We start from the raw sequence: 115,343 nt of genomic DNA on the forward strand, positions 1-115,343 counted from the left end.
AATGTCTGAAAATCTAAACTCACACCACACCGCTAAAGAACGCGAGAAAATGTCTTTTCCAACCCGTATTTTATTGGAAAGAAAATTATTTCATGGTAAAATTTTAGATTTTGGATGTGGATTTGGCAAAGATGTTGAAGAACTAAACGCAAAAGGAATTGATATCATCGGTTTTGATCCATATTATCAACCAGATTATCCAAAGAAAAAATTTAACACCATTATTTGTCATTATGTGCTGAATGTTCTTAAAAAGCAAGAACAAGCAAAGGTTTTATTTGAAGTATCCCGATTATTAAAATTTGGAGGTAAAGCCTATTTTAGCGTTAGACGAGATATTAAAAAACAAGGCTTTAGAACCCATTTTATACATAAAGTTAAGACCTACCAAACCAATGTGGTTTTGCCCTTTAAAAGCGTTTATAAAAACGAGAATGTAGAAATTTATGAATACCAACATTATTGCTTTTTAAACCAAAACAAAGCCGATGTTAGTCCTTTTTTTGAGAGATTAGAACCTAAAGAGCAAGTCGGCGAATTAGCAAGTTGTTTTGCTTTTAAAGATAAATATCCAGTATCTAAAGGTCATAGTTTGGTAATTCCAAAACGTGTCGTTTCAAGCTATTTTGATTTGACTTTTAAAGAACAGTCCGCTTGTTGGTTTTTAGTCAATTTAGTTAAGGCAGAACTTCAAAAAACCCATCAGGCTGATGGTTTTAATATTGGTATCAATTCTGGCATTGCTGCTGGACAAACTGTGATGCATTGCCATATCCATATCATTCCTCGCTATCAAGGCGACATAAAAAACCCTCGCGGTGGCATTAGAGGTATTATTCCAAAAAAGAAAGATTATTAAACCTACAAAACTTTTAAAACCCTTACCCGTTTGCTTGAAGTCTTTCCTATGATTTTCTGCCCCTGAGATTGCTTATTACTTTTAACCCATCAACTTTACAACTATCAATAACCAACAACCAATGTTAACTTTAATGTTAATTTTTTTCTTTCATAATATGATATATATCAGCATTTTATAGGTTTTATGTAAAATTAATGTTAGGTAAAAGTAAATAATACGTAAATATATCTTATATTTGTTACCTAAACATTAAATAACAAGACCATGAGAACAATGATGATTATAGCAGCGTGTCTTTTTAGTGGAATGCTATTTGCCCAAGAAAGCAATGTAGATTATTTCAAAAAAGGCGATTTAGTGAAAGGTATTTTTTACTATGATAATGGTGTGATTCAACAAGAAGGCACCTATAAAGATGGTAAACTTCACGGGCAATGGATTGCCTACGATAGAGATGGCAAAAAAAATGCTGTGGCTTACTATCACGAAGGACAAAAAACTGGTAAGTGGTTCTTTTGGCAAGAAAATAAATTGGTAGAAGTCGATTACGACTACAATAAAATTGCACAAGTCACAACTTATAAAAATGAAAGCATTTATGCCATTGAAGAATAGCACAAAACACATTGAGTTTTATTAAAAAACCCGTATTGACAGATACGGGTTTTTTTATGGCTTTACCTCATAGCGATAAGTATAACAAGGTCTTCAGTTAAATTATGACAGTATCGTATTTCCACCGTATAAAGATTTTAGATTCAAAAGACTGCCACGCCTTCCTAAAATTAGGCTCGCAGTGATGTGTATTCTACCTTGTGATTTTCAAAAACGTTTAACTATTATGTTTATATAATCAGTATTTTTGATGACTAATATCATATATTTATCGTATTGCTGTAAGTAATTTTGTGGCTATCCGTACAAACAAAATAATATCAAAACATTTTTAATATGAATACCGTCATAGATTTAAACACCATATTGCAAAACGCTATAAATGCAAGCATGTTTTACCAAGAATTTAAAACCTTAGTCAACGACTTAATTGATAAAGGACAGTCGACAGGACATACTCAAAACGAAGATATGTTGCATTATTCTAAAATGTCTGTCAGACGTATAAAACGTTGGGACAAAACCTTTAAATTTTCAGAAAGCGACAAAACCTTTTTTGAAAATCTATCTCAACCCATAACCTTTTTAGTCATAGCCGAAGGCTGGTGCGGTGATGCAGCTCATGCCCTGCCAATTCTCAACAAAATTGCTGAAACTTCTCCAAACCTCGAACTCAAAGTCGTGTTGAGAGACGATAACGACGAGTTAATGCAAGAGTTTCTGACCAACGGTGGCAAAGCTATTCCCAAACTGATTGCGCTTGATAATAATAACAATGTCCTGTTTACCTGGGGTCCAAGACCTAAAGAAGCCACTGAAATGGTTAAAGCCTACAAAGAAAAGTACGGACAACTCACCCCTGAGTTTAAAGAAGACCTCCAAAAATGGTATAATAAAGATAAGGGTCAAAGCACGGTTAAAGACATCAGAACCCAGTTAGAAGCTGTTGCATTATAGCAGCTTTGTGTTTTCAGCGTCATTGCGAGCAGGCACGACGAAGCCTGCCTCGCCCTCCTAAAGTCGGACTCGCAGTGACGGGTTACTCAATCCAACGCTTCGATAAACTGCTCCAAATTCAAAGCTTGGTCTAATGTAAATTCACCAACAGCTGTTCGTTGCAAAGCAGACAAATATGCCCCACTGTCTAAAGCTTGTCCAAAATCATGTGCTAAGCTACGAATATAAGTGCCTTTGCTGCACTGCACTTTAAATTGGACTTTGGGCAAGTCAACAGCTGTGATATCAAACCTCGTAATTTCAACTTCACGCTTGGGAATATCAACCGCTTCGCCTTGTCTAGCATACTCGTAGAGGCGTTTGCCATCTTTTTTTAAAGCGGAGAAAATAGGTGGTTGTTGTTGTATTTTACCCGTAAAATCTTGACTTTTAGCCTTTATCCTGTCCTCGTTCAAGTGATTAATAGGAAATTCAGCATCAATTTCGGTTTCCATATCAAAGGAAGGTCTCGTGGCGCCAAAGGTGATTTCACCCGTGTAAGTTTTGGGTTGTCCCATCAATTCGGGTATAGTTTTGGTGGCTTTTCCCGTACAAATAATGACTAAGCCTGTGGCCAAAGGATCGAGCGTGCCGGCATGACCCACTTTTATTTTTTTGAGGTGATATTGTTGCTTGATCAACCAACGCACTTTGTTGACCAATTGGAACGACGTCCAACGTAAAGGTTTGTCAAAACATAATACGGCACCATTGAGGAAATTGTCTTTTGAAAATTCAGAGGGATTCAAGCTCAAATCTTAAGATTTCTTCTTTTTGGGATTGAGTAGAATGGCGTAGACCTCTATTGCAAACCCAATAATAACGATGCTCGGCGCCAGACGAATACGTCGTGGGCTAAAAATATCAGGGTTAAACACTTCCGGGTCATCACTACCGCCACCACTCATAAGTATAAACCCGATGGCAATCACTACCAAGCCAATGATCATAAACACATAGTTTTTGCGCTTAAAAATAAAGGCGTTTTTTTTCTGTGTTTTCAACTCTTCTTTGCGTTTGCTTTCTCCACCCATAATTTTAATAGTATAATTCGTCAGTTTTCAAATTTAAAAAACGCTGTGTTGCCAAAAACGTGCTAAACCAGGTGATGAGCACACCCAGCAAAAATACAGCAATAAATAATCCACCAAGCAACAGTTCATTGACCAACAAGTCAAGCTCCGGATAGCTTTGGTCTAAAAAGTATAGTACCGCAGCCATGCTTAATAGGGCCAAGACCGCACCAAGCATGCCCAGTTTTACGCTTTTCCAAATGAAAGGCCTGCGAATAAAGCTTTTGGTGGCACCGACCATTTGCATGGTTTTAATCACAAAGCGTTTTGAGTAAACCGAAAGCCGGATAGAACTGTTGATCAGCAGTACAGCGATGAATGTAAAAATACCACAAATCACTAACACCCAAAAACTGATTTTCTTGATGTTATTATTCAACAAAGCAATTAAAGGTTTATCATAAACAATCTCAGCGACAAAGTCTTTTTCAGACAAATCGCGCGCAATCTCTGCCAGTTGGACTTCATTGACATAATCTGCATTAAAGTACACGTCAATCGACTGCGGCAAAGGATTGGCGTCGCCCAAAAAATTCATAAAATCTTCACCAATGTCCTGTTTGTAAATTTCAGCCGCTTCCTCTTTTGAAGTATACACAGTGTTTTTTGTGTAGTCTGCTAATGCCAGTTGCTTCTGCAATTGGTCAATCTCGATTTCCTTAGCCTGGTCTTTAAGGTAAATGCTCATGGCGATTTGCTCCTTAAAATGGTTGGCCACTTTCTGGGTATTAATTACTAAAATACCCAGCAAACCCACCAAAAATAGAACCAGACCGATACTGATCACTACTGAAATGTAGGATGAAATGAGTCGGCGTTTTTGATATTTTTCAAATGATCTGGCCACACGTTAAATTTTGGTAAAAATATAAAACTCTTAGTTGAAACGCTCTAATGTTGTATTTATTTTTTGGTGCTTCATCTCGCTTTTCATTTCAACGCCGCATACCCCTGACTATAAATCTAATTTCACTAGGACTTTCATAAAATCAAGCCCTATCTCAAAGATTTATATGTCATGGGTCTTTACGGGGTTTTCATTGCAATCGAGAGCGCAGGATGCTGACTTTAAATACCTTAGGCTCGTTTTCAATTAAAAACAACTATTGTATATTGTAACGATCTCCTTGTAATCTTTTCGCTTTAACTCGCCTTGACCGATTTTACTTGTCAAAACAGGGCAATTACTAAAATAATCTAAGGCTTCTTTCTCAAATGATTTAAGCGCATTAGCGTTAAATAAATAATTTAGTTTTTTTTCGTCCTGCTTTTTGGCATAAATAAGTGTTCCACTTCGGTAGACCGAAGTATCCTGAGACCAGTAATCATAATCATCTGTATATAAGTGTACTTTACCCTCAGCTTCGATTTTTACCAGGATTAAACCCTGAATTTTAACTTTTATATAGGTGTATTTGAATTTTTTTGATTCGCATTGTTGGTTATTTCAAAATAATCCACTTGCTTTTTCTTAAATTTTTTCTTTTTAGCTTCTTCATTTTCTTTAAATTTAAGCTTATTGCTCAGGGAAATTCCACTCAGCAAATCATCAGAAGCATCATCAAACTTCACTAGCCCAACCAGCGTATCCTTATTCTTTAGCACAAGTTTGCCCTCATGCCATTTATTGGCAAAAGTGCCTTCAGATCCTAATTTAATCTGTGCCATCATAGATAATGATAAGAATAAAACAAAGGCTGAAAGGATTAAGCGTTTCATAGGATATTTTTGGGTTCAAAAATACAGGTATTGTCTACAATAGCGTATTTTTACGAACATTATTTTTTAAAAAAGGTACCGTAGGTCAATGGCAAATACACTAATTTTCAGAAGCGTTAAACGGGGCTTACCATTCATATTACGAGAGCATCATTTCTCAAATCCTCGACAAACATTTTGCAGTGATCGTTAACTTTTTTGAAGCAGACCATCTGGAAAATTTACACTGTCAAATTCAATCCCTTTATGACAATGATGCGTTAAAAAAAGCCGCGATTGGTAAACATTTTGACGAACACATCAAAACTGAAATTAGGGGCGATTACATTCAATGGATCAATGAAAGTTCCGATATCACTGTGGTACAACAATTTTTTCAAGTCATCAATCACTTTGTAGATTATCTCAACAGAACCTGTTTTATGGGAATCCTGCACAAGGAATTTCATTATGCCGTGTATCCCAAAGGGCGTTTTTACAAAAGACATCTTGACACTTTTGACAACGACCAAAGGCGAAAGCTCTCTATGGTACTTTACCTCAATAAGATATGGACTCCTAAAAATGGTGGAGATTTGGTGGTTTACACTCAGGATTACCCTCAGGAAAGGGCAATAAGCGTTGTCCCGAAGTTTGGGCGATTGGTGATTTTTGAAAGTTCTGTATTAGAGCACGAAGTCAAACCAGTAGTTGAAGGTGTACGATTGAGTATCACCGGTTGGTTGAAAGTCAGGTAAAATTGAAATTATTCCTTTTTTAATGTCTGATTGATTATTATCATATTATTTTTAAGATCTTTTTAAGATATTTGTATTTCACGATTATCTTTTCTCATGGCTTTAAACTTTCTTTTCTATCGTAAGTCCCTAATCGCTTTGACGGGTTTGTTTCTGTGTGTATTTTTAGTGGTTCACCTTTCAGCGAATGCCATTTTGTTATTGCCCAATGATATCGCTTCAGAACTCTATAATAGCTATTCGCATACGTTAAGAGAAAATCCACTAATCACCGTGGTGGCTTATGTTTTGTATATTTCAATTGTCCTACATGCGGTTGTGGCGCTATTGATAACCTTGCACAATCGAAAAGCCAAACCCCAAAAGTATATCATGGATAAAAGCCAACAAAACAGCTCCTGGTATTCTAAAAATATGGGTATTTTAGGAACGCTAATCTTGATTTTTATCATCATCCATTTAGCTAATTTTTGGGCCAGAATAAAGTTAGGCATTGGTGAAGAAGTCCTGCTTGACAAGAATGGTTACAAAGATGTGTTTAGCGTCACGTATGAATTATTTCAAAACATTTGGTTTGTTCTTTTTTATAGTATCCTAGCAATTCCTTTGGCATTTCACCTCTATCACGGATTAAAAAGTGGTTTTAAAACGTTAGGCTTTTACCATAAAAAAGGACTGAGAATACTAGCGAAAGTTTCGCTTATTTACGCTATCATCATGGGCGTTGGTTTTGGTATCATCCCCATCGTAGTTTATTTTAAATAGTTAAATCATGCTCAATTCTAAAATTCCTGAAGGCAAACTCGAAGACAAATGGCGTAATTACCAATTGCAGTCAAAGTTGATCAATCCGGCCAATCGAAAAAAACTCAGCGTTATCGTTGTAGGCTCAGGACTTTCTGGTGCTGGTGCCGCCAGTACGCTTGCCGAACTTGGATACGATGTGCAATGCTTTTGTTATCAGGATTCTGCACGCAGAGCCCACTCCGTTGCCGCACAAGGCGGCATCAATGCGGCAAAAAACTACCAACACGATGGCGATAGTGTATATCGTATGTTTTACGATACCTTAAAAGGTGGAGATTTCCGTTCCAGAGAAGCCAACACGTATCGGTTGGCAGAATTATCTGCACCGCTTATCGACCACTATGTTCAGCAAGGTGTTCCATTTGCGCGGGAATACGGTGGAACTTTAGTCAATCGAAGTTTTGGTGGTGTTCAAGTTCAGCGAACGTTCTACGCGCGGGGTCAAACCGGCCAACAATTGCTCATGGCGGCTTATTCTCAGCTGTATAAGATGGTGAAAGCCAAAAAAGTGACCATGCACGCCAGGAGTGAAATGATGGATTTAGTACTTATAAATGGTAAAGCCAAAGGCATCATTGTAAGGAATTTAGTGACAGGACAACTTGAACGCTACGCTGCAGATGCTGTGGTTTTAGCTACAGGCGGATATTCTCGTGTGTTCAGATTATCAACCTTAGCCATAGGCTGTAATGGCAGTGCAATCTGGAAAGCCCATAAGAAAGGCGCTTACTTTGCCGGACCCAGTTTTACCCAAATTCATCCTACTGCTTTACCTCAATCAAGTGAAGCTCAATCTAAGTTGACGCTGATGTCAGAATCCTTAAGAAATGATGGGCGAATCTGGGTGCCTAAAGCAAAAAGCGATGAGCGACCGGCAAACGAGATTCCCGAAGATGAACGGGACTATTATCTCGAGCGCAGGTATCCGAGTTTTGGGAACTTAGCGCCAAGAGACATTGCCTCTCGAGCGGCAAAAGAACGTATTGACGCCGGTCATGGTGTTGGGCGATTAAAAAATGCCGTGTATTTAGATTTCAAACATGCTATAGAACGCCTTGGTTTGGATACCATCAAAGATCGTTACGGCAACCTGTTCAAAATGTATAAAAAAATTACCGGTATAGATGCTTATAAACAACCCATGATGATTTCCCCGGCTGCACACTTTTCAATGGGTGGTTTGTGGGTAGATTATGAATTGATGACTTCTATTTCAGGTCTGTATGCGGTCGGTGAGTGCAATTATTCTGATCATGGCGCCAATCGCCTTGGTGCAAATTCGCTCTTGCAAGCCAGTGTCGATGGGTATTTTATTTTACCCAATACCATCAACAATTACCTGGCTGATGAAATGAAAGTTAATCAACCAGACTTAAATCATGAAGCATTTGATAAGGCTGAAAGAGAGGTCAAGTCAAACATAGACAAGCTGTTGAATATCAATGGTAGCAAAACTGTAGACCATTTTCATCGGGAATTAGGCAAGATCATGTGGAATGAATGTGCCATGAGCCGAAATGAGAAAGGGCTTAAAGAGGCTATCACACAAATACAAAACATCAAAGAAGAGTTTTGGAATGATGTTAATGTCACCGGTCAAGGTGATGAGATGAACACCGAGCTGGAAAAAGCCTATCGTCTGGCAGATTTCATTGAACTCGGAATTTTGATGTGTAAAGACGCATTACAAAGAGAAGAATCCTGCGGCGCACACTTCAGAGAAGAATATCAAACTAAAGATGGAGAAGCTGTTCGAGTAGATGATGAATATTCTTATGTTTCCGCCTGGGAATATGGTGAAGATAAATTTAAGTTACATAAAGAGCACTTAAACTTTGAATTCGTAAACCCAACAGTTCGAAGTTATAAATAAATAGAACAAAATGAAGATAACGTTTAAAATTTGGAGACAGAAAAATAGCGATTCAAAAGGGACACTAAAAACCTATGACGTCGATGGATTAACAGAAGACATGTCATTTTTAGAAGCCTTAGACCACCTCAATGAACAGCTGGTTTTAAAAAATGAAGAAGTCATAGCCTATGAATACGATTGCAGAGAAGGCATTTGCGGGCAATGCGGCGTGTTCATCAACGGGCGAGCTCACGGTCCACACGACCATATGACCACCTGCCAGTTGCACATGCGTAGCTTTAAAGACGGCGATACCATTGTGGTGGAACCTTGGAGAGCAAAGTCTTTTCCTATTATTAAAGACTTGATTGTCGACCGCTCGGCATTTGACAGAATCATAGAAGAAGGCGCATACATCAGTTCCAAAACGGGAACCGCGCCTGAATCAAACGCCATACCTATTCCAAAAGCTAAAGCAGATAAAGCCATGGATGCTGCCGCTTGTATTGGCTGTGGCGCTTGTGTAGCGACCTGCAAAAATTCTTCAGCTGCGTTGTTTACTTCAGCCAAGATTAATCATTTAAATTCACTACCACAAGGAAAAGCCGAAGAGCACGAACGTGTGGAAGCCATGACCTGGCAGATGAAAGAAGAAGGTTTCGGCAGTTGCACCTTTACCGGAGCTTGTGAAGTAGAATGCCCGGAAGCCATTTCGATCACCAACATTGCCGAAATGAATGCGAGGAAGCTAAAGGCTAAATTGTTAGGATAACTATATACGCTTAAATTTAATTTCAAAAGTCGTCCCTTTATCGACTTCACTAAACAAGACTTTTATTTTTCCGTTATGATAACCTTCAATGATGCGTTTTGCTAAGGATAAGCCTAAACCCCAACCTCTTGTTTTTGTTGAGTACCCCGGTTTGAAAACGGTTTTAAAATTGGACAGCGCAATCCCTTTCCCATCATCTTTTACCAAAATTCTCACCCATTTACCACTTCTCACCAATTCTATTTGAAGGTGACCTTTCCCTTTCATGGCATCGATAGCATTTTTTACAAGGTTTTCTATAGTCCAACTATATAGTGGTTTATTAAGCATCACAAAAGTGGGTTCATCGGGTAAGTCAATTTTAAAGTCAACCAGATTCGAACTTCGTTTTTTAAGGTAATCGAAAGTTTGCCGCGTCACTTCAACAATATCAGTTTTTTCTAGTTTGATTTGAGATCCCACTTTAGAAAATCTTTCTGTAATCGTGTGTAATCGGTCTATATCTTTTTCTATCTCAACAATATAGTCCTCGCTGACGCCTTCGTCTTTGAGAATTTCTAACCAACCGACCAATGACGATAAGGGCGTCCCAATTTGATGAGCGGTTTCTTTAGCCATTCCAGCCCATAGTTTGTTTTTTTCACTTTCTTGAGAGGTCGTATAGAAAAAATAAAGTAAGCCTATAAAGAGTAGGATAATTAAGAGTAAAATGATCGGGTAGTATTTTATTTTTGTGAGCACTTCAGAGTTACCATAATATAAAGTTTGGTTGTCTTCGCCCTGAAGATTAATCGATAAGGGAGCATTGTCAGCTTTAATGCTGTTGAGGTAGTTGTAAAGTTTTACGGAGTCTTTTTTAACTTCTTTGGGCAAATTTACACTAGTGACAATTTCTCCTTCTTTATTGACTATAATTCCTGGAATATTGGTGTTGCTATTTTGAATTTTTCTGACCAACTCTCTATAGTTGGACTCATCATCAACATTTATGGCTTTTATGGCATCGGATAGGATTTCCATCTTTTCGCGCTCATCGGCTTTGATACGCTCATAAAACAGGGTGATACTCCAGGCGGTTAAACCCACAATGATTATTGAAGCTACAGCAATAAATATTCGTAAAGCTTTGGTGTTTTTAAACATTTAGTCTAATCTGTTTTTGGAACCCATTTGACTTCTTTGGCTTTGGCTTTTTTACCCCAATACCGGGATAATACAAACAAAAAATCAGATAGACGATTAATGTATTTTAACACATTAACGTTGACTTCTTCTTGCTCGTGAAGTGCGGTTACGCGACGTTCGGCTCTTCTACAAACACATCGTCCAACGTGACAAAATGATACCACTGGATGACCACCTGGCAACAAAAAGTGGGTCATTTCAGGTAACTCTTCATTCATCTCGTCCATAGCTTGTTCTAATGCTTCAATATCGTGATCTTTAATTTTTGGAAGTTTAAAGCGGTCTTCCCCTTGTTTGTCTTTCAGTTTTTCTGGCTCTGTCGCCAAAATAGAGCCGATACTAAATAACCGGTCTTGAATGTGGTGAAGCAAACCCAAATCTTCTCCCTCTGGGCTATGATCTTTAATGACACCTATATAAGAATTGAGTTCGTCAATAGTGCCATAGCTTTCTATACGCAAATCGTGTTTGGGTACTCGACTTCCACTGAATAAAGACGTTTGGCCTTTATCACCGGTCTTGGTGTATATTTTCATGTCTCTTGATCTTTTTGTTTTTTCTTTTTCTTAAAATAGTTTTTAGTGAAATGACGCTTATCACGGTCATATCTTAATTTTTTGTTGCGTTTGTTATTGAGTAAAACTAACACAAACAAAACGGCAATCACCACAACTAATAGGATAAGCTGGGTTTCTTCAGAAAGGTTTTTTAAAAAATCCATTGAATTCAATTTAAAATAAGCAGCGAATCTTAAAATCTTGCTTGCTCAATTCAGGCTTAAAAAATACTATTCCCCAAAAATACAAATCTATACTCACTTTAACTTTGTCATCTCGACAGATTGTTTGCCAAGCCTCCTGCATGCCTTTAGACCAATAGATGTCATCTAAAATGATGAGGCTATTGTCGTGAATATGATTCTTTAACGTTGAGAAATATTGTAATGTTGCATTCTTTTGATGATGCCCATCAAGATAAACTAAATCATAGGTTTTATCTTTTGGTAGTTGGCTTAAAAAGGACTGGAATTCGGTGGTGTGAACTTGGATATGCTTCAAATTATGGTTTTCAAAATAGTGTTTAGCAAAATTTGAGGTATTGGGACAGGCATCTACAGTTTCTACTTTGTTGTTTGGCTGATTAGCAGCCAAAGCTAAGCTTCCTAAGCCCACTGAAGTCCCAAGTTCTAGACTAAGGTTAATATTAAAATAATCTACAATTTTTTGCATTAATTTAGATTGGTGCCAACCCATACCGGCATTTTTTGCAATTTTACTTACTGGTCTGCGACTTGTTTTAAAATGCTGTGAGCCTTCTCCTCTGTCCAGCATTTGAAGACTTTGCTGAGATTGTAGCGCAGGTTTTCTTAAACTGCGCAGCAATTTTAAAGCATCCTGAGAAGTTCGACTGTATAAACAACGGGTGACAAAAGCATAGACAAAAGGTGAATGAACGCCGTGCTCATTGGTAGATTTGAGCAAAAATTGAAAGAAGGTTTTTATCCTAAACCACAGCATATTGATGAGTTTAAAGCGAAATTACTATAAAAAATGATATTGGCTTAAAACTGACGCTTGTCATTTTAAAGTTTTACGCTACATCATAAATTTGATATTCTTTATAAAACCAAACCTTATGCAATATCTTATCCCTTTTGTAGATTGGACCAATGGCGCCATTATGATGACCTTAATTTTTGGGCTTGTCATCGCAGGCCTTGTAGGTTTTGTGATCTACTTTATCAACTCCGCAGGTAAAAAAGATGCTAAAAACAAAAATAAGGAAGCTTAAATGTATGACATTTCAATCATTCGCTAAAATTGATCTCCTTTACGACTATAATCGATGAAGAAAAATCAGGGTGTGAGCTATTAAAAAGTTTGTAAAAGTTTTTTGATCGATTGAATTGATAAATTACCCCTTTAACTTCAACTGATTAGTCAATTTCAATTTTTGAAATTAAGTCGTCATAGTTTGTAAAATCTATTTTGGATAAAGCAGCAAAATGCATTGCATAATTTTGATCTCTTAAAGTCTACCCAATACTGGAATCTGATTTGTTGATAGTTTCTATTTTTGCTGTTAAGAAATCATCCATTTCCTTCTCTTTGGGTTGATGGCACGAAAAAATAACTCCAAATAATAAGATGACAAAAATTAAGTTATGTAATCTTTTCATCAAAATAAATTTTAGGTTCAAGGCTAAAATTACAAAAAAATTGGATATCAATTTTGCATAGGAATACCGGTATCCCAACGGAATCCAATACCTCCTCTAATCCATACACCACTGCCAAACTTATGGGGTCGATCTAAACCAAAGGACTGTGGTAAATCAAAATGTGGTGCAAAATTTTTCATTCCTTTTACTGTACTGCGGTGTAAAATACGCAAGCCTTGTTTATCTCTTGGCATATGGGCCGCTTTGGAAGCCCGATGGGCAACAGCCATATTATCGATAAACACGCAATCATTATCCTGGTATTCAAACGTCATGGCATATCCATTATCCATGCCTTGGTTAAGAATATCGTTATAGGTATGGCACAATTTTTTTAACTCTTCGTTGTCCAGCAGTCTAAAGCTGTCTTGGTCTGGTAGCTTTTCAATAACCGCACCGGTCATCCCCAAATGCAACCAAATGGATTTTCGCCCGGATATAAGGTGTTTATGCACTAAAGGATGTACCACTCCGGAATTAGAGTTTACCGAGGAAAGTCTGTTCCAATAGGATTGTATATCATAAGGAAGGGCATCATAAGCAGCACCCTGATGGGCAAATTCAGTTCCTCCTCCATTCTCTGCTGGGCGAATGATATGATACCCGGAATGAGAAAACGTCTTTGAGACAAAACTTCCATCATTATGCCATTGTGGCCCTACACCAGTAATACCGTGCGCAGGATCGTTTGATAAACGAAAGATATGTCGGTTTGCATTAGGTGTTTCAGGATGTACACCATGTGTGCTTAGCAATTCTTTTCCGCCCCACCAACAGCTTGCCCGTAAAAAATCATCTTCGCTGATTTGCTTTTCATTCTTAAAAACGAGAAAACCGCGATTGGCCATTTCCATTTCAAGTGCACTGATAACTTCATCAGATGGCGGTTGCTTGGCCGATAAATCAATTCCTTCTACTCTGGCGCCTAGCGGAGTAAGGGCTGTGATTTTACCACCGCTTTTTTCGATTAAGGCTTTATTCTTCAGGTTGATTTTTGGTATAAGTGACATTTCTGAGTTGATTTTAATATAAAATAATTAAAAATTTGGTTACAGATAAATTTTTAGTAAAGAATTTATAAATCTTAAAATAAAATATTTAAATCTCCGCAACTCTGTTAATTCGTTTGATATTTACAATTATAAGTTTTACTTTTAAGTTAATGTTTTTAGGAGTACGAGATAAAAAATAATGTTATATAACATATAGTTGGTTAATAAATTCATCAATTTGATATGAAAAAAAATATTACATGTAAATTACAAATGTTGATTTGTATTGCCATTGCCGTAGGACTTTTTTATAGCTGTAAAGCCCATAAAATTGATAAAAGCAAAACCAAAATTAAGAATAAGGCAATTTTAGATTCTTTGTATGCATTGAAATCGTACTACGTTGATGTAAACACAGCTTATCCATTTAATACCTCATCATACTCACAGGTTGCGAACACTCTTTTGAGAAATAATGCAGGAAACACTGCTAATAGAATAGACCTGTCTGGCGATGGTAACTATTTAGAAATTCAAAATGATTCGGTTAAAGCTTATTTACCTTTTTTTGGTGAACAGCGGTTAAGTGCTGGTGATTATGGCGGTAGAGACCTTAGCATAAAGATTGATGAGCCAGTTGACGAATTGTTAAAGCAAATAGACTCAAAAAAAGATAAACTAACATTAAAATTTAGCACTAAACAAGATGGTTCTGATAATGATAAATATAAAATTATAATTGATATTTTTCCAAACGAGAACGTATCTGTCAAAATTATGCCAGTGTATCGCACGTTTATGAGATATGATGGACATTTAAACACAGAAAACGATAAGAAATAAAGCAAGACATAGCGAATTTTTATTGAAGCATTGATAAATAATTAAAATCCTATTTCGTAACTCTAAATTCAGCAAGTTTTTAATTTAAGAAATTATGGGCATACGGCAGACATCGAATATGTCTAGGTTAATACTTTTAAAAAAAGTGTTAGTCAACTATTGGAGTATCGTTATAGGTTAAATAAAGTTTTAGACATTCATTTCAGAACTGGAAATAATCGCTTCAATAATTTGTCTTTACCCTTAAACTATTCTTCTATATCTGATGATAAATCATTACAGAATTTGGATGATTTAACCTATAATCCTTAATAAATCTTAGAAAAAAGAGCTCAAATTTGTAAGTGTAAATATAGAAAAACATTACTTTAGCTTTTTTCAAATTAAACAATCAAATGAAGTCTCTAAGTAGAAAATTGATAGCCATAATAGGCGTATTAGTATTTGTTTTGCAAGGCTGTTCCGGCACCAAAGTGCTTAGCGCATGGAAAGCTGAAGACAATATCGTTAATAAATTTAAGGAAAGCAACGTTTTGGTTATAGCCCGAACTTCAAACAACCAAGCCAGAATAGAGTTTGAAAGCGCAATTACACAAGAATTAAAGTCACGTGGCATAAAAGCAACCCCAAGTTTTTCTAAAGCGCCTAAAATCTACCCTAAAAAGGAAATTACAGAAGAACGCGTCGCCTTTATAAAAGAGCTGTTAGGTTACGAAGGTTTTGATGCTATTGTACTTACCGTAATCAAAGACAAATCACAATCTATACAAACGTCTTCTAGCGGGATATTTGTAGGCGCTTCATACAATAACTTCTATCCCGGCTATTACGGTACATTTTTCGACTACTATGCATATCCCTATGCTTACGGTCCTTACTATAATTCCTTTGGAGGTTATATCCCAACTTCTAGCTCTACTTACGTCGTCACAGATTATGTTTTAGAAACTGTAGCCTACAACTTAGATGAAGAAAAAAATGATCAACTGGTTGCAGTCGTTACCACAGAATTGAACGATCCTAAAAACGCTCATAAAGCCGCAGGAAAATATGTAGAGAAAATTATGATGAGTTTAGAAAAGAATAAATAATGTATAGTAATATTAAACCGATGAGCTGAATTTGGTGTAGGGTAAAAAATGATAATATAAAGTAACTTTTTAGACTAATAATAAAATATCAATTGGATTTAAAAAATAAGAGATCTGACACCCCAATTCTGCATTTATGAAAAAGTACGCCTTAATTATACTGATAGGATTTTTTTACAGCGTCCATTCACAAACCAGTATTGAATTCACACCTATTTTTGGATTCACGATAAATGGAAATGTAGACACCTTCAACAGCGATTTCAATATCAGTGATGATATTTCATATGGAGGTTTGGTGACAGTGATGTTAAGTGACTATATGGGTTTTGAGCTAAGCTACAAACGTTCAAATAATGAAGTAAGAGAGTTTTTCTTTCCCACAGCAACACAATTCCGATACGACGCTGGTATAGAGCATTACCAAATTGGCTTTCAGAGAGTATTCAGCACTGAAGAATTTCAGCCTTTTGCTCTAGGCTCATTGGGTGCATCACGATACTTTAGACGAGATAATAAAAATGATATTTTAGCTTTCTCCATGACCTTTGGAGGAGGATTTAAGTATTTTTTTAATGACAATTTTGGGTTAAGACTTCAATCCAATCTTATTTTACCCCTAGAATTTGGTGGAGCTGGGTTTTTCTGTGGTATTGGCTCTGCGGGTGGAAGCTGTGGCACTACGGCATCATTTTATGTCCCGACAGTGCACTGGGAAAGCTCCATTGGTCTTATTTATAAAATGAATTAATAAATAAACATATGAGTGACTTAAAATCTATTATTAATGCTTTGGTATTGCTTTTGGCTCTTGTAGTTTCTGCTCAGGAAGAAGAAAAAAGTATATGGCCAAAAGATATTGATACTAAAGCCGGAACAATTACAATTTACCAGCCTGAAAATTCAAGCTATGTCAACAACCATTTAAAGTCTAATCTGGCGTTTGCCTACAAAAAAGAAAATGAAGATCCTGTGTTTGGAATGCTATGGGTAGATACCTTATTAGATGTAGACAGAACAACTAGAGAAGCTTCTCTAGTTTCTGTAGAAGTAGAAGAGGTGCGGTTTGCTGATGAGGTTACAGATGAGCAGAAAAATAAACTCGAAGCCCTCATCAATGCTGAAGTCCCCCAATGGGATATACAATTCCCGCTAGATGATTTGATTGCCAGCTTAGAGGAGGTCAGTGTAACGGAAGATAAATATAAAAATACACCTCCACATATCTATTTTGAAAAAGAACCCACTGTACTCATTTCTATTGACGGTGAACCTAAGTTAAAAGATATTGAAGAGGGTTATGCTTTAGTTCAAAACTCTGGGTCATTTATACTTGAAGATTCCAAATCAAATACATATTATTTACGTGGAGGCGAATTCTGGTATAACTCAAAAAATGTAACCGGGCCCTACGAATCGGCCGAAAAAATACCTGAAAAGGTGAAAAAAATAGCCAAAAAAGCGCAACCGGAAGATGAAACAGTAGAAGACACAAAAAGCGAAGAAGATGAATATGAGGGTAAACAACCCAAAATAAAAATAGTCACTGAGCCATCAGAATTAATCGTATTTGATGGTGATCCAAAATATACTCCTATTCAAAATACAAACCTGTTGTATGTAGCCAATACAGAAAGTGACATTTTTATGAATATTAAGGGGCAGAGTTATTTTCTCCTGATTTCTGGTCGTTGGTACACGACCAAAGATTTAAAAGGCGACTGGACTTTTATCAAATCACAAGATCTGCCTGAAGATTTTCGAAATATAGATAGTGAGAGTAAAAAAGCAGACGTCTTGGCCAATGTTTTTGGTACTGAAGAAGCTAAGAATGCCGTCTATGATGCTCAATTGCCCCAAACAGCATCTGTAGATAGAGATACAAAGGCAAATAAAGTTGTATATAATGGTACGCCTGAGTTCAAAAGCATAGAAAATCTAAAGTTGAAATATGCGGTTAATACTGAAAGTGCTGTATTTCTTGACAACAAGATTTATTATCTTTGCGATAATGCAATTTGGTTTAAATCCAACACACCTAATGGCCCCTGGATTGTTTCTGATGAACGACCTGATGATATAGAAGATATTCCGGCATCCAACCCAAAATATAACACAAAATATGTTTATATATATGAAGCGTCTCCCACGGTAGTTTATGTTGGGTATACCCCAGGTTACCATGGCAGCTATTACAATGGGTTTAATGTTGTTTATGGCACTGGATATTACTATAATCCGTGGTACAATAGCTATTATTATCACCATCACTACACTTGGGGTTTTTCTGTAAGGTATAATCCCTGGTATGGCTGGAGTGTTGGTTTTAGGTTCGGCTCTCCTTACGGCTGGTATGGATATAGTTATTGGGGTGCTGGCTATAACCACTGGGGACCACCGTACTACCGGCCCGCATATTACAACCGCAGGTATCATCAAAGAAGAGCTTATCCCATGTACAGAGGAAGAAATGGTGTAAGTCATTATAATAGATCATCTACATTACCTTCAAGGTATAGAGACAATAGATCTGGTGGACGTTCTAATATCAGACCAAATACGCGTCCAAATACTAAGCCAACCACTCGACCCACCAATCGCCCTTCTTACAACAGGCCTACTACGCGACCTTATACAAATCGACATACCCCAAATTACCGATCAAGTTCTAGACCAACTAACAGACCAATAGCCAGCCCATCCGCGAGATCGTTTAACCAAGGAGGAAGAATGATGCCTAGAAGAAGATAGACTTTAAAAAGTACATCGTGGAAATATGCTATTATATAATAGCCATTTGTCTTACATACTTTCTTGTAAAAAAGAACATTATGAGCCCGTAACACCTGGAAAAAAATAATAATTTAAAGCGACTTTGTCTTGCAATTCTGTTAATGGAACTCAGGATTATTATCGTAGAGTCCGCTTAGAGAGTCATCAAAGGCCTACAAATAGAAATAGACTATCAACCAGATGAATAGCCAAGGAGCACAAACCCAAGCAATGTCATACACGCAAAAATAAAACATTAGAAGTAGTTCTAAACTTTGATGCAAGAGGCTCACCAATATTGTGAATAGAAGAACATAAAGAATAAATACAACAAAAAGTTACAATAAAGGTAAAAATCATAATAGAAAAAATATGCCATATAAATCTCTTATCGTTGAAAGCGCTTATCGGTAATTTTACACAAAAAGCTATCTAAATATTAAAAAATTAATTATTTTTGAACATAGCAAATCATTTAAAAATAGTAGTATTATGAAACATTTTAATACGTCTAATACTCCTATAAGACTAATAGGCATAATCTCGATGGCCTTTCTTATAACTTTAATGGGTTGTTATCCTGACGAACCAGAATATGTTGAGGAATACGATATTGCTTATTCCAATTATTCACCCGATTTTAGTTTTAGTGATAGTTATACCTATTCTTTACCAGCAGGTGTTCTCGCGATTGACGATAACCGTGATCCCGAAGATCCACCTGAGTTTATAGATGATGTATTTGGTAATACCATTTTGGAGCGTATCAGAGAAAACCTCAATGCGGAGGGATGGACAGAAGTCAGTGAAGATGCCAATCCTGATTTGATTATACTGCCGTCTGCATTTGAAACAGAGTTCCTGTATTTCTATAATCCTGATTATTGGTGTTGGTATTATTCATGTTGGGGGTGGTGGTATCCTGGTTATTTTCCTGGTTATGTTTCCGGATTTAAAACAGGTACCGTGTTTATTCAAATGGCTGACCCTAATGGTGTAGAAAATGATGATGTGCCTGTTGTATGGGTGGGTGCTTTAAATGGTTTACTTCAAGGCAGTAACAATAATACTATAGGTAGAATAGAGAGAAACCTAGACCAAGTTTTTTCTCAACCCCCTTTTGATTAATTTTATAAAATATTCTTATGAGAAAGACCGTAATAACAGTTTCCTTGCTATTGTGTTTTGCAGTATCTGTTTCTGCTCAAAATAAATTTTCTGTAACTTACAACTTGGCATTTCCTTCAGGCAACACTTCAGATTTATTTGAATCGACCAGTTGGCGGGGAGTGAATTTCGATTATCACCATTTTCTAAGTGATGAGTTTGCGATTGGTTTTAGCACAGGTTGGCAAATATTTAGTGATGAATTGGGGTTTGTTACTGAAACTTCAGGAACAGAAACTTTATCTGGATTTCGCTATAATTACTTAAATAGCTACCCAATATTGCTCACAGGGAGTTATTTTTTTAATCCTGACAATCAATTTAGTCCCTATGCTTCAATTGGCTTAGGCTTTGTTTACAATGAACTAAACGAAGATATCGGAATACTAACTTTTGAAAAAACTGGATGGCCTTTCAGTGTGCGTCCTGAAATAGGAATAGATTATGAGTTGGTTTACAATTTAGGTCTTCGAGCTTCATTTAAATATAATTATGTAGCCTCTGGAGATGAATTGCCTAGTTTGCCCTATTTCGCTTTTAATATAGGATTGGTTTGGACTAATTAGAAAACTGTTTCTGATTTTAATTTGCGGTTTTTAACTTCTTAATTAGTCCTTTTTTTCTTGGGAGAAAAGATTGAATATACGAATAAAATTCTAAGACAATACTAACCTAAAGCAAATGAGACAAATCATAATTACATAATTAATATTAATAGTATAAAGTATTAAATTAAAGAAAACCCAAAAAAAACTGTGAAAACCAAAAAATCAAATTTTTCCTTATTTTAGTAAAATGTTAGAATTACAACTCCTTATTTTTTTAGCATGTATTGTTCTAGGATCTAGGATTGGTGGTATTGGTATGGGAGCAATCTCTGGTTTAGGTTTACTGATTTTTGTTTTTATTTTGGGGCTTCCCGAAGGTAGTCCCCCGATTATTGTTTTAGGCATGATCTTGGCTGTAATCACGGCCCTATCCGCAATGGAAGCCTCGAATGGCATAGATTTTCTGGTGGGTATTGCTGAAAAAATAATGAAACGTAAGCCACAATCTATTACATTTATTGCTCCTGTTGTTACTTATGTGCTCATTTTTGCATCTGGTACCCAGCATGTAATCTATGCTCTATTACCAGTCATAGCCGAAATATCCAGAAATTCTGATATCCGACCAGAGCGTCCAATTGCCATGAGTGTTATTGCAGCTCAACACGGACTTATAGCTTCACCTATATCGGCCGCAACAGTTGCCATGGTAGGGCTTTTTTCATTTTCAGGGGCGACACTAATTGATATATTAGTCATTATTGTTCCTTCTACTTTTATCGCAATTATCATTGGCTGTATCTCAGTTTTAAAAAAAGGAAAAGAGCTCGATAAAGATCCCATCTATGCCGAAAAAATTAGCAAGAGAATCATTGCAGTATCTCAACAATCTAACTCTTTTGAGCTAGAAAATAAAAAAAATGCGGTGGGATCAACTTTAGTCTTCTTTGTTGCTATTGCAATTGTGGTTCTGTTGGGCTTAGTTCCGAGTTTAAGACCAACGTATTCCTGGGTCCTAAATGGGGAGACCGTACAAGGTCAAATATCAATGGGAAAGGCTATTATGGTAATTATGCTTGCTGCTGCAGCCTTTATCATGCTTTTTTTCGAAGCAAACCCAAAGAAATGCGTATCTGGCAACATCATGTCTAGCGGTATTATTGCTCTCATTTCCATCTTAGGTATCTCTTGGCTAGGGTCATCGTTCTTTGAAGGCAACAGAACTGCTATAGTAGAAGGCATTTCCACTCTAATAGCAGGATACGAATGGGTTTTTGGAATTGGCTTGTTTATGTTATCTATTTTACTTTTCAGTCAAGCTGCTACTGTTATAACCTTGGTACCTGTAGGAATTGCTTTAGAAATACCCACACCACTTTTAATTGCTTTGTACCCAGCTGTTAATGGATATTTTTTCCTTCCCACATATGGAACCCTTATTGCTGGAGTTAATTTTGACCAAACTGGTACTACCAAAATTGGTAAATATTTAGTGAACCATAGTTTTATGCTGCCAGGTTTAGTCACTACTATTTCAGCAGTTTTAATAGCACTAATTTTAACCACATTAATATAAACGATAATTATGAAAATTCATATAATAGAATCCTCAATCACAACTGTAATCCTGATAGCTTTTCTAATTTTTTGCAATACCACTAGGTCACAAACATACCGAACGGAAACCGATCTTTTAGGGGATATGAGAATTTCAAACGAAGCCTATTACGGCATTCAAACGGCAAGGGCGCTTGAAAATTTTAATATATCAGGACAGAAAATCAATAATTATCCTCAGTTCATAAAAGCCTGGGGTATGGTCAAACTGGCTGCTGCTAAAGCCAACCATCAAGCTGGTAAAATGCCAAGGGAAACCTTGGACATGATCATACCTGCCTGTCAAGAATTGATAAATGGTAATTTTCTAAATCAATTCCCCGTTGATATCTACCAGGGTGGTGCCGGAACTTCAAGCAATATGAATGCCAATGAAGTGATTATGAATATTGCCTTGGAGAAAGCTGGGTTTGAAAAGGGAGATTATGAAAAGTTATCTTCAACTGATGATGTTAATATGTCCCAGTCTACCAATGACACTTATCCTACAGCAATTAAACTAGCTGTTCTTCTACATAACGATCAATTGATTCTACAATTAGACTCCATAGCCCAGTCTTTCAGGACACTAGGTAATAAGTATTTAGAAGTAGTTAAAATGGGACGAACCGAAATGCAGGATGCTGTACCCATGACAGTTGGTCAAGAATTTCATTCCTATGCAACCATGATTGATATGGAACGAAAAAACTTGATCAGAGCCTCTGATGCAGTTAAAGAACTTAATATGGGCGCTACAGCCATTGGAACAGGTATTAATACACCTGAGGGTTACCACGACTATGTCATTAAACATTTAAAAACTATAACTGGGTTCAATCTTAAAAATAGTGATGATCTTTTTGCCGCTACTTCAAGTATGCACGGCTTTGTGGTCTATTCTTCAGCTCTTAAATCACTGGCCACCACAATGTCCAAAATTTCCAACGATATCATTCTGTTATCCTCTGGACCAAGAACAGGATTATTTGAAATTAACCTACCTCCGAGACAACCTGGATCCTCGATTATGCCTGGAAAAGTAAATCCAGTAATGCCCGAGTTGATGGCCCTTGTCAGTTACAAAGTAATTGGAAATGATGTTACTGTTTCGATAGGAGCCTCTGATGGAGATTTACAACTCAACGCTTATGAGCCAGTTATAGCCTTATCAATCTTCGAATCTCAAAGTATACTTATCAACACGATTACTTCCTTCAGACGTTTTTGTATCGAAGGTATTACAGTTAATGACAATGTCCATAAAAAAAACTTAGAGTCAACGGTTGGTATAGTAACTGCACTTAATCCAGTATTAGGCCATAAAGTTGGAGATGAACTCGCTAAAGAAGCTCTGGCAACTGGAAAGGGTATTCTAGAGCTAGTTAGAGAAAAAGAACTGCTTACCGATGAGCAGATTAAAGAGCTTTTAGCTCCTGTTAACATGACTGGTCTAGACAAAACAAAATACATCAAAAATTAAATCAATAATACTAAATCTATGAAAACTTTAAAAAGCTTTATTTATCTGCTTACTCTCATTGTGTCGCTACATATGGTAGCTCAGAAAAATGATCTTTCCAATGTTGTAATCTTAGCAACTGGTGGAACCATTGCAGGTGTTGGAGAAACTGGAGCTCAGGCAGGTTACACCAGTGGGCAGGTTGGTATTGAAACAATGATCAATTCTGTCCCTGGAATTGAAAAACTAGCCAATTTAACAGGTAAGCAAATATCCAATGTTGGTTCCCAAGATATGAGTATAAAAATTTGGTTAAAAATAGCCAATCGTATCAATGAGCTTTTAGCTTCAGAGGACGTAGATGGTATTGTTATTACACATGGTACGGACACTCTCGAGGAAACAGCCTTCTTTTTAAACTTAATAGTAAAAAGTGATAAACCCGTTGTAACAACAGGGTCTATGAGACCTTCTACCGCTGTTAGTGCCGAAGGTCCCCTTAATCTATATAATGCGGTCGCAGTTGCAGCCCATCCAGACTCCAAAGGAAGAGGTACAATGGTAGTCTTGAACGACCAAATCCATGCTGCAAGGGCTGTCACTAAAACAAACACAAACGCTGTTCAGGCTTTTGTATCACCATTTAGAGGATTATTAGGGTCCGTTATATATGGTCAAATAGAATTTTATCGCAAACCATTTGGTGTTCACAGCACAGAAAGTATTTTTTCAGTAGATGATATTAGTTCACTTCCTAGAGTGGATATAATATATGCCGCTGCAGATAGCTCAGCAGACCTAATTGATCTTTCCATAAAGGCAGGAGTTAAAGGTATTGTAATAGCAGGCGTTGGTAATGGCAATATGAACACTGCCATGCTAGAAGCTTGTAAAAAAGCTGTTAATCAAGGGATTGTTGTAGTGCGAAGTACACGTCTACCATCAGGGTATGTTATTAGAAATGCAGAAGTTAATGATGATGAGATTGGCACTATCGCTTCTGACGACCTTAACACAGCCAAGTCTAGAGTACTTTTAATGCTCTGCTTGCATGAAACGAAGAATGCTAAAGATATTCAGGAAATATTCTATAATTATTAAAAGTCGTCTGTCATGAAAATTAATAAATTATTGCTTTTTTTAGGCTTGTTTGTATTTTTCACATCTCACGGACAGCTCAAGCAGGCAGACACAGTCTATTACAAGAGCATCATCCCTGTTGGCAAGCAGAGCAGATTATCAGATATTGATCTGATTGCCAATACCAACTATAACCTAAGGAATGATTTTGCGGATGGAGAATATATCGATTCCCGTTTCCGATTCGAACAGTTCCGAGCAGAGTTGAGGGGTTACTTAACCCCAAAAATATATTTCAGATTCAGACACAGATATACTAGTTCCTTTGAACCTCAGTCGAAAGATAAAATCATAAAAGGAGTGGATATGGCTTACATCTCCTTTAAAATTGATAAAGAAGAAAAATGGGAAGCAATCGTTGGTAAATTTAGTGTAGACTGGGGAGGTATTGAATTTGACCTTAATCCAATTGATGTTTACGAATATTCAGATATTATAGAGCAAGCGGACAACTTTCTATCAGGTGCTGGTATCAAATATTTTTTAAATAAAAACAGCTATTTTGGTTTTCAGGTTTATAATGCCAGAACCCAAAATTATGACCAGCTTTATGGTAATAATTTGATTGTTGGAAGTACGGGGATTGAAGCCTCTAAAGCGCCATTAGGTGGTGTGGTCACCTGGCGCGGTTCTTTATTTAACGGGAAGCTTAATACTCTGTGGAGCTATTCTCTTACTAACGAAGCTTCTGGAATCTTTAAAAATTATTTTGTACTTGGTCAACAATTCAGCCTAAATAATTTTAAAATTGCTTATGATTTTAAATTCAGTAGGGAAGATTTGGATCGTACTGGAATCATCAGTTCACTTATTCCTAGGGATGAATTTGGGTTTGTCCTTAGAGATACACAGTACATGAGTCACTGGATGCAGGTAGACTGGGAATTTTCACCAAAATGGCATTTGGCTTTTACAGGCTTCTTTGATAATGCTCAATGGCTTGGTGATGAGGATCCAAACAAAAGAACCAACCAGATAAGAGATAGTTACGGTTATATCCCCAGCATTGAATATTATCCATGGGAAGATATGAATCTTAAGTTTTTTATCGGCTACGTTGGAAGATCGTTCCGCTATAGTAGTTATGCCCAAAATGCTATTAATTTAGAAAACAAAGACACTGGGAGAATCATCTTAGGCTTTATATCACCATTAAAAATATTATAAGTTTCAAAAGTATTTTGACATCCCTCCGGTAAACGTTATATATACTATTTGATAATTTATTAATTTAGAGCAAAAAATCCACAACATTTTGTTTAAAAATATAGCTAAAGGTTTTTTCTTTATTGAAAGTGGGGTAACATTAAGCGAAAACATAAATCTTTCATTCACATTATAAGTAATTTACCTCAAGTTCCTAAATAATTCAAAAACCGCTTGTTTATTAGCCTTGTGGCTACTACACTTATAACATTTTAATACAATGTAGTACATTCAAATGTAAAAGTAAAATCAGTTGTAATCGGAACTTAACAGAAAGTTATCGCGACCCCATTTCAAAAAACCTAGAGTACGTACCGTCCAAAAAATAGAAAGCCTTCCTATAGCACAGCGAGCAAAAATAATATAAGAAATCAACGGTCAAAAGCATCTTATCAAATTTTGAAACTTTTCAGTTTTTTAACTGAGAGACCACCAAATCACTTACCTGTGTTAGCTGTTGTTCTGTCAGGTTTAATTTCTTATTTAGTTTCTTGACCTGGTTTCAGGCAAACTTTTCTATAAATGAAGTTTTACCAACTTCTATAATACCTCTACAAATTCGGACCATTGTTTAAGTTGAAAAAATTATTAACTTTAAACAATGGAAACAATGCGAAAATCACGAAGAAATCCCGCCTGTCCCGGCGGGCAGGTTCACCTCAGAATTTAAAACAAAAGTCGCCTTAGAGGCTTTAAAAGAGCGTTATAGTTTATCGTAACTAGCAGAGCGTTTTGAATTGCACCCGAACCAAATTAGTCAATGGAAGCAAGAGTTTTTAGAAAAATCAAAGGATGTTTTTGGCAAAAAATCACCTAAACCCAAAGAAGAGCAAGTTGATTTAGACAAACTTTATGCTAAAATCGGTAAGCTTGAAGTAGAGCGGGATTATTTAAAAAAAACTTGAAAAGATTGGATCTACTGGGATGAAAAAAGAACCGATTTTAAGTAACTACGATAAGTCATTAAGCGTTAGACAACAATGTGAACTTATGAATATCTCCAGAAGTAGTCTCTACTACAAACCTATTGGAGAGAAGCTGGAGAACCTTGTGATTATGCAGATCATGGACAAGCATATCCTTGAAGAACCAACAGCTGGTGTTCTGACTATGCAAAGTATGCTATCTGATAATGGTATAAAAGCAAGTTATGAACGTGTAAGACGATTAATGCGTAAAGCAAACATACGCCCTATTTATCCTCGCAGTAATCTAACTGTTTTAGGAAAAAAAATACCTACATCCCTATGGAAAAAGGATTCATGTATCTCACAGCAATTATAGACGTTTACAGTCGTGCTATAATGGCTTGGGGCCTTTCTAACACATTAGATGCTCAGGCAAGTTTTAGAAGTTGTCAAACAGGCTATCAAGACAAACGGAAAGCCTGAAATACTTAACTCAGATCAGGGTAGCCAATTTACTTGTTTGCAGTATGTAGATTTGCTTAAAAAAGAGAACATAAAGATCAGTAAGGATGGCAAAGGAAGAGCTTTAGACAATATCTACATAGAAAGATTCTGTAGAACAATCAAATATCAACACATATACCTATAAACCCAGCAGAAGACGGTATAACCCTGTTCAGAGGAATAAAAAAATGGATGGAAAGATATCATAATATATACCTTCAGGGTATAAACAAAAAGCGTATAGTAAAATATAAAAATGTAGCTCAAAATTAAAATTCAACTAAGAAACAACTAAAAGTGATCTAAAGAAAGGAGGGTATTATAATTCGTTATAGCGGGTCGCTAGTTTCTATTAATGATGAAAGGTAAATTAGGCTTATATTCTTAGGTAATGAGAAAACTTGTAACCTACTCTAGTTAAGATGACAAATCAAACCAACGTTTGGTTTTGGCATCAATTTTTTCTTCTATTTCCTGAAGCTTAATGCTATTTTCCTTAATTTCTTCTGCAGATAAATCTTTGAGAAAGGCTTGTTGTAGTGTTTCTTTGTCCCGTTCTAAATTTTTGATTTGGGTTTCTAATTGTTTGAGCTCTTTTTGCTCTAAATAACTCAGTTTTTTTTCTTCAGGGGCAGTAGTTTGTCTAACCGCTTTTGTCTCTGACTTAGGGTCTTTTTTTTCTGAGGGTTTGTTATCTGCATAAGTTCTATAATCTGAATAATTACCTGGGAAATCCTTGATGTTGCCACCTTCAAACACAAACAGATGGTCAACAATTTTGTCCATAAAATAACGGTCGTGAGAAACGACAATCAGACATCCTGGAAAATCCATCAAAAAATTTTCAAGCACATTGATGGTAACGACATCCAGATCATTAGTCGGTTCGTCGAGAATTAAAAAATTAGGGTTTTGAATTAAGACCGTGCACAAATACAAGCGCTTCAATTCACCACCACTCAATTTTTCAACATAGTCGTATTGTTTTTTACGGTCAAATAAAAAGCGTTCCAGCAATTGTGAAGCTGATATTTTTCGGCCTTTAGCCAACGGGATGTATTCGCCAAAATCTTTAATCACTTCTATGAGTTTTTTACCCGGTTTAACCGCCAAGCCTCCTTGACGGTAGTAGCCAAATTTTAAGGTTTCTCCTAAGACGACTTTACCTGTATCGGGCTTTAGGTTTTCGGTCAAAATGTTGAGAAATGTAGATTTTCCACTGCCGTTTTTACCAATAATTCCTACGCGTTCACCACGCTTAAAGTTATAATCAAAATTTTCAAATAAAGTCTTGTTATCAAAAGATTTAGAGACATTGTGAAACTCAACTATTTTGGTGCCAAGGCGTTCCATATTGATTTCCAGTTCAATATCATGGTCTTTACGGCGTTGTTGTGCCCGTTTTTTAATGTCTTCAAAATCGTAAATTCGCGATTTTGATTTGGTGGTTCGGGCTTTGGGTTGACGGCGCATCCAGCCCAATTCTTTTTTAAACAACTGTTTGGCTTTTTCTGTTGCAGTTTCTTGTTGCTGAAGACGTTCTTCTCGTTTTTCTAAATAGTAACTATAATTGCCTTTGTATGTAAAAAGTTCGCCTTGGTCGAGCTCCATAATTTGGTTACAGACCCGTTCTAAAAAATACCGATCGTGCGTCACCATGAAAAAACTCATGTTTGCTTGAGTAAAGTAGCCTTCAAGCCACTCAATCATATCGAGATCTAAATGGTTTGTGGGTTCGTCTAAAATGAGTAAGTCAGGCGAATCTAATAACAAAATCGCTAAAGCCAGTCGTTTTTTTTGTCCACCGGAAAGACTTTTTACAGGTTTTTGTAAGTTTTGTAATTTGAGTTTAGATAAGACTTGTTGGTATTGGCTTTCAAAATCCCAAGCTTGGAGCGCATCCATATCTTCGAAAGCTTTTTGATAGGCTTCTTGATCGTCTGGGTTTTCAAGTGCTTTTTCGTATTGATTAATGACTTTAAGCATTTCATTGTCTGAAGCTAAAATGCTTTCCTCAACATTTAAGTTGGGGTTGAGATCAGGGTCTTGGGATAAAAAACCAATTTTTATATCATTTCTAAAATTGATTTCGCCTTGGTCGGGCATATCTTTTTGGGCTAAAATTTTTAAAAGACTCGTTTTTCCACTGCCATTCTGCGCTACCAGTCCAATTTTTTGACCGTGATTGATACCAAAGGATAAATCTTCAAACAGGTGTAGCGTGCCATAAGATTTGGCGATTTGTTCAACAGAGACCAGGTTCATAATTAAGAGGTCTTATCTTTCTTAGGAAATGCTTTTTTATGGAACACTAACAAAATACCAAAACCAGTGCTAATAGCGGTATCAGCAATGTTGAAAACAGGTTCAAAAAACACAAAGCGTTCGCCGCCCCAAATCGGAATCCACTCGGGTAGAATATCATTGTATATAGGAAAATACAACATATCAACTACCTTACCTTTGAGCAAAGGCGCATAACCTCCAGCATCAGGAAAAGCAGTTGCCACTTGGCCTAAACTATCATTAAAAATAACACCGTAAATGACAGAGTCGATGATATTACCCATAGCGCCGGCAAATATTAAGCTGATGGCTATTAATAAAATTTTAGGTGCTTTTTTGCGTGTCGAGTCCCATAGCCACCAGCCGATACCTACAATGGCAAAGAGTCGAAATACGGTGAGAATAATTTTACCATAATCACCTGGGATTTTTGCACCCCAAGCCATACCTTCATTTTCTATAAAAAGTATTTGAAACCATGAAAACACTTCAACACTTTCATGAAGCTTAAAATTTGTTTTGATATAAATTTTTGAAATCTGGTCAATAATTAAGATGACTACAATGATCCAGGTTGATTTTTTTAAGTTCATCTATAAAAAGATTTGAGGGCAAAAATAGGGTTTTTATTCCATTTGCCTAACGATGATATCGCCGTTTACACTCTTTAAGTTCATTTGGTATGATTTGGTATAAAATCTATCGATTTGTGATTTGCCATTTCGAGAAAAAGCATTCACGCTGGCATATCTTGTATAAATTGTGATATTGCCGCTGTAAGTGTTGACATCTGCATTGCCTAAAAACTGATTAAGCCTGCAGTTACCAGATTTTGTGTTGAGTTGAAAGTTTTCAAATTGACCCTTAGCAATTACAGAAATGATATCAGAATCTATGATCAACTTCGACTGATGAGGAAGAACAAAGTTTACACTAACCGAAAACTCTTGCATCGAGGTCATTTTGTTATCGCCAAACTCTAAAGCCTCGGGAAAAATACTTTTAATGATCAAACTATCATTTTTGATGTGATAGTCAAAATACAAGTCATTTTTATAAGTGCTTTCAGAAGAAGAGGAAAATATAAATTGAGACGCGTTATGCGTTTTAACCTGAATTGTAGAAACTTGGTCGGCCTGAAACCATACCGTCTTGATGTCCTCATTTTGGATTTCAAAAGCGGTTTTGAATTGTGCATGAGCCCGCTGATAGGAAACAATTAAGAGTAAAAACAAAAAGGTATGTCTGTGCTTCGTTAAAGACATCTAGAGCGCAATTAAATATTTGTAACCTAAACCAATACCAATGGCTATGAGAAAACTCAATAATGTTCCAATTAATATATATTCTGTGAGTTTTCTGTCTTTAGCTCTAGATAAATCTCCAAACCTAAATACAGATTTTGCGGTGATTAAAAAACCAATAGCACTCCAGTGTCCTAATACGATAAACAAAAAGATAAATAATCGTTCTAAAATACCAATATAAGCCCCTGCATGTTTTAAAGCACTTTCAGGCTGAGTTTCATTAAATTTCCATTTACTCATTAATGTTTTCATCACAATTGAAGAGACTGATGTCAACATCAAAACAGCTATAAACGTCAATAAAAATTTCTCAGAAAGTAGTTTATCAAAACCTATAGAAAGCGGAAAATTGAGATATATCACAAGACCTATCACTGATAGGTGTAATGCTTGATCAATAAAAAATAGATATCTTGAATTTTTAGAGTTCTGAAATTGAACCTTTGCTAAATCAATAATAAAATGGCTCAATATAATCATCAAGATATGAGGCCAAAACTTAAACTCTAGTTCCAAAAGCAGCAATAGTGCTATGATATGCACTAAAATATGAATGTATAAATATTTAGACTTATATTTTTTGCGTTTCTTTTCTTTAACCCACGACTTTGGTTGTAAGACAAAATCACCGATAATGTGAGCGATCAATAATTTTAAAGTAAAGACTAACATAGTTCAGCAACCCGATTTTTATAATAATTATTCATCATCATCATTTCATCAAATCCACCTCGTTTTAAAGCTTCGCTGATACTGCTTTGAGATTTATTGAGCTTGTCAGCGCGGTCCTTTTGTTTGAGATTTGGGTTTTCAATAGAAAGTTTAATGATTTTGGCCACTGTTGGGCTCCAACGGTCTGCTGTAAGTAAAGATAGACATAGCATTAGATTTATGGTGTCGTCAAACGTTTTGTTGTCCGATTTTAAAATCATTTGTTGTTTTTTTAAAGTATCAAAACTTTCTCCAGATCTTACAAATGCTGGACCATTAGATTCGGTAATTTGATTTGATTTATAATTTTGTTTTCCTAAACCTATTCCGATTCGCACATCTAAATCTTCAAATTGTTTAATCGCAGATTTAATATGTATTGAGGCTAATATTGCCTTTTCTTTTGAAACCACTAATTGAAAACTATCACCTCTAAAAACTTCCCAATCTCTCGGTGTTTTTCCGTATAATTCTAATGTAGATTTAAGAGTTTGAAGCCATACTTCTGCATTTTCGATTTTAGAATTTACAACATCTCCTGTTAATACAGCTATCATCTTTATTTAAAGTTTTTACAAATATATCGGTTTTACAAACGATATACAAATATATCTGCTTTTAAGCCGATAATTCAAATTATCGGTTTTAAAGACGATATTATATTTTTTTAATCTAAAACATCTCTTTTGATTTTATCTACAATGGTCTGTGCTAGTTTTGCCTTACTTTCGATAGTCCACCCAGCAATATGTGGCGATAAAAGCACATTGTCGAGTTGGATTAAAGTCTTAAAAGCATCGGGCATTTGAGATGGGTTCGTAAATAAATATTCAAAAGAGGTTTTTTCGTATTCTAAAACATCTAAACCGGCGCCTTTCACTTTTTTTCTCTGTAAAGCTTTGACCAGATCCTCAGTGTTAACAACCTGACCACGAGCGGTATTGATTAACCAAATCGGTTGCTTAAAATTAGAGAGGAAATTAGCATTGATCATTTGATGGGTTTTTTCTGTCAAAGGAAGGTGCACACTGAGAATTTGGGTTTTTTTGAAAAACGTTTCTAAATCGACTTGCTTGGCGTATTTGTCTCCCAAGTTGGCTTTAATGTCATAACAAATCACCTTACAACCAAAACCCTGTAGGCGTTTTGCAAAAGCTTTTCCCATATAGCCATAGCCTAAAATGCCAATAGTTTTATCCATAATTTCTTCGCCGCGATTCTCTTCACGTTTCCAGACCCCATTGCTCACCTCTTGATGAGCGATGAACAAGCGATTGGTCAATGCTAATAAAAGTCCTAAAGCGTGTTCGGCAACGGCATCGCGATTGCCTTCTGGGGCATTAAATAATTTAATGCCATGTTGTTTTGCAAATTCGACATCAATGTTTTCTAATCCAGCCCCAACTCGACCGATAAATTTTAAGTTTTTGGCCTTTTGTAAAAACGATTTATCCACAGGAAATCGACTGCGTATAACAATACCCTCGTAATTTTCAATACACTGTTCAATTTCTAATTTTGAAGAAGAATAATCTTCTACATTGGTCATCCCTAGAGCTTCAAGTTGCTCTATAAGTAAAGGGTGGTTTTGGTCGAGATGAAGAATTTTCATAAGCTTTCAAAAAAGGGGTTTAAAATGTCTGAAGTTAATCGTGTCGGCTTTTGGGTTTTTAAATTCACAAAACACCATCTTGCCTGCGATTCAAAAATTACCTTTTGGGTATTGACCTCTGAAATGGTGGTTTTCCTGGTTGAAGTGGCTGTAGAAAAATCGTGTATCCAAGTTTTAATATTTAATTCATCATTGAGTATAGCTTGCCTTATGTAATTTAAGTTGTGTTTCATAATCATCCAACCAAATTGATTTCTGATCTTTTCTGAACTAAAGCTAATCCAGTGGTCTTTTGAAATCCCTAAAACCCATTGAACATAAGCTATATTATTGACATGATTAAAATGGTCTATCACGTCATTTTCGACTTTAAACTTTTTTTCAAATGGAATGGCTTTTCGCATGGTAGTTCATTTCAGAAACCCAGCATATACTTGGCGATAGTAAAGAAGATAAGTAAACCAAATATATCGTTGCTTGTCGTAATAAAAGGTCCTGTTGCCAATGCTGGATCAATTTTGTAACGATTGAGCATGATGGGCACAAAAGTGCCAATGAGTGAGGCTATGATAATCACAGAAATCAATGCTGTTGAAACTGTAAATGCTACAATGTAATCGCGTCCTAAAATAAAATGTGCGCCAAGAAATAGAATAATAGATAAGATGATACCGTTTAAAACATTAAGCCCTACTTCTTTGAGTAGGCGTTTCCAAACTGAACCTGTCAAGGTGCCTTTGGCAATACTTTGGACGATGATGGCAGAAGATTGCACGCCGACATTTCCGGCCATAGCAGCAATAAGTGGCATAAAGAAAAACAGAAAACCATAATTAACCATGGCACTTTCAAATTGACCTGCAACGGTAACGGCTATAAACCCACCGAAAAGCGCCAAAACTAACCAAGGTAAGCGTGCACGTGTCAATTCCCAAATGCTATCATCAGCATCGACATCTTCTGAAATCCCTGCGGCCATTTGGTAATCTTTGTCGGCTTCATCTCTTATAAAGTCGATGATATCATCAACAGTAATTCGCCCAACCAATCGACCAATTTCATCAACAACGGGAATGGCTTCGAGGTCGTATTTTTGCATTACACGAGCAACTTCTTCTGCAGATGTATGCACATCGACATAGTCGACATTTTCAATATAAACGTCGGCAATATTGGCATTACTTGGTGCCGTAATTAAATCTTTGAGCGATAAACGGCCTTTTAATTTGCCTTTGTTGTCAACAACATATATGGCGTGAACGCGTGTCACATTTTCAGCTTGAGCTCGCATTTCTTCCATACAACCGGTCACGCTCCAGTTTTCATTAACCTTGATGAGCTCTTTAGCCATTAAACCACCAGCTGAGTCTTCATCATAACGCATTAACTCTACAATATGCTGAGCGTGCTCGCGGTCTTTGAGATTCTTAAAAACCTCATCCTTCAGCTCTACCGAAAGGTTTGAAATGATGTCGGTAGCATCATCAGTATCCATTTCCTCAATCTCATCTGCAATTTCTTTTGGCGTTAGGTTTTCAAGGACACGTTCACGGTCATCTTGATCGATCTCCATCAAAATTTCAGCAGTTTTTTCGCTGTCTAAAAGCTTGATGACATAAGTCGCTTCGTCAAGTGTAAGTTGGTCTAATATTTCTGCAATATCAGCGTGGTGCATATCACCAAGATGAGAAAGCAACTCCTGATTGTTTTGCTCTTCAATCAGATGTTCTATTTTTTCAATAAATGCTTTTGAGATTTCAAACTGCATCTTGGGCTATTTTTTGAGTCAATTCTACAAAATCCTGATAACTTAGTCGCTCAGGTCTTTGAGCAAAGATAAGGTCTGATTTTAAATTATCGCTCAAATTAAATGTTTTTAAACTGTTACGAAGTGTTTTTCGACGCTGTTGAAATGCGGTTTTAACCACTTTAAAAAATAAATTTTCGTCGCAATCTAGTTTATAGTTTTCTCTACGGGTCAATTTTATCACGCCACTATCTACTTTTGGCGGTGGGTTAAAAACTTGGGGTTTTACAGTAAATAAATATTCTGTTTTATAGAATGCTTGTGTAAGCACAGATAAAATACCGTAAGTTTTATTACCACTTTCTGCACAAATTCGTCTGGCTACTTCTTTTTGAAACATTCCTGCAAATTCAGGGACAACTTCTCTTAACTCGATAGTTTTGAATAAAATTTGGCTTGAAATATTATAGGGAAAATTACCTATAATTCCAAAGTTATAGTCATTTAAAACTTCTTGTAAGTCGGCTTTTAAAAAATCTTGGGCTACAATCTTAAAACGGGTTTGATTATCTAACGGGTTTAAAAAATGTTCTTTGAGATATGCGATAGAGTCTCTGTCGATTTCAAAAGCATAGAGTTCAATGGGTTTTTTTAATAAATATTTGGTGAGCATTCCTGTGCCGGGTCCTATTTCTATAAGTTTAGAAAACTTTGTGTAGTCTAGAGCATCAGCAATATTTTGAGCAATGGATTCATCTTTTAAAAAATGCTGGCCAATAAATTTTTTTGGGCGAACAGGTTGAGACGACTTGTCATAATAAGCTTTAGAGTTCGCCATAGTAAATGGGTTTAATTCCTAAAAGTCAATGTTGTAATCAGGCTCTGCTGTTGGGTTTTCATCATCCTTTGTTTCATCCTCACATTCCACTCGTATACTTAAATTTTCAGGTTTTTCAAATTCTTCGGCAGAAACTTCAAAGTTGTCATCTTCATAAAGGCTTTTCATAAACATTCCCCAAATGGGCAAAGCCATGGTTGCGCCTTGACCATAAGTGAGGCTTGTAAATCTTACGGATCGGTCTTCTCCGCCAACCCAAACGCCAGTCGCCAAATCTGGCACCATCCCGATAAACCAACCATCACTTTGATTTTGGGTGGTTCCGGTTTTTCCAGCTATTGGGTTTTCAAAATCGTAGGGATAGCCTGTTACAGCTTTTTTATAATGCGGTAAATTTTTAGCCCATGTTCCTCTAAGGCGTTGCCCTGAACCATATTGTGTCACACCTTCTAAAAGTTTGATAGTCACATAAGCAGTTTCACGGCTTAAAACATCTCGGCTTTTTGGCGTGTGCTGATATAACACTGTCCCGTTTTTGTCTTCAATTCGACTGACGTAATAAGGCTCTGTATAAACTCCTTTATTGGCAAATGTGCTAAATGCCGAAACCATTTCATAAACACTCAAATCAGGTGTACCTAATGCAATTGATGGATAAGGTTCTATATTGTTTGTATCTATCCCTAATTTTTGAGCTAATTGCAATACAGGCTGAGGTCCGGTTTTATCTATGACTCTTGCCGTAATGGTGTTGATAGAATTTGCCAAGGCTTTCTTCAAGGTATAGATTTCACCATAATCGTCACTTGAATTTTCTGGAGTCCAGTCTTTAATTAAACCAAATTTCCCTTTAGGAATGGTAAATTTTGTGTTGGGCAATTCATAACAGGGTGAAAGATGAAGTTGGTCTATAGCTGTGGCATAAACAAAAGGTTTGAAGGTAGAGCCGACTTGTCTTTTGGCTTGTTGTACATGTTCATATTTAAAGTTTTCAAAATCTATGCCTCCTACCCAAGCTTTGATTCCTCCGGTTTGCGGCCGCATAGACATCATGCCCACATTGAGATAAGATTTATGGTAATAAATAGAGTCTCTTGGCGTCATAATCGTGTCTTTTTTGCCTTCCCAGCTAAAGACTTTCATTTTAACTGGTTTGTCAAATGATAACAATATTGAATCTTCCGGGATACCCACGCGCTTCATTTGTTTATATCGTAAAGAGTTTTTGATCGCTCTATTGATAATTCTATCTATTTCTTGTGAAGTAAGACTTCGGAACGGAGCCGTCTTATTGTTTTTGTTTTGTTCAAAAAATACCTTTTGAAGGTTTTTCATGTGGGCTTCAACCGCATTTTCGGCATAGGTCTGAGCTTTTGAATCTATGGTGGTATAAATTTTTAAGCCATCACTGTAAAGGTTGTAGAGTTTGCCATCATCTTTTGGATTGTCTTTAATCCAATTGTTCATGAATTTCTTCAGCTCTGCTCTAAAGTAGGTCGCACGACCATCATTTTGATATTCTGGGGTATAATTGAGCTCTAATGGTAAGGCTTGTAAAGAATCTTTTTCTTCTTCTGTAATAAATTCATTTCTGGCCATCTGGACAAAAACTTGGTTACGCCTTCTAAGGGCGTTATCTTTAAAAATATCACGATAGGGATTGTATAGTACAGGGTTTTTAAACATTGCTACTAAGGTTGCCGACTCTTCAATATTTAAGTCTTGTGGTTCTTTTCCAAAATAGATTCGCGCTGCAGAACGGATACCAACAGCACCACGAGTAAAATCAAAAATGTTGAAGTACATCGCTATGATTTCATCTTTGGTATATTGTTTTTCAAGTCGAATAGCGATAATCCATTCTTTTATTTTTTGCAAAACCGCTTCCAACTTATTGCTAGAGCGCACACCTGTAAACAATTGCTTTGCTAGTTGCTGTGTGATTGTGCTCGCTCCACCTTTACTACCCAAATAAGCAATAGCTCTTAAAGTCCCTTTAGCGTCTATTCCTGAATGCGAATAATAGCGTTCATCTTCTGTGGCAACTAAAGCGTTTACAAGATGTTTAGGTAGCTGATCGTAATCTACAGGGGTTCTATTTTGCTTGAAGTATTTTCCTAAAGTTATGCTGTCTTGAGATATGATTTCTGTCGCCAAGTTGGTCTGAGGATTTTCCAATTGTTCAAAACTTGGCATTTTGCCAAAAGCGCCTACACTTGCAAGCAAAAATATTGATATGACAAAAACAAAGAGGAGCACATAAACAACCCAAAATCGCTTGAGTTGTTTAGAATAATTTGGGTTTTTTGTCTTTGAGGTCATGATTTTTTGGGGTTAACTATTTCATAACTGAAACCTATATCCTCAACACCTTTTAACTTTGTCAAGATGCTGGTTTCATTGGCTTTGCGCATAGCATGTTTGATTTGTAAACTATATTTGCCGGTTTCCGTAAATTTAATTTTTTCTTTATACCAAAGTTTATTGTGTTTTAAACTTCCTAGTCCTTCTCCCATAAGTCTTCCATCTTTAAACGCCATTTTGTACTCTAAAGTATCTACAATAATCTTTCCATGAGGAAACTGCATAGAAGTGATTATAAATAAGTTGCTGTATGCATATTTTGAAGTGTTTTTGATGTGTATAAAAAAATTATAGTGGTTTGTAGTGTCTGGTGCTTTAAATTCAAATTTGGCGATACTGTCTTTATGCCAAAACCCCGGAGTGGATTTTGACTCATAGTAAAAGGACCTTTCTTGGCAGCCTAAAAAACAGAAAAGCACAAGAGGCATCAGTATAAAAAATTGTTTACGCATTTTTATTTGAATTCTTATGTCGTCTGTTGTGTTGTCTTGGTTTTCTTTTGTTGCGTCTTTTTTTTCGTTTTGGTTTATCAAAACGTGTTAAACTGTCTTGACCTACAACATTAGTGTAATCGTTAGAGTTTGTAGGAGTATCATCTACAAAATCTTCTAAAGCTTCTACAGGTTTATTTTGCTTTTCTGCTTTTATAATGTGGTTCACATCATCGACATCTAGTTCATGCCATGGATTGGGTTCGTCGTAATACGCATACCACAATTTTCGCTTAAAAATGTCCATTTTTTGTAAGCTGGCTTTCCCTTTTTTTGTGACGAGCTTATAATCCGTTTTTGGAAAATCTTTAAGTGCTTCAACATACATGTCTAGCTCGTAATTCAAACAACATTTTAATTTTCCACACTGGCCGGCTAACTTTAGTGGATTTAAAGACAGTTGTTGGTATCGGGCTGCAGAGGTTTTGACAGATCTAAAATCGGTGAGCCAAGTTGAGCAACAAAGCTCTCTACCACATGACCCAATACCACCTAAACGAGCAGCTTCTTGACGTAAACCAATTTGTTTCATTTCTATTCTTACCTTAAATACATAGGCATATTCTTTAATCAACTGTCTAAAATCAACACGTTGTTCTGCCGTGTAATAAAAAATGGCCTTAGAACCATCACCTTGAAATTCGACATCACTAATTTTCATTTTCAGGTTAAGTCTGATGGCAATTTGTCTTGCTTTCACTTTAACTTCCTCTTCTCTTTGGCGACATTTTTGCCAGATATCGATGTCTTTTTGAGTCGCTTTTCGATAAATTTTAGGAAAGTCGTCTCCTTCAGGCTTGGCTTTTTTCTTTTTCATTTGCACTTTGACCAATTCTCCTGTAAGACTTACGGTTCCAACATCGTGCCCTGGCTGAGATTCTGTTGCAACAATATCTCCCATGTAAATTGGTATATTGTCGGGGTTTCTAAAAAATGCTTTTCGACCGTTTTTAAAACGTACTTCTACCATGTCAAAAGTATCTTGACCTTCTGGTAATTGCATATTGGACAACCAATCAAAAACACTTAATTTATTACAGCCGTCTGTACCACATGTTCCATTATTTTTACAGCCTTTTGGCGAGCCGTTGTTTTGGCTCGAGCAACTTCCGCATCCCATATTGATATTTATTGAAACTAAATACTTATTTAGTTGATGAAAAATTTAAAACGTAAAGATATTAAAAATTGTAGGTTAAGCGTGAAAAATCGCAGGTTTGACCTTTGAGTTAAAAAATTTAGACAATTGACTCTCTTTGCCTCAAAGCTTCAAAAATTAAGATTGCCGAAGAAACCGAAAGATTCATAGAGTCAATTTGACCTTTCATGGGAATATTAATGGCTTGTATGTTTGGCTTTTGTCTCCAAAATGTTGTCAGCCCGTATGCCTCAGAACCCATTATAAAGGCAGTTTTGGTTTTGTAATTTTCACTTAAGTACGAGTTGGAGTTTTGTAAAGTTGCAGAATACATATTAAATGAATTATCATTTAAAAATTCATAAATTTCATCAGAAGACCCTAATACAATAGAATTTGAAAACACGGCGCCCAAACTCGCCCTTATGGTATTAGGATTATACAAATCGGTTTTGGGGTCTGCAATCATAACAGCATCGAGCTTGGCAGCATCTACAGTACGAAGAATGGCTCCAATATTTCCAGGTTTTTCGGGAGACTCTAAAACCAGCACTAAAGGATTTTCGGCATGAGTTTTAAAATGACTTAAGTTATGTTTTGGACTTTTACAAAGTGCAACTATACCTTCTGTACTAGAGCGGTAAGCTAAATGTTGGTATACGTTTGAAGAAATCCTTATGACTTGTGTATGCTCTTCAAATTTTAAATCTGCTTGGTAAAAATCTTCAGCTATAAAAACTTTGACAATGTGATAATGATGTGTCAAAGCCATTTCAATTTCACGAACACCTTCAATGACAAAAGAATTTTCATCAACTCGCAATTTAGATTTTGATTGTAATTGCTTGAGGTGTTTAATTTGAGGGTTTTTTGTACTAGTGATGTGCATTGATTACCTCTATTTCGTTAAATGTATATTAATATTAAACATTTTAAATTATCTAATTGTTTGTTTTTCAATTATATATAAATTTAAGGGTTTCAAAATAAAAATTGTGGCATCGAAATTGTTTAAATTTTAATAAGCAACTTATCAAAATATTAACGAATCCTCATATTTCAAAACTAAGTTTAATTTGTTATTTTACATTAAAAAGTTATGAAAACATTATTATCACTAATTTTAGTTTGTAGTCTTTACGGCTGTCAGTCTTCCGCCCAAAGTGAAAAGTCAAATAAAGACTTTGAAATCACAAAAACTGATGATGAATGGAAAGCAGAACTGAGCGATATGGAGTATCGGGTTCTCAGAAAAGCTGCAACCGAAAGACCGTTTACAAGTGAACTTTTAAATATTAAAGAACCCGGTGTTTTTGTGTGTGCTGCTTGTGAAAACCCTTTATATGAAACTAAGCATAAATTTGATAGCGGCACCGGCTGGCCAAGCTTTGATCGTGCAATCGAAGGAAGCTTAGCCTACTCTTCAGATAGAAAATTAGGCTACAAAAGAGATGAATTGCTTTGTGGTAAATGTGGCAGCCACTTGGGTCACGTTTTCGATGATGGACCAAGAGAAACTACTGGAAAAAGACATTGTATCAATGGCGTAGCTTTAGATTTTAAACCCAAAAATAACTAAAATGGCGAACCTCGAAAATACGGATTGGAAATCGAAACTGTCTCCAGAAGCTTATGAAGTTTTAAGAGAAAAAGGCACTGAACCGCCACATTCTGGAAAATATAATATGCATTTTGAAAATGGCACTTATGTTTGTAAAGGTTGTGGTGCCGAATTATTTGATAGCAACACAAAGTTTGATAGTGGTTGCGGCTGGCCAAGTTTTGATGAGGCGAAAGAAGGAGCTGTTCGTTACGAGCCCGACCATTCGCTAGGCATGAAACGAGTAGAAATATTATGTAACAACTGCGGTGGTCACTTGGGTCATGTGTTTGAAGATGGACCTACGGAAACAGGACAACGCTATTGCGTAAATTCTCTAAGTTTAAATTTCAACCCAAAAAAACCATAATGATGAAAAAATTAATTGTATTATTATTTAGTGTAGCTTTAATAAGTTGCGAAGGACCACAAGGCCCACCGGGACCTCCAGGTTTTGACGGTGTAAATATACTTGGAAACGTATTTGAAGTTAATGTTGATTTTACACCTAATAATGGCTTTTCAAATTTGATAGCGTTTCCAAATAATATAGAAGTTTTCGAAAGTGATGTCGTAATGGTCTATCTTTTAGAGGAACAAGTCAGCGACCCAAGTGGACCAATTGATGTTTGGACGCCTTTACCTCAATCTTTTTTTGTAGATGGTGGTGCTCAAGTGGTTTACAACTTTAACCATACTTTTCTTGATGTCAATTTATTTTTGGATGGCAATGTCAACCTCAACAATTTGGGACCTGGTTTTACCAATAATCAAGTTTTTAGAATCGCCATTTTGCCGGCAGATTTTGCTGAGGAGTTTGATGTGAATTTACAGGATTACAACGCAGTGATGCAGATACTTAAATCTCAAAATGCAGATATTGAAGTTCAATCATTGTGAAAATATATAACATAAAACAGTAAAAAACCTCGATAATATTCGGGGTTTTTTTATTAAGGTATAATCGATGTTATAATTCTGTTTATCAGTTTTTTAGAGATGTTTATCATATTATTTTAAATGAGGCTGCAGACACTTTGTCATTGTTTATTACCGTTATTAAGCCATAATGTCAGTATAAATCAGTTGGTATAAGAATTGAACTTATGTGGTTGAAGAAAAAAATTGAAGTTTAACCAAAAAATTATAGTATTATGGAATTAATGACAAGAACAAAGAACGGATGGTTACCTAATTTATTAGAAGACATTTTTGATGATAGGTTAACCGAAAATGGTTTTAACACCATGAAGTCTTTACCCGCAGTAAATATTGAAGAGAAAGAAGACAAATACACTCTTGAACTTGCTGCGCCTGGTAAAACTAAAAAAGATTTCAATATTGAATTGGATAACGATTTGTTAACCATTTCATCTGAAATCAAAGAAGAACATAAATCTGAGGATAAAGACAGAAACTTTACCCGAAGAGAATTTAGCTATGAAAGCTTTAAGCGAAGCTTTACATTACCAGACACCGTTGATACTAATAAAGTGAAAGCTAATTATAAAAATGGTGTGTTAACGGTAGATTTACCTAAGCGTGACGAAGCTAAAAAACAACCTAAGCGCTTAATTGATATCAGTTAAATTTTATCAATAGTTGAAAAACCTTAAAGTTAGGTTTTGTTATTCTAAACTTGTTTCAGAATCTCTACTAACTTTAAGGTTTTTTATTTTAAAGATTTTGAGCCTTCTATGACTTTTGCTTTGAGCTCTTCTTTAAATTCTTCAACCTTTTTATGGATATCCTCTTGAGTTGCACCGAGGATTTGAGCTGCCAGAATTCCTGCATTTTTAGCCCCATCAAGCGCTACGGTAGCGACAGGCACACCACCTGGCATTTGTAGGATAGACAATACAGAATCCCAACCATCAATAGACTTTCGAGATTTTACAGGCACGCCAATCACTGGTAAAGCAGTAACCGAAGCAATCATGCCTGGTAAATGGGCCGCACCACCGGCACCAGCGATAATCACACCAATATTTCTATTGGCTGCAGATTTGCCGTATTCCATGAGTTTGTCTGGCGTGCGATGCGCAGAGACAATATCGACTTCAACGGGAATTTCAAAATGTTTTAGAATATCTATGGCGTCTTGCATCACTGGCAAATCGCTTGTGCTTCCCATAATTACTGCAACCGTTTTCATAAATAATTATTTTTAAATACATAAGGACGCTGAGCGAAGCCGAGGCGTCATCTCTTCAATCCCTCACGTTTATACTTTATTAACGCAAAAATACCAATAAAGATGATAAAAAAGTAAGCAATTCGTGCAATATAATCACCATGTTTGACATAAAACGTCGTTTTTGTCATCAATGGTATATCTTCTTTTAAGCTAATTCTCGTATTGTAAACTGTTTTAGACATCACTTCACCAAGCGGATTGATAAATCCAGAAATACCCGTATTAGCACTTCTCGCAACACTACGTCGGGTTTCTACTGCTCTTAGTTTGGCATATGAAAAGTGCTGTTTGTGGCCTTGTGTTTCGCCCCACCAAGCGTCGTTTGTGATAATCCCTAGAATTGTTGCGCCGTTGTTGACATATCCTGTAACAAATTCTCCATAAACCGACTCGTAACAGATAATTGGGGCAACTTTGACCTCTTGATCGATTTCAAAAACTGAGCGGTTGTCTTGTGTGGTTTTCACCGCTACCGTGCCGCCTAAATCTAACATAATATCACCCAAAAGTGGTTTAAGAAACTCCTGATAAGGAAAGTTTTCCACTCCGACGACCAATTTAGATTTGTGATAAAACTCTATAGATTGATTGGCTTTTGCCAAAAACGCCGAGTTGTAATCATTAAACCAAATCCCTTTTTTTAGATAATTGGTTTGGGTTTTAACTTGAGATGAATCACGAATTATTTCATACATCGAAATCCCACTTATCAAAGACAACTGCGGAAATTGACTGGTGACTTGTTGAGTAAATTGATAGGCTGGACTCACATTAAATTGTTTTAATCTTGTACCGTCTGCAAAAACCGTTTCAGGAGCCAAAATCGTGCTTTCTCCTATTGGTTTTTGTTGAGCAATGAGTTCGATTAAATTTTTAGCAACTTGTGGGTCTTTGGTGTTATATTTTTCGGAATACGGGTCAATATTGGGTTGTAGGACAATCACTTCAGCGGTTTTACCGAGGTTTGTGTATTGTGATTTGATAAGATAGGACAAAGCAATTGGTAATCCCAAAAGTAAAATGAGTGAAACCAAGAGTTTAATTTTCTGTAATCGGTTTTGTCCCCATTTGAGGTAAGCATTGAAAAGCAAAATATTGATCAACCAAATCCATAGCGTGCCACCAAAAGTGCCTGTGTATTCATACCATTGCACCCAATTGATATTTTCTGAAAACACATTACCGAGATTGAGCCATGGCCACGAGAATTCCCAATGTAAATGCAATTTTTCAAACCCAATCCACAATGCAATTAGAAAAACCAAAGCATTGCGGTTTGACGTGCGTTTGGCGATAAATTGATAGAACATAAAGACCAAAGCCATCAACCCCGAATTGACCAGAACCGCAAACCACATCCCGAAAGCTGTAGAATAATACAGCCAAAAGGTCGTGATGATATTAAAGACAAAAAAAGTAATGTAGGCTGAAACAAAACTTTTTAATAAAAGCCGCTTAGGTTTTTGAAGACGCAATTGATAAAACACAATCAACAAGGGCACAAAACCCAAAAACACCAATGGCGAAAACCCATGAGTAGGCCAGGCCAAACTTAATAATAGGCCCGAAAGTAGGAGAAGACCAATTTGTTTACTGTTCATGCGTTGGCTTAGAATAAATCACAAATATAAGCGTCTCATTTTTTTGAATGGTCTTGTTTTGAATTTATTACATACAATACCTCAAGTTGATGATGTTTAGAAATAAATTAATGCATTACACCTACCACATCCTTGACAATCTTTCGAATGCCTGACTTGCCGGCGAGGCAGGCGCTCAGGATGACAATTAAAAAAATTATTACAACAGTTTTACAACATCCTTAGCAAAATAAGAAGCGATCAAACTGGCACCAGCACGTTTTATAGCTGTCAATTGTTCAAGCATTACGGCATCATGGTCTAGCCAACCTTGTTGAGACGCGGCCTTGATCATGGCATATTCGCCACTGACTTGATAAACGGCTATCGGCTGCTCAACAGTATTGGCTAAATCTCTAACAATATCCAAATAGCACAAGCCGGGTTTTACCATCACAATGTCTGCACCTTCTTCAATATCTAAAAGTGTTTCGGTGATAGCCACTTTTCGGTTTGCCGGGTTCATTTGGTAAGTGCTTTTATCTTTAGGCACATCAGCTTCATCGACTGGGGCTGAGTCTAAAGCATCTCGAAATGGCCCATAAAAAGCTGAGGCATATTTCGCAGAATAGCTCATAATACCGGTATCATCAAAGCCGTTTTTCTCTAAAATTTCGCGTATCGCTCCAATTCTTCCGTCCATCATATCGCTTGGAGCAAGCATATCGGCACCAGCTTGCGCATGACCCAATGCCATTTTAGCCAGCATCTGCACGCTTTTATCATTGATGATTTTTCCATGTTTTACAATCCCATCGTGGCCTAAAGATGAAAACGGGTCTAAAGCCACATCGGTCATCACATATAGTTCCGGCACAGCATTTTTAATGGTTTTAATGGCTTGTTGCATCAATCCGTTGTCGTCTATGGCAGCTAAACCTGTGTTGTCTTTCAATGTATCATCCACTTTTACAAAGAGCAAAACCGACTTTAAGCCCATGTTCCATAAGTCTTTTACTTCTTGCTTAATCAAATCCAGACTCATGCGGTAATAATTAGGCATGGATGGGATTTCTTCTTTGATGTTTTTGCCTTCTACAATAAAAAGTGGCACAATAAAATCATCGGGATGCAAGCGTGTTTCTTTGACCAAATCTCTTATCGCTTGGCTTTTTCTAAGTCGGCGTGGGCGTTGATACGGATACATATATTTATGAATTTATCCAGTCTTTAGGATGTTGTAATACGTTTACTAGTTTTTTTTCAGGCGAATTTTTCTCAGGTTCATGGTTGTATCGCCATTGCACATGTGGCGGTAAACTCATCAAAATACTTTCTATACGACCATTGGTTTTGAGTCCAAACAGCGTGCCTTTGTCATGCACTAGATTAAACTCGACATAGCGGCCACGCCGTATTTCTTGCCAATCGCGATGATGTTTTTCATACGGCATATCTTTTCTTTTTTCCACAATGGGAAGATAGGCATCTAGAAAACTATCGCCAACTTCTGTAACAAAATCATGCCACTGATCAATGCTTCTTTCAGCATTGGGTTTTAAATAGTCAAAAAATAAACCGCCTATACCTCGAGCCTCGTCACGATGGTGATTCCAAAAATATTCATCGCATCGCTTTTTATATTGAGGGTAAAAATCAGTGTGGTGTTGATCACATGCTGCTTTACAAACTTGGTGAAAGTGTTTAGCATCATCTTCAAATAAATAATACGGCGTCAAATCTAATCCGCCCCCAAACCATTGGTCTATACGATTTCCGGATTTATCAATCATTTCAAAATACCGCCAATTGGCGTGAACCGTTGGCACAAATGGATTTTTAGGATGAAGCACCAAACTTAAACCACAAGCATAAAAATCACAATCTTCAACTTTAAAATAAGATTGCATCGATTGTGGTAATGGGCCATGAACAGCAGACACATTTACGCCGCCTTTTTCAAAAATATTTCCGTTTTGAATCACCCGAGTTTTGCCGCCACCACCTTCTTTGCGTTCCCATTGGTCTTCGTGAAATTTGGCTTTACCATCGATGTCTTCAAGTGCTGAAGTGATTCGATTTTGAAGATTGAGGATATAATCGTAAAAAAGGTTTTTCATAAAATTTTATGTATTACAAATATAATTGAATTCTAAACGAGAAATAGCTAAATACATTTTGAGTTTGTTAAACATTAAATAAACCTAAACTTTAGGCTTGCAAATGTGCTTGGCTCTGCTAAATTTGTTTTAAAACCTTTTCAGATGAAGTTCAATTCCAAAGCCATTCACGGTGGTCAAGACAATATAGACCCGGGCTATAATGCAGTGATGCCACCAATTTATCAAACCTCAACTTATGCGCAAAAATCTCCCGGAAAACATAAAGGCTATGAATATTCCCGAAGTGCAAATCCTACACGAACAGCTTTAGAGCGCTCAATTGCGGCCTTAGAAAACGGTAAATACGGTTTGGCTTTTGGCTCTGGACTAGCAGCGATAGATGCCATTCTTAAATTGCTAAAACCCGGTGACGAGGTCATTTCAACCCATGACTTATACGGTGGGAGCTATCGTTTGTTTACTAGGATATTTGAAAATGTTGGTGTTAAATTTCATTTTATAAATCTCAACCTAATTGAAAATATTGAAGCTCATATCACACCAAAAACAAAAATGATTTGGGCAGAAACCCCAACCAATCCTATGATGAATGTGATAGACATAAAAGCTTTGGCTAAAATCTGTAAAGCTCATCATCTTAAACTTTGTGTAGACAATACTTTTGCCACACCTTACCTTCAGCAACCCTTAGAGTTAGGTGCGGATATTGTGATGCACAGTGCGACTAAATATTTGGGCGGTCATTCAGATTTGATTTTAGGCACCGTGGTTGTCAATGATGATAATTTAGCAGAGCAACTTGCTTTTATCCAAAATGCTAGCGGTGCTGTTCCCGGGCCGATGGATTGTTTTCTGACCTTAAGAGGCATCAAAACTTTACATCTCAGGATGCAAAGACACTGCGAGAATGGCAGAGCTGTTGCTGAATTTCTGCAGCAACACCCACAAGTTGAAAAGGTCTATTGGCCAGGTTTAAAAACAAATCCTAACTACAATATTGCTAAATCTCAAATGCGAGATTTTGGAGGTATGGTGTCGTTTACAACTCAAGGCAATTCCTACAAAAATGCCGTAAAATTTGTAGAAGGGTTGAAGGTTTTTACTTTAGCTGAGTCACTTGGTGGCGTAGAATCTCTAGCAGGCCATCCTGCAAGTATGACGCATGCCAGCATTCCCAAAGCTGAACGTGAAAAAGCTGGTGTTGTAGATTCTTTAATCCGATTAAGTGTTGGGATTGAAGATAAAGAAGATTTAATTGAGGATTTAAATCAGGCTATAAAATCTTAAAATTTTAAGTCATAGTCCTGCAAAACTCCCGCTTCATTTCGCATTTCCAGTAGAACCGAATTGCTTTCAAAATTGTATTTCAACATTCCAAAAGATTCTGTAGCCACCACTTTGCCAACACGATCTTCGTTAGGTTCTGAGGTGAACTTGGAATACGCGTGCGTTAAACCACTTGAGGTAAAATCAAATATAGGATAATCATAGGCTTTAAGCGTTTGACTCGAAAATTCGGAAATGTGCCTATCGCCTGATAACATCACCAAATTTTGGGGTTGATAGGTGTTGAGAAGTTGTTTTAATTTATCGACTTCATGAGGAAAATTACCCCAAGTTTCAAAGCCGTGTTCATTTGACCAAATTTGGATACTGCTCATGATAATGTGATAATCGGCGTTTGATAGTTTAAGCTCGTTTTCTAACCATTTCCATTGTGTTTCACCTAATAGTGTTCCTTCGCCATTTCGCCATGGTTGGTAGCGCTTATCACTTTCCTTGTTGTCTTGTAGAGGACTTCTAAAATAACGTGTATCCAAAAGAATTAACTTGATTATATTGTCTTTAACTTGTAGCTCTTCTGAATAATAAATGCCTTTTTGGTTTCGTCTGACATCTGTAGAATCTACACCCAAAAAATCTAAAAACAACTGCTGACTTTCAGTTTTGTATGTCCATTCTTTGCCTGCATCGTTTTTACCATAATCATGGTCGTCCCACACCCCATAAATTTGATGATCTATTGTGTTTAAAAATGCTTTGTAATTAGGGTTTTCCAATTGGGTTTGATAGTCTTGAGCCATTTTAGTCATATCTTCGGTATCAGCGTAAATGTTGTCACCGCCCCAAATAAAAATATCAGGGTTTTGCTTTACCATAGCATTCCAAAGGGGTTGTTTATGGTTTTGTTTATTACAGCTTCCAAAGGCTACGACAAAATCAAATGTGTTAATTTTGGTTTTTACCTCATTAGGTTGTGTGCTTGGCGTATTTTGTTTTGAATCTTGTGGTTTATTATTCTTACAAGACACTATAGATATAATCAAAAAATAAAAACTTAAAACGCGCAAATTAAGCATAATAAATAAAATTGTTTAAGCATTAAAAGTAATCGAATTGACCTTAATTTAATTTAATACTAAGTGAACAAAACATCAAGTGGGTGTAAAGTCTAAACGACTTTTTTTAACTTATAAAAAGTTCTATAGGTTTAACAGTTTATTCAATACTAAGTCTACATCGATTAACAAAATACTGAATACACCTAATACAATAATAAGTTTAAGTAAGTTGTGAAGAAGGCTGAATTGTATTTTGTACTTAGATTTCCATATCAAAAAAAAGAAAAACATAAAACCAATCAAGCTGACATAAAAATAATAGTCCATATAGCCTAGGTCAAAGTTCTGGATAAGTAATATATTGGTAATGAGTGCTAGCGAAATTAAAATGCTCAACACCACTTTGGTGTACTGCTCGCTATATCTCACGGGTAGAGTTTGGTAGTCTTGTGCAAAATCCCCTGTTAGATTTTCTAAGTCCTTTATTATTTCTCTTATTAAGATGAGCAGAAATAAGAAAACAGCATGGAAAAAAATTACTTTTTCAAAGTTTTTGTAGTAGACAAATACAGCAAAGAAAGGTACTATAGCTAAAAGAGCAGCTACAATATTTCCCAAAAATGTGATTTTCTTCAGTTTGTGAGAATAGAACCAAATCCCAAAAATATAGGCTGAGAAAAAAATAACCGTTCTAAACGAAACGTAACTCGCCAAAATCACACTCAAAAAATTAAGTATAAAATAGACAGATAGCTTAGTATTTTGACTGACTTTATTATCTAAATAAGTTTTGAAAGGCTTATTAATTAAATCTTTCTCAGAATCATAAAAGCTATTGATAATATAGCCTGATGCAATAACTAAAGCACTGCAACATACTATAATAAATAAATTAACATCGAAAACAACATCTCTTAAAGAGAGGTAATCTGGTGATATAATGAAGATTGAAGCTAAATATTGCGCTAGGATTATAATTAAAATATTATAGCCCCTTACACTTACAAACAAGCCAGCAATTTTGTAAAAAAAGGACTTGTTTGAGAAACTCATACCATAATGTTGTGTGATTAAAAGTTGTAGACAACCTCTAGTTTGTGGCCTTTCAAGGCTTGTTTAGCTTTCTCGATGTCTTCTGTAAAACCAAGAATATAACCACCACCGCCTGAGCCGCAGAGCTTAAGGTAATAAGCATTACTTTCTATTCCTTTTTTCCATAGGTCATGGAAGTTTTGTGGAATCATAGGCTTAAAGTTTTCTAAGACCACTTTTGAAAGTGATTTGACATTAGAAAATAGTGATTTGACATCACCTTTTAAAAAACTGTCAACACAATCATCTGTATGCCTAATAAATCTGTCTTTCAACATTTTCCTAAAGCCTTCTTGTTTCATATTTTCCATAAAAATATTAACCATAGGCTCGGTCTCTCCAACTATGCCGCTGTCTAGTAAAAAAACAGCTCCTTTACCACTTTTAGTTTGTGAAGGAATGCCAGCTGGCTCAATGCTATCTTTGGATTTAATAAGGATTGGTAGACTTAAATAACTATTTAAAGGGTCTAAACCAGAAGATTTCCCGTGAAAAAATGACTCCATCTCAGCAAAAATAAGTTTGAGTTTCTTAAGTTTTGGCTGATTTAAGTTTTCTAGAATTGTGATTTTATCTGTAGCATATTTATCATAAATAGCTGCTACCAAAGCACCACTACTACCAACACCATAACCTTGTGGTATGCTGCTGTCAAAATACATTCCTCTTTCTATATCTTGATTTAAACTTTTTAAATCAAACCTGACAGGAGTTTCATTTTTTTGGTGAATAGACTCTAAATATTTGCCATATGACAACAATTGTTGGTTTGATTTTTTCTTTTCTTCTGTGGATAAATCATCTATTTTGAGGGCACCTTTATAAAAATTGTAAGGTATAGACAAACCCCTAGAATCTTTAATGATTCCATATTCACCAAACAATAGAATTTTTGAATAAAATAACGGTCCTTTCATAATAGACACTTTACGATAATGGGCTTATACCATCACCAACTTGGTCACAAATATACTGTTCATTTTGACAATAGCCAATTAAGTTTTTATTAATAAATTCTAAAACTTTGATTTTGTGAGATTTAGGAAATAGTAAATGTACATTTGCTCCGGCATCTAAAGTAAAACTGACTGGAATTGATGTGTTTTGGCGAAATTCCCAAATATGCTCTATTATGCTGAGAGTTTGAGGCTTCATTAATATAAAATATGGTTGGCTACACATCATCATGGCGTGAAGTGTCAGCGCTTCACTTTCTGTAATTTTAATAAACTTTTCAAGATTTCCGCTTTTTAAAACCTCTAGTAAACTAGACAAATTGGATTGTGCTTGCTCAAAACGCGGTTGTGCAAATGGATGATTTTTCATCAAATTGTGACCAATACTACTGCTGACCTTTTTTTGACCCTTATCTACAAGTAGAATAACGTCTTGATAAGTTTTAAAGACATCGTCAATATTTTCATGGCAAATAGCGATCTCATCGCTACTATGGCTTAGGCCTAAATGCTTTCCCCAAATCATCATGGGACCAGAAATACTTCGAGATGCGCTCCCAGAGCCTAGTCTCGCAATAAAAGAGGCTTTTGCTGTATTGAAGCTAGCCTTTTGTTGAGCCAGATCTTGCTCTATCTTAACCAAGCAAGACGCTAAGGCTGCAAAGCCACTTGCTGATGAAGCAATACCACTGCTGTGTGGAAAAGTATTATGGGTTTTTATCTTGAAATGATAGTGTTTTAAAAATAAAAAGTAGGGCTCTATTCTTGCTAGAAACTGAAGGATTTTTGGTTTGAAATCAAGATTCAATTGACCATCGACATAAACTTCAACATCAAAATTCTTTGAAACTTTTGACAGTTTTTGAGCTTCTATATAGGTTTCTGTTTTACAATTTTTTAGCGTAAAACTCACTGATGGATTGGCTGGAATTTGTTTGTGATATTTTCCCCAATATTTTACCAGTGCAATATTGCTAGGTGCAGCATAGCCTAGGCTCAAGTTCTTAATAATGGTTTGTGGCTGAAGCGCTTTAAATTCCATTAATTGTGTGTGTTTTTACAAAAATATGTATTTAGTTGACAATGCTTAAAAATTTGTGAAAATTAAAATATTTGTTTACTTTAGTCATCATTATGAAAACTAACACTCTACTTAAAATAATCATCAGCATCGTCATTTGCTTGGCTGTGGGCTTCTTGGCAAGCATTGCAACACAAACTGGTGTTGGTGGCTGGTACGAAACAATTCAAAAACCTTCTTTTACACCACCCAATGCGGTTTTTGCTCCAGTTTGGACAGTTCTTTATGTGTTGATGGGAATTGCAGCTGGTATTGTTTGGAGCAGAGGCTTACATCATATTTGGGTAAAAACTGCACTTTACCATTTTGTGTTTCAATTGTTGTTTAATGCTCTTTGGTCTTTAGTGTTTTTTAATTTGGAGCAACCTTTATGGGCACTACTTGTAATCATTACTTTACTCATTTTAATTTTATTAACCATTAAGTGGTTTAAAGTTGTAAATAATCTTGCCGCTTATTTGTTGATCCCTTATGCACTATGGGTTGCCTATGCTCTAGTCATTAATTTTGAAATTTGGCGTTTGAATAGCTAATCTTTCTATAAGGTCAAAAAGACGACCTATCATCAATTGTTATTGGTATAAAAACACCAATTTATTTGTTGAGAATAGATCTAGAGATAACTATTTTTTGAATTTCAGAAGTTCCTTCGTATATCTGAGTAATTTTCGCATCTCTCATCATACGTTCTACATGGTATTCTTTTACATAACCGTTTCCACCATGTACTTGGACAGCTTCTGTAGAAACATCCATAGCAACTTTTGAAGCATAAAGCTTGGCCATTGCTCCTGACAGGTCATAGTTTTCGCCTTGGTCTTTATCCCATGCGGCTTTCATTACCAAATGTCTTGCAGCTTCTATTTGTGTATGCATATCAGCAAGCTTAAATGCGATAGCTTGATGGTTCATGATTTCTGTACCGAAAGCTTTACGTGTTTTAGAGTATTCTTTTGAAAGCTCATAAGCACCTGCAGCAATACCAAGAGCTTGAGCGGCTATTCCTATTCGGCCTCCAGATAAAGTTTTCATAGCAAACTTAAAACCAAACCCGTCTTCTCCTATACGGTTTTCTTTAGGAACCTTCACGTCGTTGAAGTTTAACGAATGCGTATCACTACCTCTAATACCCATTTTGTCTTCTTTTGGTCCAACTTCAAAACCATCCCAGCCTTTTTCTACTATAAAAGCATTAATTCCTCTATGCTTTTTCTCTCTATCTGTTTGTGCAATTACGATGTAATAATCTGCACTTCCGCCATTTGTTATCCAGTTTTTGGTTCCGTTGAGGATATAATGGTCGCCTTTATCGATGGCAGTTGTTTTTTGTGAAGTAGCGTCACTTCCAGCTTCTGGCTCACTCAGACAAAATGCACCTAAGGCTTCACCAGTAGTCAGTTTTGAAAGGTATTTTTCTTTTTGAGATGTTGTACCATGAGTGTCTATGCCCCAGCACACCAAAGAGTTATTAACTGATACGACAACCGAAGCAGAAGCATCAACTTTAGATAACTCTTCCATAGCAATTACGTAGGAAATAGTATCCATACCGCCGCCTCCGTATTCTGGAGAAGCCATCATTCCCATAAACCCAAGTTCGCCTAATTTTTTAATTTGCTCATTTGGAAACTCTTGTTTGTTGTCACGCTCAATAACACCAGGTAGAAGTTCATTTTTGGCAAAATCTCTTGCCGCTTGGCTTATCATTTCATGTTCTTCGGTAAGCTTAAAGTTCATAATCTTGTTTTAAAAAATCATCAAAAATTATATGCAAATATATGCTATCTTTAAATGTTTGGCAATTTATTTAAGCTTTTTTGAGACTTGTGTAATTAAAATGGAGATGCTTTTTGAATAATACATTTGGTCACCTGTATACCTAAATAAACCAAGAAAAAATTACCAGACTATATTTTAAAAATGGTCAACTATGTTTAAAATTGCTTTTACTCATCAAAGATATTAGAGTATTTCCCATCTGTGGTTTCAAAAAACTTGCCGTTAACATAGCGGTAGTGCTTATCAAGTGATTTGATTTGCTGCATATCTTCATCAGTTAAATTAACTTTTGCACTATTTATATTTTCTTGAATTCTTTTAGGGTTTGTAGATTTTGGGATAACTGCTGTATGCCGATGTAAGTGAAATGCTATCAAAATTTGAGCTGGAGTGACATCATGTTGCTTTGCAATAGCTTTTACAACAGCATTTTCTAATAGAGAAGGTTCATCTTCAGCTTTCATTTCTGTTGAACGGTCACCACTTCCGAGTGGCGAATAAGCCGTCAAATGAATATTGTTAGAGTGGCAGAATTCTAATAAGTTTTCTTGGTGTAAAAAAGGATGCAATTCCACTTGATTCATCTCCGGTGGGTTATCTGTTTTGCCCATTAAATCTTTAAGCTTGGTCACGCTAAAGTTTGAGACGCCAAGATGCTTCACAAGGCCCTGCTTTTTGGCTTCTTGCATCGCTTGCCATGTTTCAATTACAGGAACTTCCTGTAAAGAAAGAAAGTCATCGTCACTTTCTGGAAAACCATGTAAATCTGGTCTGAACGCCACTGGCCAATGGATAAGATATAAGTCTAAATAATCTAATTGCAAATCGTCTAAAGTTTGTTTAAGTGCGGGTATAACATCTTCTGCTTTGTGGGCAGTATTCCACAGTTTTGAAGTTACCCATAGGTTTTCTCTTGAAATCACCTTTTGATTAATCGCCTTTTGGAACGCCTTTCCTATTTCAGCTTCATTGCCATATACGGCAGCACAATCTATGTGTTTATAACCGCTTTTTAAAGCAGATAATACCGCGTCCTCAACTTTAACGGGTTGAGATTTCCAAGTGCCTAATCCTATGGCGTCTAGTTGATCTCCATTATTAAATTTAAGTACTTTCATATATTTTTGAAATTTAGCATTTTAAGGAATGAATTAATATGTAATTAAAACCAATTTTTGGTATGAGTCGTAAATTATTCTTTAATGAACTTTTGAGTCAAGAGCTTTTGATTTTGATCTCTCAATTTTAGGATGTAAATTCCTTTAGGAATTTGACTTAAATCAATTGTTGATTGGTTCAATTTGTTTTTGATTAATAGCTTTCCTGATATATTGTAAATGGTATATTGTATTATATGATTTTTGCTTTCTACATGTAAAACACTATCAGCTGGATTTGGATATATCTTCACAGGCTTTGCTACCTCAGTATCGTCTGTATTTAAACTTTCTTCCTGATAAATTCTTATAAAATCAACCTCTAAACTACTTTCTGTAAAACTTGGTTCGATATTTGGCAAAATGGCGACATTAAATAAGATGTATTGCGGCAAATCAAACGGCCAAGTATTATCATCTTTCACGGCTGGATTATAAGTATAATGGGGCGCCCCATCTACGGAAAATCTTACAAAATCTTCTGTCCACTTCATAGTGTAAAGGTGAAACTGATTGGAGGCGCCACTTACATTTTGACCACCTGTGTTGACAGTGGCCCCAAAACTTGATGGTGAGTGAATAGCACTGGAAATATAATCTTGATTATCACCCCAATGTTCCATAATATCAAGTTCTCCACAGGCAGGCCATGATGTCGTACCAAATCCTTGATTATTCCAATAACCACCATCTTCATCTATGTTTTGTCCAAGTGTCCAAAGCGCAGGCCAAGTCCCAACACCTGTTGGTAATTTTGCACGTATTTCTACTTTTCCATACGTAAATGCAAATTTTGAATTTAGGCGGGCAGAGGTATAATTTTTGGTTACACCTTGGTCTGTAAAGGTTTCAGCTTTTGCAATAATTTTTAGAGTCCCATTACTGACTTCTGCATTGTCAATTCTATCGGTGTAGTGCTGAATTTCTCCATTAAACCAAGAGTTTCCTTGAGGGAGTTGGGTTTGGTGAAACCATTTAGAGTCATCTACAGGTCCGGAATAATTGAATTCATCTTGCCAAACTAGCTCATCAAAGATGGGCTCGTCACCATTGCCTGAACCAGCATCTGAGGTAAATGAAAAGTCATCTATATATGCTGTTACAGGGTCATTATTATCTTCACCATTGACCTGTAGTAAAAGTCGATTCAAATTTATTCTCTGGCTTGGTGGTGGTGAGTTAGGATCTAAGTTGATAAAGTTATCAGTATTAAAATCGAATGTAATTGTTTGCCATTGGTCTAATACTATGGGTTTTATAATTTCAGTTTGGGTAGACCAAGGTGCTGCCAAATTTCCATTTTGAAGTTTTAAAGAGATTTGGTTTGGTGAATTGCCTGTTATGCTAGAAGAAGGCACATAAATTAATAGACTAAATTCATGGGTGCCAGAAAGGTCAAATGTTGGGCTGTAGTCAAATCCTATATTAGCAAATAAACCACCGATGTCTTGATAAATCAGCACAAAGTTGGAATTATTGTTAGAGTTTTGTAGTGGATTGGCTTGGTGTGTATCTATAAAACTATCATCAGCAAACCAAGCTAAATTAGGTGTTGGGCTTTCAAAATCTTCTGAAATATCAGTTTGGGCATTAATAAGCATATAAGATGCGAGGCTAAAGGCAAGGAGTACAATTTTTCTCATATTTAAACTTAAGCAAAATCGAAGATTTAAAATAAATCTATTGTATTGTTTTATAATTATTTAACTATAAATTATTTAAAGTAGGTTTAGTAATCAATTAGTTTTTTAGCTATGAGTTCAAGCTCCTCGTCAATTTCTTTTTGATGGATATAGTTTAAAGCATCTTCGTTTAATTTCTTTAAATTTTTAAGTGAAGCATTGTCCATTTGAGAATCAGCAGATTTTATTTCTGGTTCTAATCTATGATAACAATTTTTGTCGTATTGGCTTCAGGGTATCAAATATCTGAGCTAAATGATAATGTGTCGCTTCTGAATTGCCTGACATCATGATTTCAATAACCGGTTTCACCCATTGTATTTGGCCCCAATCTTTAACTTTGTTGTCAAAAGTCATAGCTCTTGCCTCAGAATAAGCAACCATACTCGGGTTGTTTGCAAAAGTACCACCGTCAACTAGTGTAAATGATGTTCCTATTTCATTTTCTATTTGTGCTGCTTCAAAATACGTTGGGGCCGCTGAGGTTGCTCTTGCAACATCTTTAATTTTATAATTATAAATTTTGTTTTCAGACTTATGCTGCTTAAAAAAGTGAGGCTTGCCATTCCATACATCATAAGAAGATATGATACAGGGTTTTATAAGGTCTTTTAAAGTAAGGTCTTTAAACGTAGCTTCAAGTGAAGCCTCTAGACTTTTTTCATCGTATTTTTCATCTAGAATACCGCCACCACTTTTTATTTTTTGCCACAGACTTACATCAAATATTTCGCCACCTTTTTTTAAATAGAGGTCTACAGCTTCTTGCGCACTCAAAAGCGGTCTTTGATTTTCATCAGCTATAAGGTAAGACAAAGTTAATATTCCACCAGTACTGGTTCCAGCAAATAAATCAAAAAAGTCAGCCAGTTTTACATCTTTATCCTTGCTAAGAATTTGAAGTTTTTCTTCAAGACGTGTCAAAACGACCCCAGCAAGAATACCTCTTATTCCGCCACCATCAATACTGAGAATTTTTACTTTAGGCATAAATAAATTTTCCCTAAGTTAAGAAATTTTTAATTTACCAACTTAGAAATGGCTTAGAGGTAAAATGCTCTTATTTGCCTTTGATAGCACTGACTATGACCAATAACAGCCATGCCCCACCAACTGAAATCAGAATTTCACCAAGCAAGCCGTTCCAACTTATTCCTACGAGGCCGGCTACCCAGCCACCGAGGAAACCACCGATAATTCCTACAATAATATTGCCGAGAAGACCAAAACCGGCGCCTTTCCAAATTTTTCCAGCTATCCAGCCAGATACCGCTCCAATTAAAATAAAATACAAAAAAGACATCGTTAAATATTTTAAGATTTGTTTAGTAATATAATTAAATTATTTCTATTTCGCCATGGGGTGATAATTATCAATGACATTTTTTAAGTGAGTTTTGTCCAGGTGAGTGTAAATTTCTGTTGTAATGATACTTTCGTGCCCGAGCATCTGTTGAATGGCTCTTAAATCTGCACCGTTTTCAAGTAAATGTGTCGCAAAAGAATGTCTAAACGTGTGCGGGCTTACAGTTTTTTGAAGGTTTATGCTTTTTGCCAACTGTTTAATGATGGTAAATATCATAGCTCTGGTTAAACGTTTACCGCGCCGATTAAGAAATAAAATATCTGTTTCGCCAGGTTTTGGTTCTTGATGAAGACGTACCTCGTCTTTGTATAAATTGATGTATTTAATAGCTCTAGAATTAATCGGCACAAAACGGTCTTTTTGTCCTTTGCCGTGAACTTTGATAAACCCTTCGTCAAAAAATAAGTCAGATAGTTTTAGGTTAGTTAGCTCACTGACGCGCAAACCACAAGCATAAAGGGTTTCTATAATTGCGCGATTGCGTTCGCCTTGCGGATGGGTTAAGTCTATACTGCTGATGAGTTTATCAATTTCTGCGGTGCTGAGCACTTCGGGCAATTTTTGACCAATTTTAGGTGATTCTATCAGCGCCATAGGGTTATCTGAGCGCAAGTTTTCAAATATTAAATAGTCAAAAAAACGCTTCAATCCAGAAATCAAACGGGCTTGACTTCTAGCGTTGATAACTTTAGACATGGTGTAGATAAAATCTTTGAGTTCATCTTCTGTAATACTTTCTGGTGGAGATTCAATATCAAATTCCTTGAGGTACCGCATCAGTTTTTTGATATCAAACTCATAGTTGAGCACAGAATTTTCGGTCAAGCCACATTCTATGGTCAAATACATTTTAAAATCGTCTAAAGCGTGTTGCCAGGTCATTATTCCTCAGGTAAAAGTTCTGCCACCGTAAATATGCTTCCTCCTACAAATATAACATCTTTAGGTTGTGCTTGAGATTTTGCCACTTCAAAGGCTTCTTTTAATGACCAGAAAAATTGTTTTTTAATAGACAAGTGTTCAAGTTCTAGTTTTAAATCCTCAACCGATTTGGCCCTTGGAATGTTTGGGGCAGAAAAATAGTATTTAGCCTCTTGTGGTAATAGTTTTAAGAGGCTTTTGACATCTTTATCATTTACAAAACCCATAACCATGTGAAGGTTTTTATAACTTAACGTTTGAAGCTGCTTGACGACGTATTTTATGCCTTCCAGATTATGTGCCGTGTCTGCTATGCAAAGTGGATGTTGACTTAAAATTTGCCAACGCCCCTGAAATCCAGTGTTTTTTACCACTTGAGATAAACCTGTAGTAATGGCTTTATTAGAAATTTTCCAATTTTTAGTTTTTAAAATTTCAACAGCTTGTAAAACGGTTTGTTGGTTTTTGCGTTGATATAAACCATTTAAGTCCGTTTCAAAAAATTCAAAATTTTCATCTTCGGCAAAGTATATTTTAGAAGAGTTGTCTTGTGCCACTTGTCTAAAAACAGGTTCAGTTTCAGGATGCTTTTCGCCTATGACAACAGGTGTTTTTGGTTTAATGATCCCAGCTTTTTCTCGCGCAATTTTTGAAAGCGTATCGCCTAAAAATTTAGTATGGTCTAAACCAATATTGGTAATGACAGACAGTTCTGGATTGATAATATTTGTTGCATCCAATCGGCCACCCATACCGACTTCAACAATGGCAATATCAACGTTTTGTTCTGCAAAATATTGAAACGCTAAACCTACAGTCATTTCAAAAAAGGACAAATTGTTTTGTTCAAAAAAAACTTGATGTTGGTTGATGAAGTCCACAACGCTTTCTTTTGAAATCATTTGCCCATTAATACGAATCCGCTCTCTAAAGTCTTTTAAATGTGGTGAGGTGTAAAGCCCAACTTTGTAGCCAGACTCTTGTAAAATAGATGCCAGCATATGGCTACAAGAGCCTTTGCCGTTGGTGCCACCAATGTGAATGCTTTTAAAGTGTTGTTCAGGGTGGTTTAAATGATTTGAAAGTAATTTTATATTGTGTAAGTCTTTGCGATAAGCTGCTTGACCTTCACGTTGATACATGGGTAGTTGAGCAAACAGCCAGTTTAGGGTTTCTGTGTAAGTCATTTTACTTTACAAGTATTTTATTCTGAAATCATTTCTAAGACCACCGGTAAAATCTTTTCGACCCATAATCCATATTGAAAACCACTAGGATGTAAATTGTCTGGTGCTAAAGCGCCTTCAGAATCACCAAGTGATCTTGAAATATCGGTTATATTAATGAATGCTATGCCAACTTCAGAACACTTTTGGCTTATGTGATTATTATACATATCAATTTCTGAAGCAATTTGTTCTGGGTTTCCCCATGAATTGCCAAAAGGTGTGACCCCATAATCTGGTATTGAGACTACAAACACACGGTTATTTTGTCCTGATATTTGAGTCGATTTTTGAATTAATAAATCAAATTCTTCGACAAAAGTTTCAAAATCTTGGTTACTAAACTGGTTATTGACACCTATTTGTAGAGATATCAGATTAAAGTCTTTTGGGTTGTTAGTTTCAATAGCATTAATAAGGTCACTGGTTCGCCAGCCTGTTTTGGCAATGATATCCAACTTATCGACAGACAAATCGTTTGACTCAAATTCTTCGACAAGTTGATTTGGCCAGCGCTTTGAGTCTTGAACACCTTCACCAATAGTGTATGAATCGCCTAGTGCCAAATACTTTATGGATTTTGTCAATATTTCAGACTTATCCTCAGATTCAGAATGGGTTATGGATTGCTCATCGGAAGAACAAGCACCTAAAGCACAAATAAAAACTAAAAATATTAATACTTTGTTATTCATTGACAACTATTGTATCCCTTTAAAAGATTTAATCGGAAAGCTTAAAGACATAAGTAATGTATCCAATTTGTTTTGAAGGCGCGTTACTGTCTTTGTTAAACTTAGTATCTAATGCCGCACGTTGAGCTGGCCGTAATAAGCAGGGATCGCTATTATCTGTGCCTTTTACACCTGGTGTGGCTTTGATGACATTGCCATTTTGATCAACTTCAATTTTTACGACGACGGTGCCAGACTCATTACACTCCTGCGTATATTTGGTTTTAGTTACAGCTTCTCGTCCACCAAGCCTATAATTACCATCGCCATCTACACCTTTTCCTGTGCCGTAGTAAGATTTGGCATTGGGGTCGCCATCGGGACCGCCTTTATCACCAGCGGTTTGATCATTGCCTTCGCTATTTTCAGCTTGTCCATCATTTTCAGGGCCGTTTAAGAGATTATCCATGGCGTCTGTTACTTCTTTATCAGGTTTGGGATCAGGTTTTTTTTCGGGGATTTCCTCAGTTTCTTTTTCGATTGGTTTTGTTTCTTTCTCAGGTTTTTCTTCTTGCGGCTTCTCCTTTTCAGGTTCGTCTTTTTCGGGCTCTATTTCTTTTTTATCTTCTTCTTCTTTAATCACAGGTGCGTCCTCTGTTTCTTGTGTGGCGACTTCTTCTTTAACCTCAGAGCTTATGGGTTGTGTTTGAGGTTGAGGTGTTGGTTCAGGAATGTTTTGTTCCGGAGCGGTTTTAAGAGGTTGGGTTGGTTGAGTGTTGCCCTGACCCATTTCGGTGGTGCCAAAATTGACTAAAATACCTTTTTCTTTTGGTGGGTCAAAGTATTTTAAACCTAATAAGAGCAACAACAAAATCAGCAACACGTACAATATTGATGTAACAATTAAAGATTTTTTTTCGTATTTGGTTTCTAAAATTGGCATTTATTTGCTTACAATTTTTAGTTAATTAACTCACTACTTTTGGTTAAAGAGCACGGTATTAGGCTTAGACTTCGCTCAGCCTACTATGACATCGCTCAATTTAGTTAGGTTTAACTGCCAAGACTACTTTAAATCGGTTTCTGTTCGCAATATCCATTACTTTGACGGCTTTTTCAACAGGTACGCCTTCTTCAGCTCTCAATATAATCGTTGGGTTTTCTACATCTTTTAAACGATTAATCAAATTTTGTTCCAAACCACTTTCGCTAACTTTATCTTTATTGATAAAGATCTCTAATTCTTTATTTATGCTTACCGAAATGTTATGTTTATTGGTGGTTTTACCTTTAGCTTTTGGTAAAATTAGGTCTAAAGCTTCTGGTGTAATCACAGGTGACGTCAGCATGAAAAAGATGAGCAATAAAAAGACAATGTCGGTCATTGACGACATGCTAAAGCTAGCGCTAACTTTGTTTCGTCCTCTTAAGTTCATATCAAGTCGGTTCGTTTAGTAAATCTAAGAAATCAACTGCGGTTGCTTCCATTTGGTGAACCACTTTATCGGTTTTTACTACTAAATGATTATAGCCTATATACGCAATAATACCGACGACAAGACCGGCAACTGTCGTTGTCATAGCTGTATAAATACCTTCAGCGAGCAAGCCCATTTCAGCTTGTCCGCTACTGGTCGCTAATTCGTGAAATGCCAAAACCATACCGATAACTGTTCCGAGAAACCCAATCATGGGAGCAGCTCCAGCAACAGTAGCAAGAATACTCACATTTTTCTCAAGTTTGTAAACTTCGAGTCGACCAGCATTTTCTATGGCCGTATTAATATCTTCAAGCGGATTGCCAATTCTGGAAATGCCCTTAGCTGTTAATCGCGCCACTGGCGAATTTTCTTGAGCACAACGCACTTTGGCGGCTTCTATGTTTCCGCTACTCACATTATCTTTAATTTGAGACATAAAGTTTTTATCGGTTTTTGAAGCGGCTTTTATGGCAAATAGACGTTCAAAATATATATATATTCCAGCAAACAAAAGGACAGCGAGTATAATAATAATGATGGTTCCTCCTAAACCGCCACTAAACAACAATTCGAGTAGGGATATGGATTTTTCTTCAGAAACTTCAGCAACCGGATCAGCCTGATCAGTAACCTCTTGTAACAGGTTTATAAACATCATTGGATATAGTTTTATGTCTTAACGAAAAATTTTGGACTAAATTACATTTTTACGATTAACATGCATATAGATTAATAAAAATTATTTAGCTCTTGTTATTATCTTAAACTTTTATGAATAGTTTTTTTTGTTTAACCTTTATCTTTAATTTTAAAACAAAAAATGAAATCTAAGGGAATATTATTACTTATCATTACAACTATTATGCTCGTAATGCTCAGCATAATGGCAGCATTAAATTTTCAATATGCCTGGATATTTAGTCTTACAACGCTAGGTCAAATTCTTTTAGTCTTTGCGGTCTACCATGTTTTAAAAGACAACTACAAGACTGAGAAAGAATTTAAAGATTGGTACGAAGATCACCCTATTGACCGAAGCTAAATGATTTAATTTCAATTCATTTATCACTATTTAAACTAAAATTTAGCATTAAATGATAGCTCTTAGACCATAGGTATTTAGCGTTTAATGACTCGTTTAACGATGGATGAATTTTCACTTATTAATTTTATAAAATATACTCCTGAACCTAAAGACCCTAAGTCCATTTTGGTATCCAACTCTTGATTGAGTGACTTTTTAGAAACAATTTTACCCTTAATATCATAAATGATGAGCTGGCTTAAAGCCGTTTTTGAAGAAATGTTTAATAGATTATCGACTGGATTTGGATAAACAGAAACTTCATTTTTAGAAAATTCATTTGTTGATAATGACACACAAGATACCGTGATATCCCATCCTGTTGTGTTGATAGTAAAGTCTGAAGTGAACTCAACAGTGATTGCACCTGCAGAATTTGTGGCTTGAAAAAATGTTGTTGTTGGATTAGATCCTGTTAATTCAAGGCCACCGGCAAAAGCTAAGTCATTGGTAGACTCACCATCATAAATCGTCATAAAATCAAACCCTGACTCAAGATTTAAAGCGTTAATATCTAGTGCAATAGCATGACCAGGAAGGTTTGGGTAAAAGGTTTTAATAATCAATTCATTATTGCCGTAGTCTTCATTTAAGCCACCTGTGTCTGTAAAGGTTTGACTAGAACACCAGTCGTCGTCTGAGAGGTAATTTAATACGAAAGAGCTTCCAATGTTACCATTTGAACAATTATTTCCAACCTGAATAACATAATAGGTGTTGGGTTGCACATTGTTAAAGACAATGGAGTTTGTATTTGTAGTTGTAAAACCGCCTGGAAATGATGCGTCTTGTTCAAAAATTCTATAATCCCATGAGTTTGAAATTACATCGTCAATATTAACAGTAAAAGAGTTGAGATCTGTTTGTGTAACACTTACACCAGCTATAGTCTGCATACACGAATTTATACAATCTGTACCCAAACAAGACTTGGTATCTATATTTGTACTCATATAAGAGCCTACTTGTGGGTGAAAACCTAAAGCAAGGTTTACTCCGGTAGAATCTAAATGACAATAGCTCATAACTGTTCCTCCATTGCTTGGGATAGGACCATTGTCACACCCTTCTGAATAACCATTATCAGGACCACAAGCATCGATGGCAGTATTGTTATTGTTCCAAAAACAAGCATGCGTATGTGGTGAGCCAAGAGAGTGCCCCATTTCATGTGCAATGACATTAACTGACCAAGAATAGGTTGGCAATTGTTGAAAAGAGACGGACGCTCCTGAAAAAGCATAGCGAGAACTTTGACATAAGCTATTGAGATAAGCTACACCTCCTGTAGCTGGAAAATCAATAAGGTGAGCTAAGTCGCCATTAAAAGCAATACGATTGTCTCTAAAAAATGATAGTTTATTACCATTATTTCCAGAGTAAGGGTCGTTTTGTTGCCAAATTAGCACATCACTTAAGGCCGTTGTTATGTTAGAGTCGCTATACAGGGTTGCTACGATGTTATGTACTGAAGTAATCCAGTTGGTGGTATCACTAACTGAAGATGAATTGGCAGAATAGACATCATTTGTTAATTCGTAAAACACGCGAACGCAATTTGTGGAAACATTTGAAAAGCTTGAAATATTACCTTGTTGTGGAAGGCTAGTCTCTTGCGCTAATTCATCTACTTCACAAATGAAATTTTGTTTTACAGTCATTTCACTGTCTGTATAAATCACGTAATTTTGTGATTCTTGGAGTTGACCTATGATTCTATTACCTGAATTAGGTTGAGAAATCACACCATTTACACTCTCAGAAAACAAATTAAATACAACCAAGCTACTTCTGTCCTCATTAACTATTCCTCTATAATAAAGCCCGGGATTATAATCTAAAATCTCGTCATTTTCATTTCTCACGATAAAGTCTTCTGTGAGAATCTCTTGACGTTGCATCTTAACGGTGAAAGTCTCCGATCCGTGCTGAAGCTGAAATTGAATAAATTGGGGCTTGTCTTGCTGGATTTGTGCTAAAACAGCATTATCTACTTCCAAAAAGCTAGCATCTGTTGCTATGTCTCTTAAAGTTTCTGGTACGGGTTGATTGCTGGAGGAAAATAAAGCGTAATTTTGAAAGCTTTTAACTTCTTGAGTCGCAAATTGAGTAGCTTCTTCATGAGATTGGAAGCCTTGACTAAACATAAAAGTTAAATTAAAAACGATCAGAACAAAGACGTAAAAAGAGTTTTTCATGATAAATATTTAAGAGATTGGGGTTGTTTTGGTTAGAAAATTAAGTCATTTTACCTTAATAAATCTTAGTTTCAGCAATATTTATTTATAGGTGACTAAGTATATTAACATTTTGTTTTAAATTATTTATTCTTTTTGGCTAGCATATTATAAGCTTCATCTACATATATGTAAAAGTCTTTTGGAAAATGATTGATTTTTTTGGGACTTCTTTGGTGGCCTAACCTTACAATGAGTATGTCATCCTCGGGTATACCTATTACGTATTGACCTAAAATTCCACGCATCACAAAAATCTGTTTTTGCTTATAATTACTTAACCAAAATCCATAACCATAATGAGGGTGGTCTTTAAACCTAGGGTTGATAGCTTTCTTTATAAAATTTTCTTTTATGATTTGTTGACCGTTCCATTGCCCGTTTTGGAGGTATAGTTGACCTAGTTTTGCAAAATTTCTGGCATTTGTAGCGATGCAACAGTAGCTTTTCTCTATTCCACTTTCAACCCCGTCCAGTTGCCATAACCCGAAGTCATTCATACCAAGAGGACGCCAAAAACTCTCACTTAAATATGCTGAAAGTGATTTTTGAGTTGCTTTTTCAATAATCATACCTAGGAGTTGAGTGTTTCCACTTAAATAAGTAAACGACTGCCCAGGTTTATCTTTAATGGCTAAACTTGTTATTAAAGTACGAACATTAGTATCATAATACGATTTTGCTGTCATAGAAAACGGGCTGTAATACTGCTCGTCCCAATTGAGCCCACTAGACATCGACGCTAAGTCGCCGACGGTACATTTTGCAGCAAATTCACCATTAAATTCTGGGAAAAAATCAGTGATGGGTTGTTCTAGGTTTTTAATATACCCGTCTTGAATGGCTTTAAATAAAAGACTAACTGTAAAACTTTTAGCCATTGAAAACGAATTAGTTTTTGATGTTTTACTATAGTTCTCTGCATAGTTTTCATACCATAATTTTCCATCTTGAATAATTAAAAATGCAACTGTTCCAAATTTTTGGTTTGTCTTCTGAAGCTTCTGTGTTGCAGATACAGAGTTGTAACCCTCCGACAACTCCCAGGGTTGCGGGTTTGAGTTCTCAATAGTACGGTTATCAAAATATGAGTAATCATCGATAAAAGCTGTGGTATGACCGGTTAAGTAAACCACTTGAATTCCTTTAAAAATATAGCCATAGCCTAAAATATAGAGGCCTACAACTAAAACTAAGGTTGTAACTAAAATCCACTTAAGTGTTTTGATAAAAGATTTCAAAATGTTATGCAAATTTAATTTGAGGCAAAGTTATATAGGTTTTCTTTTAACGGTATCATTTCCTAGCGACCACCTTTTACCTTTTGTTAATTTATCTAAGTCATCGCAATAATAAATACCTGGCACTGGGTCATAGGCTAGTACATTTTCGCCTATGTTTTTATTTGTAATGTATGCATCTATACACATATACTTTATAGCGTTAAGGCACTCTGATGTTGTCAAGCCTTGATAGCTAATGTTATTTTGCCTTTCGATATCAATTTCTCCATTAACTTTTAAATGTTCATCTAAGAAGTTTTCAATGTCTTTCTCTTCAAGGTCATCAACTTCTTTTTGAGATTGGGTTTTAAGTTTATCAAGCGTATTATCGTAGGCAGCTTTAAAAAGAACCTGTTCTTCTTTTAAAAATACATCATTAAGGTATTTGTCTAAAAATTCAGGAATATTTAACGCTGATGCAGAGGGCAGTTCGGTTTTAGGTAGAAAAACATCTGCCATTTTTTGAAGTGCTATTCCGCCCTCGTGACTCAAAAATTGAGGTTTCCACAAGTGCTGTTCTGTAGTGCAACTATTGAGTAAGCTGAGCAATGTAGGTGTAGCCACAATAGCTGCAGAAGTTAAGCCTAGTCGTTTTAAAGCTGCTCTTCGCTTCATAATTTTCGTCTTTAGCTTTGTTTAGTTTTAAGTTGTTTGGCCGCGTGATTAGCGGCTCTTGCGGTAAAAGCCATATAAGTTAGTGAAGGGTTTTGACAGCCTGACGAGGTCATAAAAGCGCCATCTGTAACGTATACGTTTTTGCATGTGTGTACCTGATTGTACTGGTTTACAATAGATGTTTTAGGATCATAGCCCATTCTAGCACCACCCATTTCGTGGATACCCAACCCCATCGCTCTTTTATCTTTCATGTCGTAGCCCTTAACCTCTTTAAAGCCTGCAGCCTTAAGCATATTTTCAGCTTGCTGTTTCATATCCTTTCTCATGGCTAATTCATTTTCACCAAAATCTGCGTCAAAAGTTATGGTTGGTAAGCCCCAATTATCTCTTTTGTCATAATTCAAATACATTCTATTATTTCTATTTGGGAGCGTTTCCCCAAAACCAAGTAAATCTACTTTCCATTGGCCGGGTTTTAAAATGGCTTCTTTCAATTGAGGACCATATTTAAGTTCGGCAACCATATCTGATATACTCGTTCGTGTTGCTCCACCTTGATAGCCATACCCACGAATAAATTGTTTGGTATTGGTGCGGCCACCAAGATTTCTAAACCTAGGAATATATACACCATTAGCTCGGCGACCTTTGTAATATTTATTTTCAAAACCATCGGCTATGGCTGTTGCACCAACCCAAAAATGATGATCCATCAGGTTTCGCCCAAGTTGGTCATTATCGTTTCCTAAGCCGTTTGGAAATCGTCTAGATTTTGATTGCAGCAAAATGGCATTAGTTGCCATAGCAGAGGCACATAAGAAAATCACTTTGGCTTTATATTCTTTTTTCTGTTTTGTCTTTGCGTCTATAATTTTTACTCCAGTGGCTTGTTGGGTTTTTTCATCGTAAATAATTTCGTAAACTATAGCGTGTGGTCTTAAGGTCATATTACCGGTTGATGCAGCTGTAGGTAATGTCGAAGAGTTACTGCTAAAATAAGCGCCATACGGACAGCCTCTCATGCACCGGTCTCGATATTGACAAGTAGTTCGTCCAGCGCCGGGTTTTTTACCCTCAGTGATATGGGCAACTCGACCAATAGTTAAGGTCCTTCCGTCATCAAAGTTTTTATTCATTTTTTCTTTAAGGTGATTTTCTACACAGTTTAAATTCATTGGTTTAAGCAATTTTTGGTCTGGTAGCTGTTTTAAACCTAAATTTTCGCCGCTCACCCCGATAAATTGTTCTACTTTGTCATACCAAGGTTCGATATCTTTATAGCGTACTGGCCAATCTACTCCTATCCCGTCTTTTTTATTCGCTTCAAAGTCAATATCACTTAAACGGTAGCTCTGTCGTCCCCAAGTTAGTGAACGTCCACCAACATGATAACCCCTAATCCAGTCAAATCTTCTTTTTTCGTTGTAAGGGTGTTTGATGTCATCTACAAAAAAGTGTTGGTAAGGCTCACGGGTTGTATAGCCTGTTCGGTGTTGCTTATATTTTCGTTGTTTGGTTTTTCTTGTAGCTTCAATACCCGTTGGAAAATCCCATGGATCCATATGAGCTGTTTTATAATCTTTGACATGCTCTATGTTTCTTCCGCGTTCTAACACTAAAGTTTTTAAACCATTCTCACATAATTCTTTTGCGGCCCATCCACCTGAAATTCCTGTTCCGACAACAATAGCGTCATATTGTTGATTTGAGGCGTCAATTTCCATTCTATTCATAAAGTCCTAATTCAATATTTTTGAATATAAGGCAATAAAAATAGACTTTTGAGATTTATTTTACCATTAAGAACCAAGGTTTTTTCAAATTGATAATTATTTTTAGCATTTTTGAGGATCTACTTTAAACTATATTAATATGAAACTATCGCATTTTTCAATAGGCTTATTCTGTTTATTAGTTTTTGTCATAAGTTGTAAAGACCCTAAAAACACTTCAAAAGAAGTCCAAAAGTCTCAAGATGTAAACAAAACTGTTGACCCATTTTTTAAACTCTCTTTAGCACAATGGTCTTTGCATCGCACGTTTTTAGAGGACAGTGTAAGTCCTTTTAAGTTTGCTAAAATTTCTAGAGATATGGGGTTTGAGGGTTTAGAATATGTCAATCATCTCTACAGTGAACAGATTGATCGCTTAGGATTTGATACTGTAATAGATTCTCTAAATGTACTGAGCAAAAAACACAATATGCAAAACGTATTGATTATGGTAGATGGAGAAGGAGATTTAGCCAGCCCCGACGAGACTGAAAGAAACAAAGCTGTTGAAAACCATAAAAAATGGATAGATGCTGCTAAAGTGCTGGGCTGTCATTCAATTAGGGTAAATACTTTTGGAACTAATGATCCTAAACTTTGGTTACCCTCTGTTGTAGATGGGCTAAAAAAATTATCTGACTACGCAGCCAAGCAAAACATCAATGTTTTATGCGAAAATCACGGTTGGCTTTCGTCTGATGCTCCATTACTTATAGAAGCTATAGATATGGTAGATATGGATAATTGCGGTACGTTGCCTGATTTTGGCAATTGGTGCACCAAAAGAAAAGATGGCTCTACGTGGGGTGAATGTATTGAGGAATATCCAGATAAGTATCAAGGGATAGAACTTTTACTTACAAAGGCAAAAGCCGTTAGTGCAAAATCTTATGATTTTGATGCCAATGGACAAGAAACGACTTTAGATTTTGGCAAAATCGTAAAGTTAGTTAAAAATTCAGGTTATACAGGCTATATTGGAGTTGAGTACGAAGGTGACCGCTTGCCAGAGAAAAAGGGAATTGATGCGACAAAATCGCTATTATTAAGATCTGCAAAGGCTTTAAAATAACGTCTAAAGTTATCGATATAAAGTTGATATTTTTAAGTTTATTAAATTTTTTTAGGTATATAATTTAATATTTCATAATTTTTTTGTTACTTTATTATCAAATTAAAATGTTATGGGGATAAAAAGTTTTCAAGGTAATCACGTCGGTAAGGCGAATAAAAAAGCAGAAAAAATAACGGTAAAAGACTGTATGTCTAAAAATATGGTGTTATTCACCAAAGATCAAAGCGTAATAGAAGTTGTAGAAAAACTGATAAAACATCGCATATCAGGTGGACCCGTTGTCGATAAACACAAACATGTCATAGGTGTAATTTCAGAAGGTGATTGTATCAAACAAATCTCTGAAAGCCGTTACTACAATATGCCTATGGAAGATACTAGCATTGAAAAATACATGTCAAAAGAGGTCGATACCATGTCGCCTGAAATCAATTTATTTGATGCGGCAAATCGATTTTTGGTCTCAAAAAGACGACGCTTTCCTGTGGTAGAAAATGATAAAATAATAGGAATTGTAAGTCAAAATGATATTCTTAGAACCGCATTATATCTTAAGGGAAGTAGTTGGAAGTATGGGGTTTAATCTTTTAGTAATCTAGATTTATCATTTTTTAAAATCCAGGTAAACTCTTAGATTTTCTTTTGTTTAGGCTTTGTATATTTTCTTGTCCAATATGCAATCCAAAATGTAACAAACACTGTTGGTAACACCCAAACTAACCAGTGTTTTAGTTGTAAGCCCGTGGTTAAAAATGCGGTAAAAGAGGCTGTAAATGCGCCAGACATCTGTCCGATATGTCTTCCAATATACTCCGTGGCTGGCTTGCTGCTTTGAAAAAAAATCTAAAATCCTGAATCGATAAAAATACGCTTAAACACCCAAAAAAGAAAAATAAGATCGATGGCCCGTTGGGATATAATAGTTTAAAACCTCCTTCAATTATTAAGGCCAAACCAAACAAAGACATCACACTACTGATTAACCAGTCTTTCCAAATTTTAATATTGTTGAGGTTATTTAATTTGAAAAGAAGAGCTCTTTGACCGCTTAAAACCAAATACATTGTGAACACTGCAATGGCAAATAAAAACATATTTTCATGCCCGGGCATAAAACATACTGGGATAGAAATCATTGCACTTGCCAACATAGCATATACAAAAATTTTACCAGCAGTTTTATGCAGCTTTTGACCTTTTTTGCTCGCCATGCTAATAATACCGGCAGTCAAACCTATTCCACCAAGTGAAGCGTGAATTATTATTAAAATACTGACTAAGTTCATAATTTAATTTTAGACAAATTAATGTCTTCATTTCAAATTAAATCTTGTCAACATTTCTGAATTGTCAGTATTTTGAGTTGAATAGAAGAAACAGAAGTTTCAATTGAAAATGTTGTTTACTGTACACTACTTCTTTTTAGAATTAATACAGCGATATATTTGAAGTATATTTCTATTCTTGATATTCCTTAGTAGAATAAGAACAGATAAAAATTTGCTTTACTAGTTTAGATAAAGTTTTATAGTAAAGAATTAGAGTATATTATCCTATTTTAGTTTAAGCTTATCGGATAGCTATTTAATAAAGCAGAGAATAAAGTGATGTAATAACTATTCTACTTTAGATAAACTCAACTCGGCTTGAAAATCTTGTTCAATGTCAAAACTGAAATCTGGGAAGTCTTCAAAACCCGTCAATAAATCAGTTATATCAGGAACACCTCCAGACTCTAAAATAGTGCTAAAACTAGGTAATTCTTCATCTGTAAAGAGTTCCATATTTGGGCTATTAAAGGAAACTATAGTATAATTTTCCTCACCTTGATCAGATACTAAAGTAAGGACACCGCCTGAAACAGACCATGTACCAGAGGCAAAGTTGTTTACACCGGTCTCTGTCATTTCTGGGATACTGGTTCCACTTTGTTCTCCAGTTATAACTAAAGTCGCTGTACCAGAAGAAGTAAATTGACCATCATCAGTAAATGTAATTGTTATATCACCTGATTCCTGATTCATATTTAAAGTCTGAACTTCATTTACACTTTCTCCTTGAAACTCTATAAATAAATTCTGGGTTATATCTATGTTTTGATCAGAAACCTCCCATGTGCCTAGGATGCTTTCGCTAGGTACGTCTATGCCTCCAGGAGTACTGGGGTTGTTGAGTTCAAAATCATCAGACAATGGCTCATCGTCACAGCTTGTTAAACAAAAAATACTAAATACGATTATACCGGTTAATTTAAAATAAGTTTTCATGCCTTCTTTAAGATTTTTGGCAAGTTAATAAAAAAAAGAAACTCTAATAAAAAAATATTTTCATGTAAAGTTTGCTTGACATTAATTAATTATTTTATATTTGTAAAGTTTTATTTACATAATGTATAACTTTAATGACTTTTATCATGACAACACAAAAACAACAAACCATCAAATTAGCCGTTTGGACGTGGAGTTGGGTGGCTACTCTAGCTATCGCCACCTTTGGTCCTCGGTTTATCTGGGATGACCATCAACTCTTAACGGTTTTAGCCATATTAACTAACTTAGCTAACGGAGTCATGATGATTATAGCTAATCGAAAATACTTTAATATTATGGATGAGTTACAACGAAAAATACATCTGGAGTCTTTGGCTATTACTTTAGGTTTAGCGGTAGTTGTAGGCTTAAGTTTTTCCCTCCTAGATCAAACCAACCTAATTACTTTTGATGCCGAAATTGGGTTTTTAGTTGGATTTATAGGAATCACTTATTTAATTACTTTATTCATCAATAGAAGCCGATATTTATGAAAAACAAACTGAAAGTGCTGCGTGCAGAACACGACATGACGCAACAAGATTTAGCCCAAGCAGTTGAAGTTTCAAGGCAAACGATAAATGCTATTGAAAAAGGCAAATTTGACCCGAGTTTAGTTTTAGCGATGAAATTAAGTCGGTTGTTTAAAGAGGATATTGAGACGTTGTTTATTTATGAAGACTAATTATTTAGGTTATTTAAACCATCTCAAAATCCAAATTGCGTTTGATTAAATCGGCTTTTTTGACTTGAACGTCTATTTCATCACCAAGACGGTAGCTTTGCCCGGTTTTTTTACCAACAACTTCATAGGTTTCGGGGTCAAATATATAGTAATCACCGGGAATTTCTTTGAGACGAATCATACCTTCACACTTGTTCTCAATAAGTTCTACAAAAATTCCAAAGTCTGTAACGCCAGAAATTACGCCTGTAAAAATTTCACCTTCGTGTTTTTGCATAAACTTAACCTGCATAAATTTAATGGAATCGCGCTCAGCATTGGTCGATAAATTTTCCATAGCACTACAATGCTTACATTTGTCTTCATAAAGAGCTTCACTTTGACTGGATTTTCCGTCGAGGTAATGTTGTAATAAACGATGCACCATCACATCGGGATAGCGGCGAATAGGCGATGTAAAATGCGAATAATATGGAAAAGCTAAACCGTAATGCCCAATATTTTGAGTGGAATAATAGGCTTTACTCATGCTTCGAATAGCTAGAGTATCCACCAAATTTTGCTCATTTTTACCTTCGACATCTTTTAAAAGTTTATTGATAGATTGGCTTAAGGATTTTGGAGTTTTATAGTTTAATTTATACCCAAACTGACTTATTATTTTATCTAAGGCTTCCAATCGATCCTCGCTAGGTTCGTCGTGGCAACGATACACAAAAGTTTTGGTTGGCTTCTGTTTTCCTATAAATTCAGAAACTTTTTTGTTGGCTAAAAGCATAAACTCTTCAATGAGTTTGTTGGCTGCTTTTGAAGTTTTAAAGTAAACGCCTTCAGGTTCATTGTCTTCGGATAGGTTAAAATTAACTTCTACTTTGTCAAATGAAATTGCGCCTTTTTGAAACCTTTTATGTCTCAACTGTTTGGCTAAAGTGTTTAATGTTAAAATCGCTTCTTTTAAATCGTCAGAAACGTGGTATGATTTTCCTGTTAGAGACACAGATTGATCAACTTTAGTATCTTTTGCATCTAAAATATATTGAGCTTCTTCGTAAGCTAATCTTTGGTTAGAATGGGTCACGGTTCGTCCAAACCATTGTTGAATCACCTGACCGTTATCACCTAATTCAAAAACTGCAGAAAATGTGAGCTTGTCTTCATTTGGTCTTAGGGAACACGCATCATTTGATAAAATTTCTGGTAACATGGGCACCACTCGGTCAACGAGATAAATAGATGTTGCGCGATTATAAGCTTCTTCATCAAGAATAGTATCAGGCTGTAAATAATGTGATACATCCGCAATGTGAATACCGACTTCAAAATTTCCATTTTTTAATGGTCTAAAACTTAAAGCATCGTCAAAATCTTTAGCTGTTGCTGGATCGATTGTAAAGGTTAAAACCTCTCGCATATCTCGACGCGATTTTATATCTTTTTGCGTAATATCTGTTTTGAGTTGATTAGCAAAATTACTGACTTCCTCAGGAAAAGCTTCAGGTAAATCGTATTGTGCGAGAATGGCGTGCATTTCGGTGTTGTGGTCACCTGGTGTTCCTAAAACTTCCAGAACTTTACCATTTGGTGAATCTTTGTTGTCTTGCCATTTGGTCATTTCTACGACAACTAATTCGCCATTTTTTGCATTATTGTAGTCTGATTTATCAATAAAAATATCAGTATACATTTTAGGGTCTTGAACAATCACAAAAGCAAAACGTTCGTTGATTTCTATTTTACCAACAAATTTACTTTTATAGCGTTCAATAATTTTAGTGACTTCACCTTCAGACTTTCTACCATGTGGTTTAAGGTTAACCACATAAACTTCAACTTTATCTTTGTGAAAAGCCGTGTTAAGTTTTTTGGCTGGCACGTAAATATCAGTCTCTAAATCATCAACTTTAATGTAAGCATCACCACGATTGGTCATATCGACTTCGCCTTCAAACAGATTTGAAGTATCATTAAACTGAAATTGCCCCGACTGGGTTTGCACTAATTTTTTTTTAGCCGTCAGTTCACCTAAAGTCCTTATAATTCTATTTCGCGTTTTGGTGTCGTTGGCATTAAGTTTTTCAGCAATTTGTGGAAATTTAAATCCTTTGGTAGGTTGTTTTCTAAAAATATTAAGGATTTGATGAGAGAATTTTTCCGAAGATTTGTTGCTTTTGTGGTGTTTTTGTTTTCGCATATAAATATTAAAATCGGCCAAATTTACGTTATATAAATTTAGGAAACTTAAATAGGTGTGTAATAATTTGTTAAGAGCTAAACATGATTGGTCATTTTATTAACGATTTAATAAAACAGAAAACCCACTCATATTTGTTAAATCCTTAAAAAAATGTTAATTTTGTAAACTAAGTTATTATTATGTCCAAATCCCTCAAAATAGTCTTGTTATTTATTTCTATCTTTATTGTTGGAGTGATAGCTACTTGGATATATCTGAGCTTTATGATTGAGCAATCGCTTTAAATGCAATCTAACATTGGAAAATTACGTTGTTTTAGCTCGTTTTACTTACACTTATGAGTATGCGGTATTAAAGTTATTACTGGACAAAGCTGAAATCCTATATTATTTTAAAAATGAACACTTCGCGAGTATTCTGCCTATCAATGCTATTGGAAATAATGGTATATTATTGATGGTCCACTAAAAAGATCAAAAAGAAGCTAAACAAATTTTAGAAGATTTTTACACCTCAGATTCCCCATTGAAATTAATTTGAAGTTATCAACACTATATACCATATTATGTATTTTATTTAAAAATTTTAAAAACTAAATGATGCTTATTATGGTGTGTTGATAATTGCTATAACTTTAAGGTGTTTAATTTGATTTTAAAGTTTTTAAAATATGATGCAACTTTATCAACAAGCTTGTCAATTTTAAAACATTGATTATTAGATTTCATTCTGCTTTATCAACATCTGTTCATAAAAAGCACCTTTAATAAATATTGATTTTTACCTTAGAATTTAGTGTTGATAAAACGACTTTAGATGCTGATAAATTTGTTTTTAAAAACCCATAAAAAATTTGTTGAGTTCAATTGGATTTCTATCTGTATTTTTTCTGATAAAAAACAAATCTATTTTTCATTTTCTTACTAAAACATATCAACAGTATTGTTAATTAAAACTATATTGAATATCAATATGTTATATTAATGAGTTAACAATGCCTTAATCTTTGGTTAATCAAGGTATTTTTAAAATTATCTAGAAAAAGTAAAAATTATAAAGCCCTTGATAAACGGCATTAATTAATAAGTCTTTGTTAAAACCCATTAAAGTTTGTGAGTCTATTTCAGCTTTCTTTTATTTGGGCGCTAATAAAAAATAAAAATATATGTTTAAGATTGCCACAAGTTTAGTGTTGTGTTTTATGACTACATCACTCATAGCACAAAGTCAAAATGTATCAGATCAGGAACTCGAAAAATTTGCCACAGCCTTTCAACAGGTTAGAATGATTAACCAATCCTCTCAACAAAAAATGATGAAAGCTGTCACAGATGAAGATTTAACTGTAGAACGTTTTAACGTTATCAATCAAGCTGAGCAAAATCCAAATAAAGAAGTTCAAGCTTCTGATGATGAATTAAAAAAATATAAAGCAGCTATGTCATCTGTAGAGGCTATACAGAAAGAGATTCAAGCTCAGTTACAAACAAAAATTAAAGATACCGGTTTAACTGTAGAGCGTTTTCAGCAAATTTCTGCTTTACTCCAAAAAGATAAATCTTTACAGCAACGCTTAAGGGCTTTAATGCAAGGATAATTTCAAAACATATTTATCAACAATCAATTAGAGATTTGTAGAGTTTATGTAATTTTGTTTAAAACATAAAATTATGCAAATCTCTATTGGTAATGATCACGCAGGAACGAGTTATAAACACGCTATAGTACAGCATCTGAAAGATAACGGTCATGATGTTAACAACCACGGCACCGACAAAGAAGATTCTGTAGATTATCCCGATTTTATTCATCCAGTCGCTAAGGATGTAGAAAACCAATCTGCTCAATTTGGCATCATTGTATGTGGTAGCGGAAATGGCGCCAATATGACGGCCAATAAACACCAAGGCATCCGTTCTGCTTTATGCTGGAATAATGAAATAGTAGCACTTGCCAGGCAGCATAATAATGCAAATATCTTGAGTATTCCAGCGCGATTTGTATCTCTTCAACAAGCCATCAAGTTTGTTGATATTTTTCTTGATACGCCATTTGACGGTGGTCGACATCAAAGACGGGTTGAAAAAATAGCTTGTTCATAACCAGATTTTGGGTCATCACCACTTTCATACCAAACCGTCACATTCAGGTAAAATCCTGATAACCATTTTTCTCAACATTGGTATCACGATAGCACAGGTTATAGGTGGCTTAATTAGCGGGAGTTTAGCCTTATTGTCTGATGCTTTACACAATTTTACTGATGTCGTTTCGCTTATTATAAGTTATGTGGCCTCTGTATTTGCTTCAAAAGAGGCGTCCACGCAACGCACATTTGGTTACAAACGCGCAGAAATTTTAGCAGCCTTTGTTAATGCGGCATCTCTTGTTGTCATAGCAATCATCTTAATTATTGAAGCTATTGAGCGTTTTTTTTCACCACATCATATTGAATCGGATTTGGTGATTATTTTATCTTTAGTTGCTATCCTAGGAAATGGTTTTAGTGTGTTACTTCTCAAAAAAGATAGTGGTAAAAACATGAATATGCGTTCTGCATATTTACACTTACTTTCAGATTTGTTGGCTTCAATAGCCGTTTTAGTAGGCGGAATACTTATGAAGTATTATCAAACATATTGGATAGATAGTTTATTGACTTTAGCAATTGCATTATATCTTATCTATATGAGTGTAGACTTACTCAAAAGATCTTATCGTGTTCTGATGTTGTTTACACCAACTCATCTAAATGTCAAAGATATTGTTAACCACATCAACGATATTGAAGGTGTTGCTCTACTTCATCACGTTCACGTTTGGCAACTTAACGAAGATGAAGTTCACCTAGAAGCCCATTTGGATTTTGAAGACAACCTTAAAATTTCAGAATTTGATCAAGTTTTAGAAGAGATTGAAGATTTACTTAAATCAAAATATAATATCAATCACGTCACCATTCAACCTGAATATAACAAAAGAGACCCAAAAGACATTATTGTTCAAGATTAATCTATATGACATTTCAAAATTTCAATTTTTCTCAACTTACCATCCAACAGCTTTACGACATTTTGCAATTGCGTTCAGAAGTTTTTGTGGTTGAGCAAAATTGCGTTTATCAAGATATTGATGGTTATGACCAGTTAGCTACTCATATTTTAGCTTACGACGAGAAAGTTTTGGTCGCTTACGCTCGGATATTACCACCACATACTTATTTTAAAGAGTTAAGTATAGGAAGAATCATTGTTAAAGAAAAGTATCGTAAGCAAGCAATAGGCCATGACTTGATGAGTTTTTGCCTTCAATTTATTTCAGTTCAATTTGATTCCCAAATTATTAAACTTTCTGCTCAAGAACATTTAAAATCATTTTATGAATACCACAACTTTTATCAACAAGGTGATGGTTATCTTGAAGATGGTATTCCGCATATAGCGATGTATCGTTCTCATGAAAAGGTTAAACTTTAGCAACACCTTTTTCAAGCTTACCAAATATATCTTACATTTGATTTTCTAGAAACGATAGCAATGCAGAATTACAATATCATAGAACAAAAAATCAATCAATATATACGCAAGTATTATATCAACGAATTGATAAAAGGGTTGATATTGTTTTTTTCTGCAACACTCTTTTATTTTATCATCACAACGGCTTTAGAATACCTTCTGTGGTTAAATTCCATTGGACGAGCAATTTTATTTTGGAGTTTTGTGTTATTTTCTTCGCTGTTATTTGCCAAATTTATTGTTTGGCCTATCGCCAAATTAATGCGTTGGTTAAAGGGTATCGATTATAGTGATGCATCAACTCAAATTGGTAAGCATTTTCCCGAGGTCAGTGACAAGCTCACCAATTTACTACAGCTCAAAGCTCAGGGTGCTCAAGATGAGCTTGTTATTGCTGGTATCGAACAAAAAGCCAAAGACCTAAAACCTGTACCATTTCAACTCGCCGTTAATTTGTCTTTAAATCTTAAATATTTAAAATTTGCTGCAATTCCTATTAGTATTATCATCATCGTTATTGCTTTCGGTAAAATTGATCTTTTTACGGATTCCTACAAACGGGTTGTTAATTACCAAACCTACTACGAACCACCGGCGCCATTTTATTTTCAACTCCATAATACAAGTCTAAAAGTTGTAGAAGGTGAAGCATTAAAGTTGAAAATTTCTACTGCCGGTGAAATACTACCCAAGCAAGCCAAAATCAACATCAACAATCAAGACTTTTTTTTAAGGCCTGTGGGCAATGGCCAATTTGAATATCTATTCAATCAAGTAAATGAGGATTTAAATTTTAAGTTTTCAGCCAATGGGATTACTTCAAAAACTTATCAAATAGAAGTGATGGAAGTGCCTAAAATTCTCGATTTTACCATGGCTCTAGATTACCCAGATTACACGCAAAACCAAAATAAACGTATCCAAGGTCAAGGCAGTATTAATATCCCGGAAGGCACTAAAATAGAATGGCAGCTTAAAACTCAAGCCACCAATTATGTCAAGTTCCTAAGTGAATCGCAAACTGATACTTTCCAAAAGAAAGACGACATATTTACTTTACACAAAAAAGTAAATAAAAATCTTAATTACAGCATTTCAACCTCAAACCAAAACCTTCAAGACTACGAAACCCTTTCTTATAAAATAAAAGTCATCAAAGACCAATATCCTAAAATAAGTGTTCAACAAAAGAAAGATTCTAGTAGTCAAAAAACGTATTATTATCAAATTAATTTGACAGATGATTATGGTTTAAAACGTAGTCAAATAGTATATTATGAAGCCAATAACCCTCAACAAACCCACAAAGAAGACATCCCTATAAAACCTTCAACTTACGAAAAATACTTCTACGTATTTCCCAATGAAAACCTTGAATTAAAACAAGGCACTTCTTATAAATACTATTTTGAAGTGTTTGATAATGATGGAGTTAATGGATCTAAGTCTTCTCAATCACAAGTGTTTGGATATCGCGTAAATACTCAATCTGAAATTGATAACGCCTTGCTTAACCAACAAAACAGAAGTTTAGACAGTCTCAATTCGGGTTTAGAAAATTTAAAAAAACAAGAAAAAGACCTCAAAGCCATTGAAAAGCTACAAAAGGAAAAGCAAAAGTTCAATTATTCAGATAAACAAAAGATTTCAAATTTCATCAAACGCCAAAAACAACAACGCCAAATGATGAAAAACTATATGAAATCTTTAGAAAAGTCGCTTGATGAATTTCAACCCGAAGAGAATAACGAAGACAAAAAAGCACTTCAAGAACGGATACAAAACAATGAAAAAATGCTTCAACAAAATGAAGACTTGTTGAAAGAATTAGAAAAATACCAGAATAAACTAGACAACGAAAAGCTACAAGAAAAACTTGATAAATTTTCTAATTCTTCAAAAAAACAGGAGCGAAGTCTAGAGCAATTACTGGAGCTGACCAAGCGCTATTACGTAGAACAAAAAACCCAAAAGATCGCTGAAGATTTAAATGAATTGGCAGAAAAACAAGAACAACTCTCTAAACAAGAAAGCGACAAAGAAAGTGAAACCCAAAAACAATTAAATAAAGAATTTGACGACTTACAAAAACAACTTGACGACCTTGATAAAGAAAATAAAAAGTTAAAACAACCCCTATCTATTGAGCGGGATAAACTGGCAGAAAAACAAGTTGATCAAGCTCAAGAAGATGCCCAAGACAATTTAGAGAAAAGTGAATCTAAAGATAATACTGAAAGCCAAAAAAATCAACAACAACAACAAGCCAATCAACAGCAGAAAAAAGCCAGCGAACAAATGAAAAAGATGGCGCAGCAAATGTCGCAATCTATGATGAGTATGAGTGCACAGCAACAAAGTGAAGATGCCGAAATGCTTAAACAAATTTTAGATAATTTGATTACGTTTTCAAAAGAACAAGAAGCTTTGATGAAAGACTTCAAATCTATAAATGCTTCAAACCCTAATTTTGCTAAAAAATTGCGTCGACAAGGGCAACTCCGTGAAAATTTTGAGCATATCGATGATAGTCTGTTTGCTTTAGCCTTAAGAAATCCCATGATTTCAGAAAGCATAACGTCAAAACTTACTGATATTCAGTTTGATATAGAAAAATCTTTAGAACGACTGGCCGAAACAGAAATGCGTCTTGGCACAACAAGTCAACAATATGTGATGGTTAATGCCAATGAATTGGCCAATATGCTTGATGCCTCGCTGGACCAGATGCAAATGCAGATGCAAGGCTCAGGACAAGGCCAGTCAGGCAAAGGTAAACAAGGACAATCTAAAGGTCAAGGATTTCAATTATCAGATATTATCAAATCACACGAAGAGTTACAAAAGCAAATGGGCCAAAAAGGCCAAGGAAAAAAACCAGGCCAAAAGCCCGGCCAAGGGCAAAAAGGTCAACAGTCTGGTCAAAATAAACAACAAGGAGGAAAACAACAAAGCGGACAACAATCCGGACAACAAGGACAAAATGGAAAGAACGGAGAAAACTCCAATACAAACCAAAAGGGCGAAGACCAAAATGCCGAAAAACCGGGACTATCTGAAGAAATGAGTTCAGAAATATTTGAAATTTATAAGCAGCAACAAGACCTTAGAAATCAATTGGAAGACAAAATAAAAGAACTAGGTTTAGAGTCCCAATCTCAAAATCTTGAGCGTAGTTTAGACCAATTAGAAGAAGACATGTTGTTGAAAGGATTTTCTTCTGATGTTCTAAAACAGATGCAAAATATCAAACACCAATTACTTAAACTAGAAAAAGCCGCTCAACAACAAGGGCAGGACGATAGACGACAAGCTACTACACACTTTAAAGATTATCAAAACAACAAAAAACCACAATCCACTAACAAAGCTAAAGAATATTTTGAAACATTTGAAATATTAAATCGCCAACAATTACCTTTGCAAAATAAATACAAAGTATTAATTAACAAGTATTTTGATGAAAGCGCAAATCAACTTTAACCACCTTGAAAAATTCGACCTGAACTTAGAGTCAGAGGTTAAAAATTGGCTGTCAAAATATATCTATGATCAGAGTTATGTCTTTACAGAAATTAATTATAACTTTTATACCGACGAGGAATTACTTGAAATCAATCAAAAACATTTAGACCACGATTTTTATACTGATATAATCACTTTTGATAATACTATCCAGAATGCTATTTCAGCAGATATAGCTATAAGTCTTGAAAGGGTTAAAGATAATGCCCAAAAAAACAATTTAGATTTTAAAAAAGAACTCTATCGCGTAATGATACACGGTATTTTACATTGTATGGGCTATAATGATAAAAACGAAAGCCAAAAACAAGTAATGCGCTCAGAGGAAGATAAAGCTTTAGAAATGTTCCACGTGGAACAAAACAAAAATTAAAGAGATGTTTAATAATAAATATGATGTTATTGTTGTTGGTGCAGGCCATGCTGGAAGTGAGGCTGCAGCCGCAGCAGCTAATATGGGGTGCTCTACTTTGCTAGCCACCATGAATTTACAGAACATTGCTCAAATGTCATGCAATCCAGCCATGGGTGGCATTGCCAAAGGCCAAATTATACGTGAAATAGATGCTTTAGGCGGCTACTCCGGAATAGTTTCAGACGAAACGGCTATACAATTCAAAATGCTTAACCGTTCTAAAGGTCCAGCGATGTGGAGTCCGAGAGTGCAATCTGACCGTATGATGTTTTCCCAACGTTGGCGTGAGCTCTTAGAACAAACACCAAATCTCGATTTTTACCAGGAAATGGTTTCCGGACTTATAGTAAACCATAACAAAATAGAAGGTGTAAAAACCTCATTAGGTCTTGAAATAAAAGCGAAAACCGTTGTGCTTACCAATGGCACTTTTTTAAATGGTTTAATTCATATTGGCGATAAAAACTTTGGAGGTGGTAGAGCTGGTGAACGTGCCTCAACTGGTATTACTGCAGAACTTGAGCAAATAGGCTTTCAAGCTGGTCGTATGAAAACAGGAACTCCACCACGCGTAGATGGCCGTTCTTTAGATTTCTCTAAAATGGTTGAACAGCCCGGAGACGATAATATCGGTCAATTTTCATTTTTGAAGGACATCAAAACCATAAAAAAACAGCGTTCGTGCTATATGACTTATACTTCACCAGAAGTTCATGACCTCTTAAGAGAAGGCTTTGACCGTTCACCCATGTTCAATGGTCGAATTCGAAGTATAGGACCAAGATATTGCCCCAGTATTGAGGATAAAATTGATCGCTTTGCAGACAAAGACAGACATCAAATGTTTATAGAGCCTGAAGGCTGGACAACTATTGAATACTATGTAAATGGGTTTTCTACTTCTCTGCCAGAAGATGTTCAATACAATGCCCTAAAATCAGTCAAAGGTTTTGAAAACGTCAAACTTTTTAGACCCGGCTACGCTATTGAATACGATTATTTTCCACCAACCCAATTAAAGCATACACTAGAAACAAAGCTCGTATCTGGTTTATTTTTTGCAGGTCAGATTAACGGCACAACAGGTTATGAAGAAGCCGGTTCACAAGGTATGATGGCTGGCATAAATGCTGCGCTTAAAGTTAAATCCCAAGATCCTTTTATTCTCAGACGAGACGAAGCTTATATCGGTGTGTTAATCGACGATTTAATCACAAAAGGCACTGAAGAACCTTACAGGATGTTTACCTCACGCGCAGAATATAGAACCTTACTTCGACAAGACAACGCGGACATCAGATTAACAGAGCGATCTTATCGTCTTGGTTTAGCTTCAGAAGAACGCATGAAGCAAGTCGATAAGAAGATAGCAAAAACCAAAAAATTCGTTCAATTTTTCAAAGATACTAGTGTTACAACTTCAGAAATTAATCCAATTTTAGAATCAAAAGGCTCAAAACCTGTAGATCAACAGGGTAAATTATTTAAGATATTTGCACGACCTAATATTTCACTTTCAGATTTAAAGCAAATTGATAAAGTTGATGCTTTCATTAAAGAGAACAACTTAGATTCTGAAATACAAGAGCAAACTGAAATACAAGTTAAATATGCCGGCTATATTGAAAAAGAAAAGCAAAACGCTGATAAACTACACCGGTTGGAAAACATTAAAATTCCTCAAAATTTTGATTATTCGCAATTGAAATCTATGTCTTATGAGGCTAGAGAAAAACTCTCCCAAATACAACCACAAAGTATCTCTCAAGCTTCACGCGTAAGTGGTGTAAATCCAAGTGACATCTCGGTGTTATTAGTGCATTTAGGACGATAGGTTCCACGTGGAACATTGTGATATGAAAATCAAAGACCATTTCTTAACCCAAGAATATTTTGAAGTTAAACCTTCACAATACAAGGGAATTCTTCAAACTTTTCCACAACCAAAAGAAGAAGACCTGTCTAAATATTATGACTCGCCAGCATATATTTCACACCAAACACAAGCTAAATCTTTAAAAGATAAAATTTACCAACGAGTAAAATCTTTTATGACTAATAAGAAAAGACAAATGGTTTTAAAACACCATCAACAGGGCAAAATTTTGGACATTGGCGCAGGGACAGGACAATTTTTAGAGGTTTTTAAAAAAGAAGATTGGTCAAAATTTTGTATAGAACCCTCAATAAAACTACATCCTGAACTTTCAGAAAAAGGTATTAAGCGTAAGGATTATCTTAATGAATTTGAAGACCACTCTTTTGAAGTCATTACGTTATGGCATAGCTTGGAGCATATTCCCGACCTTGAAAATGCCATTAACCAACTCAGAAGAATTCTAAAACCTGATGGTGTTTTATTTATAGCAGTACCAAACCATAAAAGCCATGACGCTCAATATTACAAAAAATATTGGGCGGCTTGGGATGTGCCAAGACATTTGTGGCATTTTTCAAGAAGAGGACTTAAGTCAATTTTTTATGATTACGGTTTTAATTGTATCAAAGAAACCGGAATGCCTTTTGACGCGTTTTACGTTTCAATACTATCTGAACACTATAAATCAAAGGGCAATATTGTAATGGCTATATTCGTAGGATTGTTATCTAACTTAAAAGCAGTATTCAATAATAAGTATTCGTCAATTTTGTATGTTTTAAAGCCATTTAAAGAGCAAAACACTCATGAGGACATCGATTCTTAAAAACGGCTTTAAACGCCCTAAAACACCTTTGTTTTTTATAGATTCAGAATATTAAAATCAAAATAACAATAATAAATATTTATAGTCATAATTTTAGGTCAATCTTTTATTCTTATTTACTTTCGCAACAAAATACATCACATATGAAACAACTAGCAATTTTATTCATTTTAAGTCTTGGCATAATAAGTTGTCAACAAAACAAAACTGCCTATGTCAATAATTCTGAGATTATGGAAGGTTTTGAAAAACTCGAACAGACTGAAGAGCGATTTACGCAAGAGGAAGAAGCTTTAAAAGCTAAAATCGACGCCATGGTTGCTGAAAGCGGTTATCAGGATTTAGTTAAAGAATACCAAAGTAAGCAGGGACAAATGTCTGAAGCTAAAGAAGAAGAGCTTTATAATCAAATTATGCAAATCCAACAACGTTTGGGGCAACAACAACAAATGAACAACCAGCAATTCCAAAAGCGTAAAACTGCTGAGATGGATTCTTTAGTAAAACTCGTTAAGGATTTTATTAAAGATTACGGCAAGGAAAATGGATATACGTATATTTATGGTGCTAACGAATCTGGCAATATCTTGTATGGCAAAGAAGATTTAGACATCACAGAAGAAGTGACTAAAGCTTTAAACGAAAAATATAGCGTAAAAGCAGATAGTTTAGATGAAACTAGCGAAGCGGAAACTAAAAATGATTCGGTTAAGTAAGTCCAAAAACTCCTATTTTAATATTAGCCCGAGCGTTTGCTTGGGCTTTTTTTATGCTTTCATATGTATAAACCGCGATAGCTTTATAGAAGCATCGGTAATGACCATTTTTGCATTGACATTCCTATTGATGTGATAAATGGCGTCTTGTATGGTTGTATAAATAGGTTCAATATTATTCCCATGGATAAACGGGGCAAACTTATCTAAAGAAAAATTAGCCTGTGTTTTTAAATAAACCAACTCTTGTACTTGATAGTTTTTAAGCAGAGCTTGTCTAAAGAAATGCAGGCAATACTTTAAAAAGCGAACCTGTTTATCGCGGGTATTATCACTTATGTTCTGGCTCCAATCCATGAGTTTAATAACGACCTGCTTATTTTTTTTGGCCTGAAATGCCAGCCGAACCCAATTAATAAACCACTCTTCAAATTCAACTTCTTCTTGATTGTTTTGAGCCAAATTGAAGGCTTGTGTATAATCACCATCGGCTTGTTGCGCAATAAAGTTGGCCTGCGAAGAATCTAAAGAAAGTCGATTGATTAAAGCATTGCGAATATTTTCTTGACTTAGTCTTGGAAAATTTAAGACCTGACACCTTGATTTTATAGTGTCTAAAATAGATTCTTCTTTATCGGTGGTTAAAATCAAAAACGTGTTTTCTGGCGGTTCTTCAATGAGCTTTAGTAATTTATTAGCTGCAGCAGTATGAAGCTTGTCTGCACACCAAACGATCATCACTTTTGCTACACCGGAGTGTGGCTTTAAGGCAAGCTCATTTGCAATACGATCTGCTTCATTGACAGTCATTAATCCTTTTTTCTTTTCGATGCCAATTTCAGTGTACCAAGTTTTTAAATCCATATATGGATTAGACTCTGCTAGATTCAACCACGGTTTTATAAAATCTGAAGTAGTAGGTTTACTGGGTTTTCCTTTGTCATTGTTAACAGGCACTGCGATATGAAAATCAGGATGTTGTAATACTGTGGAGTATACCTGACGAGATGTATCAGAATTTAAAATTAAATTGGCACAGGCTAAAGCCATTGGTAAGGTCCCATAACCCATTTCTCCAACATACAATTGTGCGTGAGGTATTCTGTCGTTGGTATAACACGTTTTAAGGTGTTTTTTTAAGTGATCTTGTCCAATGATATCTTCAAACCTCATAGTCTACAAAATTAATGCAAATAAAATTTGTATTAAAGATTTGTTTAAACAAAAGAATGTTTTAAATTTGCAAATCCTTTTTGGCCTATGGTGTAACTGGCAACACGTCTGGTTTTGGTCCAGAAGAGTCTAGGTTCGAGCCCTAGTAGGCCAACAATACAATCCCGAAACGTCTTGTTTTTCGGGATTTTTCATTTTAGATAAAAAGGCGAGAAGTTTATCCCGATAGAGATTTTCTTGGGCGTGCAACGATCTTAGAAAATCCTTATTGGTAAGCCCTAGCGCTGTGCTGAGCTGTTTCATTAAGCGAAGCCGAAAAGCAGTTGAAACATTGGTCAACTAAAAAACTATGAAACACCGGTGTGGTTCAGTTTTTTTTGGTGTTATAATTATTTAAAGTCCAATTTAGGCTTACGCCCCATATTTCAAAAATTCAAAAACTCTTATATTTTTCGCATCAAAGTTTATTCTATCTTTGTAAGTCATAGGACATCGTATGGCTAAGAAAAAAACCAAAATTGTAAAAAAACTATTGCATCGCTATCGATTGGTCATTCTTAATGAAGACACTTTCGAAGAGCGCATTTCTTTTAAAATTAACAGGTTATATGTTATTGCTTTGATGATAATCTCAGCATTTTTAATTGTCATCTTAACCTCTGCTCTTATTGTTTACACACCTTTAAAGTCTTATATTCCAGGCTATACCACAATTGACTTTAAAACACAAGCGACAAAATTAAATTTAAAAATTGATTCTTTACAACAAGTAGTGGAAACCAAGAATGCTTATTTTAATAGCTTAAGAATGGTGTTAAAAGGCGAAACAGATACTATTATATTTGATAAAGACGCCATTGTAGACGCCAAACCTGCTACCGTAGATAAGTCAGAATTAATGCCAAGTAAAAATGATTCTTTACTGAGGGCAGAAGTAGAGCAGGAAGATAAATTTAACGTTTTTCAACAAGCTGTTTTTGAAGGAAACTTTACCTTGTTTCCACCAGTTCAAGGTATTGTATCAGATGGGTTTAATCCAAAAAACAAGCATTTTGCAGTTGACATAGCTACTGACAAAAATCAATCCGTAAAGTCTGTTGCTGATGGACGGGTGATATTTTCTGAGTGGACAGCTCAGACAGGCTATGTCATTATTATTGAGCATAAATTTTCGTTGATTTCGGTTTATAAACACAACGCATCATTACTCAAGCAACAAGGAGACTTTGTGACCTCTGGAGAAGTCATTGCCTTAACCGGTGATACCGGAGAGCTTTCTACAGGAACCCATTTACATTTTGAACTGTGGAGTGACGGCAACCCAATTAACCCCGAAGAGTTTATAAATTTTAATTAATGTCTTTAAAATCTTTTGCAGCTAAAATTTATGCCAAATGGACTCGAAGAGAGATAAACCGTTGGGCTCATGACCCGATTGATACTCAGCAACAGGTTTTCAAATATTTAATTACAAAAGCTAAGAATACAGCCTTTGGTAAAGACCATGATTTTAAAAACATACAAAGCCCAACAGCATTTGCAAAACAAGTTCCCATAAGAGACTACGAGCAACTCAAAGCCTATGTCGATCGAGTCGTTGAAGGCGAAAAAGACGTATTGTGGCCCGGACAACCTTTATACTTTGCCAAAACTTCAGGAACTACCAGTGGCGCTAAATTCATACCGTTAACCAAAGACTCAATGCCAACCCACATTCGTGCGGCGAGAAATGCCATTCTGTGTTACATTGCTGAAACCGGCAACAGTGCTTTTGTAGACGGTAAGATGATCTTTTTACAGGGCAGTCCTGAAATGGGTGAAACCAACGGCATCAAAACCGGACGCCTTTCAGGCATTGTTGCACACTATGTTCCATCATATCTTCAAAAAAACAGACTTCCAAGTTGGCAGGTCAATTGTATTGAGGACTGGGAAACCAAAGTCAATGCCATTGTAAACGAAACCATCGGTCAAGATATGACTGTGATTAGCGGTATTCCATCGTGGGTACAGACCTATTTTGAAAAATTAGTAAAAAAATCAGGAAAACCAGTTGGAGAGCTTTTTAAAAATTTAGAACTTTTCATCTATGGAGGTTTAAACTATGAACCTTATAGACCAAAATTTGAAAAGTTGATAGGGCGAAAAGTCAATAGTATTGAATTATACCCAGCATCTGAAGGGTTTTTTGCTTTTCAAGACCAGCAAGATGATCAAGGTATGTTGCTACAGCTCAACTCAGGCATGTTTTATGAATTTATTAAGTCTGAAGAGTTTTTTGAGGATAACCCCAAAGTTTACAGTTTAAATGAAGTAGAGCTCAACCAAAATTATGTATTAATCATTTCTACAAATGCTGGATTATGGCGTTACAACATTGGAGACACCATAAAATTTACAAGCTTAAAACCCTACAAAATTATCGTATCCGGAAGAATAAAACACTTTATTTCAGCATTTGGCGAACATGTAATTGGCAGTGAAGTTGAAAATGCGATGAAAACCGCATGTCAACAACACCAATCTCGTATCAATGAATTTACAGTTGCGCCTCAAGTCAACCCGGATAAAGGTTTGCCTTATCACGAGTGGTGGATAGAATTTGATAAGCAGCCTAAAAACCTAGAAGAGTTTGCTGAAACTATAGACCAGTCCTTAGTCGAACAAAACAGCTATTACAAAGATTTGAGAACTGGAAAAATGCTCAGATCAATTGTAATAAGAAGCTTAACTCCAGATAGTTTTAATAAGTATATGAAGTCTATAGGCAAACTAGGTGGACAAAATAAAATCCCTCGTCTATCAGATAACCGTAAGATTGCAGACCAACTTTCAAAATTTTTAAAGTCCTAAAATTATGAAAAACAACTTTGAAAACTATAGGAATAGGGCGCAAGAAAGCACAGCGGCTATCGAGCGCATTTACATTACGATGCGGCATTTATTTATACGTGGGTTTTACAAGCCCATGGGGGTTTCAGGTAAGACGTTAAGAGAATCTCTGCTCACTTTAAGACCTGAAATATATGGTAGTATTGCAGAAAGCAAAGTAGAACTAAATGGGCTCTTATACGTTATGGAACGACTACCTTTAGGCATAGAACAATGTCGCTATATCAACTTGACCAGTGATGAAGGTTATGCCAGTTCGCATTTTAAAGCTATTATTCCACAAAAGAGAAGAAGAAACTGCTACCGTATAGATGAAGAGCAAATGAACATTGAAATCACCCGAGGTCGAAGTGACATATATGACATTTTAACCCATTTGACTTTTTTGATTATTGAGTCTCACAAAATCATGGAAAATGTTATCATTGAAGAAGAGAAAAACTTAACCAGAGATTGGAATAAGTTAAAACAGATAGTCAAAAAACCAGAGTTATCAGAAAAAGAAAAAGAAGTTGCTATCACCCATGTCGCTAATATTTTAGGGCGAACCTTTTTTGAAGTTAATGCGGTTTATGAAAAATTTGCAACGCCCCACAATAAGCATCGGTTTTTAAAAATTATTTACTATTTAGGAAAACTGGCTTTAGATGAATTTGTAGATAATAAAAAGCGTGTCATCACATTTAGCCCAGTATTAAGAGAACGTTTAGGACATCATATCCATGGAGAAATTTGGGCAAACACAATAAAATCAACACTTAAACAGAAAGGTTTATTAAGTCGAGAATTGCATATTATCAGTGCCAATATGCATTCTGTTATGAATACACTTTATGCTAAAACAGCTTTAAAGGCGTTTTGCAAAGAAAAAAGCAATCTTGAAATTTATGAAGCTTTAAGCGACAGCTCCAACCAAAACCTAAGAGATAAAGTTGCTCAATATGCGTCAAAAAACGGGATGACTTATATTAAAGACACTAGTGGAACTAATATCGATGTTCAAATTTTTGATCTTTCGAAGTTTAAATCACAAAATGACCAACCAGTTATTATCGTCATGGATTACGCCTTTGGCGAGCAAGCTTACGAGACCATGGACGAATTACTAAAACCTTTCAATACAGGCTCTAATCAACCAAAATACTTAAACATAGACTCAATATCAATTATGGGAAAAGCTGGAATTCTCGAAGGTGCAAAAGGAGATATTATGATACCAAAAGCCCATTTGTTTGAAGGTACTGCAGACAACTATCCTTTTACCAATGAGCTTAAAATCAGCGATATAGAAAACAATGGCCTTGAAGTTTTTGGCGGAACTATGGTGACAGTTTTAGGCACATCGCTTCAAAACAGAGACTTGCTTAAGTTTTTTCACGACTCGACTTGGGACGTGATCGGTCTAGAAATGGAAGGCGCACATTACCAAAAAGCGATTCAAGCGGCTGCACGCCTCAGAGGTAACATAAAACCCGATATTAAAGTTCGCTACGCCTATTATGCCAGTGATAATCCCTTAGAGACAGGCAGCACATTGGCCTCTGGTGGTTTAGGAACCTCTGGCGTCAAACCGACATACCTCATTACTGAAAAGATATTGGGACAGATACAACAATAATCTTAAGCTGCTACAGCCATTACTAACAAACTTAATTTGATATGCTTCAGTTTTGATAATTGAATAAAACAGGCCTCTGCAGTAGCACCTGTTGTAATTAAATCATCTGCTAGAGCTAAATGCTTATAATTGCTTTTTACAGCTTTTGGATTTAAAATAAAATTATGTTCTATCACACCGGTTCGTGCCAAACGATTTTTAAAGACTTGAGTTCTTGAATAGTGTTTTCGATAAAGCAGTTTATCATTGTACTCACAGTTGAGCTTTTGGCATAAAGCTTTGGTATATCCTTCGACTTGATTGTAGCCTCTATCTCGTTTTCTTTTAGCATGAATTGGAACAGGAATGATGGCATCTATGGTACTTGTCCAAGCATTTCGTTTTAGTTTTTCAGCATGCCATAATCCTAAATATTTACTGATATGTTCTTGGTTTTTATACTTGAGTTCATGAATAAGCTTTTGGGTTTTGTTGCGTTTTTCAAAATATAATAATGCATCTGCGTACACCAATGGTACTCTACCTAATAGCTTATCAGTAATGAGGTTGTCTCCAGGGTTTGTCCAGTTACATTCTGGGATATCAAAACGGCATCTGGTACACATCAATTCTTCACCTGTATGAAGTTGCGCCTCACAAGACATACAAACCTTTGGAAATAATAAATCTAAAGCACCTTGAAATAACATGATTTTTTACCTTAAACAAAGTTATCAAAAAAAACCTAGGCTAAAATACCGGCTCAACAATAGAGATTGATAAAATATAATATGTTCCCAGATTTTAGTCCGAGCAAGTTTTTGTTTATTCCGTCATATTCTTTTCCAACATAAGGATTTTGTCCAATTCCTTTACATGCTAACTTTATTGTCGCATAATATTTGTCCGCTTGTTTTGCAGACCATTTGCCAAAAGTATAATCCCAAATGTCATTCAAGTCATCAATGGCTTTTTGTCTTAAAATTACCTTAGCCATTTTTTCTTTTTTCCGCTTTTAGTTTTTTTAGATTTTTGTCAAAGTCAAAGTCTTCCACTAATGTACTGCTTAGTCCTTCTTGAATTGCATTACGTAAAGCAATCACTTTACTTTCTTCATTTTCTAAAAGCCTAAGTCCAGCTCTGATTACTTCACTGACGTTTTTGTATCGTCCGGCAGAAACTTGAGTTTGTACAAATTGGTCAAAATAATTTCCGAGTGATATTGATGTGTTTTTCATTTCTTAATATTTTGCACAAATATACCAAAATTTGGTAAAATAGTCAAATTGGTAAAATTTCGTATAAATTACACCCAACTTGTTTGGCTATGATTTGTTTCGTGAAAATCTGCGAGGTTTTTCCTCCGTAACCGAAAGATAGTAAATTGCAATGAATTCCGATTAGGAATTCAGCCGCAATGAGCTATACACTTTGTTAGGCACTGGGCTTCACACGTCCTCTTTCAATACTTTTGTTCTTTAAATACTCTAAAATTTCCTCTTTAGTCATTTTCGAGAACATCTTATCCAATCTATCTTTTTGCTCTCGGGCAAACTTTACAGCATCAAATTTCTTTTTTGTTTTAGTTTCCATATTTCATTAATTCTCTTGGAGAGCGAATATCCAATTGTTTATATCCATTTTTTAAATTTATAGAATTATAGCCTCGTATTCGCTCAACATTTACGATATGCTTAAAATTCCAACTTACAAGTAAGTCAGCCTGATATATCGTAGCAAGTGCGATATGTAAACAATCCGCATAACTTGTTTTTCCAACTACATTTTCGTCAATATATTCGGTCGCTAAACTTATAGCTTCATCTTTATCTTTTAAAAATTCAGTAAAGCTATCATTTAAGTCAGCTAATAAATTCTTAATCCTTTCCGGTGCAAATTCCAATTCCTCATCTAGCATAGTTGATATTAGGATTGTAAACTCACCGTTGCTTATTCTTTCAAACAAAGGTTTAGTCCATTCTTGAAATTCATCGTCATAATATCCTCCAAAAACTGAAGTGTCCAAATATATCCGCTGTTTTTTCATATCACTAATTTACAAATTTTAGTGAGAAGTTCAATTTTAGCAGAATTATTTTTTCAGCCTTGTTACCAACGTCTCGCGCATAACATAAGTGGCGACTTAAAATGCACAAGTTTTTCGGTTAAACTTTTAATTCTCTAAAATACACAAACCTTTCATTTCAGCACCAAATCTCGCCATTCTTGTTATGCGCTGTTAGCGTTACGTTGTTTTTTAATTGGTCTTACTTTCAATATAAATTTTGCTATACCACCCGATAGGTACAGATGATTCCACCAATAACCGTTTAAGTTTTTGAATAGCATACCTTTTCGTAGTTTATAAGTTTTGTAATGCTTCATTATACCCAAATACGAATTCATGCTACTTTGAAAAGCTTTTTGTTCTTCTTTTGTTGGTTTGTGGTCTATTGCTATTTCGTTTTGCTTTTCTATGGCGTTGTAAAAATTTCCTTTTGTACGATTAGCAATGTAAATCCTATTGGGAAGTATTACAGTTCCTAAAAACTTCACTCCTTTGCTGTAATGTTGTAGATAAATTTTCTTTGGATGTATGGTAACTTGTAATTCGGTTTGCAGATATTCCGATAATTTTGAAATAACTTTCTTTAAAAACTCTTTATCCTTATGCATTATCACAAAATCGTCAACGTATCTGCCGTAATAACGAATACCTAAATCGTGTTTTACAAAATGGTCAAAGGTGTCCATGTAAAAGTTGGCAAATACTTGACTGGTTAAGTTGCCAATGGGTAAACCGCAATTGAGTTGACTATGAAAAAGGCTTTTGGTTTGGGGTAGATTATCCCAATCGCTTTTGTTTCCTTTTATGATGCAGTTTTTTGTTGGGTCGTTAAATATAATTTTCCTGCACAGTTTTAAAAGTAAATCCTTATCGGAATTTTTATATTTTTCACTTATAAATTGTTCTAGTTTTTTAAACAGAATATTTTTATTGATGCTCATAAAAAAGCCCTGCAAGTCGAGTTTTAGTATGTAGCAATCTTGAGTGTAATTAGCAGAACACTTCCGTATGAATTTATCAACACGCTGCACGCCAAAATGTGTTCCTTTTCCTACACGGCAAGAGTAGCTATCATGTATAAATTGCTTTTCAAACAGTTGATTGAGTTTGCCAATTACAAGATGATGCACCACTCTGTCTCTAAAATCTGCTGCAAATATTTCACGCTTTACGGGTTTATCGACTATAAAAGATATGGAACGACCTATTTGGTATGTACCGTTGTTTATTTCTTTGCAGAGTTGAACCAAATTATGTTCATAATCTATTTCAAATGCAATGGCATTGGCGGTGTTTCGTTTATTGCTGCGGCAATTAAAATAAGCTTTAAAAAGTTCTGCAAGCTCAATTTTGGGGTGAGGTATATCGAAAAGTGATAATTGCATTTATTTGTTTTATAAAAACACTGCCGAGCAAACGCCCGACAGTGTTAATAAATGGTTTGTTTAAAATCCCGAACAGCACGAACTCTATTTGTGTTGTTCTTATTGTTGTTGTTCTGATTGCCATTGTTGAAGTTCTGTTTCCAAGCGTTGTTGTTATTGTTCTCGGTAGAACTCCAATAGTAGGCACTAGCAAAACCGCCAACCGAAAAATAAAGGCGTTCATATAAATACAAGGCATCTCATATTTATTGTAGTATTACTCAAAAATGAATTGCTCCATATCAAGTAACGCTCATTTTAACTGCTAAAAAGAGCAGTCCCTTTATCGCTTTTAAACTAAACCTTGCTCGCTTGTATATGCCTTAACACATACAATTCCGGCATTTACCTATTGGCATTACGCCAACCGGTAATTTGTTTGCCTATGCTATCCATTAAACCCGATAGCTCGGCTTGCTTTTTTATTGCTAAAATTTTCATATCCACACAAAGGCGTATTTCAAATTTTAGCAATTCAAAATCGTCTAAAAATGTTTCCAGATAAACAATTTTATCCTTTGCTTTATTGGCTCTATAAATACTTCTTACAAGCTGTATGGCATCTCGTTTCATATCTTGTCCCAAAGTATATTTGTACTCACGAGGAAACTCCTGCGTATATAAAAACACTTTTTGCACAAGTTTGTAAACATCCTTAAAAACTTGTAATTCGTAGTATAATGCCATATTCAAAAAAAAAAAAAAAAATCGACCGCTCCGCGGATAAATTGTTAAATAGATAAATTGTTAAAAAGCCCGAACAGCACGAACTCTATAAGTGAGGCTCTTATTGTAGAAGTTCTGAAAGCCATCGTTGAAGTTCTGTATCCAAGCGTTGGTGTTAACGAGCTCGGTAGAACTCCAATAGTAGGCACTAGCAAAACCGCCACCTCCGTTTGCCACTGCGGTAGCATCAATAGTTACCTTGTTTTGATACATTAAATTCAATTCTTCTTTTGAGGGAAGATACCAGTCGCCATAAGTTTTGCCACCTTCGGTAACTTGTAGCTCATTACAAATACGCGCTGCATAAGTGCTGCCATCATCACCTATAGCAACTTGAGCTGCAATAATTATTGAGGTATTAGCTTCGCCTGCATATGGTCCATCTCCTTTGGCTTGCGTATTGCCGTAGGTGCCTGCATACCATCTTACTCCGGTGCTTTGGTCTTGTTTGGCACATACAAGACCGTGTTGTCCGGTTTCGTCCACCCAAAACACAATACCGCCATGGGCAAAGTCGCCAACGGAATAGGTAGAACTTCCCATTTTTTTCCAGACATCATTTGGTGCATCGTAGTAGTAATAGCCCGTTGCGGTAATGTTGGCTGTTTGTGTTTTCGTAGAAGCGGTACTTACATCATTCACATACACGATTGCACCATCCTGGTCTGTACCATAAGCGTCAACTTTGGCATCTACTTCTGCTAATGAAAGTGCTGGGGCTTGTATACCATCTGCGGTTGTTGTGGTTGCAGGGTCTCCTATTACTTGTAGTGTTGTTTTTGGTGTTGTTGTTCCAATTCCTATTTGAGCGTAAGAAACATTTAAAGCTAGTGTTAAAACTAGTGCTAAAAAAAATTTACTTTGTTTCATTTTTGTTTTAAATTAATGTAATTATTGTTAATAATGTCTTTAGTTTTTGTATTATACTGATATAGGTTGACTGTTTTTAGTTATTATTTTGCCGTTCAAATGATTTTTTTTTAGCCGTTTAGAAGGCAAAAAAATAATTTGAACTAATGTATTTTCTAAATTTTAAGTTCTGGTAAATTTACAGATTTTTTTCTGTATGATTTATATTTAATGTTTGGGTTTAAGTGAACCTCTTCTGGTTTTCTTAGATTAAGGCTAAAATGTGTTCTTAAGTTGTTGTAAATATATACAGCCTGATGGGTCATGTCTCTTGCTATGTCAGTGTTTTTAATGGTTTGCTTTAGTTCATATTCCTCTTTAAGAGTTCTGTTGATGCGTTCAGCCACAGCGTTTTCGTATGGGTCATATTGTTCTGTCATACTTATAGTGATGTTGTTGTTTTCTGCGAACTCTGTATATTTAGGGTTGCAATATTGAAACCCTCTGTCCGTATGATGAATGAGTTTTTTGTCTTTATATTTTCTATTTTTAATAGCCATAGCGAGCGCGTCTTTGCAAAGTGAGGTTCTCATATGGTTGTCGAGTTTGTATCCCATAATCTTCTTAGAATAAGCATCTGTGACTAAGGCGAGATAGTTGTGTCCGTATTGAGTTTTAATGTAAGTGATATCGCTTACCCAGAGTTGTTCAGGTCGAGTAGGGACTTGTTTTTTTACTATGTTTTTATATTTTTTGAACATATGTTTAGAATTAGTAGTTGTGATATAGTTTTTTGTTTTAGGAACCAGCAAGTTATTATGCCTTAAGAACCTGTAGAATTTGTCTCTGCCGATTTTGATATCTGCATCTACAAAGTCTTGTTTCAGTTCATTGTAAAGCTTTAATCCACCAGTTTTAGAACCAACTTTTTTACGATAGTTTTTGACTAACAGAATTAGCTTTTGGTGGTCTATGCGTTGTTTTTCTTGTTGTTTGAGTCTTTTGTAGAAGGCTTGTTTAGTGATCCCAAAACATCCATAGAGCCATTTCCTTTTATACGGTTTTTCTTCTTTAGCTCTATCTCTTTTGCTAATGTTTTGGGCAATGACTTTTTTGACATATCCACCCCTGTAATAAGTTCCATATCAGCGATGATGTCTTGCTGGAAGTCTTTTTGGAACTCGAGCTGTTCTATACGCTCTTTAAGCTTTTTGATTTGATTAAGTTTACTCATACCTGATTTTTGTTGTGCTAAGGTAGTGTAAATTCTCAACCAATAGTTGATAGTTGTTCTTGGAACATCATATTGTTTGGAGGCTTGATTTACGGAAATTTGTCCGTTAGTGATTTGACCAACGACCAAAAGTTTGGTCTCTAAATTTACTTTTTGGTAGCTTTTTTTTCGCCAGTGTTCTTTTTTTGATTTCATAAGTGACTATAATTAATGGTTTAATTTTTAGTCAACCTATTTCAGGAAAGTACATTTTTACAATGAACGCTAACGGTCCTGGTATATGGTTTGTGGCGAGGCAAACAAGCACTCACCATTCAATTATTCATTTACTTTCAAAAGCATCAAAAACTTTCGGTTTAGCCCTTAACTCGCCATAAACTATATACCATGCTGCCATTAGTACTTTTTTCAGAGTTTGATTTTTAGTCTGATTTAGTCAACAAATGTTTCTTTAATTATACTTTTACAATTCGCTATTTCAGATTTCGTTAAACGGTCAAATCTTTTTAGTATTCGAGTTTTGTCAATTGTTCGAATTTGGTCAATCGCAATCATTCCATTTTTATTGTTATGTTTTACGCTTACTCTTGTCGGATATTTTTTTAAGTTAGTCGTCATTGGAGCAACAACGATAGTTTTTAAGAATTTGTTAATTTCATTTGGCGATAGAATCACGCAAGGGCGAGTTTTTTTAATTTCGCTTCCGATTGTTGGATCAAGATTTACAAGAACAATTGAGTATTGTTTTAATTCCATTCTTCGAAATTTTCATCATCAAAAACATCGTCTAATAATAAGTCATCATCATTATTAGCATTCATTTCTCTAAAAGCTTTTTCCCAATTATTTCTTGGCTTGTCGATGGGTTTTAATATTATTTGTCCCTTCTCCAAAATCATTTCGACTTTGTCTTTTATGTTGTACTTTTCTAAAATAGTCTTGCTCAACCGAAGACCTTTTGAATTTCCGATTTTAATGATAGTTGTTTCCATGGATTATAATTTGTAATTACAAAGTAACAACTTTTATTATATTCCGCAAAGTTTTTTCAGTATTAATGGCAACGTCCGGGCTATATGTAGTGCGAGCCAAAAAAGCAAAAGCTTTTCAATTCAGCACCGACCCAAGCGAACAATTTTTGATTTATATTTTTCAATTAATAAATATAAAAATTGTGAGCGAAAAAAATGCCTTAATCTTCGAATTTTGCCCAAAACCTCGCATTATTTATAGCCTCATGTTGTGGTTAGTTTTTAAGTATTAGATATCAACATGTAACTTCCACCTTTACCATTATTGTTCAATTTTTAAATTAATCATATCTTTTAGATAGGCTGGCTTATATGGTTTACTATTTCCTTTAGTATAAAAAGGATCTATAAAATAGGAAGTGATTTTGGATGTCGAATCAATGACCATTATATTAAGATGAATATCAGTTTTTAATAAATATGCTTTTTCTTTTTTTCTTAATATAATACCGTTTTTTAAACTAGAATCATTCGCTTTTACAATTTTAAATTTATTATTATTATTCTTAATTGATATGCGATAGTCCTCATTTATTTCTTGACAATAACCAATTAATATGCTCGTATCTTGCTCGAAGTCCTTTTTATTCAAAATTGAATATTTTAATAATACATCTTCAATAGGTTTTTGTTTTAAAAACATATCATCAGAAAATTTTGATAAAATTTCAATATCATTTCTATTTTTTGATTTACAGCTAACTAGTAATGTCAACAATATGATTAAAAAAGTATTTTTCATTTTTCATTTTTTTTATTCTGAATTTCCTGGACTAGTACCACCTGTAGTAATTCCTGTTGCTTGACCACTTGATATTAAACTCCTTAAAACTTGCCCCAATGTGCCTGGATTTGAACCTCCTCCTAAGTACCAATTATTGGAAGCATCACCAAAATCCAAATCTGTTATAGCCCCTACATCAATTACAAAATCTGTACAGTTTTTATCGTTTAAATTATAGTTACCGCTTTCGTATTGCTTGGCTAGGTTAATTATTGCTTGTATTTTTGTACCTGTAACATTTTTAGATATATTAACATCATATTCGGTCAAGGAATTATCCCCAAATATACCTGGTTCTGTTGGTGCAGTTGGTTTTGATGTACCATCAGGATAAAAACCAAAAGATCTGATTTTATTACCTTGTTTAATTGTAATAAATGAATGGCCAACATTAAAACCACTGTTTGGTTCATTTTGGTTTGCTATAGGTTGATCTACATTAAAAAATATTGTTGCATCCTGACTTGTATCAAATATAGATAAGAACGATTCAATACTATCAATACGAATATCTGGACCATCCAAGGTAAAAATACTATCTAGAAGTAATACATTATTATTACCACTATTTAAGCAATCTTCATTTAAAGTCGGGTCTAGTGTTAAGCTATCCTCACATGGTATTAATGGTACCGTACCAGGAGATACTGAACCATTTCCATTACCACCACCACCTCCATTAGTATCAACTGATAAATCAATTAATTCATCGGTAGTTTCAGTTACACTTGGAACATGATTACAAACATAATTTGATGATGGAATCCAATTGCTTAGACCATGATTATCACAAGCTGGATTATCGCTATTAAAACCTCCATGGTTAGAGCACATTCTTAATGTGTATGTGGTTACCCAACCACAGCTCCATGATTTATTGTTTAAGTTGTTTTGATTCCATAGTTCTTGAATGTTTCCTTCATATTCTGTTTTAACAACATTAGCATTAAGATGAAGATTATCATTTACTTCTTTATAATGGCCATTCAAGTATTTTATTATATATCCCCTTACTGTATCATTAACTTTCTCAACAACTAAATTTTCAATTATACTATCATTTGAACTATTTTTCTCAATCAAAAATGTAAATGATTTGTTATTCTGATTTTCGAGTTTATAGAAGTAATCAAAATTTATATTTAAACTGTCATTACTTTTAAATTTGTTGTCAATTTGCTTTTCAAGTTCAAAGTCTTTTATGATAGAATTAAAATCCATATCTTTTTGAGCCTCTTTCAAACTTAACAGCTGAGGCTCAATATTTGTTTCATGATTAGTGATTTCATCATTAAACTCCTCTTGTTCACAGCCTATTAACAGGTTTAAAACCATAAATAAGCAAAAAATGTGATTGATTTTTTTCATCTTTTTTAAATATTAAAGTTAATATTAGTTTTAAGTTGAGTTATAAATTAACCACAACGGTTTCGGCTATGCGTAGTGCGGGGCAAAAAAGACAAAGCCTTTCAATTCAGCACTAACCCAAGCGAGCGATTTTCTATTTATAAATTTCATTGTTTAAATATATCCCGAAATTTCGGGACGAGCGAAAAAAATGCCTAAGCCTTCAAATTCAACCCATAATCCCGCATTACTTATAGCCTCGTGTTGTGGTGCGTTTTTAATCACACTGACATTGGTTTCACGTTAATTTGTCCGCCTATTGCCCTCAATACTTTCATTATTGTTTCGAATTGTGGTTTCGCGCCGTCAGATAAAGCCTTGTATAGACTTGGTCGGCTCATTCCTGTTTTTTCTGCAATTTTAGTCATCCCAATTGATTTGGCTATATGTCCAATTGCAACAATTAAATCAGAGCTATTTCCGTCTTCAAGAACTGTATTTAAGTATTCAGCTATCATTTCTTCGCTGTCCAAATAGTCCGCTATGTCAAATTTTGTTGTTTCCATTTCAGTTGTTTTTTATTCTATTCCAAATTTTTTTAGCTTTTTCAATATCTTTTTGTTGAGTTGATTTCTCGCCACCGATAAGAAGTATAACAAGTTTAGTTTCCTTATTTTTAAAATAAACTCGATATCCTTTTGCGTAATTAATTCTCATTTCGCTTATTCCATCTCCCACAGGTTTACAGTCTCCGTAATGTTCATCAGTTTCAAGTTTCTGAATCCGAAAGAGTATTTTAGATTTAGCGCGAATGTCTTTGAGTTTTCTTATCCACTTATCAAATTCAGTTGTCTTCTCTGTTATTACCATTTATAAAATGTATTCACTTAGATACAAATATAAACAATAATTTAGATTAGAAGAAGTAGATTTGGTATATTCATTAGATTCGCTGTAAATGCACCACAACGGGAAGTGTATGATTCAGTGGCGACCAAAACAGCACAGTCCTTATTTTTTCAGTCGTAAAAGTAGCAAAAAATCCCAGACTTTTCGATTCAACTCCCAAACCTAAGCCATTGATTATACACATTGTTACCTACAGCGGTCGAGTTTCTCAGGATCATTAGCTGAAAAAGCCTAAGCCTTTCGAGCCCATTTTTTTTCATTCAGCACGCCGATTCAGCAGTCAATTTAGTTTTAGTCAACTTCAATCGCAAAATTGCTAATTCAGTCGTCTTTAGCGATTCAGCCGACGGATAAGTTCAGTATTCCAATTCAGTTGCAAGTTTGTCTTTCAGCCGTGATTTGGCAAATTCAGTCGCAAAAGTGCGTTTAGTTCAGTTCAATTTCGGATTTGTCATTCAGTTGGAATTAAGCAAAATCAGTCGTAAAAATGCAATTCAGTCAAATACCAATATTAAAAAAATGGGCTTTCCCGAACCTTTAAAAATAGATTTTTGTAGTTGTAGGTAACGGTCTGGCTATGCACAGTGGCGTGCAAAAAAGCACTTTCGTTATTTTTTCAATCGTAAAATTAGCAAAAAAAAACGAACCTTTCATTTCGGCCCAAACACAAGCCATTGTGTATAGCTATTGTTACCCAATGTTATTTTCACACTCTGAAATTTTCGAGTATGAATTGATAATCAGTATTTTCCTCATTAACTATTGCAATTGAAAACGTATTAATTCCAATTGTAATTAAGTATTGAGTCAAATATTTAGTTTCATCAGCACTTATCTGTTGGAATTTAACCTTAATTACTTTAGTTTTTCCATAAGTCAAAAATTCTTTTTCAGTTATTTTATTTTGAATATTATATTCAGTCGACTGATTTGAAATTTGGTTTTTTAAAACTTCAACATATGATTTTAGTACATTTTTATCAAGCTTCACATATTTTCCCGACATAAACGTTATTGTATTCAAATAGTTATTCTCATCAGCAAAAACCTCAAATTCGTGACCAAAATTTTGTAGCATGATGTTTTTTTGATGAGCAGACTTAATTAGTGAATCATTATGCTCGCCTTTTTTAATAAAATCAAGTATATCTTCAAAAGTTGTTTTTTCATAATTATTAGGAAGGCTTATTTTACGTTTTAAAAATTCAATTTGGAAAGTATTTGTTTGTTTAAATTCTGCTGGAAGTTTTTTTTTATCTTTTTTACAAGACAGAAAAATAATTAATATTAGAAGCAGGATTTTTTTCATAATATTGGGTAACGTTTGGGCTATAAGTAGTGCGGGGCAAAAAAGCTAAAGCCTTTCAATTTAGCACAAACCCAAGCGAGCGATTTTCTATTTATAAATTTCATTGTTTAAATATACAAATTGCGAGTGAAAAATACGCTCAAGCTATCAAATTCAGCCAATAATCCCGCATTACTTATAGCCTCGTGTTGTGCGTAGGTTTTTATTCAATTTTATTCAGTTCAATTGCGTTTGGACTTTGCGAAAATCCACTCAATGTATTATTATAAAAATACATAGTCTCTTGCATACTTGTCAGCTTTAAACTGTCTCCAACTTTTTTGTGCATTCCGACTGTAATTAATGAATCTTTTAATTCAGATATGACTTCGTCGATTCCAAAAGTGTTTGGATTTCTTTCAATTCCTAATACAAATTTTCTGTTCTCAATTTGAAAACTGTATTCAGTTGATGAATATGGATGATTTTCAATCCAGCTATTCCAGAAAAATAAAAAAATCCAATAACAGATTATTGTGTTTGCAAAGAACAAAATCGAAAGTCTTTTTCTAAAAAAGAAAATAATAATTCCAATCAGAATATTAACTCCAAATATTTTAAGTCTGTACGATTCAACTCCAACAGACATAAATGGGTCGGGTTTAATATTACTAATGCAATATTTCATTAGGAAAATATCGATTAGCAAAATCAGAACTCCAATTCCGACTAATGCTTTTGTTTCAGATTTCGTCATTCAACTTACGCACAACGGTCTAGGCTATGCGTAGTGCGGGATTTCAAGGCACTTACCTTTCAATTTTGCCCTTAGTTTATTTAATGTATTTACTTTCATATCAGCACTTTCGCCCGCATTACGTATAGCCATTGTTGTGCGGTCGTACTTCTTTTTCGGTCGTGTTTTAGCGCTGGCGTGAAAGCTCTTTGCAACCGCAGGAACGAGGATTGCAATGTGCTTGAACTTGCGTTGGCTATTGTAATTCATATTCCTTAAAATCATTTAGAATTTCCTTTAAACTCTCATCTTCTTTATGTTTAGCTAAAATCAATTTTTCGTCTTTCGTGATAAAGGTTTTTCCGTTTATTTTCCTAAAGTGCTTTTCAACAAAGGTTTCAAAATCCTTTTTTTCATATTCATAAAATTCAAATTCGGATTTCTTATTTGAAAAGAACTCAATAAAGTTATTTCTAAACTTGTTTTTAATTTCTTTTCTAAATTTTTCAATTGTCATATTTCCGAACTGAGAATATGCTTTTAAAACATATAGAAAATTGATTTTGTATTGATGTACAAAAAGAGTATCTCTGTCAAACAAGCGGTCGGCAAAATGGAATGATTTTACAATATCTCCTTTTTCATCAAGCTCACTCGTTTCAAAGTTTTTATAGTTGTTTACATAGCCGTAAATGAAGAAGTTTGGGGTAATGTTATAACCTTCTGTGATTTTATCTCGATACCTTAAATTCTCTGTGTAATAGTTTCCTGTTTCATTCAGTAAGTCAATATTATACTGAATCACATTTTTAGCGTAAGTAAATTGTTTGTACTTAGATACTTTACCAGCGGTGTTGTCTGATTTGTAATACTTTGAGTCTCCAATGTAAAAAATATCGCTAGTATCTAATAACGATTGATAATCGAAAATATGGTCGATTATTTTTCCATCATCATTGTATTTTAGATGTTTTAAGGTTGTTCCATCTTCCGTCTTTTTCTCAATTATTGGGTCTGAAAAAAGCTTGTCAATCATATCTTCAAAAACAAGATTATAATTGTTTACAGAAATAAATTCTTCTTTCTTTTTTTTGATGCTACTTGTATTCGTTTGAGAAAAATATATTTCACACAAATGATACATTTTTCTTAATGTGTCATCGAAGTACCTATATTTTATTTTTCGCAGTTTACTTAACCCAATTTTTTGTAAAAGCTCGAATTTTCTGCCTTTTATTAGTGTGTAAGATTTGTCAATAGTGAGGAATAGATTATGTTCTTTATTAAAGTGATTGAGTATTGAAAAGAAGTAAATTAATAGTTCTTCTTCGTTATTTAGGACTTTCTTTTTATTACGATATATGTTATAAATGGGTTGTTTATCCTGCGTTAAGAGAGGAACAGATTTTCTAATTGTCTTTTCCCAATTTGGATTTTTAACTTGCTGTGATTTATATTCAATATGTTTAAACAGAATTTGATTTTTATTCTTTTTGTAAAAGTTCACAAAAGTTAAAAGCAAATCCAAAAAGGAATATTCCTGCTCATTTATATTTGTGTTTAATGTTGCTGATAGTGAACTTTGTAAAATGCCAGATTGCTTGTTTCTTCTTTTAAACTCTAATAAGCTGTTATAAAAATATACTGATGTTTGTCTTATCCAGTTATATTCTGCTTTATGTTTAAAGGTTTCTTTGATATCAATGTTAAATAGGACATTTTTATTTATACCAAAAACAGTGTTTGCGCTGTCTGCCATAAAAACTTTGGGCAACATATATACCAATTCGCCTTTCTCATAAGAATGATAATAGCCGACTGAAATAATAGTACCAGCACCACTGCCATCTTCATGATAGAACTTAGAGTCGGCAAATGTCTTCCTAAGTTCTTTGAGCGTATATGTTTCCCCTTCAATTAGGATTTTCATTCTTCCGTAGTTTCATTTTCTTTGTTGTCAAAAAGCTTTAAAATGGTTAGAATCTCTTTTACTTTTACTATACCATTCTCTTCAATGGGGAAGAAATCTTCATATGTTGTTTTATTTTTAAATATGCTTTCATCTTCCATTTCATCTTTGAACACGTCATTCCACAAATAGAAAATCGCTTTGTTAATGAAACTTTTTAAAGAAATAGTGTTTTCATCAATATCTGGTTTAATGAAATAATTACCTAAGCATTTATCCATGCCAAGATTGTCATTGCTTTTTATTAACTCGTTCACTTTTTCTATAAATACTAGCCAACTAAACTTATCATTGTCTGACAATTTAACTACAAAGTTTGCAGAAGTGTTTTCATTATTGTCTCTAGAATAATTAATTGGAATATACTCCCAATCCCACCTTCTTTTAAAAGCACTATCCATAGGGAAGAGCGATTGGTCCGAAGTATTCATGGTGGCTAAAATATGGAGGTTGTCTGGCAACTTCATTTTACCGCCTTCTAAACCAAAGTCAATATTGATAAGACCTTTATCTTCATTTTCCAAAAACTCTTTTAGTTCTTTTGATGGTGTTATATCATAGTCTGAATTTCTATCTAAAAGCTGAAATATATTGCCAAATATCTCGGCACAATTTCCTCTATTTATTTCTTCAATCACTAAATAAAACTCTTTATCTTCTCCATTTGCTATTGCGTTCCATGCATCTACATAAATTTTAGTAAGTGTTTGTGGTACAAATTCATAACGAATGGTTTCATTATCGTCATTATCTTTTCCCATTGTTGGTTTGTATCCACCTACAAAAGAAGCATAATCATATTCCGGGTGAAAGGTTACCCTTTCGGTTCTGTCTTTCGCATTCTTTTCTTTTATGATTTCATTTACTTTGTGGGATTTACCTGTACCTGGGGCTCCGTAGAATATTATATTTTGTGATTTAGATTTTAGAATATATGGTTTTGATATATCTTGGACAAGCAAAATGTCACCATAATCACTAAACCTAATGTATTCATCATAAATTGATATATGATTATTCCATATACGTTTTCTACTTGCTGAATTGATATATTTTTCCTTTTCATTTTCAAACCCTTTAATAATATTAAACACTAAAAGATTTGTATCATTGTTATTAATTGGATAATAGTTCATTTCTATTCCAAACCATGGGTGGTTTTCTCCAATTATTTCGTCAATTTCATTATAAAAATTTTCATTAGAATAGTCACTGTATTTAAATGCTTTTTTAAACTTAAATATACTACGATGTCTTCCATTAGATAAAGCATGACTTTCTGAATCATCTTCAATTAAACTAAAAAGGAATGGTGATTGTAGTTTGTGTTTAAAGAATTTTTTTTGCTTGACATCAAAAACATTAATTAATACATTTGGAAACAAGGAGCAGAGTATTAATCTCTTTTCGCCTAATGGAGAACCATATTCAAAGCTATCAACATTCTGTATTATATTATAGACCATTCCATTTAGAATTTCAGATTGGCCTATCTTAGAATTATAAATAAATCCATTTTCTTTTGATTGCCCTGCCTCTAGATTCCATCCTGCATTTCCCCCAGGACTTTCCGTATCAGACGACTTTGTAAACATGGTGGATAAATTCAATCTCATATTATTGACTTTGTATTTGTTTGAATATTTTATTTACAATTTTACTAACCAGATTTACATCCCAACCATTTCCTGCTCTTTTGCAAAGTTGTTGGTAGGATTGGTTTCCAAAATTAAACTCACCATCATCAAATCCCATAAGTCTGTAGTGTTCTTTTATTGATAATTTACGTACAATAAACTTTCCTTCTTTTGGTGGGTGTACAACTCTTAATGAATTATGATGTGGTTCAGTTATAGTTATACAGGTCCCATCATGTCTAATTTTTTTATTATAAATATCTAAACATAACGACTCATTGACATTAAAATCCAATTTGTGTAATTCAATTAGCCTTGCAATTTGTTTTTCGTTTAAAAACAAGTATTCTTCTGGCTCATCATCTAAAAAGTCTTTAAACCTATATTTTAACTCTTCTTTTTCTGGCTCGATAGTAAAGAAATCAGGGAGTTCTCCTAGATATCCATAAATCCAAACCCTTTGTCGGTTTTGTGGTATTCCATAGTCTTTTGTATTTAAAAGTTTCCAATCAATGGAGTAACCTAATTTCTTAAGCTCTTCTTGGATTTTTTTAAATGTTTCCTTATGCCGTTTAGTAGTTAAGCCTTTCACATTTTCTAATAAAACATGTTTAGGTCTTTTGACTTCGCATATTCTTATTATATCATAAAATAAAGTTCCTCTTATATCTAACTCTCCTTTTCCTAGTCCAGCTGATGAAAATGGTTGACAAGGAAACCCTCCCGTAAACAAATCAAAATCTGGTAAATCATATGGGTCTATTTTAGTTATATCTCCATAGTTTTTTATATTAGGGTGGTTCAATTCAAATATTTCTGAAGCAAATTTGTCATTTTCGGAAAAGCCTATGATTTCAAAGGGTACATCCGATTTTTTTAACCCATAAGACGCACCTCCATATCCCGCAAAAGCTTCAAATACCTTTATAGTTTCAATATCTCTAATATTCTTGCTATTTTCGTTTAAAACTGAAAAAGTCAACTGAGGTTCACTTACTATATTTTCTTTACACATTGCTTTTACTTTTTAATAGTTCTTTTACGTCTACAGATAAAATGTCTGCAATAGTATACAAGTCTTCTAAACTCGGCTGTCTCACGTTACGAGCATATTCGTTAATCGTGTTATAACTCTTTCCTGTCTGTTTGGCAAGCCAAGTCTGCGAAATTCCTTTGTCTTTTAAAACTTCTTTTATTCGGTTCATTTGAAACCTAAGTTTTGTTTATTCAGCGTCAAATATAGTAAAAGTTCACTATTATTTAGTGTAATTGTTCATTGTCTTGTCGTGGATTGGGGAAGGGCAAGCTCTTTTGGTTTTTCAGCGTTGGGTTTTGAGCGTTGGCAAAAACCAAATGTGCTTGACCGAGCGTTGGCTTTTTTTGTATGCCGCACAACGGTCTCGTATAACCGTCAGTTACGGGTTAATATGCGTTAATTTTCGGTTTGACACTAACGTTAGCAATTCCGAGTGGATTCGGACGTAGTCGAATCCGCCGTAATTGCGGTTATACATTGTTGTAAAACGTTTTTTATTCAATTTTTATATTCAGTGCAGGTTTTTCCAATCTAAAATTGTCAGCTTTTATTAATTCAATTCCTACGATACTTTCAGACGATATATTTTGATTTTTGTTTTCAATTAAGTATCCATTAACATAAATGTCATTTTCTACATCCAGTCCAAAAAAGGCGTTCAACTCTTTTTGGGATTTGAGCTTAAATTCGTGATTTATATCCGCTATAATAATTCCTGCGTTTTTCTCATTTTCAATGAATAGGTAAGTAGAACCTAATTTTCTTTCTTTAAAAATATTCAGTCCTACAACTTTGTCAGAGGATATTTTGTTCAACAAGTCAATACTTCCAATTATTGTGTCGTTTATTATCAAAATTGGCTTTTCAACCTTCATTATGCTCATTTTTTTATTCTGATTTTGAGCGTAAGTCGAAATTCCTAAAATTAGCATTAAGAAGAATGTCAATATTGATTTCATTACGTTTTTTTTAAATGTTTTACAACGGTTTTGTGTATCTTTCAGTGGCGACCAAAGAAGCGCAGTCCTTTATTTTCAATCGTAAAGTTAGCAAATAAATCCCAGACTTTTGCCTGCCTGCCGGCAGGCAGGGTTTCAACTCCCAAACCCAGCCATTGAAGATACACATTGTTAGGCAACGTTTTCATCAGCGTATTGTTTTATTCCATTCAGCTCGTTTCCTTTATTTTCCATTCCTTCTTCGATATCAAAATCGTCTTGAAGTCCAAGCCAAAACTTAGCTGAATTTCCAAAATATTTACTCAAACGTAGTGCTGTGTCAGCTGTTATTCGACGTCGTCTATTTACAATTTCAGATATTCGAGTTTGCGGAATTTTCAAATCTTTAGACAGTCGATAAGCCGAAATTTCGAGCGGCTCAAGAAACTCGTGAAGCAAAATTTCACCAGGATGCACATTTGATAACTTTTCCATTTTCTTTGTTTTTAATGATAATCGATTATTTCAACTTCGCTAGCATTTCCGTTATTCCATTCAAAAATTATTCGCCATTGTTTGTTAATTCGAATGCTATAAAATCCACTTAAATTTCCACTTAATTTTTCAAGTCGGTTGGAAGGTGGGATTCTCAAGTCAGCTATATTTTGAGAATTATTCAGCATTCTTAATTTTCGGCGCCCAATTTTTTGAATACTAATTGGCATTTTCTTTACTCGATTTCCATTCCAAATTTGTTCAGTGTTTTTCGAGCGAAAAGAAACAATCATATATTTGTTTTACGTTACTAACGTCAAAGATAAGTAAAATTTTCAAATGTTTGCAGAATTTTTTTTTAAATGTTGCCTAACGGTCCGCGCATAACATAAGTGGCGACTTAAAATGCGCAAATTTTTCGGTTAAACTCTAAGTCGCTAAAAATACACAAACCTTTCGTTTCAGCATAAATCTCGCCATTTTTGTTATGCGCTGTTGGGCACAGTTATTTTTTTTCAATTGCTTTCTTAATTCCGAGTGCTATAGCTTTTGCCATCAATGGAGGTACAGCATTTCCTATTTGTACCATTTGTTTCGCTTTAGAGCCTTTAAATATAAATTCATCAGGAAATGATTGTAAACGAGCCATTTCTCTAACTGTTATTACTCTTGGTTCAATTGGGTGAATATTAACTCCACCATGATTTTCTTTAATGGTGCAACTGGCTTCATTCCAAGGGCATTTTTTCCAAGAATCAGAATAATTATCATAAAGACTTTTCCCTTCTGGAACAGCTGCCAGTCTTTTTTTCATTTCATCTTTATGCTTGGTTCTTACGTGATTAATTTCTTTATTGTCTTTTACCTTAATTAAGTCTTCAATTGCTTCTTTAGTTGTAACATAAGAGCCTTCTTCAATTAGTGGCGATGGGTGAAAATTTTTATTACCTGTTCTGTTTGCAATAAATATGATTCTTTCTCTTTTTTGAGGAACATAATAATCAGCTGAATTTAAAACTGTAACATTAACTTCATAACCCAATGCTCTAATATCTTTTTTAATTTTATCTTCAACTTTTCCTTTTAGCATTGAACGTAAACCTTTTACATTTTCGGCAACTATAAATTGAGGTTGTAAATCTTTTATAATATCAAGCATATCCTTGTATAGTGAGTTTCTTGGGTCTTCTACAATCCTGCTACCTGACATACTAAAACCTTGGCAAGGAAAACCACCTGAAAGAACGGTTAAATCTTTTCTTTTAAGTTGTTTTTTTACAGTGTCAATAAATTTTTTCTTTATTTCAGAACTTGTTATGTCGCCTTCTATTAAAGGATGCTGGAAATTTTGACGATAGGTCATACCTGCTTCTTTAAACCAATCTAATCCTGCAACTTGATTAAAGCCTGCCATTTCAAAACCTTTAGCCATACCTCCAGCACCACAAAATAAATCAGCAGAAGTAAAGTTATTTGATTTTACATTTTCCCATTCGTCTGATATGTCAATCCAGTTCACAATATCATTTTTTGTTGATTTTGGTATAACTGGTTCATATTTTACTTCTCTTCCATTTTCATAAATAGATAGATTTAGAAAATATTGAAGCTCACTTTCTTCAACTCTATGTACTCCACCAATTTTATTTGATTTTATTTTACCTGCGTGAATATATCGCCTAACAGATTTTTGTGAAACGTTTAGTTTTTTTGCAACATCTTCAATTCGAAGCATTTTTGTTGTAATGTCCATAATTGTCCAATTTTGTCCAAAACTACAAAGATTATTTTAAACTTAAAAGATTTCCAAAATTGAATCTGAATTTTAGTGAATTTCTTGCAGAATGAACTTGAAACTCTCCAATTGAAATTTTATTATCCATACCATATTTAACAGTTACACTGCTTTTTTCGGTAAAATCATTACTATAATCTATGTATTCTGGATTGAAATTAATTTCCTCTAATTCTGATTTGTTTATAATTTGGGATGTGATTTCATTTTCATCTAAATAAAGTGACCATAGTAAATAATCACATTCATTTAAGAATTTCAAATATTCTCTCAATAAAAGGGAAACTGTATTTGTATTTCTTACAAGTTCTCGAAATTTTGTTTCATCCATATTTCCTTCGTACCAACCTTTATCTGAAAAATATAAATCAAATGTTTTTGGTGATGGTTGTCCGATTTCAGGTGGACAAACTTTATAAGATTTTGATTTATTTGTTTTAACAGATAAACTATTCTCTTGTTCTAAATAGAAGTCAACACCGCTTTTACTATGACTGCCTCTTTCTCTTTTTTCAGTACCTGCATATTTAATTGGAATAAGAGGAAAAAGTTCTTTTTTGTTTTCTGAATAATGAGTGATGAAAGCTGTTAAAATTTCTTCATCAGAATTATTTACTAATCTATCGCTATCTTTTCCAGGGTCTAACTCGAAAACATTGCAAATTGCAAGTTCAGCAGTATCTCCAAGCATTGAATTATTTATTACTTTTTCTTTTTTCAATAATGCAGGGAAATTTTCACGATGAAGCCTGATTTTATAACCACTTCTGTTGTTATGTAATTGAAGTTCTAAAACTGTTTTACCTTTAAATTTTACAGTATTCGACTCATTCCAACTTGCAGCTGTTGGTTTTGTAAATGAAAAATCAGAAAAGTTGTATGTTAATTCAGGAAGGTCATCTCTTTTTAATATCTCATAACTGAATTGGTCTTCTTTTCTGTAAAACCAACAATTAAGATCACTAACCAATGCGTAGTCAACAACAATTGGTAATATTTCGTTTATTTTTGTTAAACAGAAATTTTTAAAATTATTTCTGTTTATTGTTTCAGCATATAAATCACCAAAAAAGTGATTAAAGGTTTCGTCTCCCGCCTGTCCTACTACTTTTGGTGCAAACATTTTCCCTTTACCTTTAAAAGTTCTTACAGAAAAAGTCTCTTCATTTTCAAGTAAAAAATTATGAGGACACCTTGTAATATATGGTGATGTAAATTTTTTAGAGGTAGTTAAATATTCAATTGGTTTTGGTTTGCCTCTGAATATTTTGGTTATTATTTTGGACTCAATGAACGAGTTAAGTAAATTTTCATCTATCCGGCTAATAGAAATGTCATTTTCAATTTTAAAATGCAAACAAATTGCATATTGAAAAGTCATTCCAAAAGTTTCGTTATTCATTTATTGTTTTTCTCAAATTTACGGTTTTTTCATAATTGTGCCCAACGGTCTGGCTATACTCAGTGGCGTGCAAAAAAGCACTTTCGTTAGTTTTTCAATCGTAAAATTAGCAAAAAAATTGGACTTTTCACTTTAGCCCAAACCCAAGCCATTGTGTATAGCTATTGTTGTGCATAGTGTTCTATTCAGAAGATAATTGAGATTATAATAATCATCACTAATCCTATAACAAAATTCCAAGCATTAGAAATATTAGATTTAAAAAAGTCTTTAGACCACAACTCATTTAATTTCATCAATTTGTTTAATGTCAAAATTGCGATTAATGAAAATAAATTAAGCTTAATAAGTGTTCCAATTAAATTTATAATCAGATAAGGTATTCCGATTAGAAATCCCTCAATTGTTTGCGGTGCCTCCCATATTTGGTCGGCTATAAAATCCCACTTATTACTTTTCTTAGTCACTCCTTTGTTTAGTTTGTCAGAACGGCAATTAATTCAGTCGCTCTTTTAATTTAACCGTAATTTAAATCATTTTATTTATTAGTCAACACCATTTTATTCAACGTCAGTTCAGATTTTTTACATTATGCACAACGTTTGGGCTCTATGTAGTGCGGGGCAAAAAAGCCAAAGCCTTTCAATTCAGCACTAACCCAAGCGAGCGATTTTCTATTTATAATTTTCATTGCTTAAATATATCCCGAAATTTCGGGACGAGCGAAAAAAAATGCCTAAGCCTTCAAATTCAGCCCATAATTCCGCATTACTTATAGCCTTGTGTTGGGTGTAGTTTTTCTATTCGGCTATTCTTTTTTTCAAACCCATTCGCTCGTGTAAAATTCTTGTAATTTCGATTGGTTTCACCTTTGATTTACGATAGAAAATGATATGTCTGTTTGCTTTTAGTCCGAAAAGTTCAGGTTTAATTTTGTCATAGTTTTTTCCTAATTCTGGATTATTAGCAATGTCTTGGCAAACATCCAGAAGCATATCGTAATATCTATCAGCTTGATTTTCCGACCAATTTTCAAGCGTATATTCCCAAATACC

126 protein-coding genes and 1 tRNA gene (2 of these 127 only partly in view) are annotated in these 115,343 nt (G+C 35.0%); 46 read left to right on the forward strand and 81 right to left on the reverse strand.

What is annotated here, in order from left to right:
• From FCN74_RS01315 to FCN74_RS01330, 4 genes are all read left to right on the forward strand, one after another.
• A protein-coding gene (locus FCN74_RS01315) for an HNH endonuclease domain-containing protein (RefSeq protein ID WP_138930787.1) crosses the window boundary here: on the forward strand, positions 1–2 show a 2-nt sliver of it. The gene continues 1,039 nt to the left of window position 1, outside the view; just 2 of its 1,041 coding nucleotides fall inside the window; its start codon lies off the left edge, out of view; its stop codon straddles the left edge of the window (only 2 of its three bases are visible, at positions 1–2).
• Complete coding sequence (locus FCN74_RS01320) at positions 2–859, forward strand: HIT family protein (protein WP_138930788.1); 858 nt, start codon at positions 2–4, stop codon at positions 857–859. The genes FCN74_RS01315 and FCN74_RS01320 overlap by 1 nt, the downstream gene beginning before the upstream one ends.
• 267 nt (positions 860–1,126) lie before the next feature.
• Complete coding sequence (locus FCN74_RS01325; protein ID WP_138930789.1) at positions 1,127–1,477, forward strand: toxin-antitoxin system YwqK family antitoxin; 351 nt, start codon at positions 1,127–1,129, stop codon at positions 1,475–1,477.
• A 336-nt stretch (positions 1,478–1,813) separates the two neighbouring features.
• A complete protein-coding gene (locus tag FCN74_RS01330; protein ID WP_138930790.1) occupies positions 1,814–2,434 on the forward strand; it encodes a thioredoxin family protein in 621 nt (206 codons plus the stop codon).
• Between the two features lie 86 nt (positions 2,435–2,520).
• On the opposite strand, the gene truB is transcribed toward FCN74_RS01330, so the two are convergent.
• The 4 genes from truB to FCN74_RS01350 form a co-directional block, all read right to left on the reverse strand.
• Complete coding sequence (truB, locus tag FCN74_RS01335) at positions 2,521–3,222, reverse strand: tRNA pseudouridine(55) synthase TruB (protein ID WP_138931392.1); 702 nt, start codon at positions 3,220–3,222, stop codon at positions 2,521–2,523.
• A 9-nt stretch (positions 3,223–3,231) separates the two neighbouring features.
• Positions 3,232–3,507 (reverse strand): DUF3098 domain-containing protein, encoded by a 276-nt coding sequence (locus tag FCN74_RS01340; RefSeq protein WP_138930791.1) that lies wholly within the window; start codon positions 3,505–3,507, stop codon positions 3,232–3,234.
• A gap of 4 nt (positions 3,508–3,511) precedes the next feature.
• Positions 3,512–4,393: a cell division protein FtsX gene (locus FCN74_RS01345; RefSeq protein ID WP_138930792.1), complete on the reverse strand. Its 882-nt coding sequence runs from the start codon at positions 4,391–4,393 to the stop codon at positions 3,512–3,514.
• A gap of 554 nt (positions 4,394–4,947) precedes the next feature.
• The gene (locus tag FCN74_RS01350) at positions 4,948–5,265 is read right to left on the reverse strand and encodes a hypothetical protein (protein WP_138930793.1); all 318 of its coding nucleotides are present in this window, start codon (positions 5,263–5,265) and stop codon (positions 4,948–4,950) included.
• Between the two features lie 182 nt (positions 5,266–5,447).
• Between FCN74_RS01350 and FCN74_RS01355 the strand changes: the two genes are divergently transcribed.
• From FCN74_RS01355 to FCN74_RS01370, 4 genes are all read left to right on the forward strand, one after another.
• A complete protein-coding gene (locus FCN74_RS01355) occupies positions 5,448–6,002 on the forward strand; it encodes a 2OG-Fe(II) oxygenase (RefSeq protein WP_246062528.1) in 555 nt (184 codons plus the stop codon).
• Between the two features lie 96 nt (positions 6,003–6,098).
• Positions 6,099–6,767, forward strand: coding sequence for a succinate dehydrogenase cytochrome b subunit (locus FCN74_RS01360; RefSeq protein WP_138930795.1), 669 nt, complete (start codon positions 6,099–6,101; stop codon positions 6,765–6,767).
• A 7-nt stretch (positions 6,768–6,774) separates the two neighbouring features.
• Positions 6,775–8,682, forward strand: coding sequence for a fumarate reductase/succinate dehydrogenase flavoprotein subunit (locus FCN74_RS01365; protein ID WP_394348016.1), 1,908 nt, complete (start codon positions 6,775–6,777; stop codon positions 8,680–8,682).
• Positions 8,683–8,692: 10 nt separating this feature from the next.
• Complete coding sequence (locus FCN74_RS01370) at positions 8,693–9,436, forward strand: succinate dehydrogenase/fumarate reductase iron-sulfur subunit (protein WP_138930797.1); 744 nt, start codon at positions 8,693–8,695, stop codon at positions 9,434–9,436.
• Here FCN74_RS01370 and FCN74_RS01375 read toward each other — a convergent pair whose 3' ends face one another.
• From FCN74_RS01375 to FCN74_RS01390, 4 genes are read right to left on the reverse strand one after another with little or no spacing between them, the layout of a single operon-like run.
• Positions 9,437–10,579, reverse strand: coding sequence for a sensor histidine kinase (locus FCN74_RS01375; protein ID WP_138930798.1), 1,143 nt, complete (start codon positions 10,577–10,579; stop codon positions 9,437–9,439).
• Positions 10,580–10,584: 5 nt separating this feature from the next.
• Complete coding sequence (locus FCN74_RS01380) at positions 10,585–11,157, reverse strand: cob(I)yrinic acid a,c-diamide adenosyltransferase (RefSeq protein ID WP_138930799.1); 573 nt, start codon at positions 11,155–11,157, stop codon at positions 10,585–10,587.
• Positions 11,154–11,342, reverse strand: coding sequence for a hypothetical protein (locus tag FCN74_RS01385; protein ID WP_138930800.1), 189 nt, complete (start codon positions 11,340–11,342; stop codon positions 11,154–11,156). Before FCN74_RS01385 ends, FCN74_RS01380 begins: the two co-directional genes overlap by 4 nt.
• A gap of 10 nt (positions 11,343–11,352) precedes the next feature.
• Complete coding sequence (locus tag FCN74_RS01390; RefSeq protein WP_138930801.1) at positions 11,353–12,138, reverse strand: O-methyltransferase; 786 nt, start codon at positions 12,136–12,138, stop codon at positions 11,353–11,355.
• A 118-nt stretch (positions 12,139–12,256) separates the two neighbouring features.
• On the opposite strand from FCN74_RS01390, the gene FCN74_RS11990 reads away from it, so the two are divergent.
• Positions 12,257–12,412, forward strand: coding sequence for a hypothetical protein (locus FCN74_RS11990; protein ID WP_171047081.1), 156 nt, complete (start codon positions 12,257–12,259; stop codon positions 12,410–12,412).
• 244 nt (positions 12,413–12,656) lie between these two features.
• Here the strand turns inward: FCN74_RS11990 and FCN74_RS11995 are convergent, their stop codons facing one another.
• Entirely contained in the window at positions 12,657–12,800 is a 144-nt protein-coding gene (locus FCN74_RS11995) for a hypothetical protein (RefSeq protein WP_171047082.1), read from the reverse strand.
• Positions 12,801–12,847: 47 nt separating this feature from the next.
• Positions 12,848–13,852 (reverse strand): TauD/TfdA dioxygenase family protein, encoded by a 1,005-nt coding sequence (locus FCN74_RS01395; protein ID WP_138930802.1) that lies wholly within the window; start codon positions 13,850–13,852, stop codon positions 12,848–12,850.
• Positions 13,853–14,077: 225 nt separating this feature from the next.
• On the opposite strand from FCN74_RS01395, the gene FCN74_RS01400 reads away from it, so the two are divergent.
• The 13 genes from FCN74_RS01400 to FCN74_RS12250 all read left to right on the forward strand — a co-directional run bounded on the left by FCN74_RS01400 (position 14,078) and on the right by FCN74_RS12250 (position 27,050).
• Positions 14,078–14,677, forward strand: a complete 600-nt coding sequence (locus tag FCN74_RS01400) for a DUF4251 domain-containing protein (RefSeq protein WP_138930803.1) — start codon at positions 14,078–14,080, stop codon at positions 14,675–14,677.
• A gap of 395 nt (positions 14,678–15,072) precedes the next feature.
• The gene (locus tag FCN74_RS01405; RefSeq protein ID WP_138930804.1) at positions 15,073–15,768 is read left to right on the forward strand and encodes a hypothetical protein; all 696 of its coding nucleotides are present in this window, start codon (positions 15,073–15,075) and stop codon (positions 15,766–15,768) included.
• A 136-nt stretch (positions 15,769–15,904) separates the two neighbouring features.
• Positions 15,905–16,519 (forward strand): outer membrane beta-barrel protein, encoded by a 615-nt coding sequence (locus tag FCN74_RS01410; RefSeq protein ID WP_138930805.1) that lies wholly within the window; start codon positions 15,905–15,907, stop codon positions 16,517–16,519.
• An 11-nt stretch (positions 16,520–16,530) separates the two neighbouring features.
• Entirely contained in the window at positions 16,531–18,519 is a 1,989-nt protein-coding gene (locus FCN74_RS01415; RefSeq protein WP_138930806.1) for a hypothetical protein, read from the forward strand.
• A gap of 513 nt (positions 18,520–19,032) precedes the next feature.
• Positions 19,033–19,668, forward strand: a complete 636-nt coding sequence (locus tag FCN74_RS01420) for a DUF4136 domain-containing protein (protein ID WP_138930807.1) — start codon at positions 19,033–19,035, stop codon at positions 19,666–19,668.
• 17 nt (positions 19,669–19,685) lie between these two features.
• Positions 19,686–20,273, forward strand: coding sequence for an outer membrane beta-barrel protein (locus FCN74_RS01425; RefSeq protein ID WP_138930808.1), 588 nt, complete (start codon positions 19,686–19,688; stop codon positions 20,271–20,273).
• Between the two features lie 229 nt (positions 20,274–20,502).
• Positions 20,503–21,831, forward strand: coding sequence for an anaerobic C4-dicarboxylate transporter family protein (locus FCN74_RS01430; RefSeq protein ID WP_138930809.1), 1,329 nt, complete (start codon positions 20,503–20,505; stop codon positions 21,829–21,831).
• Positions 21,832–21,840: 9 nt separating this feature from the next.
• Positions 21,841–23,334, forward strand: coding sequence for an aspartate ammonia-lyase (locus FCN74_RS01435; RefSeq protein ID WP_138930810.1), 1,494 nt, complete (start codon positions 21,841–21,843; stop codon positions 23,332–23,334).
• Between the two features lie 60 nt (positions 23,335–23,394).
• Positions 23,395–24,414, forward strand: a complete 1,020-nt coding sequence (locus FCN74_RS01440; RefSeq protein WP_246062529.1) for a type II asparaginase — start codon at positions 23,395–23,397, stop codon at positions 24,412–24,414.
• A gap of 12 nt (positions 24,415–24,426) precedes the next feature.
• On the forward strand, positions 24,427–25,620 hold the full coding sequence (locus FCN74_RS01445; protein ID WP_138930812.1) for a porin: 1,194 nt from the start codon (positions 24,427–24,429) through the stop codon (positions 25,618–25,620).
• 776 nt (positions 25,621–26,396) lie between these two features.
• Positions 26,397–26,564 (forward strand): hypothetical protein, encoded by a 168-nt coding sequence (locus FCN74_RS12000; RefSeq protein ID WP_171047083.1) that lies wholly within the window; start codon positions 26,397–26,399, stop codon positions 26,562–26,564.
• 160 nt (positions 26,565–26,724) lie between these two features.
• Positions 26,725–26,943: an IS3 family transposase gene (locus FCN74_RS12005; protein ID WP_171047084.1), complete on the forward strand. Its 219-nt coding sequence runs from the start codon at positions 26,725–26,727 to the stop codon at positions 26,941–26,943.
• Entirely contained in the window at positions 26,922–27,050 is a 129-nt protein-coding gene (locus FCN74_RS12250) for a hypothetical protein (RefSeq protein ID WP_262710011.1), read from the forward strand. Before FCN74_RS12005 ends, FCN74_RS12250 begins: the two co-directional genes overlap by 22 nt.
• Positions 27,051–27,488: 438 nt before the next feature.
• Here the strand turns inward: FCN74_RS12250 and FCN74_RS01460 are convergent, their stop codons facing one another.
• The 13 genes from FCN74_RS01460 to FCN74_RS01520 all read right to left on the reverse strand — a co-directional run bounded on the left by FCN74_RS01460 (position 27,489) and on the right by FCN74_RS01520 (position 40,454).
• Positions 27,489–29,336: an ABC-F family ATP-binding cassette domain-containing protein gene (locus tag FCN74_RS01460; RefSeq protein ID WP_138930815.1), complete on the reverse strand. Its 1,848-nt coding sequence runs from the start codon at positions 29,334–29,336 to the stop codon at positions 27,489–27,491.
• A 2-nt stretch (positions 29,337–29,338) separates the two neighbouring features.
• On the reverse strand, positions 29,339–29,950 hold the full coding sequence (locus FCN74_RS01465; protein ID WP_138930816.1) for a lipoprotein signal peptidase: 612 nt from the start codon (positions 29,948–29,950) through the stop codon (positions 29,339–29,341).
• A gap of 33 nt (positions 29,951–29,983) precedes the next feature.
• Positions 29,984–30,622, reverse strand: a complete 639-nt coding sequence (locus tag FCN74_RS01470; protein WP_138930817.1) for a DUF4097 family beta strand repeat-containing protein — start codon at positions 30,620–30,622, stop codon at positions 29,984–29,986.
• A complete protein-coding gene (locus FCN74_RS01475; RefSeq protein WP_138930818.1) occupies positions 30,623–31,336 on the reverse strand; it encodes a DUF3307 domain-containing protein in 714 nt (237 codons plus the stop codon).
• A complete protein-coding gene (locus tag FCN74_RS01480) occupies positions 31,330–31,932 on the reverse strand; it encodes a SatD family protein (RefSeq protein ID WP_138930819.1) in 603 nt (200 codons plus the stop codon). The genes FCN74_RS01475 and FCN74_RS01480 overlap by 7 nt, the downstream gene beginning before the upstream one ends.
• Before the next feature lie 110 nt (positions 31,933–32,042).
• Positions 32,043–32,987 carry a 2-hydroxyacid dehydrogenase gene (locus FCN74_RS01485; RefSeq protein ID WP_138930820.1) on the reverse strand — a complete coding sequence of 315 codons (945 nt, stop codon included), beginning with the start codon at positions 32,985–32,987 and terminating at the stop codon, positions 32,043–32,045.
• Positions 32,984–33,391 (reverse strand): acyl-CoA thioesterase, encoded by a 408-nt coding sequence (locus FCN74_RS01490; protein ID WP_138930821.1) that lies wholly within the window; start codon positions 33,389–33,391, stop codon positions 32,984–32,986. Before FCN74_RS01490 ends, FCN74_RS01485 begins: the two co-directional genes overlap by 4 nt.
• A gap of 11 nt (positions 33,392–33,402) precedes the next feature.
• Positions 33,403–34,755 carry a magnesium transporter gene (mgtE, locus tag FCN74_RS01495; protein ID WP_138930822.1) on the reverse strand — a complete coding sequence of 451 codons (1,353 nt, stop codon included), beginning with the start codon at positions 34,753–34,755 and terminating at the stop codon, positions 33,403–33,405.
• Positions 34,745–35,572: a 16S rRNA (adenine(1518)-N(6)/adenine(1519)-N(6))-dimethyltransferase RsmA gene (rsmA, locus tag FCN74_RS01500; protein WP_138930823.1), complete on the reverse strand. Its 828-nt coding sequence runs from the start codon at positions 35,570–35,572 to the stop codon at positions 34,745–34,747. The genes mgtE and rsmA overlap by 11 nt, the downstream gene beginning before the upstream one ends.
• Before the next feature lie 18 nt (positions 35,573–35,590).
• Positions 35,591–37,894, reverse strand: a complete 2,304-nt coding sequence (locus FCN74_RS01505) for a penicillin-binding protein 1A (protein WP_138930824.1) — start codon at positions 37,892–37,894, stop codon at positions 35,591–35,593.
• Positions 37,891–38,388, reverse strand: a complete 498-nt coding sequence (locus FCN74_RS01510; protein WP_138930825.1) for a gliding motility lipoprotein GldH — start codon at positions 38,386–38,388, stop codon at positions 37,891–37,893. The genes FCN74_RS01505 and FCN74_RS01510 overlap by 4 nt, the downstream gene beginning before the upstream one ends.
• Complete coding sequence (locus FCN74_RS01515) at positions 38,381–39,547, reverse strand: PSP1 domain-containing protein (protein ID WP_138930826.1); 1,167 nt, start codon at positions 39,545–39,547, stop codon at positions 38,381–38,383. The genes FCN74_RS01510 and FCN74_RS01515 overlap by 8 nt, the downstream gene beginning before the upstream one ends.
• A 118-nt stretch (positions 39,548–39,665) precedes the next feature.
• A complete protein-coding gene (locus FCN74_RS01520) occupies positions 39,666–40,454 on the reverse strand; it encodes a TrmH family RNA methyltransferase (protein WP_138930827.1) in 789 nt (262 codons plus the stop codon).
• A gap of 210 nt (positions 40,455–40,664) precedes the next feature.
• On the opposite strand from FCN74_RS01520, the gene msrB (FCN74_RS01525) reads away from it, so the two are divergent.
• The 4 genes from msrB (FCN74_RS01525) to FCN74_RS01540 all read left to right on the forward strand — a co-directional run bounded on the left by msrB (FCN74_RS01525) (position 40,665) and on the right by FCN74_RS01540 (position 42,754).
• A complete protein-coding gene (gene msrB / locus FCN74_RS01525; protein ID WP_138930828.1) occupies positions 40,665–41,144 on the forward strand; it encodes a peptide-methionine (R)-S-oxide reductase MsrB in 480 nt (159 codons plus the stop codon).
• Between the two features lies 1 nt (position 41,145).
• The gene (msrB, locus tag FCN74_RS01530) at positions 41,146–41,535 is read left to right on the forward strand and encodes a peptide-methionine (R)-S-oxide reductase MsrB (protein WP_138930829.1); all 390 of its coding nucleotides are present in this window, start codon (positions 41,146–41,148) and stop codon (positions 41,533–41,535) included.
• A 2-nt stretch (positions 41,536–41,537) separates the two neighbouring features.
• On the forward strand, positions 41,538–42,065 hold the full coding sequence (locus FCN74_RS01535) for a hypothetical protein (RefSeq protein ID WP_138930830.1): 528 nt from the start codon (positions 41,538–41,540) through the stop codon (positions 42,063–42,065).
• 254 nt (positions 42,066–42,319) lie between these two features.
• Entirely contained in the window at positions 42,320–42,754 is a 435-nt protein-coding gene (locus tag FCN74_RS01540) for an Hsp20/alpha crystallin family protein (protein ID WP_138930831.1), read from the forward strand.
• Between the two features lie 83 nt (positions 42,755–42,837).
• Here FCN74_RS01540 and purE read toward each other — a convergent pair whose 3' ends face one another.
• The 4 genes from purE to hemF form a co-directional block, all read right to left on the reverse strand.
• Positions 42,838–43,320, reverse strand: coding sequence for a 5-(carboxyamino)imidazole ribonucleotide mutase (gene purE, locus FCN74_RS01545; RefSeq protein ID WP_138930832.1), 483 nt, complete (start codon positions 43,318–43,320; stop codon positions 42,838–42,840).
• A 47-nt stretch (positions 43,321–43,367) separates the two neighbouring features.
• The gene (gene lnt, locus FCN74_RS01550) at positions 43,368–44,963 is read right to left on the reverse strand and encodes an apolipoprotein N-acyltransferase (RefSeq protein WP_138930833.1); all 1,596 of its coding nucleotides are present in this window, start codon (positions 44,961–44,963) and stop codon (positions 43,368–43,370) included.
• 199 nt (positions 44,964–45,162) lie between these two features.
• On the reverse strand, positions 45,163–46,149 hold the full coding sequence (gene hemB / locus FCN74_RS01555; protein WP_138930834.1) for a porphobilinogen synthase: 987 nt from the start codon (positions 46,147–46,149) through the stop codon (positions 45,163–45,165).
• 4 nt (positions 46,150–46,153) lie between these two features.
• Complete coding sequence (gene hemF / locus FCN74_RS01560) at positions 46,154–47,062, reverse strand: oxygen-dependent coproporphyrinogen oxidase (RefSeq protein WP_138930835.1); 909 nt, start codon at positions 47,060–47,062, stop codon at positions 46,154–46,156.
• Between the two features lie 144 nt (positions 47,063–47,206).
• Between hemF and FCN74_RS01565 the strand changes: the two genes are divergently transcribed.
• Positions 47,207–48,352, forward strand: coding sequence for a cystathionine gamma-synthase (locus FCN74_RS01565; RefSeq protein WP_138930836.1), 1,146 nt, complete (start codon positions 47,207–47,209; stop codon positions 48,350–48,352).
• On the opposite strand, the gene FCN74_RS01570 is transcribed toward FCN74_RS01565, so the two are convergent.
• From FCN74_RS01570 to mvaD, 4 genes are all read right to left on the reverse strand, one after another.
• The gene (locus FCN74_RS01570) at positions 48,349–49,392 is read right to left on the reverse strand and encodes an alkaline phosphatase D family protein (RefSeq protein ID WP_171047085.1); all 1,044 of its coding nucleotides are present in this window, start codon (positions 49,390–49,392) and stop codon (positions 48,349–48,351) included. The genes FCN74_RS01565 and FCN74_RS01570 overlap by 4 nt on opposite strands.
• 156 nt (positions 49,393–49,548) lie before the next feature.
• Positions 49,549–50,460: a geranylgeranylglycerol-phosphate geranylgeranyltransferase gene (locus tag FCN74_RS01575; protein ID WP_138930838.1), complete on the reverse strand. Its 912-nt coding sequence runs from the start codon at positions 50,458–50,460 to the stop codon at positions 49,549–49,551.
• 17 nt (positions 50,461–50,477) lie between these two features.
• Complete coding sequence (locus tag FCN74_RS01580) at positions 50,478–51,416, reverse strand: mevalonate kinase family protein (protein ID WP_138930839.1); 939 nt, start codon at positions 51,414–51,416, stop codon at positions 50,478–50,480.
• Between the two features lie 10 nt (positions 51,417–51,426).
• Positions 51,427–52,497: a diphosphomevalonate decarboxylase gene (mvaD, locus tag FCN74_RS01585; RefSeq protein ID WP_138930840.1), complete on the reverse strand. Its 1,071-nt coding sequence runs from the start codon at positions 52,495–52,497 to the stop codon at positions 51,427–51,429.
• Positions 52,498–52,589: 92 nt separating this feature from the next.
• Here mvaD and FCN74_RS01590 point away from each other — a divergent pair, with 92 nt between their 5' ends.
• Positions 52,590–53,069 carry a TspO/MBR family protein gene (locus FCN74_RS01590; protein ID WP_138930841.1) on the forward strand — a complete coding sequence of 160 codons (480 nt, stop codon included), beginning with the start codon at positions 52,590–52,592 and terminating at the stop codon, positions 53,067–53,069.
• A gap of 61 nt (positions 53,070–53,130) precedes the next feature.
• Here the strand turns inward: FCN74_RS01590 and FCN74_RS01595 are convergent, their stop codons facing one another.
• The 11 genes from FCN74_RS01595 to FCN74_RS01645 form a co-directional block, all read right to left on the reverse strand.
• Positions 53,131–54,273 carry an acyl-CoA dehydrogenase family protein gene (locus tag FCN74_RS01595; RefSeq protein ID WP_138930842.1) on the reverse strand — a complete coding sequence of 381 codons (1,143 nt, stop codon included), beginning with the start codon at positions 54,271–54,273 and terminating at the stop codon, positions 53,131–53,133.
• Between the two features lie 209 nt (positions 54,274–54,482).
• Positions 54,483–55,433, reverse strand: coding sequence for an aldo/keto reductase (locus tag FCN74_RS01600; RefSeq protein ID WP_138930843.1), 951 nt, complete (start codon positions 55,431–55,433; stop codon positions 54,483–54,485).
• Between the two features lie 74 nt (positions 55,434–55,507).
• Positions 55,508–57,115 carry a family 16 glycosylhydrolase gene (locus FCN74_RS01605; protein ID WP_138930844.1) on the reverse strand — a complete coding sequence of 536 codons (1,608 nt, stop codon included), beginning with the start codon at positions 57,113–57,115 and terminating at the stop codon, positions 55,508–55,510.
• A gap of 240 nt (positions 57,116–57,355) precedes the next feature.
• On the reverse strand, positions 57,356–58,144 hold the full coding sequence (locus FCN74_RS01610) for a patatin-like phospholipase family protein (protein ID WP_246062530.1): 789 nt from the start codon (positions 58,142–58,144) through the stop codon (positions 57,356–57,358).
• Between the two features lie 70 nt (positions 58,145–58,214).
• Positions 58,215–58,457: a GlsB/YeaQ/YmgE family stress response membrane protein gene (locus FCN74_RS01615; protein ID WP_138930845.1), complete on the reverse strand. Its 243-nt coding sequence runs from the start codon at positions 58,455–58,457 to the stop codon at positions 58,215–58,217.
• Between the two features lie 45 nt (positions 58,458–58,502).
• A complete protein-coding gene (xerD, locus tag FCN74_RS01620; protein ID WP_138930846.1) occupies positions 58,503–59,402 on the reverse strand; it encodes a site-specific tyrosine recombinase XerD in 900 nt (299 codons plus the stop codon).
• Positions 59,402–60,628 (reverse strand): bifunctional folylpolyglutamate synthase/dihydrofolate synthase, encoded by a 1,227-nt coding sequence (locus FCN74_RS01625; RefSeq protein ID WP_138930847.1) that lies wholly within the window; start codon positions 60,626–60,628, stop codon positions 59,402–59,404. Before FCN74_RS01625 ends, xerD begins: the two co-directional genes overlap by 1 nt.
• Positions 60,629–60,645: 17 nt before the next feature.
• Complete coding sequence (locus tag FCN74_RS01630) at positions 60,646–61,362, reverse strand: SGNH/GDSL hydrolase family protein (protein WP_138930848.1); 717 nt, start codon at positions 61,360–61,362, stop codon at positions 60,646–60,648.
• Positions 61,363–61,390: 28 nt separating this feature from the next.
• Positions 61,391–62,284, reverse strand: coding sequence for an energy transducer TonB (locus tag FCN74_RS01635; RefSeq protein WP_138930849.1), 894 nt, complete (start codon positions 62,282–62,284; stop codon positions 61,391–61,393).
• 100 nt (positions 62,285–62,384) lie between these two features.
• The gene (locus tag FCN74_RS01640; protein WP_138930850.1) at positions 62,385–62,777 is read right to left on the reverse strand and encodes an ExbD/TolR family protein; all 393 of its coding nucleotides are present in this window, start codon (positions 62,775–62,777) and stop codon (positions 62,385–62,387) included.
• A 1-nt stretch (position 62,778) separates the two neighbouring features.
• On the reverse strand, positions 62,779–63,477 hold the full coding sequence (locus tag FCN74_RS01645; protein WP_138931393.1) for a MotA/TolQ/ExbB proton channel family protein: 699 nt from the start codon (positions 63,475–63,477) through the stop codon (positions 62,779–62,781).
• A 165-nt stretch (positions 63,478–63,642) separates the two neighbouring features.
• Between FCN74_RS01645 and FCN74_RS01650 the strand changes: the two genes are divergently transcribed.
• The gene (locus FCN74_RS01650; RefSeq protein ID WP_138930851.1) at positions 63,643–63,864 is read left to right on the forward strand and encodes a hypothetical protein; all 222 of its coding nucleotides are present in this window, start codon (positions 63,643–63,645) and stop codon (positions 63,862–63,864) included.
• 77 nt (positions 63,865–63,941) lie between these two features.
• On the opposite strand, the gene FCN74_RS01655 is transcribed toward FCN74_RS01650, so the two are convergent.
• The 4 genes from FCN74_RS01655 to FCN74_RS01670 all read right to left on the reverse strand — a co-directional run bounded on the left by FCN74_RS01655 (position 63,942) and on the right by FCN74_RS01670 (position 69,777).
• Positions 63,942–66,104: a M12 family metallo-peptidase gene (locus FCN74_RS01655; RefSeq protein ID WP_138930852.1), complete on the reverse strand. Its 2,163-nt coding sequence runs from the start codon at positions 66,102–66,104 to the stop codon at positions 63,942–63,944.
• A 122-nt stretch (positions 66,105–66,226) separates the two neighbouring features.
• Positions 66,227–67,384 carry a serine hydrolase domain-containing protein gene (locus tag FCN74_RS01660; RefSeq protein ID WP_138930853.1) on the reverse strand — a complete coding sequence of 386 codons (1,158 nt, stop codon included), beginning with the start codon at positions 67,382–67,384 and terminating at the stop codon, positions 66,227–66,229.
• 30 nt (positions 67,385–67,414) lie between these two features.
• Positions 67,415–68,041 carry a gluconate 2-dehydrogenase subunit 3 family protein gene (locus tag FCN74_RS01665; protein ID WP_138930854.1) on the reverse strand — a complete coding sequence of 209 codons (627 nt, stop codon included), beginning with the start codon at positions 68,039–68,041 and terminating at the stop codon, positions 67,415–67,417.
• 11 nt (positions 68,042–68,052) lie between these two features.
• Entirely contained in the window at positions 68,053–69,777 is a 1,725-nt protein-coding gene (locus FCN74_RS01670; protein ID WP_138930855.1) for a GMC oxidoreductase, read from the reverse strand.
• Between the two features lie 139 nt (positions 69,778–69,916).
• Here FCN74_RS01670 and FCN74_RS01675 point away from each other — a divergent pair, with 139 nt between their 5' ends.
• Positions 69,917–70,888 (forward strand): sugar phosphate isomerase/epimerase family protein, encoded by a 972-nt coding sequence (locus tag FCN74_RS01675; protein WP_138930856.1) that lies wholly within the window; start codon positions 69,917–69,919, stop codon positions 70,886–70,888.
• A gap of 112 nt (positions 70,889–71,000) precedes the next feature.
• On the forward strand, positions 71,001–71,474 hold the full coding sequence (locus FCN74_RS01680) for a CBS domain-containing protein (protein WP_138930857.1): 474 nt from the start codon (positions 71,001–71,003) through the stop codon (positions 71,472–71,474).
• Positions 71,475–71,637: 163 nt separating this feature from the next.
• Here FCN74_RS01680 and FCN74_RS01685 read toward each other — a convergent pair whose 3' ends face one another.
• Both FCN74_RS01685 and FCN74_RS01690 read right to left on the reverse strand, forming a co-directional pair.
• The gene (locus tag FCN74_RS01685; protein ID WP_138930858.1) at positions 71,638–72,177 is read right to left on the reverse strand and encodes a DUF2306 domain-containing protein; all 540 of its coding nucleotides are present in this window, start codon (positions 72,175–72,177) and stop codon (positions 71,638–71,640) included.
• A gap of 330 nt (positions 72,178–72,507) precedes the next feature.
• Entirely contained in the window at positions 72,508–73,158 is a 651-nt protein-coding gene (locus FCN74_RS01690) for a lipocalin family protein (protein WP_138930859.1), read from the reverse strand.
• A gap of 146 nt (positions 73,159–73,304) precedes the next feature.
• On the opposite strand from FCN74_RS01690, the gene FCN74_RS01695 reads away from it, so the two are divergent.
• Together FCN74_RS01695 and FCN74_RS01700 are read left to right on the forward strand one after the other, a co-directional pair.
• Positions 73,305–73,694, forward strand: coding sequence for a hypothetical protein (locus FCN74_RS01695; RefSeq protein ID WP_246062531.1), 390 nt, complete (start codon positions 73,305–73,307; stop codon positions 73,692–73,694).
• Entirely contained in the window at positions 73,691–73,885 is a 195-nt protein-coding gene (locus tag FCN74_RS01700; RefSeq protein ID WP_138930861.1) for a helix-turn-helix transcriptional regulator, read from the forward strand. Before FCN74_RS01695 ends, FCN74_RS01700 begins: the two co-directional genes overlap by 4 nt.
• A gap of 13 nt (positions 73,886–73,898) precedes the next feature.
• Here the strand turns inward: FCN74_RS01700 and rnr are convergent, their stop codons facing one another.
• Positions 73,899–76,076 carry a ribonuclease R gene (rnr, locus tag FCN74_RS01705; RefSeq protein ID WP_138930862.1) on the reverse strand — a complete coding sequence of 726 codons (2,178 nt, stop codon included), beginning with the start codon at positions 76,074–76,076 and terminating at the stop codon, positions 73,899–73,901.
• A gap of 1,168 nt (positions 76,077–77,244) precedes the next feature.
• Here rnr and FCN74_RS01710 point away from each other — a divergent pair.
• The 9 genes from FCN74_RS01710 to FCN74_RS01750 all read left to right on the forward strand — a co-directional run bounded on the left by FCN74_RS01710 (position 77,245) and on the right by FCN74_RS01750 (position 86,958).
• A complete protein-coding gene (locus FCN74_RS01710) occupies positions 77,245–77,676 on the forward strand; it encodes a DUF4168 domain-containing protein (RefSeq protein ID WP_138930863.1) in 432 nt (143 codons plus the stop codon).
• A 73-nt stretch (positions 77,677–77,749) separates the two neighbouring features.
• Positions 77,750–78,181, forward strand: coding sequence for a ribose 5-phosphate isomerase B (gene rpiB, locus FCN74_RS01715; RefSeq protein WP_138930864.1), 432 nt, complete (start codon positions 77,750–77,752; stop codon positions 78,179–78,181).
• A gap of 7 nt (positions 78,182–78,188) precedes the next feature.
• On the forward strand, positions 78,189–79,091 hold the full coding sequence (locus FCN74_RS01720; RefSeq protein ID WP_138930865.1) for a cation diffusion facilitator family transporter: 903 nt from the start codon (positions 78,189–78,191) through the stop codon (positions 79,089–79,091).
• A 5-nt stretch (positions 79,092–79,096) separates the two neighbouring features.
• Complete coding sequence (locus FCN74_RS01725) at positions 79,097–79,555, forward strand: GNAT family N-acetyltransferase (protein WP_138930866.1); 459 nt, start codon at positions 79,097–79,099, stop codon at positions 79,553–79,555.
• Between the two features lie 60 nt (positions 79,556–79,615).
• The gene (locus FCN74_RS01730; protein WP_138930867.1) at positions 79,616–83,080 is read left to right on the forward strand and encodes a DUF4175 family protein; all 3,465 of its coding nucleotides are present in this window, start codon (positions 79,616–79,618) and stop codon (positions 83,078–83,080) included.
• Complete coding sequence (ybeY, locus tag FCN74_RS01735; protein ID WP_138930868.1) at positions 83,058–83,495, forward strand: rRNA maturation RNase YbeY; 438 nt, start codon at positions 83,058–83,060, stop codon at positions 83,493–83,495. Before FCN74_RS01730 ends, ybeY begins: the two co-directional genes overlap by 23 nt.
• Before the next feature lie 4 nt (positions 83,496–83,499).
• Positions 83,500–85,371 (forward strand): tRNA uridine-5-carboxymethylaminomethyl(34) synthesis enzyme MnmG, encoded by a 1,872-nt coding sequence (mnmG, locus tag FCN74_RS01740; RefSeq protein WP_138930869.1) that lies wholly within the window; start codon positions 83,500–83,502, stop codon positions 85,369–85,371.
• Positions 85,372–85,393: 22 nt separating this feature from the next.
• Positions 85,394–86,242 carry a class I SAM-dependent methyltransferase gene (locus FCN74_RS01745; RefSeq protein WP_138930870.1) on the forward strand — a complete coding sequence of 283 codons (849 nt, stop codon included), beginning with the start codon at positions 85,394–85,396 and terminating at the stop codon, positions 86,240–86,242.
• 143 nt (positions 86,243–86,385) lie between these two features.
• Complete coding sequence (locus tag FCN74_RS01750) at positions 86,386–86,958, forward strand: OmpH family outer membrane protein (RefSeq protein WP_138930871.1); 573 nt, start codon at positions 86,386–86,388, stop codon at positions 86,956–86,958.
• Positions 86,959–87,009: 51 nt separating this feature from the next.
• Here the strand turns inward: FCN74_RS01750 and FCN74_RS01755 are convergent, their stop codons facing one another.
• Positions 87,010–88,131, reverse strand: coding sequence for a DNA polymerase III subunit (locus FCN74_RS01755; protein WP_138930872.1), 1,122 nt, complete (start codon positions 88,129–88,131; stop codon positions 87,010–87,012).
• Positions 88,132–88,212: 81 nt separating this feature from the next.
• Between FCN74_RS01755 and FCN74_RS01760 the strand changes: the two genes are divergently transcribed.
• From FCN74_RS01760 to FCN74_RS01775, 4 genes are all read left to right on the forward strand, one after another.
• Positions 88,213–88,285 (forward strand) — tRNA-Gln (locus FCN74_RS01760).
• A 342-nt stretch (positions 88,286–88,627) separates the two neighbouring features.
• Positions 88,628–89,488 carry a M23 family metallopeptidase gene (locus FCN74_RS01765; protein ID WP_138930873.1) on the forward strand — a complete coding sequence of 287 codons (861 nt, stop codon included), beginning with the start codon at positions 88,628–88,630 and terminating at the stop codon, positions 89,486–89,488.
• Positions 89,488–90,984 (forward strand): GH3 auxin-responsive promoter family protein, encoded by a 1,497-nt coding sequence (locus FCN74_RS01770; RefSeq protein WP_138930874.1) that lies wholly within the window; start codon positions 89,488–89,490, stop codon positions 90,982–90,984. The genes FCN74_RS01765 and FCN74_RS01770 overlap by 1 nt, the downstream gene beginning before the upstream one ends.
• Positions 90,985–90,988: 4 nt before the next feature.
• Positions 90,989–92,641 carry a DUF6909 family protein gene (locus FCN74_RS01775; protein ID WP_138930875.1) on the forward strand — a complete coding sequence of 551 codons (1,653 nt, stop codon included), beginning with the start codon at positions 90,989–90,991 and terminating at the stop codon, positions 92,639–92,641.
• A 2-nt stretch (positions 92,642–92,643) separates the two neighbouring features.
• Here FCN74_RS01775 and FCN74_RS01780 read toward each other — a convergent pair whose 3' ends face one another.
• From FCN74_RS01780 to FCN74_RS01915, 31 genes are all read right to left on the reverse strand, one after another.
• Positions 92,644–93,330: a ComF family protein gene (locus FCN74_RS01780; protein ID WP_138930876.1), complete on the reverse strand. Its 687-nt coding sequence runs from the start codon at positions 93,328–93,330 to the stop codon at positions 92,644–92,646.
• Positions 93,331–93,383: 53 nt separating this feature from the next.
• Positions 93,384–93,617, reverse strand: coding sequence for a type II toxin-antitoxin system RelE/ParE family toxin (locus FCN74_RS01785; RefSeq protein WP_246062532.1), 234 nt, complete (start codon positions 93,615–93,617; stop codon positions 93,384–93,386).
• The gene (locus tag FCN74_RS01790) at positions 93,610–93,858 is read right to left on the reverse strand and encodes a type II toxin-antitoxin system ParD family antitoxin (RefSeq protein WP_138930877.1); all 249 of its coding nucleotides are present in this window, start codon (positions 93,856–93,858) and stop codon (positions 93,610–93,612) included. The genes FCN74_RS01785 and FCN74_RS01790 overlap by 8 nt, the downstream gene beginning before the upstream one ends.
• A 196-nt stretch (positions 93,859–94,054) precedes the next feature.
• Positions 94,055–94,213 carry a hypothetical protein gene (locus FCN74_RS12010; RefSeq protein ID WP_171047086.1) on the reverse strand — a complete coding sequence of 53 codons (159 nt, stop codon included), beginning with the start codon at positions 94,211–94,213 and terminating at the stop codon, positions 94,055–94,057.
• Positions 94,203–94,667, reverse strand: coding sequence for a PIN domain-containing protein (locus FCN74_RS01795; RefSeq protein WP_138930878.1), 465 nt, complete (start codon positions 94,665–94,667; stop codon positions 94,203–94,205). The genes FCN74_RS12010 and FCN74_RS01795 overlap by 11 nt, the downstream gene beginning before the upstream one ends.
• 182 nt (positions 94,668–94,849) lie before the next feature.
• Positions 94,850–96,073, reverse strand: a complete 1,224-nt coding sequence (locus tag FCN74_RS01800; protein ID WP_138930879.1) for a reverse transcriptase/maturase family protein — start codon at positions 96,071–96,073, stop codon at positions 94,850–94,852.
• A gap of 44 nt (positions 96,074–96,117) precedes the next feature.
• Positions 96,118–96,306, reverse strand: coding sequence for a DUF1566 domain-containing protein (locus FCN74_RS01805; RefSeq protein ID WP_138930880.1), 189 nt, complete (start codon positions 96,304–96,306; stop codon positions 96,118–96,120).
• A gap of 151 nt (positions 96,307–96,457) precedes the next feature.
• Positions 96,458–96,799, reverse strand: coding sequence for a four helix bundle protein (locus FCN74_RS01810; RefSeq protein WP_138930881.1), 342 nt, complete (start codon positions 96,797–96,799; stop codon positions 96,458–96,460).
• 60 nt (positions 96,800–96,859) lie between these two features.
• Positions 96,860–97,708, reverse strand: a complete 849-nt coding sequence (locus FCN74_RS01815; RefSeq protein WP_138930882.1) for an Lcl C-terminal domain-containing protein — start codon at positions 97,706–97,708, stop codon at positions 96,860–96,862.
• 155 nt (positions 97,709–97,863) lie between these two features.
• A complete protein-coding gene (locus FCN74_RS01820) occupies positions 97,864–98,712 on the reverse strand; it encodes an IS3 family transposase (RefSeq protein WP_246062555.1) in 849 nt (282 codons plus the stop codon).
• On the reverse strand, positions 98,658–99,116 hold the full coding sequence (locus FCN74_RS01825) for a helix-turn-helix domain-containing protein (protein WP_246062533.1): 459 nt from the start codon (positions 99,114–99,116) through the stop codon (positions 98,658–98,660). The genes FCN74_RS01820 and FCN74_RS01825 overlap by 55 nt, the downstream gene beginning before the upstream one ends.
• Before the next feature lie 237 nt (positions 99,117–99,353).
• Entirely contained in the window at positions 99,354–99,677 is a 324-nt protein-coding gene (locus FCN74_RS01830; RefSeq protein ID WP_138930884.1) for a type II toxin-antitoxin system PemK/MazF family toxin, read from the reverse strand.
• Positions 99,668–99,913 (reverse strand): AbrB/MazE/SpoVT family DNA-binding domain-containing protein, encoded by a 246-nt coding sequence (locus FCN74_RS01835; RefSeq protein WP_138930885.1) that lies wholly within the window; start codon positions 99,911–99,913, stop codon positions 99,668–99,670. The genes FCN74_RS01830 and FCN74_RS01835 overlap by 10 nt, the downstream gene beginning before the upstream one ends.
• 301 nt (positions 99,914–100,214) lie before the next feature.
• A complete protein-coding gene (locus tag FCN74_RS01840; protein ID WP_138930886.1) occupies positions 100,215–100,694 on the reverse strand; it encodes a hypothetical protein in 480 nt (159 codons plus the stop codon).
• A 12-nt stretch (positions 100,695–100,706) separates the two neighbouring features.
• Positions 100,707–102,104 carry a hypothetical protein gene (locus tag FCN74_RS01845; protein WP_138930887.1) on the reverse strand — a complete coding sequence of 466 codons (1,398 nt, stop codon included), beginning with the start codon at positions 102,102–102,104 and terminating at the stop codon, positions 100,707–100,709.
• 260 nt (positions 102,105–102,364) lie between these two features.
• Positions 102,365–102,649 (reverse strand): addiction module antidote protein, encoded by a 285-nt coding sequence (locus tag FCN74_RS01850; protein WP_138930888.1) that lies wholly within the window; start codon positions 102,647–102,649, stop codon positions 102,365–102,367.
• A gap of 1 nt (position 102,650) precedes the next feature.
• The gene (locus tag FCN74_RS01855) at positions 102,651–102,953 is read right to left on the reverse strand and encodes a type II toxin-antitoxin system RelE/ParE family toxin (protein WP_138930889.1); all 303 of its coding nucleotides are present in this window, start codon (positions 102,951–102,953) and stop codon (positions 102,651–102,653) included.
• 745 nt (positions 102,954–103,698) lie between these two features.
• Positions 103,699–104,301 (reverse strand): hypothetical protein, encoded by a 603-nt coding sequence (locus tag FCN74_RS01860; RefSeq protein ID WP_138930890.1) that lies wholly within the window; start codon positions 104,299–104,301, stop codon positions 103,699–103,701.
• A 202-nt stretch (positions 104,302–104,503) separates the two neighbouring features.
• Positions 104,504–104,968, reverse strand: a complete 465-nt coding sequence (locus tag FCN74_RS01865; RefSeq protein ID WP_138930891.1) for a hypothetical protein — start codon at positions 104,966–104,968, stop codon at positions 104,504–104,506.
• A gap of 304 nt (positions 104,969–105,272) precedes the next feature.
• Complete coding sequence (locus tag FCN74_RS01870) at positions 105,273–106,946, reverse strand: hypothetical protein (protein WP_138930892.1); 1,674 nt, start codon at positions 106,944–106,946, stop codon at positions 105,273–105,275.
• Complete coding sequence (locus tag FCN74_RS01875; RefSeq protein WP_138930893.1) at positions 106,943–108,601, reverse strand: McrB family protein; 1,659 nt, start codon at positions 108,599–108,601, stop codon at positions 106,943–106,945. Before FCN74_RS01875 ends, FCN74_RS01870 begins: the two co-directional genes overlap by 4 nt.
• Before the next feature lies 1 nt (position 108,602).
• Positions 108,603–109,637 (reverse strand): DNA cytosine methyltransferase, encoded by a 1,035-nt coding sequence (locus FCN74_RS01880; RefSeq protein WP_138930894.1) that lies wholly within the window; start codon positions 109,635–109,637, stop codon positions 108,603–108,605.
• The gene (locus FCN74_RS01885) at positions 109,630–109,827 is read right to left on the reverse strand and encodes a helix-turn-helix domain-containing protein (protein WP_138930895.1); all 198 of its coding nucleotides are present in this window, start codon (positions 109,825–109,827) and stop codon (positions 109,630–109,632) included. Before FCN74_RS01885 ends, FCN74_RS01880 begins: the two co-directional genes overlap by 8 nt.
• A gap of 55 nt (positions 109,828–109,882) precedes the next feature.
• Complete coding sequence (locus tag FCN74_RS12255) at positions 109,883–110,017, reverse strand: hypothetical protein (RefSeq protein ID WP_262710012.1); 135 nt, start codon at positions 110,015–110,017, stop codon at positions 109,883–109,885.
• A 135-nt stretch (positions 110,018–110,152) separates the two neighbouring features.
• The gene (locus FCN74_RS01890) at positions 110,153–110,617 is read right to left on the reverse strand and encodes a hypothetical protein (protein ID WP_138930896.1); all 465 of its coding nucleotides are present in this window, start codon (positions 110,615–110,617) and stop codon (positions 110,153–110,155) included.
• A 41-nt stretch (positions 110,618–110,658) separates the two neighbouring features.
• On the reverse strand, positions 110,659–110,805 hold the full coding sequence (locus tag FCN74_RS12015) for a hypothetical protein (protein WP_171047087.1): 147 nt from the start codon (positions 110,803–110,805) through the stop codon (positions 110,659–110,661).
• Entirely contained in the window at positions 110,789–111,091 is a 303-nt protein-coding gene (locus FCN74_RS01895; protein WP_138930897.1) for a HigA family addiction module antitoxin, read from the reverse strand. The genes FCN74_RS12015 and FCN74_RS01895 overlap by 17 nt, the downstream gene beginning before the upstream one ends.
• Before the next feature lie 11 nt (positions 111,092–111,102).
• Complete coding sequence (locus tag FCN74_RS01900; protein WP_138930898.1) at positions 111,103–111,384, reverse strand: type II toxin-antitoxin system RelE/ParE family toxin; 282 nt, start codon at positions 111,382–111,384, stop codon at positions 111,103–111,105.
• A gap of 212 nt (positions 111,385–111,596) precedes the next feature.
• Positions 111,597–112,844 carry a DNA cytosine methyltransferase gene (locus tag FCN74_RS01905; RefSeq protein ID WP_138930899.1) on the reverse strand — a complete coding sequence of 416 codons (1,248 nt, stop codon included), beginning with the start codon at positions 112,842–112,844 and terminating at the stop codon, positions 111,597–111,599.
• Positions 112,845–112,875: 31 nt separating this feature from the next.
• Positions 112,876–114,288, reverse strand: coding sequence for a hypothetical protein (locus FCN74_RS01910; RefSeq protein ID WP_138930900.1), 1,413 nt, complete (start codon positions 114,286–114,288; stop codon positions 112,876–112,878).
• A gap of 800 nt (positions 114,289–115,088) precedes the next feature.
• A protein-coding gene (locus FCN74_RS01915) for a type II toxin-antitoxin system RelE/ParE family toxin (RefSeq protein ID WP_138930901.1) crosses the window boundary here: on the reverse strand, positions 115,089–115,343 show its 3' portion. The gene runs 45 nt beyond the window's last position; only the last 255 of its 300 coding nucleotides appear in the window; the start codon falls outside the window, past its right edge; its stop codon occupies positions 115,089–115,091.

This window comes from Mesohalobacter halotolerans (assembly GCF_006120725.1).
Classification (GTDB): domain Bacteria; phylum Bacteroidota; class Bacteroidia; order Flavobacteriales; family Flavobacteriaceae; genus Psychroflexus; species Psychroflexus halotolerans.

Bases quoted from the DNA above. Each gene is read 5' to 3' on its own strand.
- FCN74_RS01860 (WP_138930890.1), bottom strand. From the start codon at position 104,301: ATGAAAAAAATCCTGCTTCTAATATTAATTATTTTTCTGTCTTGTAAA.
- FCN74_RS01445 (WP_138930812.1), top strand. From the start codon at position 24,427: ATGAAAATTAATAAATTATTGCTTTTTTTAGGCTTGTTTGTATTTTTC.
- FCN74_RS01420 (WP_138930807.1), top strand. From the start codon at position 19,033: ATGAAACATTTTAATACGTCTAATACTCCTATAAGACTAATAGGCATA.
- FCN74_RS01885 (WP_138930895.1), bottom strand. From the start codon at position 109,827: ATGAACCGAATAAAAGAAGTTTTAAAAGACAAAGGAATTTCGCAGACT.
- FCN74_RS01535 (WP_138930830.1), top strand. From the start codon at position 41,538: ATGAAAAAATTAATTGTATTATTATTTAGTGTAGCTTTAATAAGTTGC.
- FCN74_RS01340 (WP_138930791.1), bottom strand. From the start codon at position 3,507: ATGGGTGGAGAAAGCAAACGCAAAGAAGAGTTGAAAACACAGAAAAAA.
- mgtE (WP_138930822.1), bottom strand. From the start codon at position 34,755: ATGCAGTTTGAAATCTCAAAAGCATTTATTGAAAAAATAGAACATCTG.
- FCN74_RS01640 (WP_138930850.1), bottom strand. From the start codon at position 62,777: ATGAACTTAAGAGGACGAAACAAAGTTAGCGCTAGCTTTAGCATGTCG.
- FCN74_RS01695 (WP_246062531.1), top strand. From the start codon at position 73,305: ATGACAACACAAAAACAACAAACCATCAAATTAGCCGTTTGGACGTGG.
- FCN74_RS01910 (WP_138930900.1), bottom strand. From the start codon at position 114,288: ATGAATAACGAAACTTTTGGAATGACTTTTCAATATGCAATTTGTTTG.
- mvaD (WP_138930840.1), bottom strand. From the start codon at position 52,497: ATGGAATTTAAAGCGCTTCAGCCACAAACCATTATTAAGAACTTGAGC.
- FCN74_RS01400 (WP_138930803.1), top strand. From the start codon at position 14,078: ATGAAAAAAAATATTACATGTAAATTACAAATGTTGATTTGTATTGCC.
- FCN74_RS12015 (WP_171047087.1), bottom strand. From the start codon at position 110,805: ATGAAAACGTTGCCTAACAATGTGTATCTTCAATGGCTGGGTTTGGGA.
- FCN74_RS01515 (WP_138930826.1), bottom strand. From the start codon at position 39,547: ATGGGATGCGGAAGTTGCTCGAGCCAAAACAACGGCTCGCCAAAAGGC.
- FCN74_RS01775 (WP_138930875.1), top strand. From the start codon at position 90,989: ATGAAAAACAACTTTGAAAACTATAGGAATAGGGCGCAAGAAAGCACA.
- FCN74_RS01370 (WP_138930797.1), top strand. From the start codon at position 8,693: ATGAAGATAACGTTTAAAATTTGGAGACAGAAAAATAGCGATTCAAAA.
- FCN74_RS01485 (WP_138930820.1), bottom strand. From the start codon at position 32,987: ATGAAAATTCTTCATCTCGACCAAAACCACCCTTTACTTATAGAGCAA.
- FCN74_RS12010 (WP_171047086.1), bottom strand. From the start codon at position 94,213: ATGGAAACTAAAACAAAAAAGAAATTTGATGCTGTAAAGTTTGCCCGA.
- FCN74_RS01710 (WP_138930863.1), top strand. From the start codon at position 77,245: ATGTTTAAGATTGCCACAAGTTTAGTGTTGTGTTTTATGACTACATCA.
- FCN74_RS01385 (WP_138930800.1), bottom strand. From the start codon at position 11,342: ATGGATTTTTTAAAAAACCTTTCTGAAGAAACCCAGCTTATCCTATTA.
- rnr (WP_138930862.1), bottom strand. From the start codon at position 76,076: ATGCGAAAACAAAAACACCACAAAAGCAACAAATCTTCGGAAAAATTC.
- FCN74_RS01605 (WP_138930844.1), bottom strand. From the start codon at position 57,115: ATGAGAAAAATTGTACTCCTTGCCTTTAGCCTCGCATCTTATATGCTT.
- FCN74_RS01480 (WP_138930819.1), bottom strand. From the start codon at position 31,932: ATGATAGCTGTATTAACAGGAGATGTTGTAAATTCTAAAATCGAAAAT.
- FCN74_RS01750 (WP_138930871.1), top strand. From the start codon at position 86,386: ATGAAACAACTAGCAATTTTATTCATTTTAAGTCTTGGCATAATAAGT.
- FCN74_RS01475 (WP_138930818.1), bottom strand. From the start codon at position 31,336: ATGTTAGTCTTTACTTTAAAATTATTGATCGCTCACATTATCGGTGAT.
- FCN74_RS01595 (WP_138930842.1), bottom strand. From the start codon at position 54,273: ATGAACTTTAAGCTTACCGAAGAACATGAAATGATAAGCCAAGCGGCA.
- FCN74_RS01770 (WP_138930874.1), top strand. From the start codon at position 89,488: ATGTCTTTAAAATCTTTTGCAGCTAAAATTTATGCCAAATGGACTCGA.
- FCN74_RS01800 (WP_138930879.1), bottom strand. From the start codon at position 96,073: ATGCAATTATCACTTTTCGATATACCTCACCCCAAAATTGAGCTTGCA.
- lnt (WP_138930833.1), bottom strand. From the start codon at position 44,963: ATGAACAGTAAACAAATTGGTCTTCTCCTACTTTCGGGCCTATTATTA.
- FCN74_RS01890 (WP_138930896.1), bottom strand. From the start codon at position 110,617: ATGAAATCAATATTGACATTCTTCTTAATGCTAATTTTAGGAATTTCG.
- FCN74_RS01415 (WP_138930806.1), top strand. From the start codon at position 16,531: ATGAGTGACTTAAAATCTATTATTAATGCTTTGGTATTGCTTTTGGCT.
- FCN74_RS01375 (WP_138930798.1), bottom strand. From the start codon at position 10,579: ATGTTTAAAAACACCAAAGCTTTACGAATATTTATTGCTGTAGCTTCA.
- FCN74_RS01655 (WP_138930852.1), bottom strand. From the start codon at position 66,104: ATGAAAAACTCTTTTTACGTCTTTGTTCTGATCGTTTTTAATTTAACT.
- FCN74_RS01795 (WP_138930878.1), bottom strand. From the start codon at position 94,667: ATGAAAAAACAGCGGATATATTTGGACACTTCAGTTTTTGGAGGATAT.
- mnmG (WP_138930869.1), top strand. From the start codon at position 83,500: ATGTTTAATAATAAATATGATGTTATTGTTGTTGGTGCAGGCCATGCT.
- FCN74_RS01825 (WP_246062533.1), bottom strand. From the start codon at position 99,116: ATGAAATCAAAAAAAGAACACTGGCGAAAAAAAAGCTACCAAAAAGTA.
- FCN74_RS01410 (WP_138930805.1), top strand. From the start codon at position 15,905: ATGAAAAAGTACGCCTTAATTATACTGATAGGATTTTTTTACAGCGTC.
- FCN74_RS01465 (WP_138930816.1), bottom strand. From the start codon at position 29,950: ATGAACTTAAAAAAATCAACCTGGATCATTGTAGTCATCTTAATTATT.
- FCN74_RS01490 (WP_138930821.1), bottom strand. From the start codon at position 33,391: ATGCGAAAAGCCATTCCATTTGAAAAAAAGTTTAAAGTCGAAAATGAC.
- FCN74_RS01645 (WP_138931393.1), bottom strand. From the start codon at position 63,477: ATGTTTATAAACCTGTTACAAGAGGTTACTGATCAGGCTGATCCGGTT.
- FCN74_RS01745 (WP_138930870.1), top strand. From the start codon at position 85,394: ATGAAAATCAAAGACCATTTCTTAACCCAAGAATATTTTGAAGTTAAA.
- FCN74_RS12005 (WP_171047084.1), top strand. From the start codon at position 26,725: ATGGACAAGCATATCCTTGAAGAACCAACAGCTGGTGTTCTGACTATG.
- FCN74_RS01520 (WP_138930827.1), bottom strand. From the start codon at position 40,454: ATGCACATCACTAGTACAAAAAACCCTCAAATTAAACACCTCAAGCAA.
- xerD (WP_138930846.1), bottom strand. From the start codon at position 59,402: ATGACCTGGCAACACGCTTTAGACGATTTTAAAATGTATTTGACCATA.
- FCN74_RS01350 (WP_138930793.1), bottom strand. From the start codon at position 5,265: ATGAAACGCTTAATCCTTTCAGCCTTTGTTTTATTCTTATCATTATCT.
- FCN74_RS01380 (WP_138930799.1), bottom strand. From the start codon at position 11,157: ATGAAAATATACACCAAGACCGGTGATAAAGGCCAAACGTCTTTATTC.
- hemB (WP_138930834.1), bottom strand. From the start codon at position 46,149: ATGTATCCGTATCAACGCCCACGCCGACTTAGAAAAAGCCAAGCGATA.
- FCN74_RS11995 (WP_171047082.1), bottom strand. From the start codon at position 12,800: ATGAAAAGATTACATAACTTAATTTTTGTCATCTTATTATTTGGAGTT.
- FCN74_RS01755 (WP_138930872.1), bottom strand. From the start codon at position 88,131: ATGAGGTTTGAAGATATCATTGGACAAGATCACTTAAAAAAACACCTT.
- FCN74_RS01635 (WP_138930849.1), bottom strand. From the start codon at position 62,284: ATGCCAATTTTAGAAACCAAATACGAAAAAAAATCTTTAATTGTTACA.
- FCN74_RS01895 (WP_138930897.1), bottom strand. From the start codon at position 111,091: ATGGAAAAGTTATCAAATGTGCATCCTGGTGAAATTTTGCTTCACGAG.
- FCN74_RS01670 (WP_138930855.1), bottom strand. From the start codon at position 69,777: ATGAATAGAATGGAAATTGACGCCTCAAATCAACAATATGACGCTATT.
- FCN74_RS01360 (WP_138930795.1), top strand. From the start codon at position 6,099: ATGGCTTTAAACTTTCTTTTCTATCGTAAGTCCCTAATCGCTTTGACG.
- FCN74_RS01845 (WP_138930887.1), bottom strand. From the start codon at position 102,104: ATGAAAAAAATCAATCACATTTTTTGCTTATTTATGGTTTTAAACCTG.
- FCN74_RS01505 (WP_138930824.1), bottom strand. From the start codon at position 37,894: ATGACCTCAAAGACAAAAAACCCAAATTATTCTAAACAACTCAAGCGA.
- FCN74_RS01700 (WP_138930861.1), top strand. From the start codon at position 73,691: ATGAAAAACAAACTGAAAGTGCTGCGTGCAGAACACGACATGACGCAA.
- purE (WP_138930832.1), bottom strand. From the start codon at position 43,320: ATGAAAACGGTTGCAGTAATTATGGGAAGCACAAGCGATTTGCCAGTG.
- FCN74_RS01765 (WP_138930873.1), top strand. From the start codon at position 88,628: ATGGCTAAGAAAAAAACCAAAATTGTAAAAAAACTATTGCATCGCTAT.
- FCN74_RS01575 (WP_138930838.1), bottom strand. From the start codon at position 50,460: ATGAGTTTCTCAAACAAGTCCTTTTTTTACAAAATTGCTGGCTTGTTT.
- FCN74_RS01875 (WP_138930893.1), bottom strand. From the start codon at position 108,601: ATGAGATTGAATTTATCCACCATGTTTACAAAGTCGTCTGATACGGAA.
- FCN74_RS11990 (WP_171047081.1), top strand. From the start codon at position 12,257: ATGCAATATCTTATCCCTTTTGTAGATTGGACCAATGGCGCCATTATG.
- FCN74_RS01855 (WP_138930889.1), bottom strand. From the start codon at position 102,953: ATGGTAATAACAGAGAAGACAACTGAATTTGATAAGTGGATAAGAAAA.
- FCN74_RS01905 (WP_138930899.1), bottom strand. From the start codon at position 112,844: ATGGACATTACAACAAAAATGCTTCGAATTGAAGATGTTGCAAAAAAA.
- FCN74_RS01320 (WP_138930788.1), top strand. From the start codon at position 2: ATGTCTGAAAATCTAAACTCACACCACACCGCTAAAGAACGCGAGAAA.
- FCN74_RS01880 (WP_138930894.1), bottom strand. From the start codon at position 109,637: ATGTGTAAAGAAAATATAGTAAGTGAACCTCAGTTGACTTTTTCAGTT.
- FCN74_RS01790 (WP_138930877.1), bottom strand. From the start codon at position 93,858: ATGAAAAACACATCAATATCACTCGGAAATTATTTTGACCAATTTGTA.
- FCN74_RS01510 (WP_138930825.1), bottom strand. From the start codon at position 38,388: ATGCGTAAACAATTTTTTATACTGATGCCTCTTGTGCTTTTCTGTTTT.
- FCN74_RS01330 (WP_138930790.1), top strand. From the start codon at position 1,814: ATGAATACCGTCATAGATTTAAACACCATATTGCAAAACGCTATAAAT.
- FCN74_RS01405 (WP_138930804.1), top strand. From the start codon at position 15,073: ATGAAGTCTCTAAGTAGAAAATTGATAGCCATAATAGGCGTATTAGTA.
- FCN74_RS01830 (WP_138930884.1), bottom strand. From the start codon at position 99,677: ATGGAATTAAAACAATACTCAATTGTTCTTGTAAATCTTGATCCAACA.
- rpiB (WP_138930864.1), top strand. From the start codon at position 77,750: ATGCAAATCTCTATTGGTAATGATCACGCAGGAACGAGTTATAAACAC.
- FCN74_RS01460 (WP_138930815.1), bottom strand. From the start codon at position 29,336: ATGAACCTGGTCTCTGTTGAACAAATCGCCAAATCTTATGGCACGCTA.
- FCN74_RS01435 (WP_138930810.1), top strand. From the start codon at position 21,841: ATGAAAATTCATATAATAGAATCCTCAATCACAACTGTAATCCTGATA.
- FCN74_RS01540 (WP_138930831.1), top strand. From the start codon at position 42,320: ATGGAATTAATGACAAGAACAAAGAACGGATGGTTACCTAATTTATTA.
- FCN74_RS01680 (WP_138930857.1), top strand. From the start codon at position 71,001: ATGGGGATAAAAAGTTTTCAAGGTAATCACGTCGGTAAGGCGAATAAA.
- FCN74_RS01675 (WP_138930856.1), top strand. From the start codon at position 69,917: ATGAAACTATCGCATTTTTCAATAGGCTTATTCTGTTTATTAGTTTTT.
- FCN74_RS01430 (WP_138930809.1), top strand. From the start codon at position 20,503: ATGTTAGAATTACAACTCCTTATTTTTTTAGCATGTATTGTTCTAGGA.
- FCN74_RS01630 (WP_138930848.1), bottom strand. From the start codon at position 61,362: ATGAATAACAAAGTATTAATATTTTTAGTTTTTATTTGTGCTTTAGGT.
- FCN74_RS01625 (WP_138930847.1), bottom strand. From the start codon at position 60,628: ATGACTTACACAGAAACCCTAAACTGGCTGTTTGCTCAACTACCCATG.
- FCN74_RS01815 (WP_138930882.1), bottom strand. From the start codon at position 97,708: ATGAAACAAAGTAAATTTTTTTTAGCACTAGTTTTAACACTAGCTTTA.
- FCN74_RS12250 (WP_262710011.1), top strand. From the start codon at position 26,922: ATGTATCTCACAGCAATTATAGACGTTTACAGTCGTGCTATAATGGCT.
- FCN74_RS01610 (WP_246062530.1), bottom strand. From the start codon at position 58,144: ATGCCTAAAGTAAAAATTCTCAGTATTGATGGTGGCGGAATAAGAGGT.
- FCN74_RS01835 (WP_138930885.1), bottom strand. From the start codon at position 99,913: ATGGAAACAACTATCATTAAAATCGGAAATTCAAAAGGTCTTCGGTTG.
- msrB (WP_138930828.1), top strand. From the start codon at position 40,665: ATGAAAACATTATTATCACTAATTTTAGTTTGTAGTCTTTACGGCTGT.
- hemF (WP_138930835.1), bottom strand. From the start codon at position 47,062: ATGAAAAACCTTTTTTACGATTATATCCTCAATCTTCAAAATCGAATC.
- FCN74_RS01780 (WP_138930876.1), bottom strand. From the start codon at position 93,330: ATGTTATTTCAAGGTGCTTTAGATTTATTATTTCCAAAGGTTTGTATG.
- FCN74_RS01565 (WP_138930836.1), top strand. From the start codon at position 47,207: ATGAAGTTCAATTCCAAAGCCATTCACGGTGGTCAAGACAATATAGAC.
- FCN74_RS01725 (WP_138930866.1), top strand. From the start codon at position 79,097: ATGACATTTCAAAATTTCAATTTTTCTCAACTTACCATCCAACAGCTT.
- FCN74_RS01365 (WP_394348016.1), top strand. From the start codon at position 6,775: ATGCTCAATTCTAAAATTCCTGAAGGCAAACTCGAAGACAAATGGCGT.
- FCN74_RS01425 (WP_138930808.1), top strand. From the start codon at position 19,686: ATGAGAAAGACCGTAATAACAGTTTCCTTGCTATTGTGTTTTGCAGTA.
- FCN74_RS01600 (WP_138930843.1), bottom strand. From the start codon at position 55,433: ATGAAAGTACTTAAATTTAATAATGGAGATCAACTAGACGCCATAGGA.
- FCN74_RS01685 (WP_138930858.1), bottom strand. From the start codon at position 72,177: ATGAACTTAGTCAGTATTTTAATAATAATTCACGCTTCACTTGGTGGA.
- FCN74_RS01900 (WP_138930898.1), bottom strand. From the start codon at position 111,384: ATGATTGTTTCTTTTCGCTCGAAAAACACTGAACAAATTTGGAATGGA.
- FCN74_RS01865 (WP_138930891.1), bottom strand. From the start codon at position 104,968: ATGAAATATTGCATTAGTAATATTAAACCCGACCCATTTATGTCTGTT.
- FCN74_RS01590 (WP_138930841.1), top strand. From the start codon at position 52,590: ATGAAAACTAACACTCTACTTAAAATAATCATCAGCATCGTCATTTGC.
- FCN74_RS01785 (WP_246062532.1), bottom strand. From the start codon at position 93,617: ATGGCTAAGGTAATTTTAAGACAAAAAGCCATTGATGACTTGAATGAC.
- FCN74_RS01730 (WP_138930867.1), top strand. From the start codon at position 79,616: ATGCAGAATTACAATATCATAGAACAAAAAATCAATCAATATATACGC.
- FCN74_RS01390 (WP_138930801.1), bottom strand. From the start codon at position 12,138: ATGCTGTGGTTTAGGATAAAAACCTTCTTTCAATTTTTGCTCAAATCT.
- rsmA (WP_138930823.1), bottom strand. From the start codon at position 35,572: ATGGCGAACTCTAAAGCTTATTATGACAAGTCGTCTCAACCTGTTCGC.
- FCN74_RS01810 (WP_138930881.1), bottom strand. From the start codon at position 96,799: ATGGCATTATACTACGAATTACAAGTTTTTAAGGATGTTTACAAACTT.
- FCN74_RS01850 (WP_138930888.1), bottom strand. From the start codon at position 102,649: ATGGAAACAACAAAATTTGACATAGCGGACTATTTGGACAGCGAAGAA.
- FCN74_RS01650 (WP_138930851.1), top strand. From the start codon at position 63,643: ATGAAATCTAAGGGAATATTATTACTTATCATTACAACTATTATGCTC.
- FCN74_RS01690 (WP_138930859.1), bottom strand. From the start codon at position 73,158: ATGAAAACTTATTTTAAATTAACCGGTATAATCGTATTTAGTATTTTT.
- msrB (WP_138930829.1), top strand. From the start codon at position 41,146: ATGGCGAACCTCGAAAATACGGATTGGAAATCGAAACTGTCTCCAGAA.
- FCN74_RS01615 (WP_138930845.1), bottom strand. From the start codon at position 58,457: ATGTCTTTTTTGTATTTTATTTTAATTGGAGCGGTATCTGGCTGGATA.
- FCN74_RS01870 (WP_138930892.1), bottom strand. From the start codon at position 106,946: ATGAAAATCCTAATTGAAGGGGAAACATATACGCTCAAAGAACTTAGG.
- ybeY (WP_138930868.1), top strand. From the start codon at position 83,058: ATGAAAGCGCAAATCAACTTTAACCACCTTGAAAAATTCGACCTGAAC.
- FCN74_RS01325 (WP_138930789.1), top strand. From the start codon at position 1,127: ATGAGAACAATGATGATTATAGCAGCGTGTCTTTTTAGTGGAATGCTA.
- FCN74_RS01395 (WP_138930802.1), bottom strand. From the start codon at position 13,852: ATGTCACTTATACCAAAAATCAACCTGAAGAATAAAGCCTTAATCGAA.
- FCN74_RS01470 (WP_138930817.1), bottom strand. From the start codon at position 30,622: ATGTCTTTAACGAAGCACAGACATACCTTTTTGTTTTTACTCTTAATT.
- FCN74_RS01840 (WP_138930886.1), bottom strand. From the start codon at position 100,694: ATGAAAAATACTTTTTTAATCATATTGTTGACATTACTAGTTAGCTGT.
- FCN74_RS01665 (WP_138930854.1), bottom strand. From the start codon at position 68,041: ATGAAGCGAAGAGCAGCTTTAAAACGACTAGGCTTAACTTCTGCAGCT.
- FCN74_RS01580 (WP_138930839.1), bottom strand. From the start codon at position 51,416: ATGAAAGGACCGTTATTTTATTCAAAAATTCTATTGTTTGGTGAATAT.